The following is a 115,343-nucleotide window of genomic DNA, read 5'->3' as shown; positions in this document are numbered from 1 at the left end:
ATCCTTGATCGTATCTTGTTTATAAAGAATGGAACCGAAAATCCCTACTAAAAACGCTCCTACATACACAATGAGTGTCCAGATAAATGCAACCTTCTTGGCTGTGCGCAGTTCTTTTTCATTTGTCAGCGCCATAAAACGCGAGCTTAATTGCGGTTGTCCGCCCAGCCAACCGAAGAACCACGAGAAATTCGTCATCAGCATGGTTCCTAATGCTAGCCCTGTTAATCCGCCAAACCAGTTATCCGCGCCATTTCCCATTTCAGTTAAAGCATAAGAGATGGATAAATCCTGATTTTGAATCTGTACAAAGGCTGCAATCGGAACGAGGATAAAGGTTAACACCATTAAAAAGCTCTGCACGGTATCCGTCCATACAACGGACATAAAGCCGCCCATACACGAATACGCAATAATAATGGCTGCAATCACAACAGTTCCTATAGTGATATCGATACCGGAAATCGAATAAATGGTTTTACCTGTACCAGAAAATTGGCCTGCAATGTAAAACACCGAGAAGGTTCCCATTATTAAAGCAGACAATACTCGAATGATATGACTGTGTGTCGGAAATTTAACAGCTAAATAATCCGGCAGCGTATAGACGTTGTATTTCTTTCTTTCGTTCATAAATTTTCGTGCCAAAAACAGCCAGGAGCAAACCACCCCTAAAAACATACCCGACAATATCCAAATACCTGACAAACCTGTCAAATAAATAAATCCTACGGCTCCCAAAAACATATATGCAGATTCGCCGGTCGCTCTTTCAGAGAAAGCTAAAGCCCATCCAGGCAATTTATTTCCGCCGAGAAAATAATCATGCTGATCTAATTTTTTTCTGCTAAAATAAACGCCGATCCCTAACATAGCCAGCAAGTAAATGACGATTTCTGCGTAGATGATAAAGCTGCCTGTAAAGTTCATCGTTATCTCCTTTTTTAAAATCCTATTAAGTTTATATGATTAATAAACTTAGGCTATATGCGATGAACTGTCAATAAGATAACATATAATTAAAAGATAATTCTTAGTAAACCCATATGAATTTGAACCAAATGCTAACCGGTTATATAATATTAAGAATAAAGATTTAAGAAATGCCCCTTTTGCGGGCAAGAAAATATCATTGGGAGTGTTTACGATGAATGAAGCTAAAATTAACATCCCGCCATTGTCCATGTATGCTATAACAGCGAAGCTTTTTACACATGTAGAAAGGGCCGTTGTGTCTAAATATGGTAAACAAGGACAAGATTTGATTCAACAAGCTGTAGAGCGCTTTGGATATAAAGATGCTGAGGAAATTGCCCAACAGGCGACGGTCGATGGCGAAAATCATACGTTGTTTGATTATATTCCAAACCGACATCAAGCAGAAAACAAGTATAGAGATCTGACGATTTATGCATTGATGGCCAAACTGTTTGCCCAGTTGAGCAAGGCGGTCGTTGATGAAGTCGGCGATGATGGCAAAGATACGATTCGTGAAGGGGTTCGTACATTCGGTGAGGAACGCGGCCGGGGCATTGCACAAAGAGCTCGTGCGAACGGGGTGAGCAATACAATTGAGAACTATCTGTCCAATTATGATATGGGCAGAAGCGATTTATTCACCTATACGTCTGATATCAAGCCTGAGGAAATTGAACAGAACTTTACAGCATGTCCTTTTGGGCAGCAATGGGCAGACGATCATATGCATGAATACGGTATTTTGTATTGTGAAATGATCGATCCTGCTGTTGCGCGCGGTTATAACCATAAATTTGAAGTGGAGCATGATCAGTATGTGTTAAAAGAAGGAAACTGCCATTTTAGATTTAAGTTAAAGGCATCTGATTCCCATGATTAACATACAGCGGCTGAGCGAGCATATTGAACAGCTATCAAGGATTGGAAGAACCGCTGACGGAGGCATTGATCGTTTTTCGTATACAGATCATGACATCAAAGCGAACGAGCTTGTGGCTCAATATATGAAAGCAGCTGGGCTAAACGTCCATTATGATGCTGTCGGCAATTTGATTGGAAGTGATGAAGGCACCGAAGATTTGCCTGCCATTGTTTTAGGTTCTCATATCGATACGGTCCCTAACGGTGGTAAATTTGATGGCAGCCTGGGTGTTTTGGTAGCCATCGAAGTTATTCACTCGTTTAAAGAACAAGGAATAGAGTTTAGGCATCCTGTAAAAGTGATTGCTTTTAGAGATGAGGAAGGTACTCGTTTCGGGTTTGGCATGATTGGAAGCAGAGCGGTTGCAGGGACATTGACAACGGCCGATCTGCAAAGAATGGATGAGGACGGTATAACAATCGAGCAGGCTATCGCCAATTGTGGTTTAGAAAAGAAGTCTCTTTCCAGCACTAGATTAAATCATGTTAAATGTTATCTGGAAGTCCATATCGAACAAGGAAAAGTGCTAGAGGCTAAAGGGGCAGCAGTTGGGAATGTAACGGGAATAGCCGGACCTTTATGGCTTAAATTTCAGTTAACTGGACTAGCTGAACATGCGGGAACCACTCCGATGAATCAACGTCAGGATGCTTTAGTAGGAGCAAGCTTGATTATTGCTGAAGTTGAGAAAATGACAAAACGCTATAATTCGTCAGTAGCGACAGTCGGCAAACTGATAGTAAAACCCAATGGCGTCAATGTCATCCCGGGTGAAGTGGAATGGACGATCGATATGAGGGATATCGATGAAGCACAGCGTGACCAGCTTGAGAGAGAGATTAAACAGTATGCTGAGGCTGTAGCTAGAGAACGTCAATTGGGCCTGCATGTGATTGAATTGCAACGTGTCGAGCCTGTTCATTGTGATAAGATTCTTCAAGCTCTTATTAAAGAGAGTATTCAGGAAATAGGAGAGACGGTTGTATCCCTGCCAAGCGGGGCAGGGCATGACGCCATGCAATTCAAGGACTGCTTTCCTGTTGGAATGATCTTTGTCCGCTCTAAAGATGGAATCAGTCATAATCCTAAAGAGTTTACAGCTGAAGAAGATATGTTAAAAGCAGCACAAGTGCTATACAAAACGATGGTAAAACTGGATCGATAGTTATATTTCGCTAGAAGATCTCCTCGGGAAGTTATACTCCGGGGAGATTTTTAGCGTTATTGGCCGTTATGCGTGGTTTATTATGGAGCACCTGACTATGGTCAGTCTAAAATAAAATGCATATATCCTTTTATTGAAAGGGTATTGACCTTTTAGCCTGACTGCTGTTAAATTAAAATGGCCCATAAAACGATACCCTGCCTAAATGAAATGATAGGATTTGAATCTTTGTTATTTTTTAACACAGGTGGCGAGGTTTATGAATGAGAGATTGATCAAAGAGATTGCTATGAAGCATTTCATTTTATATGGATATGAAGGAACGAAGTTGGCTAAAATTGCGGAAGAAGCCGGCATCAAGAAGCAGTCTCTGTATCACTATTTCAGGAATAAGGACGAATTGATCCTCAAGATGAACGAGGAAGCGATAGATGAGGAAATTGAGTTTCTTAAAAGTTATTTCAGGGAGCCAGTTGCCAAACCGCTGGATGAAATCCTGGTAACTTTTTTGACAGACTACAAACAGCGTTATTTGACAAATGATAATCTGTCTTTCATGCTGCTGATGGCGTTTATGCCTCCGTCTCATTTATGTCAAGTGTTTCAGCCGAGCTACCGGAATTACTATTCACATTTGGAACTGCTGCTCGAAAGGGTCTTCGTAGATCACAGCGAGGTTATTCGGGTTTCCCCGGAGGATGGGGCTGCATCCTTTGTCACGTTTATGGATGGGGTCGTTGTGCAGCTGTTTTATGATACGCCGCAGGCTTTTGATCATGCTTTGCGGATTTCATGGGACATTTATTGGAGAGGAATCTCCTGTGGATAAATTGTGAAGATCGCAATTTTAATTTCATATTTCGCGAATATAAGAATGAGGTTACTAACATGAATATCAAGCAAAAAGGACCATTAATTTTATTGTTAACAAATTTATTTATCGCTTTCTTAGGTATGAGCCTTGTTATTCCGATCATGCCGACCCTTATGAAGGAGCTTCATTTTAGCGGCGAAATCATGGGGTATCTTATCTCGTTGTTTGCTATTGCCCAGCTTGTGACATCTCCAATAACCGGGATCTGGGTGGATCGGTTTGGCCGAAAAAAACTGATCGTGATCGGGCTGTTCATGTTCTCCGTTTCCGAGTTGATCTTTGCTGTAGGCAGCGATGTATGGGTGCTTTACCTATCCAGAATATTGGGAGGAATCAGCGCGGCGCTAATTATGCCTTCGGTGACAGCGTTTGTGGCTGATATCACAACTTTGGAGGAAAGGCCAAAGGCACTCGGTTATGTATCTGCAGCGATTAGCACAGGCTTTATTATCGGGCCGGGGATTGGGGGATATGCTGCTGAGTGGGGAGTCCGCGTTCCATTTTACCTTGCAGCTGCGGTTGCGTTGGTGGCGGCGATATTTTCACTGTTCATGTTAAAAGAACCGTTATCGCAGGAACAATTAAAGATGAATAGAGAGAAAAAAGCGAAGATTAACATTTTTGAAGAATTGAAAAAATCTACGCATTCAGTTTATTTTGTCCCGTTTATTATCATTTTTGTTCTATCTTTTGGACTGTCCGCATTTGATACGATATTCGGTTTGTTCGTGGACAACAAATTTGGTTTCACGGCTAAAGACATCGCTACTATTCTCACGGTGAGCGCGATTTTGGGAACCATCGCCCAAGTCTTTTTGTTTGACAAGCTTGTAAAGATCTTCGGAGAAAGAAAGCTTATCCAGATGTTCTTGCTCATCTCGGCCATTTTCATGGTCATATCCATCTTCGTTAGAAGCTACTGGGTGATCTTGGGTACAACTTTTGTTATGTTCCTTGCCTTTGATTTGCTTCGTCCGGCCTTAACCACCTTGCTGTCTAGAATGGCAGGCGAGGATCAAGGGTTTGTTGCTGGAATGAACTCCACTTATACAAGTTTCGGCAACATTATTGGGCCTCTTGTTGGGGGAATGTTGTTTGATGTGAATATCAACTTCCCATATACTTTCGCAGCGATTATGCTTGTCGTTGCGTGGGGACTCTCGGTGAAATGGAAGGAGAAGACTGGCGCATCTAATGCGGTTTATTCAACAGCAAGCGATAAAATCTAGAACTATTGCAAGTTACAAGCATAGGGATTGTCCTGAAGTAGACTTTTACTACTTTAAGACAATCCCTTCTTTATACTCCAAACAAAATTAGGGTCAAGAAGCTGTTGCTGTATACTTATCCGTTATGCTTTTTGAACCATTGGGGTCTGATCAGATGTTATATCTGCAGATGGTTTTGCTCGTTTGATAAACATGGCCAGCAGGAGCGCAAGTACGATGATCCCGGCAGATACGAGAAACGAATCGTTGATTCCTTCCACAGTTCCCTTGGCTGAAATTTCTTGTGTTAACGTTTGAAGCTCTTCAGCGGTAGGTTTGGCAGGCAGCTTCGACAGGGCCGATTCCATCATCGTTTCGATATGAATCTTTGTACGGTTCGACATGATTGTAACGAGCAGTGCCGTGCCGATTGCACCCGATACCTGGCTCAACGTGCTGTTCATCGCTGTCCCGTGAGGCATATAGCTCGGAGGCAGCTGATTTAACCCGTTGGTCATGATGGGCATCATGACCATAGACATTCCGAACATCCGGAAGGTATACATAAGAATCAATGTGTTGTAAGACGTTTCAAGTGTGAGCTGACTGAAAAAATAAGTTGTCACAATCGTGATGGACAACCCGGTTAAAGCCAATATTTTTGCTCCGAATTTATCGAATAACTTACCTGTAATCGGGGACATAATCCCCATAACGATTGCACCGGGAAGCATAAGTAATCCAGAGTCCAAAGGTGTAATTCCCCGGATCATTTGCAGGTAAATCGGCATGAGCAGCATGGCCGAGAACATCGCCATGTTTACCGCGACAGAGATGACGGATGCTAGTGCAAACATCGGATATCTGTACACCTGGAAGTTTAGCATAGGCTGTTTAAGTTTAAACTGGCGAAGAATAAAGTAAAGCAGTGCGATTGCCCCGATAAAAAGCGTAATATATACCTCAGCATTATTCCAGCCACCCTTTTGAAGATCGCCGGCAGCGCTAAAGCCGTATAAAATACCTCCGAAACCGATGCTGGACAAAACAATCGAGAGTACATCGAGGTTGATAGCGATCCGTTCTTTCTTGTCTTTTAGCTTGAAGAATGCCAACACCAGCACAAGGAGTGCTATTGGCCAAATAATATGAAACAGCATGCTCCAATGGTATCGACCGATAATCCAACCAGATAACGTAGGCCCGATGGCCGGCGCGAAGATCATAACAAGACCGAACATGCCCATCGCGCTGCCGCGCTTTTCAACGGGAAAGCTGGTGAGCATCACGTTCATCAGAAGCGGCATCATGATGGCTGCTCCGGAAGCCTGAATCATACGGCCCGCCAGAAGCATGGGAAAGGAAAAGGCGAAACCGCCCAAAATTGTACCGGCTGTAAATAAGCCGACCGCTGTCAGGAATAAATGTCTGACCGAGAACCGTTGGATTAAAAATGCGGTCGAAGGAATCATGATCCCGTTGATCAGCATGTAGGCTGTGGTGAGCCACTGAACCGTCGAAGGACTTTCTATTTGAAAGTCTTCCATAATTGAAGGAAGCGCAATGTTCAGCAGCGTATTGCTTAAGAAAGCGACGAAGGCCCCCGTCAATAGAATCGCGATCATCCCTAAGGGTGAGTTGGACTGACGAGAACGCCCTTTTATATTTTTAATCATTACCCAGGCCCCCTATCTATGACTCCAATAAAAATATTGTTCTATTAATGTCATAAAATTATATTATAATACAGTTAAATATCATTGCAATTAATAGAAGGGCGGTAGTGAGAGATGAGTATATATGAAACCAATTTTGAGGAATATGAGGACCCGGTTATGTATGACCTGGAAAACGCCCCCTTTTTGGACGATGTCGAGTTTCTGATGAAGTGGGCGGATCAGGTGCAAGGCCCCATCATTGATCTGGCTTGCGGTACAGGAAGAGCGACGATTCCCCTTGCTCAGCAAGGATATTCCCTTATTGGCGTTGATTTGCACGAAGGAATGCTGGAGCATGCAGCCCGGAAGTCGGAAAGACTGAAACTGCCGATTCAATGGGTGAAGCAAGATTGTTCCAGGCTTGCACTTCATCAGACCAGCAGTCTGATCTTTATGGTCGGAAACTCTTTTCAACATTTTTTAACGAACGAAGCACAGGCTGATCTTATGAACTCCATTCATCGTCACTTGGTGCCAGGCGGGAAATTTATTTTTTCTATTCGTTTTCCGAATGCAGATAAGCTGCTCATACCGCCAGAGGAAGAGTTTTGGCGTTCGTATCAGGATGATCGAGGCAGAACGGTAGATGTGTACACGATATGCCGATATGATGCGATCAGCCAAGTCCAGCATTGTACAACGATTCGCCGTACGAAAAATGAACAAGGGATCATCGAAAAGGAACATAAGACTGACATCGCTTTGCGTTTTACGTTTCCTCAGGAAATACAACGGCTGTTCGCGGAGACCGGCTTCGATGTGGTGCATACATTTGGAGATTGGCAGGAAAGTCCTTTGACTGGAAACAGTCAGAGTATGGTATATGTGTTGAAAAAAATATAAAGAATATGAACATTCGCTGAAGCGATATTGTAAAATAAGAGGTATATACGGATTAAGGGAGTGTGTGAATGATGGCTCGTACAAAAACTCAGAAGGCTATCCGCAAAGCGGAACGCGCTGGCAGCTGGTGTGCTGCAAACATGCGCAAGACCAATAATGATTATGGTGCTCTATCTCAGCATGTGAGAGTCATGCCGACAAAACAGGAAAAATTACAGAAGATTAAACACAAAAAGCGGATCGGAGACGATGGCGCTTTTTTTCATATATCGGACTTTTATGCCGTGAAATAACTTTTTAACTGTAAAAGTACATTTAAACCAGCCATGCGGTTAAGCGGGACAGGTGATTTCCTGTTGAAACATACAATACAAGCTTATTAATCTTAGATTTTTACACGGAATGTAAACTGTACCCGTCAAAGACGGCAAAGCCGTTTACCCTTATTTATATAGGTGAGGCTTTGCACTTCCTTATCACTACTGCTATAGTACGCTAGAGAGGTTGATCTTTTAGTTGGAGGGGCTTTATGGCGAAGCAGAAATATTATGTTGTATGGGTTGGAAATCAGCCCGGAATATATACAAGCTGGAATGAATGCCAGCAGCAGGTGAATCAATACAACGGTGCGAAATTTAAAGCTTTTGCATCGAAGGCAGAGGCCGAAGAAGCGTATGCAAAGGGTTGGAAAAGCTTCTGGGGCAAATCATCTCAAGGCAGCCCGATGACAAACGCCAAATCGAAAAAAAGCCGTGTGTCTGCTCAAGAGGAACCGGGTGAAATCGATTATGACAGTATTTCTGTGGATGTCGGCACACGTGGGAATCCGGGTCTGGTGGAGTATAAAGGTGTGGATACACAGACGGGAGATGTGATATTTTCCTGCGGTCCGATCCCGAATGGGACAAACAATCTGGGGGAATTTCTCGCCATCGTTCATGCACTGGCCTATCTGAAGAAGATCGGCAGTACAAAAACCGTCTATAGCGATTCTGTGAACGCTATGAAATGGGTGAAGCAGAAGAAGGCTGTCTCCACGTTGCCGCGGAACGCGTCAACGAAAGAAATATGGGATTTGGTAGACCGGGCCGAACAATGGTTGCGAAATAATACGTATGAGAATAAAGTGTTGAAATGGCAGACGAAAAGTTGGGGAGAAATTAAAGCGGATTATGGTCGCAAGTAAAGCGATCATACACAGTTTATCCCCTGTTTGTGTGTAAATCGTGAATAACATGGATGAAATGCTCCGTAAAACTGTCGGAGCATTTTTTGTTCACATGTGGATAAGGTAGGGGGGAATCTATTTTTAGAAACTTAAGGATGAGCTGTTCATAAGATATGATACGGTCTGCTTGGAAGGAGGATGATCATTTGAAGAGGGAAAAAACAAAAATGAACACCAACAACAGGCGTCCAACAGCGTCCCAATTAAAGGAGTTGGGCTTTATTTCTGCCGTGTTGGTTGTAATCGCTGCGTTGATCGGAGTGTATATTGCGTGGATGGAATTATTTACACCAGGTCAAGCAGAAATTCTGATTATTTAAGTGAGATTAGATCGAGAAGAACACAGGACTTTTCAGCTTGATGGCCGGGAATCAGAGGATTGATTTCCGGCTTTGTGATCGTTATGCATGTTTAGATCCACATTTTCCGTGGATAAGTGAGTGAATATGTGAATAAGGATGGGAATATGGGATACATAATCTTAAGTGAAGTTACATTGCGCTGTTTAACCTGTGTATAAATGAATTTTGCTCAGGGATAAATCCCGGAATATATGAACCGGATGTCGCTTTTTACAGGAGTGCTTAACGAAAACCGTGTATGGCTGCTCTCGATATTTATTCGATAAGCCTGTATAATGTACCCAATTCTTAAATACGAACGATCATTATATTAAATTAAAGTAGGTTAGATGAAATGGATAATGAAAAACAACGTTTAAGTATTGAAGCAGCAAGGTTGTACTACCTTTCGGATTTCAGTCAGCAGGACATTGCCAACAGGCTTGGCGTGTCGCGGCCAACGGTTTCAAGATTGCTTCAGTATGCCAAGGAACAGGGATATGTGCGGGTCAGCATTGTTGATCCTCTGGAAGATCTGGATGCTTTGGGGGAACAAGTCAAACGGCGTTACAAGCTGGAGCAGGTTTTGGTATGTTACAGCACTCTGAATGAATATCGCGAAATTCAGAAGCAGATCAGCAAAAAAGCGGCTGAATATTTGCATGAAACAGTGCAGGATGCGGATATTATCGGAGTGTCATGGGGTGTTACGATGCATACCATAGCACAGGAGCTTCAGCGAAAGCAGGTAAAGGGCGTTGAGGTTGTGCAGCTGAAGGGAGGCGTAAGCCACTCTCATGTCAATACATATGCTGCGGAAACCATCAATCTGTTTGCAGATGCGTATAATACGATTGCCAGATATTTGCCGCTTCCGGTCATTTTTGACCATATTGAGGTGAAGAAGATGGTGGAGGAAGACCGGCATATTCAGCGCATCATTCAGTTAGGGAAGCAGGCAAACATTGCAATTTTTACGGTAGGAACAGTACAAGAAAATGCTTTGCTGTTTCGCCTTGGTTACTTCAATGAGGAAGAAAAGAAGCTGCTGCAAAGTAACGGAGCAGGAGATATCTGCTCAAGGTTCATCGATGCTCAAGGAAACATATGCAGCGATTCCATTAACGATCGGACGGTCGGTATTGAACTGGAAGATTTGCGGAACAAGGATAAGTCCATTCTGGTAGCGGGGGGACAGAGAAAGATCGATGCAATCAAGGCAGCTCTTTACGGCAGGTATGCTAATATTTTGGTCACAGATCAGTATACGGCTCAGGCTTTATTAGGATGAATGGTATTTTTATAAATAAAATGAATATGAAAATAGCTGCCGAGACATTCTCGACAGCCTGAGCAGCTTCGAAAAGCTGCTTTTTTGCGTTATGCGTACGCTATGTGTAACTAATAATTCAATTTAAATACGATTCTTATCGATTCAACAGGGTATAAAGCTTAATATAAATACGATTTTTTCGATTCACAGAAAATTCATGCATGAACATAGATCTTTTTGCGAAAAATGACCGGTAAAACTTGCAAAAAATAACTTGAACATAATTTCATAAGTTGTTTTACATATGTTCAAAGGTATGTTATGATGGAGGCGTTAAGAGATTTAAGGTGTTTGAAAACGCTCTTGTAGCTCTTAAAACTATGAAACAGGGGTGCTGGACAATGAATATAGCAGGAATGATAGACCATACACTTCTAAGACCCGATGCTACGAAAGAGGATATTGCCAAATTGACCGAGGAGGCGAAGAAATATAAATTCGCTTCTGTGTGTATAAACCCGACGTGGGTTACGTACTCTGCTGAACAGCTGAAAGGTACAGATGTGAAAGTATGCACAGTCATCGGATTCCCTTTTGGAGCGACAACGCCATCGGTTAAGGCTTTTGAAACAAAGGAAGCAATCGCAAACGGTGCCCATGAAGTCGATACAGTCATTAATATCGGTGCATTAAAGGAGAAGAATGATGCGTTGGTATTGGATGATATCAAGGCCGTGGTTGATGCCGCTTCTGGTAAGGCTTTGGTTAAAGTCATCATTGAGACCAGCCTTTTGACGGATGAAGAGAAAGTTCGTGCTTGCCAACTCGCGGTTCAGGCAGGTGCTGATTTTGTGAAAACATCAACCGGATATTCTACAGGCGGAGCAGTAGCCGAAGATGTGGCGCTAATGCGTAAGACAGTCGGTGAGAACATCGGCGTGAAAGCTTCTGGCGGCGTACGCAGTCTGGAAGATCTGAACAAGATGATTGAAGCAGGTGCTAGTCGAATCGGTGCAAGCTCAGGCGTGAAGATAATGGAAGGCGGGCAGTCTTCTTCATCTTATTAATACATTTAAAATACCTGTCTTATGAAGGAGGAATAACTCATGAAAGACGAGTTGATTCAGGAAGCAATTGAAGCCAGAAAGCAAGCATATGCTCCATATTCCGGATTTCAGGTTGGCGCTGCCATCCAGACAGGCGGGAAGGTGTACCGGGGATGTAATATTGAGAATGCATCCTACGGACTCACCAACTGCGCCGAGCGAACAGCTGTGTTTAAAGCCGTGTCGGAGGGGAATCGGAAGATCGAGGCGATTGCTGTTGTAGCGGATACAGAAGGGGCTGTATCCCCATGTGGAGCCTGCCGTCAGGTATTAGCCGAGTTTTGCGATAGCGATACGAAAATTTATTTAACTAATCTTCATGGAAACACGGAAGAGTGGACCATATCGCAGTTGTTGCCAGGTGCATTTCAGGCGAAGGATATGGATAAAAAGTAATCGTTCCAGCGCGAACTATTTTTTTTCGAAATGTAAGCGCTTAATGAAAATTCATAAGTGAATTTTCAACATCTTGCAGATTTTAAAATGCTATCAATGGGGGAACATTACAATGAAATATTTAATCGCGATATTAGGGTTGCTTGTCGTTTTTGGGCTAGCTTTTCTGATTAGTAATGACAAGCGTAATATCCGGTACCGACCACTGGCTGTAATGGTTGGATTGCAGCTGATTTTGGGATACGCGCTGCTGAATACAAATTTTGGCGAATATCTGGTTAAGGGTATTGCTAATACATTTAAAGCTCTGCTTGATTATGCAGGGGAAGGTGTTAATTTTGTATTCGGTGGTATAGGCATTGTAGGAGATGGACCGTTTTTCCTTAATGTTTTGCTTCCGATTGTATTTATTTCGGCATTAATCGGTATTTTGCAATACATCAAGGTTCTTCCGATTATTGTGAGATTTATTGGTGTCGTATTGAGTAAAGTAAACGGTATGGGTAAACTGGAATCGTATAATGCTGTAGCATCTGCCATTTTGGGGCAGTCGGAAGTTTTTATTTCCATAAAAAAGCAGATTGGGCTTATTCCGAAACATCGGATGTATACACTGTGTGCTTCTGCGATGTCTACCGTTTCGATGTCGATCGTTGGTGCATATATGACGATGATCGAGCCAAGATATGTTGTTACTGCGCTTGTGCTGAACTTGTTTGGCGGATTCATTATCGCTTCCATCGTGAATCCTTACAAAGTAACTGAGGAAGAGGATATTCTGGAGGTTCAAGAAGACAAGAAGCAGTCCTTCTTCGAGATGCTTGGCGAATACATTATGGACGGGTTCAAGGTAGCCATCACGGTGGCTGCGATGCTGCTTGGATTTGTCGCATTGATCGCCATGATTAACGGTATTTTTGATGGGATCTTCGGAATTACTTTCCAGGAAATGCTTGGATATGTGTTTGCTCCAGTTGCCTTTGTGATGGGTATACCTTGGAAAGAAGCGGTCGATGCAGGCAGTATTATGGCTACGAAGCTCGTATCAAATGAGTTTGTTGCCATGCTGCAGCTGTCGGAATTTAGCGGTATGACTGAGCGTACGACCGGTATTGTTTCCGTGTTCCTCGTATCCTTTGCGAACTTCTCCTCCATCGGTATTATTTCCGGTGCGGTGAAGGGATTGCATGAGGAACAAGGAAATGTCGTTGCTCGCTTTGGATTAAAACTGTTGTACGGTGCAACCCTGGTAAGTGTGCTGTCAGCAACGATTGCAGGACTATTCCTGTAATATAAAATCATAATAAAGAGAGCTGGGGGAATGTGGAATGGAACAATTTAAACGGATTCATCTGATCGTACTGGACTCAGTAGGCATTGGCGAAGCTCCCGATGCGGCTGCATTTGATGACGTAGGTTCTGATACGCTAGGACATATCGCCCGCGAATGCGGCGGCTTGAACATGCCGAATATGTCTGCGCTAGGTCTGTCTAATATCCGTCAGATCGAAGGAATTCCAACAGCCGATAAGCCGCGCGCTTATTTTACAAAAATGCAGGAAGCTTCAAATGGCAAAGACACGATGACCGGACACTGGGAAATCATGGGTCTTTACATTGATAAACCGTTTCGTGTATTTCCAGATGGCTTCCCGGATGAGCTGATTACCCGAATTGAAGAGAAGACAGGGCGAAAGGTGATCGGCAACAAGCCGGCCAGCGGCACGGCCATTATTGAAGAACTTGGCGAAGAGCATGTCAAGACAGGAGCGCTTATTGTGTATACCTCAGCCGATTCTGTTCTGCAGATTGCAGCACATGAAGAGGTTGTGCCTTTAGAGGAATTGTACGAGATCTGTGAGTTCTGCCGTGAAATTACGTTGGATGATCCTTATATGTTAGGACGTATCATCGCCCGTCCATTCGTGGGAGAAGTCGGACAGTTCAAGCGAACAGCTAACCGTCATGATTATGCGCTTAAGCCGTTTGGACGTACCACGATGAATGAGCTGAAAGACGCAGGCTTCGATGTGATTGCCATCGGGAAAATTTCGGACATATATGATGGTGAAGGAATCACGGAAGGAATCAGAACCGTCTCTAACATGGATGGCATGGACAAAGTAGTTTCAACGATGGATAAAGCGTTTCACGGTCTTAGCTTTGTAAATCTCGTTGATTTTGATGCGGTGTATGGACATCGCCGCGATCCGAAAGGATACGGTCAGGCATTGGAGGAGTTTGATGCTCGTCTGCCTGAGGTATTCGACAAAATGACAAACGATGATCTGTTAATTATTACAGCGGACCATGGTAACGATCCTACATTTAAGGGAACGGACCATACTCGTGAATATGTGCCGCTTCTCATATATTCCCCTCGATTTGCTGAAGGGAAGGAGCTGCCGCTTCGTAAGACATTTGCGGATATCGGAGCTACAATAGCCGATAACTTTGGCGTAACCAAGCCGGAATATGGAACAAGCTTTTTGAAGGATCTTAAATAAGATTAGAACGGGGAGGAAGGAAAACATGAGTACACATATTGGAGCAAAGCCGGGAGACGTTGCTGAATCCATACTGCTGCCTGGAGATCCGCTTCGGGCGAAGTACATTGCGGACACCTACCTGGAGGATGTTGTCTGCTACAACGAAGTACGCGGAATGCTTGGCTTTACCGGAACGTACAAAGGAAAGCGTGTGTCGGTGCAAGGTTCAGGGATGGGTGTGCCATCCATTGCGATCTATGTAAATGAGCTTATTTCTGAATATGGTGTGAAAAATCTGTTTCGCGTCGGGACTTGCGGCGCAATGCAGCAGCATGTACGTGTTCGTGATGTGATTTTAGCCCAGGCTGCTTGTACGGATTCTGGAATGAACCGACATCATTTTCAAGGCTATGATTTCTCGCCGATTGCCAGCTTTCCGTTGCTGAAATCAGCCTATGAGCGTTGCGTAGACAAAGGACTAAACCCGCATGTAGGTAATGTATTTACTTCTGACGTGTTCTATCGCGAAGATAAATCAGCTGTTCAAAAATTGATGGATCACGGAGTTTTGGGTGTAGAGATGGAGACGACCGCTTTGTATACGATCGCAGCGAGAAAAGGAGTCAATGCTTTGACGATTTTGACGGTTAGTGATCATCTTCTGACAGGGGAAGAAACGACAGCTGAAGAACGTCAAGTGACATTTAACGAGATGATGGAAGTGGCTCTGGATACGGCAACATCCATTTCATAAAGTGATTCTTAAGTTTTTATGCTTATTCAAAATATATCAATGCAAATAGTGAGGAGAATGTGCGATGAGAATGGTTGATTTGATTGCGAAGAAGCGCGACGGCAAGGAACTGACAACGGAAGAGATCAATTTCTTCATCGACGGATACACTAAAGGCGAAATTCCGGATTATCAGGTTAGCGCGATGGGGATGGCTATCTTTTTCAAAGATATGACGGATCGTGAACGTGCAGACTTAACGATGGCGATGGTGAACTCTGGTGAGACGATTGATCTGTCTGCGATTGAAGGTATCAAGGTAGATAAGCACTCTACCGGCGGCGTAGGCGATACAACAACACTCGTACTGGCCCCCCTCGTAGCTGCACTGGATATTCCGGTGGCAAAGATGTCCGGACGCGGGCTCGGCCACACCGGTGGTACAATTGATAAGCTGGAATCCATTGAAGGCTTCCATGTGGAGATTAGCAAAGAGGAGTTTATCAATCTGGTTAATAAACATAAAATTGCTGTAATCGGTCAAACCGGGAACCTGACTCCTGCCGATAAAAAGCTGTATGCCTTGCGTGATGTTACCGCAATCGTTGATTCTATTCCGCTCATTGCAAGCTCGATCATGAGTAAGAAGATTGCCGCCGGCTCTGACGCGATTGTACTGGACGTAAAAACCGGTGCAGGCGCATTTATGAAAACGGTGGAAGATGCGAAGGAATTAGCACATGCGATGGTCAGCATCGGTAACAATGTCGGCCGTAAGACGATGGCGGTTATTTCCGATATGAGCCAGCCGCTTGGAGTGGCAATCGGTAACTCTCTAGAGGTACAGGAAGCGATTGATACACTTCGCGGCAAAGGACCTAAGGATTTGGAAGAGCTGTGCCTAGCTTTGGGCAGACAGATGGTATTCCTGGCGAACAAAGCTGAATCGTTGGAAGAAGCTGAAGAGAAGCTGAAGGAAGTTATCCGTAACGGCAAGGCGCTTGAGAAATTCAAGGAGTTTATTGCAAACCAGGGTGGAGATCGGTCTGTAGTCGATCATCCTGAAAAATTGCCGCAAGCGAAGTATAAAATCGAGCTGCCTGCTCTTGAGGACGGTATGGTTTCCGAACTCGTTGCCGATGAAATCGGAACAGCTGCTATGCTGCTTGGAGCGGGACGTGCAACGAAGGAATCCGAAATCGATCTGGCTGTCGGTCTCATGCTGAACAAGAAGATAGGCGATACTGTGAAAAAAGGTGAATCTTTGGTGACGATTCATGCCAACCGTGAAAACGTGGATGATGTAAAAGAAAAGTTGTATGCAAGCATCCGGATCTCGGATCATGCAGAAGCACCTGTTCTGGTGCATGATATCGTAACTGAATAAATGGGAATGCCCTGCCGGTATTTTTCCGGTAGGGTTTTCTTTTTGATAGAGCACCCGCTAGACATTTGATCCTGTGTATCAGCCTGCAGGAACTTTTGGTCATATTCCTTGGGAGCCGCTCATATATTTGGTAATGGGGAAAGGTAAGTAAGGCAGTTTTTTGGCGGGAGAGAGAAGTCGTCCGGAAGAGCCATCCTGATTAGGGGGGCGGACGGTTATGACAATCGATCAGCTGATTGCTTTGCTGGCACTTATCGTTATGATCATCGGACTGGCAGTGAACAAGAGTAAATCATAAGCAAGTCCGGTTGAGGGCAAATTAGCCCTCTTTCTTTTTGTTTTCACAGGGGAAGCATGGATAATCTTTAAAAATGATATGTGTATGTGATATTGCTAGATTTCCCGGAAAGTCATATACTGTGATTAATCGTAAATGTACTCCATATTTCAACAACTTAGGAGGAAATCATGCTTTATCTTTTTGCATTTGTCGTTTCTATACTGCTCGTGCTTCTGCTGATTCCGCCATTTCGCAAGCTGGCTGTCAAGATAGACTTTGTAGATAAACCCCGACCTGACAGTGAACGCAAAATTCACCGTGAGCCTATTCCGCTTACCGCGGGCTTGGCGATATTTCTCGGATTTTTTATTACATATTTTATATTTATAGACTCCATTACGAAAGAAGCCATTGGAATCTTTCTTGGCAGTGTGCTTATTCTGGGCATCGGTATGGTCGATGACTGGTACAAAACCCATGGCAAGGAGCTGGCTTCTCTGCCCAAGCTGATCGTTCAGGTGTGCGCAGCCATTATCGTATACAGCTCAGGCATTGCCTTTGAAGGTTTTAATAATCCGTTTAATGGCCAGTACATTAATTTACCGGAATGGCTGCAACTGGTGCTTACCATTCTGTGGATTTTCGGCGTTACCACCGTCATCAACTTTTCGGACGGTATTGACGGATTGGCTGGCGGACTCTCGGCTATTTCGGGAGGGACGCTGTTTGTGGTCGCCATGACAATGGGAAGAGGAGACTCGGCGCTGATCGCTGTCATTCTGATAGGTGCTGCTCTTGGGTATCTGCGATACAACAAGCCGCCGGCAAGAGTGTTTATGGGGGATGCAGGAGCTACATTCCTTGGGTTTATTCTCGGTATTATCGCGCTTGATGGAGCATTTAAGGGAGCGACGCTTCTGTCCTTGTTCGTTCCGATCTTTGCTCTGGGCGTTCCGATTTTCGATAACGTTTTGGTCGTGATTCGAAGAATACGCGAGTCCAAACCGATTTACAAGGCGGATGCGTCTCAAGCCCATTATCGACTGCTTGCGATCGGTTTGAATCAGAAACAGACACTGGTTTTTCTCTGCTTGCTGAACCTGTGTTTTGGATTAACGGCAATCATTCTGGCTTTAACTGAAGCCGGAGTTTAGCCGGTTTTTCTATGAGGGGTGTCTCAAAAGGTGATTTGAGACACCCTTTTTGTTGTAAGATCCTTTCCGTTTGGGTCCACAGAAAATGATTACACAACATGCGTGAAGCGCGTCTTCTTAACTCAAGCTTGCTCTGAGAACAGCTTTCTGGCCAGCAGAGCTGCACCATCCGCAGGAGTAAGATCATTCTCTTCATCCATAAATGATAAGGCAGGAAAACGATTTACTAGAGCCTCGCGAAACGCATGGCGGAATATAGAAGAGTGCTTGAATATGGAGCCGGTGCATACTACCTCGGCTGCCTCAAGCTCAGGGTCCCGTCCGATCAGCACGGTGGTGGTATCTGCCAGTTCAATCGCTTGCGCCTGCAATATGCCTTGAGCCAGCTCATCACCGTCTTTAGATGCCTCAATGCAATGACGGGCAAAAGCGGCAATGTCATTTCTTCCAATAGTCGATTGGTAGACATACGCTTTTAACTCTGAAATATGTTTGAAGCTATATGCATCTATAATGCGCTCCGTCATTGATGTAGCTGGCAGCATCCCTTCAAGGCTTTTAATGACGGTCTTCAGTGTAAGAAGTCCGATCTGGTAACCGCTGCCTTCATCACCGAGAATATGTCCCCAGCCGCCGACTCGATAATGCTTTCCTTTTTTCGTAATGCCATAGGTGTTGGAGCCCGTTCCTGAGATGACCAAAATACCGTATTCCCGTTCCAGGGACGCCATTAATGATATTTCTGCCTCGGTTTTAATCGATATAGGGAATGAGAAATGATGCTTCTGCTGATATGAGCGGAGAAAGGAGATGACGTTATTCTTTTCTTCCGGTGTACTTATGCCAGACATGCCTAAACAGATGCCTTTGATGAATGCATCGGGATAAGATAGGAATAAAGGCTTTGCCACATGATCTAGAACGCTGGAAAGCTCCTGCATGGCACCCTCAAACGTGACGACATATGGATTGGTGGAGCTCCCTAAATATCGGGATAACACGTTACCATGGCTGTCTATAGCGGCCGCTTCTGTTTTCGTACCGCCACCGTCAACCCCTAAAAAAATATCCATCATTATCACTTCGCTTTCCTTTTCAGTATAGGAGAAAAACGCAAATATGTAAAATAAAATTTTAAAAAATACAATAATCAATTGAAATATTATTTCATACATTTTATAATAAACACAATCTTACTTTTTGAAAGCGATATCATTTTCTTGTTGGGATTTATTTTTGACAGCATTCCTTTTGATCTCATTTAAAGGCTGGAGGAGGGGGTTGCGGTTATGATCGTATCTGGATGGGGGAAGGATACGCCGGTCGTTGTCGTCGGACTCATGTCGGGAACTTCGTTGGATGGCATCGATGCGGCTGTCGTTCTAATAAAAGGAAGTGGATTGCAGACAGAGGTAGAACTTCTTCATTATGCAAACACACCGTATGATGCAGCAACCAGGGAGAAGTTGAAGCTGCTGTGTAGTAGAGAACATTCCAGCAGTGCTTTAATATGCAGCATGAATGCTTATTTGGGCAGTCTGTTTGGCGAAGCTGCTCTGCAAGCTGTATCGGAAGCCAAGTTATCCATCGATGACATACATTTGATCAGTTCGCACGGTCAAACGGTATGGCATATTCCTGAAAGGGAGAGCGATGATCGTTATTCGGTTCCATCCACACTGCAGATTGGTGACATATCGGTTATAGCCAAGCATACCGGAACCATGGTTGTTGGTGATTTCAGACCTGCGGATATGGCCGTAGGCGGACAAGGTGCACCGCTTGTTCCCTATGGTGATTTTATTCTGTTTCGAGATGAACATAAAGGGCGTTTGCTTCAAAATATTGGAGGTATCGGGAACTGCACAGCCATTCCTGCTTGCGCGGAACCAGCTGAAATACTCGCTTTTGATACGGGGCCTGGCAATATGGTTATAGATGAAGCGGTTCAGGTTTTGTCTGAAGGCCGCCTATCTTACGATGAAGGAGGGCGCTGGGCTGCTCAGGGTAAGGCTGACGATGTGCTTTTGGCGGAAATGATGTCACATCCTTATTTTGATACGTCTCCTCCAAAATCAACAGGCAGAGAGCTGTTTGGCAAGGCCTATACATCCTGGTTTCTGGAGACAGCTCGGCAGCAAAGTCTTTCGGATGCGGATATCATAGCGACCGCCACGGCGTTTACGGCACATTCTATTGCAGACAGTTACCGAAAGTATGTGTTTCCAAAGTGCAGCATTGATGAAGTGATTGTTACTGGCGGGGGCGCTCACAATTTAGAGCTGCTTCGGATGGTATCCGAGCTGCTGCCGAATCAGAAGGTGCTGACGTCTGCACAGCTTGGCTTTCATGATGATGCGAAAGAAGCTGTTATTTTTGCACTGCTGGGCAATGACTTCATGCATGGCATTCCGAATAATTTGCCGGCGGCAACAGGCGCGAAGCGTCCCACAGTGATGGGGAAATTGGCTTTGCCGTAGAGGACCGGATTATATACAGCTGATATTTTATGTATGGTTTTTGATTTAAGGAAGGGCTTGTAGAAAAGGGAACAGGAGAGAGTGCTGTAGAAGAGAGGGTGAGGAGCTGTGCTTAAGCCGCATATTCGAGAGCAATTAGCCGCGGTTGTTGGAGATAAGTGGATAAAGGGTGATCCGGAAAGTCTTGTTTCATACAGTTATGATGCTACTCCGCTGTATCAGTCGATGCCCGATGGGGTTGTTTTTCCTGGAAGCACACAGGAGGTTTCTGACATTGTAAAAATATGTGCTGCGAACAGAATTCCGATTGTCGGAAGAGGGGCCGGCAGCAATCTGTGCGGGGGAACTGTGCCGCTTCAAGGCGGTCTTATCGTCGTGATGACTCGAATGAACAAGCTGCTTGAAATCGATGCGGACAATCTGACCGCAACTTTTCAGACGGGGTTGAATACGAAGCAATTCCATCAAACCGTAGAGCAATCAGGGCTGTTTTATCCACCGGACCCGAGCAGTATGATCATTTGTACGATGGGCGGAAACATTGCGCTTGGAGCAGGTGGACTAAGGGGACTGAAATACGGCACAACAAAGGATTACGTATTGGGACTGGAGGCAGTGCTTCCAGATGGAAGCATTATGCGGACAGGCGGCAAGCTGGTAAAAGACGCAGCCGGGTATGATCTGACCCGTCTTTTGGTTGGCTCCGGCGGTACGCTCGCTATTTTGACAGAAGCTACAGTTAAGCTGATTCCAAAGCCGGCTTACCGGCGCGCGATGGTTGCCGTTTATGATGATTTATATGCAGCCGCACGCACAGTATCCAATATTATTGCGAATCATATTTTTCCTTGTACTTTGGAATTTATGGATCAGCCGACCCTTCAGGTTGTCGAGGATTTTGCAAAGATCGGTCTTCCGGTGCACGCCAAAGCTATGTTAGCGATTGAGCAGGATGGAAACAGGGAGGACGTAGAGCGTGATTTAAAACAAATCGAGGAGATTTGTTTGGAATCCGGGGCTGTCCAGCTGAAAATTGCGGCTACACCGGAAGAAGGGTTCAAGGTGATGGAGGCCCGGCGAAGCGCGCTCGCGGCATTGTCACGTTTGCGCCCGACGACCATTCTTGAGGACGCAACTGTTCCGCGCTCCAATATTGCCGACATGGTGCTTGAAGTACAGCGTATAGCCCAGAAATACAATGTGCAGATCTGTACATTTGGCCATGCGGGGGATGGAAATCTACATCCGACAGCGATGACGGATGCGAGAAACCCGGAGGAAATTGAAAGAGTGGAGCAAGCATTTGCCGAGATTTTCGAGGCGGCGATCAAGCTGGGCGGTACGATTACGGGAGAACACGGCGTAGGGATTGTAAAGGCTCCGTATTTGGAATGGAAGGTTGGTGCTGCCGGGCTCGACATGATGAAACGGATTAAAGATGCGATTGATCCGGCAGGCATTATGAATCCAGGCAAAATGTTCGCTGAGACGAGAAAGCGGATTGTGGTACAGGAGCGTTCTAAGTTAACAGAAGTATGAAGGGAATGACTGGAATGGAACAATCACACAGTGCACTTGCCAGACGGATGAAGCTGATGCTGGATGAAGAACAGCTGACCAATTGCATGCGCTGCGGCTTTTGCCAGATGGCCTGTCCGACTTTTCTGGAGACCGGGCTTGAAGCGGCATCGCCGCGTGGGCGGATTGCCTTGATGAAAGCGGTCGTAGACGGGATTATGGAACCTGATGAAACCTTCCAGAGCCAGATGGATCTTTGTCTTGGCTGCCGTGCCTGTGAGCCTGCTTGTCCATCGGATGTGAAATACGGACGTCTTATTGAACAGACGCGGGAAGCCATTACGCAAGAAAAAAAGTTCTCCATGCCTGTAAAGCTGGCCCGAAAGACTTTTTTGCAAGGGATATTTCCGCATAAAGGCCGGCTTAAATTTATGGGCAAGAGTCTAAGGTTTTATCAACGGTCAGGATTGCAGAATTTCGCCCGTACTTCCGGCGCGATGAAGATGTTTCCGCCGCATCTTCAAGAGCTGGAGAAGGTGATTCCAGAGGTAACGGGAGACGGATTGACGGACCTTTGGGGAAAATCGGGTTTCCCGGCGCGTAACGAGAAGACTTCATCTGGATCGGATGTGCTCGTTATTCCGGCTGTAGGTGAAAAAGTTTCTCGTGTTGGGATGTTCCGCGGCTGCATTATGGATGTGATGTTTGCTGAAACGAATGTGAACACGGTTCGATTGCTGCGACAGGCCGGTTTTGAAGTGGTGATTCCGGAAAATCAGGTGTGCTGCGGGGCGCTGCATGCTCATGCCAGCGAGATGGAGGATGCCCGTGAATTGGCTGGACAAAACTTGATTGCATTCAAGGAAGCAGAGGTCGATTATATCGTGAGCAATGCCGGGGGATGTGGAGCGCTCCTGAAAGAATATGACCATTTAATGAAGGATGCAGCTGATCCAAGCCAGCGGGATGATGCGCACCGATTCGCCGGTCAGGTGAAAGATATTTCCGAGCTGTTACAGGATATCGGGCGTCCGTTGGTACCATTAGAGCATATACCGGGGAAAGACGTCACAGTGAAGGTGACTTATCAGGATTCCTGCCATCTCCGAAATGTAATGCGTGTTCAGGGACAGCCAAGAGAACTGATTCACCAGATGAAGGGGGTCAGTTTGTGCGAACTTCAAGGATCTGAAGTATGCTGCGGCTCGGCAGGCATTTACAATATGACGCAGCCTCAAATGTCGATGGATTTGCTTGATCATAAGATGGAACATGTGAAAGATACTCAGGCTGAAGTCGTCATTACATCCAATCCCGGCTGTTTGCTTCAAATGAAATGGGGCGTCGACCGTGCCGGAGTTTCGGATAGAATTCAGGCTGTTCATCTCGTAGACTTTTTGACAGAGCGTGTCCAGTTTGATGATCAGGAAGAGGACATGTAGACCCGATAGGGATTGTGTTTGGTTTAATTCAAAAAATTATGAGATGGCTTTTTTGAATCGGATATAAAATTATGCTATGTAAATGTCTTTATAATCGACTGAAAGCGTGTGCGTAAATGGGATTATGACATGTAATGCTGGGGTTTCTCCATGTTATTTAGGCCGCTGGGACGTTATAGTTAGATCAAGCGTAAGCCCCAGTACCTTTAGGAGGAATCATACATGTCTAAAATAACGTTTATTGGTGCAGGCAGTACGGTATTTGTCAAAAATGTGTTGGGTGATGTCATGCTAACCCCCGCACTCCAAGGCTTTGAGCTCGCTTTGTTTGATATTGACCAGGAGCGGCTTCAGGATTCGGAGCGGCTGCTTAACAACATGAAGAGCACGCTTGGCAGTACCTGTGTCATCAAGGCATACACCGACCGGAAAGAAGCGCTAAGAGGAGCCAAATACGTCATTAATGCGATCCAGGTAGGCGGCTATGACCCTTGCACCATTACGGATTTTGAAATTCCGAAGAAATATGGATTGCGTCAAACGATTGCAGATACGGTTGGGATCGGGGGGATATTCCGTAACCTGCGTACAATCCCGGTAATGCTGGATTTTGCGAAGGATATTCAGGAGGTTTGCCCGGATGCGTGGTTCCTGAATTACACGAACCCAATGGCCGTTCTGACTAATGTGATGATTAAGGCTGGCGGCGTGAAGACGGTTGGATTATGCCACAGTGTTCAGGCTTGTGTGCCAGAATTGTTCAAGGCATTGGATATGGATTCGACCGGTGTAGAGTCTAAAATTGCCGGAATCAACCATATGGCATGGCTGCTCGAAGTGAAGAAGGATGGAGTCGATTTGTATCCCGAAATAAAACGCCGTGCGGCCAAGAAGCAGAAGGAAAAGCACCACGATATGGTCCGGTTTGAGCTGATGCTTCGCTTTGGTTATTATGTGACGGAATCTTCGGAACATAATGCTGAATATCATCCGTATTTTATCAAACGCAACTACCCTGAGCTGATCGAGAAGCTAAATATCCCGCTGGATGAGTATCCGCGCCGCTGTATTAACCAGATTAACGGCTGGAAGGAAATGCGTGAGAAGTTGTTTGAACAAAAAAGCATTGAGCATTCCCGTTCCAAGGAATATGCTTCTTACATTATGGAAGCGATGGAGACCAACGTCCCGTTCAAAATCGGCGGTAATGTTATGAACACAGGCTTGATTACGAATTTGCCGAAGGAAGCTTGCGTTGAGGTGCCTTGTCTCGTAGATGCATCGGGTGTAACGCCTACGCATGTTGGAGATCTGCCTCCTCAGCTGGCTGCGCTGAACCGAACCAATATTAACACCCAGCTGCTTACCATTGAGGCGGCTCTTACCGGCAAAAAAGAACATATCTATCATGCTGCCATGCTTGATCCGCACACTTCAGCCGAGTTGTCTCTCGACGATATCGTAGCCCTTTGTGACGATCTGATTGAAGTTCACGGCAGCTGGCTGCCTTCCTTTCAATAGATTTATCTAAAAGAAATAACATATTACGAAAAGAATCTTCCTTTTCTGCACTGCTGCAGGACAGGGAGATTTTTTTCTAAAATTTGAATGATTTTATCTTGGCATAGTTTAAACAGCGTGTTATAATTCTCGTAATTAGTAAAGGGGAGTAGCTAACAACAAAGTCGTCATTCCGTGACATGATATTGTCTCCGGCTTTGTTGGCAACATTAGTTGTTTGCGAGACCTTTGCCGGTTAACGGTAAAGGTATTTTGTACTCCTGCATATTTTGGGTAAATACCTTTATCGCCGACTTTTCGGGGTAAAGGTTTTTTTGTTTTCCTTGAATCTGAAAAGAGCGGACTAATTCTAATATAGAAAGGAAAGATGCTGTTGGATACGGCACTGTTACTGGAGTATGGATGGGTTTTGCTGGTATTGATTGGTTTGGAAGGAATTCTTGCAGCAGATAATGCACTTGTCATGTCGATCATGGTGAAGCATCTTCCCGAAGATCGAAGAAAGAAAGCTTTATTTTACGGCTTGGCCGGTGCATTTGTGTTTCGATTTGCCTCTCTCTTTATTATTTCGTTTTTAGCAGATGTTTGGTACGTTCAGGCACTTGGGGCATTTTACCTGTTGTATATTAGTATCAATCATATTGTGAAGCAGTTCTTTGTGAAGAAGAAGGCTCATATGAAAGAGGCTGCACAAAAAGATGAGAATTTCTGGGTTACCGTTTTAAAAGTAGAGCTGGCGGATATCGCTTTTGCCGTTGATGCCATTTTGGCTGCCGTTGCACTTGCACTTACGTTGCCGGAAACCAGCCTTCCGCAGATCGGTGGAATGGACGGTGGACAGTTCCTAGTTATTTTAACCGGCGGTATCATTGGACTCATTATTATGCGTTTTGCAGCATCGTATTTTGTAAAGCTTCTCGAAAGAAAGCCTGGACTGGAAACGGCAGCGTTCTTAATCGTTGGATGGGTTGGGATAAAATTGGCGGTATATACGCTGGCACATCCTGAAATCGCAGTGCTTGACAAGGGTTTTCCAAAGAGTGCAGGATGGAAGCTTGTTTTCTGGGGAGTTCTGATTCTGATCGCCGTACTCGGCTGGTTCTTGTCTAAGGATAAAAGCGAGCTTACGAAAAGCGAGAGAAAGCAGCTGGAATCATAATCCAAGAAAATATGGGCATCATGAGAATGACGTGCGTTTATTGTGGTAACTTCTATATAGGAGTAATATACTAATAGCAGGCAACGCGTTTTTTATAAGCTACCAGCCTTATTGGCCGGGTGTACGGAAGCGGGCAGACCCTTGTCCGAGGAGGTGCACTGGCCGTTAAGGCTTTTTGGGCTTTTATATCGAGAAATTAATAAGGACAGGAGTGCGGTTTATGATTATTATGAAGACGAAAGAGCAAATCGCTAAGATGAAGAAGGCCGGAGAACTGCTTGCAGAGTGTCATCGACAAATTGCCGGAATGATTAGACCTGGTATCACCACGTTGGAAATCGATCGATTCGTTGAAAAATTCCTTGAGGAGCGTGGAGCTACCCCCGAGCAAAAAGGTTACCACGGCTATCCCTTTGCTACATGCGCTTCAGTTAATGACGTGGTTTGTCATGGTTTTCCGAATGATGTTCCTTTAAAGGACGGAGATATCGTTACGATTGATATGGTCGTTAATTTGGATGGATGGCTTGCAGACTCTGCTTGGTCTTATGCTGTAGGGAACATATCCGATGAAGCACGGCATCTGCTGGACGTGACCAAAAAGGCGCTTTATCTTGGGATTGAGCAGGCTGTAATCGGGAATCGGATCGGAGACATTTCACATGCAATCCAGTCCTACGCTGAATCAGAGAACTTGTCTGTAGTACGGCAGTTTGTCGGTCACGCGATTGGCCAGAGTATGCACGAAGAGCCGCAGGTTCCCCATTATGGACCTCCCCATCGCGGCCCCCGCTTGAAAGAGGGAATGGTGATTACCATTGAGCCCATGCTCAATCTCGGATCTTACGGGTGCAAGATCGATGCGGATGGCTGGACAGCACGAACGGTAGATGGAAAATGGTCGGCGCAGTATGAGCATACGCTGGCTATTACGAAGGACGGCCCGCTGATCCTTACGGATCAAGAGATATAATTACTTTTCTATAGCTTAAAACCGTTATTTTTTTTAAAATAATAGGAAAACTGTAATTGAGTAATCATCTTACGCATGAGGGGACAAAGAACATGACAATTAAAAAAGCTTTAACGGTTGCAGGCTCGGATACTAGTGGCGGTGCCGGCATTCAGGCGGATTTGAAAACGTTCCAGGAATTTGATGTTTACGGTATGACCGCTCTGACCACGATTGTGTGCATGGAGCCAGAAACATGGGATCATCAAGTATTTCCGGTAGCTTTGGATATTGTGGAAACACAGCTCAAAACGGTCATTGAAGGCATCGGAATAGACGCCATGAAGACAGGGATGCTTGGCTCGGTTGAAATTATAGAGCTTGTCTCACAGTATATTGATCATTACAATCTGAAGCGGGTTGTGATCGATCCTGTAATGGTATGCAAGGGCACAGACGAAGTGCTCCAGCCAGAGAACACCGAAGCGATGATTGAATTTTTGCTGCCGCGCGCAGATCTTGTAACACCTAACTTGTTCGAAGCTTCGCAGCTTGCAAAATCCGGACCGATCAAGACGCTAGAGCAGATGCAGGAAGCGGCAGCTGTGATCCATGAAAAGGGAGCCAAGAACATTCTGATTAAAGATAGAGGAAAAATTCAAGCCGGCAAGGCGATGGATCTTCTATATGACGGCAGCAAATTTGAATGGTTTGAAGTGGATGCAATTTCCACTCCATATACACACGGTGCAGGCTGTACTTCATCCGCCTCCGTGACAGCAGGGCTTGCCAAAGGGCTTACTGTTCGGGAATCTGTTCAGCAGGCGAAGCTCTTCATAACACAGGCGATTTCAAATGGATTCCGATTGAACAAATTTGTAGGTCCTACACGTCATTCCGCTCACCGCAGAACCGAGTAACATTCTGATATCTATGTTATCTAGAAGAAATGCCTTGAACCTGATATAGGATGCAAGGCGTTTCTTTTTTAGTTATGTGCATATACATTATTTATAACAAGAAATTATGTGATATACTTCAAATTAAGGTTCTTTTTAGAGACATAAGAAAAATGTTTAGGGGTTGGGATATGTTTCAGGATGTTCTGGATTTTTTAATGACATTTGGTCCATGGGGATTGTTTATTCATTCATTTTTTGATGCAGTGATTTTTCCGATTCCTGCTTTCTTTCTGCAAGTTTCTTTAAGTATGCTTCACCCGTCATCCGCTCTGTGGCTAGCGACATACGGTTTTATTGGCTGTTTGCTGGGCACGCCTTTTGGATATCTGATCGGTAAGGTGCTGGGAAAATCAGTCATGTACAAATTATTAAAAAAGAAATGGATCGATGCTGCGACAAATCTGTTCACAAAGAACGGCGAAGCGGCTATTCTGGTTGGTTCATTTACACCGATACCATTTAAAGTATTTACGATCCTGTCCGGTTGTCTTAATTTTCCGCTGTGGAAGCTTATGGTGTACGCTGCTATAGGCCGAGCCACCAAATTTTATGTTGTTGGACTTCTCTTCTACTTATACGGAAAATCAGCCGAAGGTATGGTGGAAAACGTATCTCTTTACATTTTTCTTATAGCGGTTCCAATATTACTGCTTGGTGTGTATTGGAATCGGAGACGTAAGCGTAAGCGCGAGCTTGAGCGTGAGGCCCAGACTGTAATCGAGAGTGAGAATGAGAAAGAGGATGAAAAAGTAAATACGGTTCTCGAGACCAAAGTTCCAGAACAACAGACTCCATCAGCATAATTATACAGTTTTTTTGAAAAATATAAGCCAGAAAAATATAAGCCTTGAATGAAAGAAGCAGCCGGATCATCCAGCTGCTTCTTTATTTGTTATTGTCTTCTACTGAGCATTTTCATATTATCGATCTACATCCCTATGTAATCTAACTCAGCTTTCTGAATCTGAAAATTTTCCCTTTGTTCTCGTTGTTTGTCACAGGATGATAAATAGAAGTAGAGGAAAAGGATGAGTCCGCTATATTTTTCAAATAACCTTGAAGAGATCCCTGATAGACTTCAATTAACTGTGATGAATTGGAGAAATCTTCTGGTGTGACGAGATGTGGAGGTTTATCGACCAGATTGAGTCCGGCACGCTCCAAGACAGTGGCTACAAAGTGAGAACAGAAATAAGCATCTGCTCGATCGATATGAAGTCGAAATAATATTCCCAACAATCCGAGCAAGTTGTACCTATACCGATCTTGATTACGCATCATTTCTATGACCAGGTTGTACATGCACTGGTAATCATGACTGCTCACACGCAATCGATAAACAGCGCATTCCGAGTTGCGAAAGAAGGGAGCTCTAAGATTCTCGCGGACCAGACCGGCAATGAACGGATTGTTCGCTTGTTTACGACCGAAGCTGTAAACTTCATGCAGATCGGAATCAAACGCGATAGAAGCGTGATTCAGCTGGGCATTCGTAAAACATTGGATCATCCTGCTGAACCAGGTTCCAGTGTTGGTGAGCACGATCCAAATATTGTGTTCCTTATACATACTCGCAAACTCCTTTTTAACTTTCCAAAACCTGTATTCATATATGCTTGCTTCTTTCACAATATACGAAAAGAGCTTTCTATTCAAGTCAAAAAGCCCCACTTTTTTTCAAATCAGTTATTATACCACTTATTTAAAAAGAGATTTCAGAAGAGTAACAATAAAGGAGAAAGGGGGAATGATGCTATGACATTTTTCTCTTAAAAATGTCGATTACAGTAATGCGTTGAAGGAGAACGTATTAAAGATCTAGAATGTATGAACGATAATTGCACAACCTGAGATTGAGGGAGGGTGACTTCAAACGATGACTAATGGTAAAAGTCTTTGTGGCGATCTTATGGTTCAGACCATAGAGAGAGCACCGATCGGTACGGCGTTCCTTAATCTCGAAGGATACATCATCCATGCGAATCCTGCTGCCTGCATAATGGCGGGATACGAATTAGACGAGCTTGCGGAGCGTCCCCTTCATGATTTAATTCATCCGGAGGATGTTCCGATAGTTTATTCACATCTCACAGACCTGTTAAAGGAGGAACATTATTCTTACCAGATTGAATTAAGGTTGCTTCATAAGCTGGGCCATGTGCTATGGGCCTCATCTACATTGTTTGCAGTGAAGGATGACGAAGGAAAGAACAACGGATTTGTGCTATATTTGATCGATCTGACGGTACAAAAGAGAGCGGATCGTTTTGCAGCAGAAATGATGATTCAATCGGATAAGCTGTCGATGGCTGGGCAGCTGGCAGCGGGGATAGCTCATGAAATTCGAAATCCGATGACGTCCATCAAAGGCTTTGTTCAGCTTCTACGTTCCGATACGGGAAGTAAAAAGAAATATTTAGACATCATATCCTCTGAAATTGAAAGAATCGAACTTATTCTCGGTGAGCTCCTGCTATTAGCCAAACCCCAGGGGGTCAAATATGAGAGTAAAGATATACGGCGCCTTCTTGAACAGGTGATCACATTGTTGAATTCACAGGCTATCCTCAACAATGTGGAGATCATTACGAGATTTGGGTCTAAACCGGCTTTTGTAAAATGCGATGAAAACCAGATGAAGCAAGTGTTCATCAATTTCATTAAAAATGCAGTAGAATCCATGCCTAATGGGGGGAAATTGACGATTTATTTAGAAAAAGGAGAAGCCGATCGGGTCCATATTTGTTTTGTTGATGAAGGCTGCGGTATTCCGGAAGCTATTTTATCCCGAATGGGTGAGCCGTTTTATACAACTAAGGAGAAAGGAACCGGTCTTGGCTTTATGATCAGCAAAAAAATGATCGAGGATCACGATGGTCGGGTTGTTGTATTCAGCAAGCCTGATGAAGGGACGACGATAAAAGTTACACTGCCGCTCGTACATAAGGAAAACGACTGAAATCGAATACAAATAACAGCTTGTAAACGCACCTCAATTTTTGACGGATAAAACGCTTGACCAAATGCATCCGTAAACCTAAATTATAGAAAGACATAGGAGGGGGAGGGCTGTTTATGAGCCATATTGAATTGATCAGGCATCCTAAGCGGCGTAAACTGCTGTTTAGCACAGGTCTTAGCTGGATGTTTGATGCTATGGATGTTGGTATGATTTCGTTTGTTGTGGCTGCGCTGGCCTCAGAATGGTCGCTCAGTTCACAGCAAATCGGTATATTGACGAGTACGACTTCTATAGGGATGGTATTTGGCGCTGCGTTTGCCGGGTTTTTGGCAGATAAGTACGGCCGGAAAAATATTTTACTGTGGACATTGCTTATTTTCTCGGTAGCCAGCGGACTATCTGCACTTGCCACAGGCTTTGTTATGCTCTGCATTTTTCGGTTTATTGCAGGTTTCGGGTTAGGAGGCGAGCTGCCTGTGGCTTCCACTCTGGTGTCTGAAAGCATGCCGGTGAAAGACCGGGGCAGAGCGGTTGTGCTGCTTGAAAGTTTTTGGGCGGCAGGGTGGATTTTGGCGGCGCTGATCGCTTATTTTATCATTCCGAATTATGGATGGCAGATGGCCTTTGTGATCGGGGCTTTGCCTGCGTTTTATGCGCTGTACTTGCGAAGAGCGATTGAAGACCCTCCGAGATATATTCAGCAAAAAAGTGCAAGAAAACTAACATTGATCCAGCGTGTGCAATCGGTCTGGTCTCAAGAGCATCGTAAAACAAGCATCATGTTATGGATTTTGTGGTTTACGGTTGTATTTTCTTACTATGGGATGTTCTTGTGGCTGCCTACCGTTATGCTGGACAAAGGGTTTAGTCTCGTTACAAGCTTTCAGTATGTGCTGATTATGACGCTTGCACAGCTGCCAGGATATTTCACAGCCGCTTATTTTATTGAAAAGTTCGGGCGGAAGTTTGTGCTGGTTACATATTTGATTTGTACAGCTCTTAGTGCCCTATGGTTTGGCTTTGCGGATTCCGTTGGTATGCTGATCGCTGCCGGTATTAGCCTGTCTTTCTTTAATCTTGGCGCCTGGGGCGGTTTATACGCATATTCACCGGAATTGTACCCAACGCGTGTGCGCTCCACAGGAGTGGGGCTGGCAACATCCTTCGGACGTATCGGCGGTGTGATTGCCCCCTTGCTGGTCGGCTTTTTGAAGGGTGGAGGGACAAGCATCGAATCGATTTTTACGATGTTTTTTATTACGATTCTGATTGGTGCATTTGGGGTTATGCTGTTAGGCAAGGAAACCAAGGGACTGGAGTTGGCAGATTAGCTGGCGATCGGAAGAAAAAAATTCAAGCCAACAATCTAAGAAGGGGCTACCTTAAAGGTAACCCCTCTTGTGATTGAGTCGCTTAAACTTCCATGATGGAAGGCATGATAAACGGACTGCGTCCGAGTTCTCTTTTGAAATAACGCTTTAAACTAGTTGTTGTTATCTGTTCCCAAGCTGCACGATCATATTCCCGCTGATCGCCAGCTTTATTGAGATGCTTGCGAACCATAGCCTCGGCACGGCGCAGCAGCGGTTTCGAATCTTGCATGTAGACAAAACCGCGCGTAATTAGTTCCGGTCCTGCGAGCAGCTTGCGTGTTTTAGGGTCAATCGTAATGGCAACAATGACAACACCTTCATGAGCGAGTTGAACACGCTCTTCGACCAGTTCCTTTTCATAGATCCGAAGCTCGCCGTTGTTGATGTATACATCGCCGGATTGAACATTTCGGCCTTTACGTGCTCCGTTTCGGTATAGAGACAATGTGTTTCCGATGTTTAGAAGATACACATTTTTTTCGGGTATGCCTACCTCTATGGCCAGTTGACGGTGACTCAGCATCATTCGATATTCACCGTGGATAGGCATGAAATATTTAGGGCGCAAGCTGCTGAGCATGAGTTTCAGATCTTCACGGCATCCGTGTCCGGATGTATGGATGTCCAAGATCGATCCGTATCGCACTTCGGCGCCAGCCCGCATAAGCAGATCGATACTACGGTTGACATTTTGCGTGTTACCCGGAATGGGAGATGATGAGAAAATAACCGTATCGTCCGGGTAAATCTGGATGGAGCGATGTGCTCCTGTAGCGATTCGGGTTAGTGCAGCATTCGGTTCTCCCTGACTGCCGGTACAAATGATCAACACCTGATCATTAGGGTACTGGTTTACGTTTTTGACGTCAATGATCATTCCTTCTGGTACCCTGAGATATCCAAGCTCCTGACCGATCACGAACACTTTTTCCATACTGCGTCCGATAATCGCGATTTTACGGTTCGTGCGAATCGCCGCTTTCACAACCTGCTGTAGCCGATGGACATTGGAGGCAAAGGTTGCGAACAATATCCGGCCAGGGCATTCCTGAAATTGCTTGAGTATCGAGTTGCCCACCGTTCGTTCAGAAGGTGTGAAACCTTCTCGCTCACTGTTCGTACTATCCGCGAGCAAAGCAAGTACACCTCTTTGGCCAATACTCATGATTTTGTGAATATCGGCAGGTTTATCCTCGGGGGTAAAGTCGAATTTGAAGTCTCCTGTATGTACGATCGGGCCGTAAGGTGTTTCAACAACAACGCCAAAAGCGTCGGGTATACTGTGCGTCGTCCGGAAGAAATGGACCGAAAGATGCTTGAAAGAGAACTTGTCGTTTTCATGGAATATACGCAGATCGCTTTCATCCAGCAAGCGGTGTTCATCGAGTTTGGCTCGAACCAGTCCGATTGTTAGCGGACCGCCGTATATCGGCATCTGAATTTGACGAAGCACATAAGGGATTGCGCCTATATGATCTTCATGACCGTGCGTAAGAAATAATCCTTTGATCTTGTTCTTGTTTGCTACGAGATAGCGGATATCTGGAATAATATAATCGACTCCGCTCATTTCAGCATCCGGAAATTTAAGACCGGAATCAATGATAATAATTTCATTTTTAAACTCAACACCGTACATATTCTTGCCGATCTCGCCAAGTCCGCCAAGTGCAAAAATACGCACGGGGGGTAAGGACGGTTTTTTTGGTTTCTTTGCAGCAACCGTCTGGATTTTTTCTGTTAGAAGGGGTTTAGACATAATGTTGAAGTATTCCTCTCTATAGTAATTAGGGCAGAGCCCATCTAATATGAACGCTCAAGAAAGCATCTTTAAATAAGATATCAGAAAGTACAATCTTATTGAAACGTATTTCTGCAACACACTGAACCAAGGGCTGGTTCACAAAACAATGATATGGACAGTCACCTATTTTCCTTATTTTTATAACCTATATAGGAAGAGGAGGGCTGCCCATGATCAAGCCGATGAAGCTTGAAGATATTCTTCAGGCCCAAGAAAAATGCAACAGCTGGCATATGGATGCCATCCAACACTGGACGGCGAAAATGACGGATCGTGAATTCAAGTTTCCTTGTATTCCGGCGGTTCAAGGATTTGCTCTACATCAATTAAGGTACGGATTTGTACAATATACCGATGATTTCGATGCAGCCGAGCAGCTGGCCGCTTTGCTTCTGAATTATGGTAAACAATCCAGAGCGATAGGACCCTATACTTCACTTGTCATATTTATTCAAAATGAAACTGAGCCGCAACGAAAGGACGGCGTAGAGCATTATGAACGGTTGTTCTGGTCCCTTCTGAGCCATACGACAGCGTTGGACCGTAAACCGTGGCCCGCCCATGTACCGAGTGATCCGTCTGATCATCTGTGGGAATATTGCTATGACGGCGAGCCTTACTTTGTGTACTGCGGAACCCCCGCTCACAAAATCAGGCGCAGCCGCAGCTTCCCTTACATGGTGCTTGCATTTACACCACGATGGGTTCTTGAAAGATTCAATTCGGTACCGGAACGGGTGGATAAGGTAAAACGGATGATACGAAGACGTCTTCACGCATATGACCCTGTGCCTCCGCATCCGGATCTGAATGTATACGGGGCGAAAAACAATTATGAGTGGAGACAATATTTTTTACGTGACAGCGGCCATTCATTGTTATCCTGTCCATTTATGCGTATGTATTTAGAGTGTGAGGACAAGACGTAATTATACAAAGAGCAACCTTTAAGCGGGTTACTGCACATTTATTTGGAAGGCGTCGTTTGCTAAACGGCGCCTTTTGCCTTTTCATTAGGGATTTTGAAGTCGTCTCTTATTGAACCTTGCTGGCTATCTATACGATTTTTCCCCTAGATTATACAATATTCCCCTTGTTGTACCAATTTTTACCGAGTTACACTGAAACTGATCTTATATTAAGTGTACCATTTTTGAGAGGGGGTGTGGAGGAAGAAAGTTTCGTTAGAGCTTAAAAGCGCTCGTATATTTCAAAATGCAAAGGAGAGATGTAATGACGAACAAACGAACGACAAAAATGAAAGCGCTTCTTCTGTTTTTTGCTCTTATGCTGTTATTAAGTGTTTTTCCTCCATCTCCGTCTGTAGCAGCGTCAGCTTGCACCGATCCGGCCTGGAGCAGTACGACAGCTTATAACGGTGGAGACCTTGTTTCCCACAGTGGGAATACGTGGAAGGCAAAATGGTGGACCCAGGGAGAGGCACCTGGTTCCGGGGGAGCTTGGGGCGCTTGGCAGGATCTGGGGCCTTGTGGTGGCGTAGAGCCGCCAGTAGAGCCGCCAGTGGAGCCTCCGGTTCAGCCGCCAGTAGACCCCCCTGGAAATCCAGGGGACCGGATGTATGTAGCCTATGCCAGCTCGTGGAATACAAGTATTTATGATCTGACAACAGCGAACATTCCGGATTATGTTACACATTTAAATCTGGCATTTGTAAGACCGGATACCAATTATGTCAAAGGCTCTTATGCATTCGATCAGGGAGTTGCCGGATTGGAATTTTTTGAGGGAGCTTCAACACCCAATGGGCAGAAAAAATTCACTGCCCAGCAGGCACAGGACCTTCGCAATAATATCGCTGCACTAAAAGCTCGTGGTACGAAGGTGTTTCTGTCGGTAGGCGGCTGGTCATACAGCCAGGGCACGCAGTGGTCCCGATTCAATGCCAAAAACATCGTTGATTTGGCCCAAGATCTTGGTGCGTCCGGTGTGGACATCGATTGGGAATCCAGCGGCAGTATATGCAACAAGCAGGTGGCTAGTCAGTTCAGCTGTAGTAAAGATGGGGAAATCGCCGGCATTATTACAAGTTTGGATCAAGAGGTTAACGCCCGTAATGCTAATCTGCAAATTTCAATCGCCGGTTGGTCAACGGGAGCTTATTATGTGAAAGGAACACCGTTTGAGGAAGGGAAGGTACAATGGGGATCGCCATTCGGAGGAACCATGTACAGAGTTGTGAAGGATCATGGCAATAAGATCGATTTTATCAATTTGATGTCTTATGATGGCGGAATTTATTATGATCCGCGTGAAGGCTATGAATCCTACCGTGCCATTTATAACGGTCCGATCAATATGGGGATGCAAATCGCTCCAGAAGGCTCTGGAGGTGCGGTGTTAAAACTGAATGCAGAGCCGGGAACGGTATATGATGCAGAAATGCTGAATGGACAAAATAACATCGCAAGCAAATATTACAACGTGGAAACTATGGTGAATTATATTAAGAACAAGGGCAGAGCCAATGACGGATTTATGCTATGGCAGCTGTGGAAACAGCGGGTTCATCAGCCAGCCCCGGCAGGAGCTGCAACAGAAAACAATGCAGGCCAGTATGTTTGCAGTAACCTGCCTCTTGAGGGCAATTGCAGCCAGAGCATCCCATCATTACCGAAATTATAATGTTTTGCTGAATTCAGATTTTCAGATTTGAAGAAGCAGTCGGCAGCGGCATAGGAGTCTATCGCCCGGTCCGGCTGCTTTTTATGTAAACAACAGACAATCAGCATGCTGCTGTGGATACATATGATCAACGAAAGGTGTTAACAAAATCAAACCAAACTTTCTTGCTTTTTCGTTGTTTATAATGGGGAGGAACCCGGAAATAGAGGGAAGTGAGAATATGAGAAAAACTTGGATAGGCATCTTGGCAGCATTTATAGTGATTGCAGTCAGCTGGATTGGGAACATATCGTTCTTTCAGGCGCATCAGTTGGGTGATTCCATTTTTCTGGAACATCGGATTGAAGTGCTTAACGAAGGGGGCGACTCTTTCTTTTTGTATTATTTGGAGGATGCACAAGGGAAGAAGATCAGGACGATTGCTTTTCCACAGCATCCCGAACTGAGCATTGAAACACATGACGCTGAGTATATGAGGTATACTCGTCAACATTTGGGAAGGTTTCTCGTATCCATTCAGCCTCATTCGAATAACAAGGAAGCCAAAATGTCATTGGAACCTGCTGTTATCGACAAGGTTCTGGTTCAATATGATGACGGTTCAACAGCTGAACAAAACATTGGCGAAATCCGGTTTATAGATCCTTTCGAACACGGGAAGAAGGAAGCGCCGATTAGCGGAACTTCTTCAGGCAGTAGTTCAGATGGTACCGGATATGGGCACTTTAATGTGGCCCGATCAGCGGAGCTTCATTCTATGGAGTCAAACTATATGTCTATCATGGACACGATCCAGCTTTCTTTTCATTTTGACTATCGACTTCCAGAGATCAGAAGCGGCATTAGAAGTACCGGCAATGGTTCTAATGCCATGAATACGCCGGGAACTCCGCTCGAACAGCTGGAGCTGCCGATTCAACTCGCTAAAGGTGATTCCTTTTATGTTTCGTATCAAACAAACCCGGATGATCCGGAGAAGGTGTTCGAACTTCGTCTTCAGCTTGTTTTCAAAGAGAGCAGTAAAGAGCAGTGGATCGAATATATGTTTATCGGTTCAAATCAGCCATATTTTACCGAGGCACAAGTACGGAGCTTGGTGAGAGAGAAGAGGAAGCAGCCATGAGGAGAGCATGCAATCAGATCTTTTGGGGATTTCTATTGATTCTCATTGACATACGTATTGATTTGTTGGACATTTTCCCGGATCTTTTAGGATATCTTTTGCTGCTTACTGGACTTTATCAACTGAAGCGGCTGAACGTATATTTTAGCATCGGTTATGGGAGCGCTTGGGCGCTTATGATCATATCATTTATACAATTTTTCGCAGGTTTCGATCAGCAGCCGGTAAGCAGTGATCCGTTATATTTTAGTTCACCCGTGAATTACGGATTGTCCATCGTTCCTTTGATCGTTCAACTGGTATTTGGCTATGGACTATGCAAAGGGATTGAAGTTCATGCGGATACTTTAAAGCAGACGGAGCTGAAAAGAGCGGCACGAACCCGGTTACGTTTTTATGCAGCTGTTTATCTGATGTGGATGTTTATCCTGCCGTTCCATTTAAATGTAAAAGGTGAGATCATGCAGATGCTATTCTTTATGTTTGGCATCGGAATTTTGATCTGTACGTTGTCTGTTATTTTGCTAGTTCGGGCAGCGGCCCGGTTGTGGGATGATAAACGAGGAGTTTTCTAATATAGATGATACATAAAGTAGTACAAGGGTGTTTCTTCAGGTCAGATGACTTTGAGGAACACCCTTTTGGTTAGACTGAAAAATAAAAAACGTTTTTTGAGCAGCTAAAAACAGGAGAAGACGGTTTCCATCTTTGAAAATGTGATAACATAAAAAAGTGCTGGTCCAAAAAAGTCATTCATCGTTCCGATGATCTGATTTATATACAATCGTCACACCAAGATGACCGAAGGTTTCCTCGGTGTAGTGGTGGTCGGGGCAATGCTTGGTCAGCGACATGTTATCGTAATGCGAAACTAGTTTTTGCTCGCATTCGGGACATTTATCTTGCAACAGGGATTTGAATTTGCTGAACATGTGACACACCTCCGGTTTTCCGATGTTTTTACTTGGTTTTAATTATTATAATTTATATTTTATGGTAAGTACAGTATTAATGTTACCTAAATATCCAAAAAAATAACGAATGGAGATTGGTCAGCGTGGTAACACAACTTCTGGTTATGGTTCTCATCGGTCTTGTTGGATCATTTTTTTCCGGACTGCTTGGCATAGGCGGCGCTATCATTAATTTTCCACTGCTGTTGTATGTACCGGAGTGGTTCGGATTTACAGCATTTACTCCTAAAGAGGTCGCATCTATTAGCATGCTGCAGGTGTTTTTTGCCTCCCTGTCTGGCGTAATCTCTAATCGTTTAAGCACGAAGGGCGGAGCCTCGCTCGTTCATAAAAAGCTTGTAATACAGATGGGGTTTAGCACATTGATCGGCAGCTTGATCGGAAGTGTATCTTCTATATACCTCAATGGTGAAACCATTAATATCATATATGGATTTCTTGCTGTGATTGCTGTCATTATGATGGTGATTCCAACCAAGGCCGCTTCAGAAAACATCTCAGTTTCACAAGTAACCTATAATGTGCTGCTCGCTGTAATCTCCGCCTTTCTGGTCGGGATTGTTTCCGGTATTGTCGGAGCGGGTGGAGCCTTTATTCTTATACCGATTATGCTGACGCTGCTTAAAATCCCAACAAGGATCACGATTGCTTCATCCCTTGCTATCGTATTTCTTTCCGCGGTCGGCGGGGTTATCGGCAAAATCGCGGCCGGAGACATCCCGTTTTGGCTTGCTACCTTTGCAGTGATCGGCAGTCTGCTGGGCGCTCCACTCGGTACTTATTTAAGCCGGAGAATGAACGTAAGGATGCTGCGCTATGCTCTGGTCGTTCTCATTGCCGTCACGGCGGTGAAAGTATGGGTGGATATTTTGGTTTAGGGTACAGGATTCATTGTAAAAGGAGGATGCTGCATGAAGAAAAACCGTGTGGGCTCATCGGATTTATATGTAGGTGAAATCGGACTCGGCTGCATGTCCCTAGGTACGGAGGAAAAACAAGCTGTACGTCTTATTCATGAAGCGCTGGAACTAGGCATGAATCTGCTTGATACCGCAGACTTGTATGATGCAGGAGTCAATGAGGAACTGGTCGGAAAAGCGATAAAAGGGCGCCGTGATGAGGTGATCCTTGCGACGAAGGTCGGTAATCGTCGTGTTTCAGGTCAAGAGGGGTGGATTTGGGACCCGTCTAAGGAATATATCATGTCTGCCGTGAAAGACAGTATGCGCCGGCTCGGCACGGATTATATTGATTTATATCAGCTTCATGGCGGGACTTTGGAAGATCGGATTGACGAAACAATAGAAGCTTTTGAACAATTGAAAAAAGAGGGCTGGATTCGTTACTATGGAATATCGTCCATTCGTCCGAATGTAATTCGCGAATATGTGAAACGTTCAAGCATCGTCAGTGTTATGATGCAGTACAGTATATTGGATCGGCGTCCAGAGGAGGAAATGCTGCCTTTGCTTGCGGAGCGTGGTATCTCGGTTATTGCCAGAGGGCCGATCGCCAAAGGCATATTGAGCTATCGCAGTGAAGCTAAGGCAGATAAAGGATATCTCGATTATTCCAAAGAAGAACTGCTCGATGTGACAAGACAGCTGAACAAGGAATTCGGTTCCGTGAGAGATCTGTCCCATACAGCGATTCGCTATGTGCTTTCGCACCCGGCTGTAGCTAGTGCAATCCCGGGAGCCAGTTCGTTGGAACAACTGAAACATAATGCTGCGGCAGGAAACCTAGAACAGCTAACGCCTCAGGAGATTCAGCGCATTCAGGTGATCAGCCGTGCGAATCGGTATGAACAGCATCGCTGATCATTTTTTAATCATATATTTTTTGAGAACGAACACCCGGCGCCGATTACAGGCAGCCGGGTGTACCGGGTATGTGGCGTAAATGATGAAGTTCAATTTTTGACAAAACGTATAAATCCAAACTTTTTTTCGTCTGGCTCGTTTTCAGTTATAAGAACCGCGCGGACTTATTTTATTTTTGAAGTGATGAAAGGGTACCTACATGATTACGATTGAACATTTATCCAAAACCTACCGAAAAGGTGCATGGGCGCTCCTGGATGTTTCATTGACACTTGATAAAGGCATGACAGGTCTGTTGGGTCCCAACGGCGCAGGCAAAACGACACTGATGCGTATATTGGCCACACTGCTGACGCCTACATCAGGACAGGTGACGATAAATGGAATACCTTTGGGAAGACCGGAAGAAATTCGCAGAATGGTTGGATATCTACCGCAATTTTTTCATATTTATCCGCAGATGACCGGCCGTGATTATCTTGATTATGTCGGTGTCATGAAAGGAATTACAGATAAAAAGGTGCGCCGCAAGGAGATATCCACGCTGCTGGAAATGGTCAATATGCAAGAAAAAGCGGACAAAAAAGTCCGTACTTATTCGGGAGGCATGAAGCAGCGGATCGGTATAGCTCAGGCACTGCTCGGTTCCCCGGATGTGCTTATCGTGGATGAGCCTACAGCCGGGCTGGACCCGCAGGAACGGGTACGGTTTCGCAACCTGTTAACCCGGTTTAGCATGAACAGGACGGTATTGCTATCGACACATATTGTGGCGGATATTGAGAGCAATTGCCGGCGCGTTGCGGTAATGAATCGGGGCTGCCTTCTGATGACGGGTGATTTGGATGAGTTACAGGCGTGCGGAGAGGGATACGTATGGGAAGCCGTGTTAAGCCCTGCACAATTTGCCAAAGTTGATCCTTTTCTTATCGTATCTACTCGGAGCGTTCCGGAAGGAATCGTATGCAGAATGACAGGGGACAGACCGCCGATGAATGGCGCAATTCCAGTGGAACCTACGCTGGAGGATGGTTATTTGGCGCTGCTGCGGAGGGATCGGAAATGAATAGATGGGTGAAACAATGCGAGCTTGAATTCCGGATGGTGTTTGGAAACCTTCTGTTTTTATCGTTTCCTGTTATTTATGCCGTTTTATTTCTTTCATACGCTCTTTCTACAAGTAATTATGTCAATCCTCAACTATATACGATGCTGTACGAGTATTATTCCATGTTTCATACGTTGTCGCTTGGTCCAGCGATGCTGCTTGGCATTTTAACGATTCGCCGGGATATCAAGCGGTCATCCTTTGAGTGGAACCGCAGCTTGCCTGTATCTTTCGGGATGCTCTTGTCTTCCAAGTATGTTGTAGGAATCATCTATTTGTCGTTGTTTACACTAAGTGCCTCCATCATCTTTTATGTTGTCTCAACAGGATACGGTATTGATGGCAGCGTAGCAATGCAGCACACGATCAATATTGTGGTTCAATCTGAAATATCGTATATGGTTACTTTTGCGCTTGCCATGCTGCTTTCTGTCTGTATACCGAATCGGGTGGTATATCTGATCGGTTTTTGTGCGTGGATGTTCGGGACCTTATTTATGGATATTTTTCTTATTAACGAACTCGGTTTTTTTTCACTTAAAACCTTTCATCTTAACCAGTTTTTCCTGCAAGACAATCCGTTTTCGAGTGAGACATGGGGATATCAATTGTTTGGGGAAGAGATACTCCATTCCAGAGTGTTCGTGCTGGCTTTTACGCTGTTGCTGCTTGCAGTTAGCCTTTTAATACTGAACCGTACTCGTCCTACGATGAACCTGAAATGGTGCTGGCTGGGTGCTGCAGGTGCTGCTATGATAGCTGTTGCAACTTTTGCTCCGTACAATTCGATTTGGCAGGAACGTTATGCTGGCATTGATGAAAAAGTAAATGACTCCACGATCCGCTTATCTGGAACCAAATTTTCAGAAGATGTCAAGCTTATCGTTTCGAAGTATGATATAAAGCTAAAGAGAAAAGCGGACAATATGCTGCAGTTTCAGGTCGAACTTGAAATACCGGCGAAGGAGTGGTCAGGTAAGTCTTCATTTCCGCTCACCCTGAATCGAAGCTTTCAAGTAAGTAAGGTGCTGGTTCAGGGAGCTGAAACAACATACCACCGTCAAGGGGAACGCTTGAATGTAGAAATTCCGAATGAGGCGGTCGGCGAGCTTACTATTGAAGTTCATTATGCCGGTGAAATCATGGATTTTCTGCATGAGTATAACAATGAAAGATATCCTGCTTTCAGTGTAGGAGATGAAGTAAACCTACCCAAATACATGGCTTGGTATCCGCTTCCGGGATATCAGGATGTTTATGTGAAGAGTGAGTCTGGGCAAGATCGTATTTTTACTGGTTATCGGTTTAATAGTATGTATTTTCCGCCAGCGGATATGACGCTGACTGTTGAAGGATATTCGGCTCCATTGTATACCGGGATTCAAGAGCTTGAACGAAAGGAAGGATATCAGCGGTTTGAAGGCAAGGACGTCATGGGTCTTTCCTTGTTTGGTAGTGAAGGCTGGGTTGAGGTGAAAGAGGAAGGGATACCGATAACAGTCGTAACGACCCAATATACCTTAGAGAATGCACGGCTACTATTGAAAGAGCTGAAAGGGAAATACGATTACTTTAAAGAGTGGATTCCTGATTTAGAGTTAATGTCCGATGCCATAAAAATTTTATACTTTGGCACGACTGTAGAAAACCTTCAGGCAGAAAACAGCCTGGTAGACAATGGGTTAATTCTTTCATCCCGAACGATTTTTTATCATTCAGGCAGCGGGCTTCCAGGCGAATGGATGAATGCTATTCTTTTTGGAAGTCAAGAGGAATTTGACATGTATTCTGAGAGTGATCAAGTGGAGAAGGATGTGCGTGCAAGAATCAGCAGTTTGTTCTGGTATTTATATTATCGGGAAGCTGAAGGTGTAAGTGATAAGGAGCTTAGAAATCAATATGGCTGGGCAAGATCGATCCAGGTGTTAACGATGAAAGATACCGATTATGATTCAAAAGGGATCGGACGTAAAATGTTGAATCAAGTGTCGAAAGCGTTAAGTGAAGGCAAGGATGCGGAAGTCAAAGAGCTTCTTCTTTATTTTTACAATAAGGGAATCAGACAGCCGAGCGAGCGGAATAATACGTTCCTGAAAGAACAGGCCATTTCTTATGAGGAATGGAAGCTGGAATGGGATCGGATCGTAGGCAATCGCTAAAAGTCAATAGAAATGACTCATCCTATTGGTATAGGTATGAAGAGAAAATATAAAGGGGAAAGGGGGAGAGTAAGGCATGATTTCAGATCAGCAGTTGTCTGAAAGAATGGCGGCTGGTGACCAGGATGCTTTCGAGATGCTGGTTACCCGATATCATGGTCCGCTGTTAAGTTATATATCGGGTCAGCTGCAGGACCGTCAGAAGGCTCAGGATATCGTTCAAGAGACATTTATACGTATGATTCGTCATTTCAGGCAGCATGGAGCTCTGGAGCATGTAAGATCCTGGCTTTACCGTGTGGCACTGAACCAATGCAAGGACTATTGGAAAAGCTCGGCTTACCGATCAGAGGGTCTGGTTGGTGAAGAGTTTCCGGAGCGTTTCGATCCTTCAGCAGGTGCTGAAGAACTGCTCGAGAGGCAGGAGACTTCAGCGGAAATCGCTGCTTCTCTTGAAACTTTGCCGGCTGCCCAGCGGGACATTATAACTTTGCGTTTCTTTCATGACATGAAGCTGCAGGAAATATCAGACCTGTTGGACCTCCCCCTGAGTACCGTGAAGACCCATTTATATAATGGACTAAGAAAGCTTAAAAAGCTGATGACCGTAGAAGACTCATACGCGCCGGCAATAACGGCTCGTTCAAGCGGACCGCCGGGCGGCGTCCGAAGGAGAAACAGGAGAGAAGATGACCGGCAAGTTAAACGAAAAGAAAGTGAGGTGTATTCCCATGGATCATCCTTCCGATAACGAACTAAGAAGGCTTGAAGAGGAGCTTAGAGAACCGCTTACTCGCGGTGTTTTTTCACCACCGCTCCCTAGTGAAACCGCGCATTTGATCGCCTCTCTTCAAGGAGAGTTTGACCTGCTGAAGATGGAGGCTGCGCCTCCCAAGCTGGATTTTAACCCTCAAGTCGATCCCCCCTCATTAAGGCAGCTGCTGCGCAGTCAGCTCCGTCTCAATCTGAAGTACATTTTTCTTGCTAGTGCGGCGGTGTTTACGATGCTGATTTTGCTGATTGATCCGGATTATCCTTTGGATAGTATGGGGGGGATTCCCGGAGGAATCTTTCCACTTATTACACCTCTTCTCCTGATTGCATCTATGCTGTTTAGCAGCCGCACATGGGATCGAGGGATGAGAGCCGTGGAAACGATCACTCCATACCCGCCGGCATTGGTTTTGTACAGCAGGCTCCTTATGGTGACGTTTATCGTGATCGGCATGGCGCTGATCAGTACAGTTGCCCTTGGCATAAAGGCTATGAATTCAAATGAAACTCATTTTTTGTTCGGGCCCTTTGTACTTGAATGGCTGGGTGTTCTCCTTTTAACTGGTGGGACAACGATGTATATGATGTTCCGAAAGGGTATGGTGGCTTCCATATTATCGGCCATATTAGTCTACGGTATATGGATTGTCATTCAAGGACAGATTTATGAAGTCACCCAGTTCTTGAAGACACCTGTAGATTTTATCGTCCTCCTCGTTGGGGCCGCTTTACTGATTTCATCGTATGGGTACAGCCGTAAGGATAAGGTATCTCCAGGGAGAACGGCTTTATGATTCATATCGAAGGGTTAATACGTCAGGCTGGTACGTATCGACTGGAGATCGGAAATGCCAAATTAAATGCCGGATTGAACTTGATCGTCGGTGCGAATGGTGCAGGAAAGACGACGCTGATGGAAATATTAACGACGCTTCAGGCTCCGGATGAAGGAACTATATTGTACAAAGGGCGCAAGGCATCAGAGCATTTGCCGCTCGTTCGGAGCCAGATCGGGTATGTGCCGTCGGATATTGAATTGTACGGGGATATGAAGGTCGGAAAACTGCTGACTTATTTGGCGGAGCTTAAGGGAGTATATTCTTCTGAAATGATTAACCGTCTGATGGAGGATTTTCGTCTGGATGTGCACCGGCGAACCAAAGTCAGAAGCCTGTCTCAAGGGGTGCAGCGAAGAATTGCGATTGTTCAGGCTCTACTGGCTTCACCGTCGTTTTTGTTTTTGGATGAACCGCTGAATGGAATGGATGCGGAGGAGCGGAAGTTTTTAATTACTTATCTGACGCGCTATGCCAAAGGCCGGATGGTAGTTGTAGCTGCCCATGAACTGAATGAGTGGGAGGATGCGACGGATACCGTGATCTGGATACATCGGGGACGAATTCGTTATAACGGACCTCCCCGAACCTGGAAGCTTGCAGCTCCTTTAAAGGTTTGGGAAGGAGAGGTTAGTCTGACGGAATTTGAACAGATTCCGGAGCAGAGCATTATTCATTTTAAAATGCTGAGCACAAGTGTAGTGGTAAGGGTGATGGGCAGTACGGCACCGGGTTCGGAATTTTCTGAAAAAGAACCGACGCTGGAGGATGCATTTTTTATCCATATGGATGTTCTTGCCCAAAGAGCATAAAGGAGTGAGGTGTCTCAAGAAGGTTATTGACCTTAGGGACACCTTTTTTTTGTGGGAAAAGTCAATCAGGGACGTGTCCTTCGGGTATAAAACGGGTAAGCACGGCAATGATCCAACGGAAGGTTCGCGTGAATGACCAGCCGTGCAAGACGTTTCAAGAAGGGAGAGCAGATTATGGAAACGGTTGAGAAAGAACACGGAAATGAAAAGATAGCGCTCGTTACCGGTGCAGGGACCGGCATCGGTCGAGGCATTGCTAAAGTTTTGGCTCAGAAAGGCTATCGATTGGCGTTGACGTATCATTCCAGTGAGGATGGCATACGGGAGGTTGAGCAGGATATTTCTCATATTTACGGAAAAGCCCCGCTTGTCCTTCAAAGTGACCTGACGGTTCGGAGTGAAGCCGAAAGGGTTGTCAAGCAAACGATGGATGAGCTGGGTCGAATAGATCTGCTGGTGAACAATGCAGGTGTCGGAAATCACGCACTTTTAACGGATATGGATGAAGATGACATGGATGCAACGATCCATCTTGATTTCAGGGCTCCGATGCTGCTCAGTAAATACGCGGTACGGGAAATGATTGCAAAAGATATTTCGGGCCACATCGTTTTTATAACTTCTTCCCGCGGTGAACGAGCTTATCCGAAGGATAGCATATACGGAGGGATGAAAGCTGCGCTAATACGTGCGTCTCAGTCGCTTGCTCTGGAATGGGCACCCTACGGTATTCGGGTTAATTGCGTCGCCCCTGGAGCGACCGTCAACCGATTGGAGCAAAACGCGGAGGAAGAGGCGTTCGGGAGGAAAATACCGTTAGGCCGCATTGGAACGCCTTCGGATATCGGGGAGGCCATCGCCTGGTTAAGCTCCGATGCTGCTTCATATATTACAGGCATTAACCTACGTATTGACGGAGGTTTGATCTTGCCGGGTATGCCTGAGGATACATCACCAGAGGCAGGCTATGGATGGGGAAAAGTGATGGTAGACGAATCTTAATAACAGGGAAAATCCAATCTTATTCTTGAAGAGTACATCCTTTTTCATAATTCCGATGAATTTAATGGGTATTCCCTCTTTTCAAACGGTGGAAAGTATGAGAGAATGGGAGAAATTTATTTTCCTACATTTCCATCGGAAACAAAAGGAGGAAGTATCCATGTCAGAGGAACGAAAATTTTCTATTGAAACATTAGCCGTACATGCAGGCCAGGAGATCGATCCGGCCACCATGTCCCGCGCGGTGCCGCTTTATCAGACGACTTCTTACGGATTTCGGGATAGTGAGCATGCAGCAAATCTGTTCTCGCTAAAAGAATTCGGCAACATCTATACTCGGATCATGAACCCGACTACCGATGTCTTTGAACAGCGCATAGCAGCGCTGGAAGGCGGGGCTGGTGCATTAGCAACTGCTTCGGGGCAGGCAGCTATAACATTCGCCATTTTGAATATTGCGGGCGCAGGCGATGAGATCGTTTCCTCTTCTAGCCTGTACGGCGGCACATATAATCTGTTCGCTACCACACTGGCAAAACTCGGAATTAAAGTCCATTTTGTTGATTCCACAAACCCGGATAACTTCCGCAAATACCTGAATGATAAAACAAAGGCTTTGTTTGCCGAAACGATCGGCAATCCGCAAGGAAATGTGCTGGATATTGAAGCGGTTGCGGCCATTGCGCATGAGCATGGAGTTCCGCTGATCGTGGACAATACTTTCCCGAGCCCGTACCTGCTTCGTCCGATTGAGCATGGTGCAGATATCGTGGTACACTCGGCTACGAAATTTATCGGTGGTCATGGCACCTCGATCGGCGGTGTGATCGTAGATGGAGGGAAATTCGATTGGGCGGCAAGCGATAAATTCCCGGGCTTGACTCAGCCTGATCCAAGCTATCACGGGGTGGTATACACGGAAGCGGTTGGTCCGATCGCCTACATTATTAAAGCCCGTGTACAGCTGCTTCGGGACATCGGCGCGTCGATTTCTCCATTTAACTCATGGATGTTGCTACAAGGTCTTGAGACACTTCATCTGCGAATGGAACGCCATAGCCAAAACGCATTGCAGGTGGCTCAATATTTGGAGAACCATGACGCCGTCGAGTGGGTTAGCTATGCCGGTTTGCCAAGTCATTCGTCCTATCATTTAGCGCAGAAATACATGCCAAAGGGGCAGGGGGCGATTTTGACATTCGGCATCAAAGGTGGAGTTGAAGCAGGGCGTAAAGTGATTGAGAACGTAAAGCTGTTCTCTCATCTTGCTAATGTCGGGGATTCCAAATCGCTCATCATTCATCCGGCGAGCACAACGCACCAGCAGCTGACCGAGGAGGAACAAATTGCCGCAGGTGTAAATCCGGAGCTTCTTCGCATTTCGGTTGGAACCGAAGCGATTGATGATATTTTGTATGATCTGGAGCAGGCTCTGGCTGCCAGTCAGAAGTAAAACGGTAATCATTTTAAAGCATCTTTCTCGGGTTGAACCGAGCAAGGTGCTTTTATTTTTTTATAAATGCATATCATGAAGGAAAGTGTTAGCGTTCTCCCGTAAAACTTTTAGATTTTTAAGTGAAACGTAAGCTTTGCCTAAGCCCGGTCGTATATTTCCTGTTTTTGTATAATAATCATTAGGGATGGAGAAAGAACCTCCAATTCAAGTGGAAAAGGAGTAGAATGATGATCATGAATGAAGGGAAACGGAGAAATGGCACTGAATTGGGGAAGCGCTTTTACAATAGGCTTAGTCGCGAAAGCCGCGAGCATTCATCCGGAAACCTTAACGATGTGAATGGGTTGAAAGACCTGGCAACGACCGGTGGGATTACCTATGAAGAAGCGCTGCTGCTCTTCGCTGCTCCTGAGGATTTAGAGGAAGCTGTGCGGAAAAAGGAGGCTTCTGAAAAGGATCGGTCTTCTCTGCAACGCCTGCTAGGTTGGAGTGACGAGAAGAGGAAGCTGAAGGTGTTGTCTCGCGCAGATACAGAAGAACAGGCATTAGTCGGTATGAAATATGGCGCTCAGGGCATTGGTCTGATGAGAGGGGAAGCTTTACTTTACTCTAAAAACCAACCTCTGAATAAAGTATATCGCAATTGGTTGGAAAGTCGGGGAGAAACGAAGAAACAGCATTATCGGTTTCGCCTGATTTCGTTATGGACCGAAGAATGGATGGGCGTGCTCCAGGCGGCTAGCGGCTGCCCGTGTGCAGTGAGTCTTGCATGGGATAGAAGAGTCGAATGCAGCCCTCAAGACAGGGTGGAGCTGCAAGATATACAGTTGGAATCGGTGTACCGTGCGGCGGCACGCTGTCAGAGTGAAGGGCTGGATTGTCAGCTGGAGCTGCTTGCGCTTTGGCCATCTGATGTATCGGATTTTACAGAAGCTCATGATTTTATTGAAGAGGTGGGCAGTCAGACGCTTTGCCAGTTGAAGCCCTCTGTAAACATCAAGATTGGTGCGTTGCTGCACCCGGATATATTGCCATCAGATGCAGCCGAGATTGCTCGTTTGGCTGATGTTATTGTTATAGATACGGAAATGGAACCGGGTCTTCGTGGCATGGTAGAGGAGAACGTTTGTGATCGTATTTGGGAACGAATCAGGATGCAAGAGCCGATAGCAGAATGGGCCAATCCAGCTTTGCAGCACAGTAATTTGGAAGAGACGATCCGTCAAATTCGATGTGTAAAGCCGAATATCGGCATCAGGGCGGTCGGAGAAGTAACCGTCTCTGATCTGAAAGCGGTATACCGATTGGGTGTGACCGAAGTATGTTGTGCCCCGTCGATGATGGCAGCCGTGCGGCTTGCGGGAGTTCGGTTTGAAAAGATGTGAGAATATGCTGCTTGCCGTGAAAAAAGCTTGAAGGAATAAAAATTTGGGAAGAAACGCCGCTGTCCATTAACGGGGACACAGGCGTTTCTTTTTACATAATAAAGAATGTTGTTTCATCTAAACTGTGAACTGCTGAATAACAGCAAGATGAAAAAAATAGGCGGAAAAGGTGTTTACATTTCGCTGGATACCGATTATGATAAAATTGTAAAAGTTTCTCTAAGGAAAATAATTTGTACTAAGACAAAAATGATTTTCATTCTCATTTAGACATGCTGCTCCGGCTTAGCCGGGGCAGCATGTGTCATTTTCAGGGCATTAATAATGGCTCTCATTATCAAGAGAAGGAAGGGTGGTTTAATATGGAATGGTTACAGAAAGGAACGATTAAATCTACACCATCAGCAGACAAGGGAGAAGGACCACAAAAACCTCATCAACCTGGCAAGTGGGATCTTCGTAGCTTGCTGGCTAATTCGGAAGTTCTGGCTGTGCTGGGCAGCGGCCTTCTCATGCTTATAGCATGGATTGCAGGCCAATGGTCAGAATGGCTGTCCGTTGTTCTGTATGTGGCTTCCTATACGCTTGGTGGTTGGATAAAGGCGAAGGAAGGTATCCAGACCCTAATTAAAGAGCGGGATTTGGATGTGAATTTACTTATGATCGCTGCTGCCCTGGGCGCTGCTTCAATCGGCTATTGGGGCGAGGGTGCGATGCTCATTTTTATTTTTGCACTGAGTGGTGCGCTGGAGAGTTACACGATGGAGCGGAGCCGAAAGGATATTTCCTCGCTCATGGAGCTTCAGCCGGAGACGGCGCTTCGAATGGAAGATGGCCAGACGGTATCGGTATCAATTAGGGAATTGGAAATCGGTGATTTGATCCTTGTCAAGCCGGGTGAGCTCATTCCAGCAGATGGCACAGTGGATCGGGGTGGATCTTCTGTGAATCAGGCGTCGATTACGGGAGAGTCCATTCCTGTGGATAAAGCGGTAGGCGATCCTGTATTTGCCGGGACCCTTAATGGAGAAGGTGTGCTTTATATCGTAGTGACTCAAAGGGCAGAAGAAACTCTTTTTGCAAAAATTATTAAATTGGTGGAGGAAGCTGAAAGCGAAGTTCCGGAATCAGAGCGGTTCATTAAACGTTTCGAATCGATATATGCTCGTGTAGTAGTGATCGTTACTGTGGCATTGATCGGACTGGCGACACCGATTCTTGGATGGGATTGGAACACCTCATTCTATAAAGCGATGGTTTTTCTTGTTGTCGCCTCTCCATGTGCGCTGGTGTCATCCATCATGCCAGCCATATTGTCCGCCATCTCGAACCGAGCCCGGAAAGGTGTACTGTTTAAAGGTGGAGCCCATGTCGAGAACATGGCTCGCACTGCGGTGGTTGCATTTGATAAGACAGGAACACTAACGATTGGTTCTCCAAAGGTTACCGATTTTATTGCAGGTGACATGCTGACACGAGAGGAACTGCTTGCGATTTGCGCGTCGGTGGAAAGCATGTCCAAGCATCCGTTGGCGTTAGCAATTGTGAACAAAGCTGAAGAGGAAGGTATCGAGCTTTTCCCGGCGGAGAATGCGCAATCTATAACCGGCTGGGGAATGCAAGCTGAAGTTCAAGGAAAGCTGTGGAAAATCGGAAAGAGCGATGTGTTGGACCGGATAAAGGATACCACGTCTGAGACTGCCCTCGGAGCTGAGATGACAGACATTGCTGATCATACAAAGAGCTTAACAGATGCTTCGGACTGGATTGCTATTCGTACCAGATTGGAGTCGGAAGGCAAGACGGTTTCCGTCGTGCTGGCAGGTGATACGGTAGTTGGAATGATCGCTTTGCAAGATACGGTGCGTCCGCAGGCAGCTGCGGCAGTAAAACGTCTGCAGCAGCTGGGCATTAAGGTAGCTATGCTGACAGGCGACCGCAAAGCAACCGCTCAAGTTATAGCAGAGCAAACAGGCGTTGACATGGTATTCTCTGATTTGCTGCCGGAAGATAAAGTGGAGCATGTAAAGAACTTGCGTGAAACTTACGGCCATGTCGTTATGATTGGTGATGGAGTCAATGATGCTCCGGCACTGGCAACAGCTACAGTAGGTATTGGTATGGGGGTAACCGGCAGTGGAACGGCCCTGGAGGTTGCCGATGCGGTATTGATGAATGACAATATTGAGGAGATTGCCAGTACTGTGAAGGTTGCCCGCAAGGCACAGCGGATCATAAAGCAAAATATAACATTTGCGATTGCAGTCATTTTGACACTGATTGTAACCAATTTTATGTCAGGCGTTGCACTTCCGCTGGGCGTGGTCGGTCATGAAGGCAGTACCATTCTGGTTATACTGAACGGACTTCGTCTGCTTCGTACGAAATAAGTCATATTGACAGTTACGTTTAAATAAATCATAATTGATATTAACTTAAAATAATTATAAATTGTTTGGTGTCTAATGAATGGAGGGAATTATAGATGTATAAATCCGTTGTTATAGGTACGGGGCCAGCAGGTCTTACTGCCGCAATTTATTTGGCTCGGGCGAATTTGAAACCTCTCGTTATTGAAGGGCCTCAGCCTGGCGGACAGCTGACGACAACAACAGAAGTAGAGAACTTCCCCGGATTTATAGATGGCATCCAAGGTCCTGAACTTATGGATAATATGCGCAAACAAGCTGAGCGCTTCGGTGCAGAATTCCATATGGGTTGGGTGAACAGCATAGAGTTCGGAGAGCGTCCTTTCAAGCTGCACGTTGAAGATCTGGGAGAGGTCGTTACAGAAACCGTCATTCTTTCAACAGGTGCTACTGCAAAATATCTCGGAATTCCAGGGGAAGAGGAGTATGTCGGCCGCGGAGTAAGCACATGCGCTACATGTGACGGTTTCTTCTTCCGCAATAAAGATATCGTTGTCATTGGCGGGGGAGATTCTGCGCTTGAAGAAGCGAACTTCCTGACCCGATTTGCTTCCAAGGTGACGCTGATTCATCGCCGTGATGAGCTTCGTGCCTCAAAAATCATGCAGGATCGCGCTCGCGCCAACGCAAAAATCGATTGGGCGCTGGATCGCGTGCCGCTTGAAATTATTGCTAATGATGAGCACGGTGTAAAAGGCGTCAAGGTTCGGAACAACAAAACAGGAGAAGAAGAAGTAATCGAGACGAGCGGAGTTTTTGTGGCCATCGGTCATCATCCGAACACCGGTTTTTTGGGAGGCGCAATTACGACGGACTCCAACGGGTATATCGTCACCACACCAGGAACGACCGAAACGAATATTCCCGGCGTCTTCGCTTGCGGAGACGTGCAGGATACTCGCTACAGACAAGCGATTACGGCAGCAGGCAGCGGCTGTATGGCTGCCATGGATGCAGAGAGATACATTGAGAGTTTGGAGCATAGCGCCATCGCGATGTAAACTGCTTCACCACACTAATCAGGGCTCTTCCCTATCATTCGGGGAAGAGCCCTTTTGGACGTACTCAAAACTTATGTGTTATGCTGTCTCTTGCTTGTGTTACCTTATCTTGTAGTTATGATTTCCGTCAAAAAAAGATCTTCATGAACAGCTGGAAAACGACATATGCAGCAATTCCTGCAAGGACCAGCAGCAGACCCGCCTTTTTCTTACCTTGAAAGAGGCGTAGAATGGCTAGGCTGAACAGTGGCGCAATGATCAAAAGAAACAGCAGCACGGTTACAAACATCTGCGCCGTAATATCCGATGTGTTGACATAGGTCATGAAACGTTCCTCTCCCATCTGTTTCTTTCCTGAATGATACACTGTATTGTACAGTGACATTTATCACACTTATAAAATCCATTATATAGGAAAGGAATGTTTTTTACCTTAGCTACACTGAAAAAAATGAGGCGAAATTACGTCAAATTTGCATTTTTGGAGCACATTAGAATATTAAAGTTACAATTTTTTTCGATATTGCGATGGTGTGCAGTTCATTATTTTTCGAAATACCCGAACAAAATAGCTGATATGACCAAATCCGACATCAAATGCGATGTCGGATATTTTGTAATCCGGCTGTCTTAGCAATTCGGCGGCCTGCCGCACGCGGTAGGAATTCATGTAATCAACGGGGGTTTGACCTGTCATCGATTTGAAGAAGCGGCAGAACTGCCCCTCGCTCATCGGGATCAGCTTGGCCAACTCGCTGAGACGGATCGGACGCTGATAATGGTTTTGAATATAGACGATCACCTTCTTCAGCCGTTCGGTTCGTGTGAGGTCGGTTGCATCCGTCCGGCTGCGGTTGACCAGCCTGCCAGAAGCGGCAGCATGATGCAGCATGAGGTACAGATGCCCCTTAATCGCTGCCTCGTAACCAGCTGTCGGCTTCTTGGACAAGTCGATCATTTCCCGGATATGCCCAAGGAGTTTCTCATCCGTCTTCCTCGTCATCCATCTTGGAAATACCGCTTTCCGCTCTTGGAACGGGACGATCAACTCTTCTTGCAGTGCATCGTATTGAGCGCTCGCAAGCATCCCGAAATCAAACACCATGGCACAGAAGCTGCAGCCCTGATCACCCTGTGCATGTCCGGTATGGATGTCCCCGCCGTCAATGAACAGGGCTTCCCCCGCCTTTACAGGAATGTATTCCGTGTCATTAATCTGAAACAAAACCTCGCCTTCGATACAGTAGAAAATTTCGGGCTCCGTATGCCAATGAGAGTCAACGACGTGTGCTCCAGGGGCAAACTGATACCAGTAAACCCCGAACGGAAAGCGTTCATTGCCATGAACTTTGCTTTCCTTTAGAGATTGGTGCAGTGTCTGGTCCATTACAAAAATCCCCCTTTCTTCCATAGGAAAAGCTAGACAGCTTATTATATATCAAAATTGTGCTATAAAATCGCCGGATACTGTTAGTTTCATCAAAATAAGATCACTATAATGATAGTATAACGCTTTCAACTAAACTTTCAATTTTCAAAATATAGAAAGGCGGTTCATCTTATGAAATTTACTGACGGCAACTGGCTTGTACGTGAAGGCTACTCCATTGCTGGAGCCGTACAAGCCTATGATTTTGCGGTACAAGACGGAACACTGACAGCTTATGCATCAACAGCACCGATTCCAGGCAGAGGAGCGACGATCAATGCCCAGCTTATTACGGTTCAATTCCATTCGCCTCTTCCTGGCGTGATCGGAGTGAAACTGGTTCATTACGCGGGCGTTCGCGACCGTGGACCGGCGTTCCAATTGTATAAGGAAGAGGGCAGCCACGCTGTTATCGAAGAGAACGAGCAGGAGGCTGTACTTCGCAGCGGTAACCTGAGTGTCGTGATCAAAAAAGGGCCGCAGTGGTCGGTTCACTTCTATCGTGGAGACGAGCGGATTACCGGCAGCGGATTCAAATCGATCGCCCATATCGCTGAGGATAATGGACAGACTTACATGCGTGAGGAGCTGGATCTGGGCGTTGGCGAGTGGGTATACGGGCTCGGTGAACGTTTTACGCCTTTTGTGAAGAATGGTCAAGTGGTTGACATCTGGAATGAGGACGGGGGCACAAGCTCGGAGCAGGCATATAAAAACATACCGTTTTATATGACGAACAAAGGTTATGGTGTGCTTGTAAACCAACCGGATCTCGTGTCCTTCGAGGTAGCGTCCGAGAAAGTGAAGAAGGTGCAGTTCAGCGTTCGTGGCGAGTCTCTGGAGTATTTCGTTATTGATGGTCCAGAGCCGAAGGCTGTGCTGGATAAATATACAAGTCTGACGGGTAAGCCGGCTCTACCTCCTGCCTGGAGCTTTGGCTTATGGCTTTCGACTTCGTTCACAACGCAGTATGACGAGGCAACGGTCAACTCGTTCGTTGATGGGATGCTGGAGCGTGACATTCCGCTGCATGTGTTCCATTTTGACTGCTTCTGGATGAAGGGGCTAAATTGGACCGATTTCCAATGGGACGAAGAAGTGTTCCCTGATCCGCAGGGTATGCTGAAGCGTTTGAAAGAGAAGGGCTTGAAGATTTGCGTATGGATCAACCCGTACATCGCGCAGCGTTCCCGTCTTTTCGAGGAAGGGCGCGAAAAAGGCTATCTCGTGAAGAAGCCAAACGGCGACGTATGGCAGTGGAACTTGTGGCAGCCAGGTATGGCCCTTGTTGACTTTACGAACCCGGATGCATGCGAATGGTATGCAGGATATCTCCGCGAGCTGGTGGATATGGGCGTGGATAGCTTCAAAACGGATTTCGGTGAGCGCATCCCGACGGATGTTGTGTATTTCGATGGCTCCGATCCGCACAAAATGCATAACTACTACACCCAGCTGTATAACAAAGTGGTGTTTGAAGTGCTTGTCGAGAAGCTTGGCAAAAATCAAGCGGCTGTATTTGCGCGTTCCGCAACGGTCGGCGGTCAGCAATTCCCGGTACACTGGGGCGGCGATTGCTATGCCGATTACGAATCGATGGCTGAAAGCCTTCGCGGCGGACTGTCGCTGGGGCTGAGCGGCTTCGGCTTCTGGAGCCATGATATTGGCGGCTTTGAAAATACCGCACCTGCTCACGTGTTTAAACGTTGGCTGGCGTTCGGGCTTCTGTCCAGCCACAGCCGCCTGCACGGCAGCACGTCTTACCGGGTGCCGTGGGCTTACGACGAAGAGGCTGTTGATGTTACACGTTTCTTTACCAAGCTGAAAAGCCGTCTGATGCCATACCTTTTTAATACGGCGGTTCAAGCCCATGAACAAGGAACTCCAAGCATGCGTGCCATGTTCCTGGAATTCCCGGATGACCCTGCCGTTGAAATGCTTGACCGCCAATACATGCTTGGCGATTCTCTGCTTGTAGCTCCAGTGTTTAGCGAGAAGGGAGAAGTATCGTATTATCTTCCGCATGGTCGCTGGACTCATCTGCTGACTGGTGAAACGGTGGAAGGAGGTTCGTGGCGCAAGGAAACCTATGATTTCCTCAGTCTTCCGCTCTTCGTACGTGGGAATTCTTTCCTGGCGCTTGGTGCAACCGATAACCGTCCGGACTATGACTACGCGGATGGTGTAGAACTTGGCTTGTATGTTCTGGAAGACGGACGTGAAGCTTCCGTGGTGGTGCGAAACATGGATGGTCAGGTGGAGCTTACCGTTCGCGCCGTACGCGAAGGCAGCCGAATCACGGTGAAATCGGAGGGCAGCAAAAAGCCATTTGCGATGAAGCTGCACGGTATGGATTCAGCCGCTTCCGTTGATGGTGCAGGAGTGAGCTTGAAAGAAGATCGTATTCTCGTAGAGGGCAGCGAGCAAGCTGAATTTACAGTTCAGCTGGAAGCATAGATGTAAATACGTTTGAAATGTAAATGGGATAAGTCCGGAGCAGCCATCTGCTGAAGCCCGGGCTTATTCCATATTTCGTTAATCTTTTTGTGTAGACAGGGGCGAAAAGCATCCAATGTTATCGAAATTCATTCAATTCATGAATGATATGAAAATCCGAAAAAAATTAATACTATCCTTTGTTGTCGTGGTTTTTGTCCCCGTTGCGATCGTCAGTATTTTCCTGACAAGAGAGCTTCGGGAGCTTGCTTTTAACAATGCTGTAGAACAAGCATACCAGAACGTGGACCGGGTGAAGAAGCGGTCTACGGAGGTGCTAAACGTGGCTGATGATTTAGCGTACCGGCTCTCGTATGACGAGCGTCTGAAAAGCGTCGCCAGCCGCCAATATGAAAGCGCATACGAAGTGTTTATAGCTTATCGTTCTTACCCGGATTTTCAGCAGGCCAAGCAGATATACAAGGAGATATCCAACGTTCGATTCTATGTTGAAAACGAGACGCTGCTCAATAATTGGGAGTTTATGAACCCGGGAGAAGAGATTCGACAGTCAGATTGGTATATCCGTGCCCAGAAAAATATTGGGGTCGTTCACTGGGTTTATTTAATGGATGAACGGGACAAGAAATATTACCTCAGTCTGGTTAAGGGGATCGATCTGGGAAGCAAAGGCAAGCGCGGTGTGCTGGTGATTAACGTGAATAGCAGTCTGCTCAATACGATTTTGAACCAAGAGATGTTCTTTACAATGATCGTTGACAGCAAAAACAATATCGTTGCCTCTAACCGTACCGAACTGTATGGCAAGACGCTGGGCGAGATCGATGACAATTCAGGCATTTTGTATGAGAAAAACGGGTTCTTTGAAGCGGTCATCGACGACGAGGCATCAAAGGTGTTGATTGAACCGTTCAACCCGGAGCTGGGACAGAATGGCCTTCGGATCATATCGATTTTCTCCATCGACAGCATCGTAGCCGATGCCAATCGTATAAACAAGCTGGCGCTGACGGTAATCATCATCAGTCTTTTGCTTGCTATTTTGCTCATATATAGCTTTTCTTCTCTTATATCCAGCCGCTTATTGCGATTAAGCAAACATATCACGAAGGTTAGCATGGGGAATTTGGAGCTCGCGATGGCCATAGACGGTAAAGATGAAATAGGACAGCTGTCTCGGCAGTTTAATTCGATGGTTGGTAATGTCAACAAGCTGATGAATGAAGTTCAGGAATCCAACCTGCAGAAACGGCGCATGGAGCAAAAGCAGAATGAAATCAAATTCAAAATGATGGCCAGCCAGATCAATCCTCATTTCCTGTTCAATGCTCTGGAAGCAATCCGTATGGAGGCACACCTGAAGGGGGAGAGCGAGATCGCACGGATCGTTCGACTGCTCGGCAAGATGATGCGCAGCAATTTGGAGGTGGGAACCGGCAAGACCACGATGAAAGACGAGATTGAAATGGTCCGGTGTTATTTGGATATTCAAAAATTCCGCTATGAAGACCGCTTGAAATATGAGCTGCTTGTAAAACCGGATGCCGAACATGTCTCTATTCCGCCGCTGATTATTCAGCCTTTGGTGGAAAATGCCGTCATTCACGGAATGGACCATAAGGAGGAGGGAACCTTCATTCGGGTTCAAGTGACTGCTGGCAGCGGCATGATCCATGTCGTGACCGAGGATAACGGAGCGGGCATTACGCCGGAGCGGTTTGCCATAGTTCGCAGCTATCTGAATGAAGCCGATGAGCATGAAGGGGGGCGGATCGGACTGCGAAATGTACATGTCAGACTCCAGCTTACTTATGGTTCCGAATCCGGTTTAACGATCCACAGCGAGCCAGGAGCAGGTACCCGAATTGAATTCCGTATTCCGACAGGGGGAGAAATCGATGATGAAAGTGCTGATCGTAGATGACGAGCCCAAGCTGCGTGAAGGATTGAAAACGATCGTGCCTTGGGCTGAGCTGGGATATAAGGTTGTGGACACGGCAGCGAATGGAAATGAGGCACTCGAAAAGCATAAACGGTATGCACCGGATGTCATGTTGGTAGACATCCGTATGCCCGGTATGGACGGATTGCAGTTGATCGAAGCCATCCGCTCTGACGATCCAGCGATTCATCTGCTCATTTTGAGCGGTTACGCTGAGTTTGATTATGCCAGACGTGCCATTACCCAGCGGGTCGATGGATATTTGCTGAAGCCGGTGGATGAGGATGAGTTGTCTGGCTTTCTGATTCAGATCAAAGAGAGCATCGAGCAGGAACAGGATGATAAAGCGCTGAATCAAACGGTCGGTGGTTTCAACCGGGAGCAGGCGATTCAGTCCTGGATCGATCAGAAAACCCAGAAGCCCGTATCCCGCCAGCTAGCCGAAGAGCTCGGCCTGGTGTGGAATCGGTATCAAGTTGTTCTGATTCATATACACGACCTGGATGAAGCAGAATCAGAAGCGCATCGTCTCTTCAAAAGCAAGCTGATGGAATGCTTTGAGGAATGTTTTGAAGATGAAGGCTGCGCTGTCGTATTTACATTGCATGGCTTCATGGGGGTATTGATGCCGACACCTGTTCTGTCTGTATCCGACCGGGAGACACTGAAAGTACGGCTTGATCAGGCGGCTGATTTATCCGGAGTGTCCATTACGGCGGCCTTAGGGTATCAGGTGCACGAGATCAGCGATATTACCAAGTCGTACGAAGCGGCAAAGAGGTTGCTGCAAAGACGATTTTTTTATCCTTCGGGGAAATTGTTGTACCCGGAATCCGTAGCGTTCGGCGAGGAGACAGAAATGAAGGAAGTGCCAGGATATCATTCCGAGCCATTCATGGAGCGGCTTTACTATGCGGTGGACGTTGGTAACGTAGACGTGCAGAAGAAAGTACTTCGTCTGGCTGCTCTTGCGATGATCCATGAGCATTTTTCGGAAGATGACATGAAGCGTGCGTTTACCGAGCTGCTGACAGGTGTGTATAACAAGCTGATCATTCACCACACAGGGCTGCAATCGAGGACAAAAGAATACTCTGATCGCATTTCCGCCATATTTTGCCAGACAACCGTATTTGATCTATGTCATCACTGTGCCCAATTTCTGGAGGAGCTTATGTGGCAGACGGGAAGTGGGGGAATCGATCAGGAGATGAAGCGAATGGTGGACATGATTCAGCGAAATTACAGCGAGAATATCAAGCTGAAGACATTGGCCGAGGTATTTAATTATGACAGAGCCTATTTAGGAAAAATGTTCAAAAACATCACAGGTGAAAACTTTACTACGTATCTTGACAAGGTTCGGATTGATAAGGCCAAGGGTTTTCTGAAACAGGGCATGAAGGTGTACCAGGTTGCGGAGAGAGTAGGTTATACGAACGTAGATTATTTCCATAGCAAATTCAAAAAATACGTCGGAACCTCACCCTCCAATTACCGCAAGGAGACAGGTCTTTAAAAGAGCTGCACAGCTTCGAGTATATGGCAATGTGCCGCACGGGCCATGTCTCATTTTTATATGATTTTTGCACCCATTCGTCGGGTACTCCGCCTCTTCCGATTGATTTATCATCAAATTATACAAGAGAGGAGGGGTTGGTTTGAAAGCGATAACAGAGAGTGAAGGCAGCGTCCAACCTGTCGCCATAAAGAAAAAAAAGAAAGGTTTTTGGACCACTTTCAGGGAGCAGAAAGTACTGTACGGTATGTCGCTTCCTTTTATCATCATCGTTTTCATATTCAGCTATTTGCCAGTATGGGGCTGGCTTATGGCATTCCAGAACTATAAACCGGGCAAGGGGATATTTGAACAGAAATGGGTCGGCTTTGATCACTTCGTAACCTTGTTTACGGACGAAAAGTTTTATTTGGTGCTTCGCAATACGCTAGCTATGAGTTTCATGGGCCTGCTCGTCGGCTTCACAGTTCCGATTGTGTTTGCGGTACTGCTAAATGAAATTCGTGGAAACGCTTTTAAGAGAACGGTGCAGACGGTTTCTTATCTTCCTCACTTCGTATCCTGGGTGGTGGTAGCCGGGATCGTGACCAAAATGCTGTCTGTGGATGGAGGAGCGGTCAACCAACTGCTGATGTGGCTTGGCATCATTGATGAGCCGATTCAATTTATGGCACAGGGAAGCTGGTTCTGGTACATCGTAACAGGCGCCGATCTTTGGAAGGAAATGGGCTGGAATGCCATTATTTATTTGGCGGCGATATCAGGGATCGATCAGGAGCAGTTTGAAGCCGCTAAGGTTGACGGAGCGAATCGCATCCGCCAGATATGGCATATCACACTGCCAAGCATTGCGCCAACGATTGCGATCTTGCTCATCATGTCGATCGGTCGTCTGATCAGTATTGGGTTTGAGAAGCAGTTTCTGCTTGGTAACTCGCTGGTGGTGGATTACTCTGAGGTCCTGGATCTCTATGCACTCAATTACGGACTTAATATGGGACGATTCTCCTTTGGTACGGCCATCGGGATGTTCAATTCCATCGTCAGTATTATCCTGCTGTTCGTCGCAAACGGTCTTTTCAAAAAATTTACGAAGCAATCGATTATGTAAGGAGGAGGGAACAGCATGGCTCGTACAAAAGCAGCATTCAAGCCCTCACTTTCCGACCGGGTGTTTGATATATTCAACTATACGTTTATGACCATTGTTATGATTGTGACCTTATATCCGTTTTTGAACGTGCTCGCCATATCACTCAACGATTCTGTTGATACGGTGCGTGGGGGGATTACGATTTGGCCGAGGGAGTTTACCTTGGAGAACTACGCCCAGATCTTTCAGTATGAAGGGTTGCTCACCGGGGCGAAAATATCGGTGCTTCGGACCATAACGGGAACAATCCTCGGCCTGCTCAGCGGAACGATGCTCGGTTACGTGCTCAGCCGTGTAGATTTTCAGGGAAGAAAGTTCATGTCTGTTTTTCTCGCACTGACGATGTACTTTTCTGGAGGTATGATTCCGGTTTTTATTCTCATCCGGGATCTTAACATGATGAACACGTTCCTGGTCTATATTATTCCGGGTATGGTAAGTGCGTTCAACGTTTTTGTCATCCGTTCGTTCATCGACGGTCTGCCATACTCTCTTCAGGAATCGGCCAAGCTGGACGGGGCAAACGACTTTACGATCTATTATAAAATCATTCTTCCACTGTGCAAGCCGGTGCTGGCAACGATCGGATTGTTTTTGGCGGTCGGGCAGTGGAATTCCTGGTTCGATACATACTTGTATAACGGCTCTGCACCGCATTTGACAACACTACAGTTCGAGCTGATGAAGGTGCTGCAGAGCACACAGGGGCAAACCAGCTCCATGGTACCCGGTCAGAACATGGCTGAGATCGTTAAACAGGTGTCTCCGGAATCGATCAAAATGGCGATTACGATCGTCGTAACCGTTCCGATCTTAATCGTTTACCCATTCCTGCAGCGGTATTTCGTAAAGGGAATGACGCTTGGTGCAGTTAAAAGCTAATCTGTATCGGTATCAGCAGGCTTTAGGCCTCTTATACGATAAATTCATAACATGAGGTTTAGGGGGTATAGAAATGAAACATAAGAAGAGATTATCGCTGTTGCTTGCCATCATGATGATGGCTTCACTGGTCCTTTCGGCTTGCGGTGGCGATAGCCAGAAAGGCACCGCTGCTGATTCGCAGCAAGGGGATTCGCTCGAACCGATGACCATTACTTTCTTTAGCGCCGATTCCAATGCGAACTGGGTGAACATGGAGGATGCTGTCGGAAAGAAGCTGACAGAGAAGACTGGAATTACAATCCAGGCTGAATTTGCGGTCGACGGCTCCAATCAGAAGCTTCCGCTGATGGTGGCGAGCGGAGAATATCCGGATCTTGTATTTGCTAAAAGCGATGCGAATATGTTTGTCGATGCTGGTGCATTCATCGACCTTACGGATCTGATTGAGGAGCATGCGCCTAATCTGAAGAAGCTGTATGGCGATTATATGAATCGGCTGAAGTGGAGCAGTGAAGATGAATCGATTTATGTGATTCCGACGCTGAATGCAGTGGAGCATGAGCAGTTGGATGCCGGAGGTAACTTCCACATTCAGCATGAAGTGTTGAAGGAATTAGGCTACCCGGAGATCAAGACGGTTAAGGACTTCGAGAATGCATTGAAAGAATATTATGAGAAGCATCCTACGATCGACGGCCAACCGACGATTCCACTGTCGCTCAATGCGGACGGATGGAGATTCATTATCTCCGTAACGGACCCGGCGTTTATTTCGACAGGTCTTTCTAGTGACGGTGAATATTACATCGATCCGAACACTTACGAAGCACAGCTGCATTACAAACGTCCGGAAGAGAAAGAATACTTCCGCTGGTTGAATCATATGAACGACATCGGATTATTGGATAAGGAAGCTTTCGTACAGAAGACGGATCAATATGAGGCGAAAGTTTCCTCCGGGCGTGTACTCGGGGTGATTGACGCAGATTGGGGCTTCAGCCACGCAACGAATGCGCTGAGAACTGCTGGCAAGGAAAATCGCACGTATGCAAAATTCCCTGTTCAATTGGATGAAACAACCAAAGATGCTTCATTTCAAAGCACAGGATATCCTGCGGGCTGGGGCGTAGGCATCACGACATCTGCCGAAGATCCGGTACGTATTATTAAGTTCCTGGATTATCTTGCATCTGAGGAAGGACAAATTCTGTTGAACTGGGGAATCGAGGGCGAACATTATAATATCGTAGATGGCAAACGTGTCATTCCTGAGGATGTTCAAGATCGTAAAATCAACGACAATGCCAACTTTACTAAAGAATCAGGAATTGGCTTATACAACAGCTTGTTCCCTCGCTACGGCGATGGGGTGCTCGATTCGACCGGGAATTACTACACGACAAATTTCCCTGAGCAAATCAAGGAAAATTATACGCCATCGGCTAAAGCAACGCTGGAGGCTTATGGTGCAGAAATGTGGAAGGACCTGTGGCCGCAAGCGGATGAATTTGAGGAAAAACCTTGGGGAGCTGCGTATCTCATTTCTCCTCCTACCGATTCCAATATGGCGATTACGTTCAAAAAGGTAGAAGAGATTACACGTAAGCGTATTCCTGAAATCATTTTGGCTGATCCTGCACAATTTGATCAGTTGTACGATCAATTCATTCAAGAGCTGAATGATGCGGGTGCCGAGAAAATGGAGGAGGAATATTCCGAGTTGATCCGTAAACGCGTTGAATTATGGAATGATTAAAACATAGTTAAGGGGCAGGCGAGTTGCTGCCCCTTTTTTTAAAAAAATTTTGTGAAATGGAACAATTCTAAAAAGATACGAAAGGAATGCATTTTACTTACAGGGTACGACAGTCTATCACTTTTGGAAGGATGGGGAAACGGAAAATGATGAATAAAAAGCTGCCGAAAGTGTGGTACGGCGGGGATTATAACCCGGAGCAGTGGGATGAAGAAGTTTGGAGACAAGACGACCGCCTATTCAAGCTGGCTGGTATTGATATCGCAACGATCAACGTGTTTTCCTGGGCACTGAATCAACCGAATGAGGATACTTATAATTTTGCCTGGCTCGACGAAACGATCGACAGGCTGTACCGCAACGGCGTGTATGTCTGTCTTGGAACGAGCACGGCTGCTCATCCCGCTTGGATGGCACGAAAATATCCGGATATTTTACGTGTCGATTACGAGGGGCGCAAGCGGAAATTTGGCGGTCGTCACCACTCTTGCCCGAACAGCGCGACATACCGTAAATACGCAAAACGTATGGCAAGCCAGCTGGCGGAGCGGTACAAGGATCATCCCGCTCTTTTGATCTGGCACGTATCCAATGAGTATGGCGGTTACTGTTATTGTGATAATTGCGCGGGTGCTTTTCGCACATGGCTTAAGGAGCGCTACGGTACGCTGGATGCGCTCAATAAAGCGTGGAACACACGTTTCTGGGGACATACGTTTTACGATTGGGAGGATATCGTCGTTCCGAACGCGCTCAGTGAGGAGTGGGCTGGAAATCGAACGAATTTCCAAGGTATTTCCCTTGATTATCGGCGCTTCCAGTCAGACAGTCTGCTGGACTGCTACAAGCTGGAGCGTGACGAGCTCAAGCGCAGCACGCCGGACATTCCGGTGACCACAAATCTGATGGGGTTCTATCCCGAGCTGGATTATTTCAAATGGGCAAAGGAGATGGATGTTGTGTCCTGGGACAACTATCCGTCCCTGGATACACCTTTTAGTTACACGGCGATGACGCATTCGCTTATGCGCGGGCTTAAGCATGGACAGCCGTTTATGTTGATGGAACAGACACCGGGCGTTCAAAATTGGCAGCCATACAATTCGGCCAAACGTCCCGGCGTCATGCGGCTTTGGAGCTACCAGGCCGTTGCACACGGTGCCGATACGGTCATGTTCTTTCAGCTCCGGCGTTCTGTCGGGGCTTGTGAGAAGTATCACGGTGCGGTGATCGAGCATGTCGGTCACGAGCATACTCGGGTTTTCCGGGAATGCGCGGAATTGGGGAAGGAGCTGCAGCTTTTGGGGGATCGTCTGCTGGATGCGCGTTCTGATGCCAAGGTGGCGATCATGTACGATTGGGAGAATCGGTGGGGACTAGAGCTGTCCAGTGGACCGACGATTGCTCTGAATTACGTGAATGAAGTGCATAAATATTATGATGCGCTGCATCAACTGCACATTCAGACTGATATGGTCGGTGTGGAAGCTGATTTGGCACAATACGACGTTGTGATCGCCCCGGTCATGTATATGGTAAAGCCGGGATTGGCTGAGCGCATTGAAGCTTTTGTGGCTCGGGGAGGTACTTTCGTGACCACCTTCTTTAGCGGCATCGTTAACGAGAACGATATCGTGACGCTGGGGGGCTACCCGGGAGAGCTCCGCAAGGTGATGGGAATCTGGGCTGAGGAGATTGACGCTCTGCTGCCGGATCAGAAGAATCAGATGGTGATTCGCGGTAAACAAGGACAACTGGAAGGGGCTTACGATTGCGGAATTCTGTGCGATGTGATTCACGCAGAAAGCGCCCAAATTGTTGCCGAATACGGTTCCGATTATTACAAGGGGATGCCATCGCTTACAGTAAATCGTTTCGGGCAAGGCAAGGCCTGGTATGTCGCATCTAGTCCGGATGCGAAATTTTTGCAGGATTTGATGAAGACGATCTGTGGCGAGCACGATATCGCACCTGTGCTAGAGGCTCCGGCCGGTGTGGAGGTTACTTCGCGTGTGAAGGAAGGAAAGGCGTATACGTTCGTTCTGAACCATACGGACGAAGCCCAAACAATTCCTTTGGGCGAAGCCGTATACAAGGAACTCTTGACAGGCGAAAAGGAGCAGGGGCATTGCCAAGTTCCTGCCCGGGGTGTGATGATTTTGGAGAAGCTATTAGGGCATGACGGGTAAATGCGAGGACAGCATAGATCTCCATACTTAATACAGCTTTTCGCACTATAAAAAGCAGAGCAGCGAGGTATTTTCTTGCTGCTCTGCTTTTTTTTGCAATTAAACGCCATTATTTGCATGCTATGCGTGCTATGCATGCTTCGCATGCCGTTTCCGAAATTCATTTGGTGATATACCTTCATGCTTCTTGAAAACCAGACTGAAATATTTCTCGTTTTTAAATCCGATCATCTCGGAAATCGCTGCCATTTTAAGTGTAGGGTTCTGAAGCAGAATTTTCGCTTTGGAGATTCGAAGGCGATTGATGTACTCCGGTATATTAACCTGATGTTTCTGTTTGAATTTGCGAGAGATGTACTCCCGGCTAACATGAAAACGGCTTGCGATATCATAGAGCGATACTTCGTTCTGGTAGTTTTGATCGATGTATGCCGTAATATCTTGAATTAGATCCCCGCCAGCCTGCGTTTGGGTGAGCAGGGTGGAGGAAAGGCGACTCATCGATGTGATCCAATATTGCTGCCACTCGGCAAGTGAGCAAACATATTTGTCGGGATTTGGACACACGATCTCATTCATTTCTTTTCGATAGGTCTTGAGCAACGTTTCAGAAGCACTGTTAACGGTTTCATGGGCGATATGGTTTGAAAATCGTTCGATCTCATGGTCCCATTGCGCCAGCAGCTCAGGTGTGATGAAACCGCTTTTTCGAATATCATGGGTCCATTCTTCCACCGCGTCTGCGATCAGATTAGGCTGCCCGCTAAGAACGGCGAGCTTCCATTGATCCTCATAGCTGCTAAACTGCACTGCAGTCGGTTGATCCTCGGAACGATTCTGAAACTCACTTTTGTCATGAACAAAGTGGTTAAGTACTGTCAAATCCCTCGAAGCAAGAGATGCCACACATTCAGCATATAGCTCGGGCATATCTTCGGGATAGCGTCCTTCACGGGCGATGCCGAAATGCATGTAACGCGATAGCGTCCGCTGAATTCCTTCGTTTATTTCGTTTAGGAGAACGGTTACAACGTCCAGCTTATCCCAGAAGAGGAGCACGATTCGATGATGAGCGCCGAAGTGGCGGAACGCGATTCCTGCGCCATTTTTTTGCAGGAATTCATTACAGATGTTCAGCAGAGCAAACATTAGAAGATCCCGATGATGATCGAATCGCTCAAAGAGTGCAGTATCCGTAGGATCGATTTGCAGGACGGCAAGCCTTACTTTCTCAGCCGATTCAGTAACGATCCCTTCGGTTTTCAGTCGATTGGCGACATGGGGATGGACGCTTGGCTCTTCAAGCAAGCTTGTCAGCAGCTTCTCTGAATAGACAGGCCGATACTCGTTGACCTGAACATGCTGCTGCTGCAAAATCAGGCGTTCCTCTTCCTCGGCTTTCCATGTGGAAGCCGCTTTACTGACGGCCTCATTGATGGCTGACTCGTCGATCGGCTTCAAAATATAGTCCATGCCGCTGTATCGGATCGTATTGCGTACGAATTCGAAGTCGTCGTGCCCGCTGATCACGATGAATTTCATGTCCGGATAGTGATCGCTTATCCACTTCATCAAATCGACACCGTTTTTTAGTGGCATCAGCATGTCCATCAGGACTAAATTCGGGCGGTAAGACGGGATAAGATCCATCGCCTCCTGGCCATTGGCTGCTTCCTTTATTTCGGTTATACCGTGCTCATCCCAATGGACAAGCAGCTGAATTGCTTTGCGTACCCGGCTCTCGTCATCGACGATCAGTGCCTTCATCTGGTTCACCTTCCACATGTATTGTTAGAACAACACGAAAGCCTTGTGGCTGGTTGTTCTCGACCTTGAAGCTGGATTTCCCCCGGGAATAGAGTTTAAGTCTTGTCATGATGTTGATGAGACCGATCCCGATCTGGTCTGTTTCGCTCTCAGAGTGAATATGAAGCTGCTCCAGGTCCAGCTGTTCTATTTTTTGCAAATGCTCTTGAAGCACCTTGTATTGTTCCTCCGGCATGCCGTTTCCGTTATCCTCGACTGTGATTTCAACAAAGGAAGGCAAGAGGCGGCTTTGAATGAGAATATAGTTATTCTCCATGACCGGATTCATGCCGTGCTTGAAATAGTTTTCAACTAATGGCTGAATTAACATCTTTGGAATCAATGTCTGCAGTGTAGACTCTTCCACATCGTAACGGAAATCGAAACCGTTCTCAAATCTCTCTTTTTGCAGTTCGATATAATCTTTGACGTGATTCAGTTCCGTTTGGAGCGTTACAGGCTGGTCGGTATTGTACATGCTGTACCGCATCATCCTTGCGAGTGCCGAGATGAGTGAATAGATTCTTTTCATGTTGTTCTCAAGCGCAAGCGTACCGATCGTCTGCAAGGCATTATTCATGAAATGAGGGTTTACCTGAGCCTGCAGTGCGCGCAGCTGATTTGTTCGGTTAGCCAGCTTCAGCTTGTATTCCTGCAAAATCAGGTTGTTGATCGTATCCATCATGCTGCCAAACCGTCGGTACAGAATGCCGATTTCATCTTTCCGGTCTGATTCGATGTCCACCGACATGCGACCGCTCTTCACCTGGCTCATGAATCCGACCAGCTCGCGAATGGGAGCGGTGATTCGTACCGATATCCAAATCGTGGCGACAACGATGACAAGAAATGATACGGATAGTAACAAAATATTGATGAAGGCTGTCCTTTCCGCGCTGCTTAGAATATAGGAGGTCGGAATCTCCTTGACCATTAACCAATCGCTTACAGTGGACTGAATTCGATTATAAACGTAAATGTTGTCGTTGTGCTCGAAATGTCCTTCCTGTTGACCGGAATCTCTGACGGAATGATACCAATCGGCCTGAATTGGTTGTCCGATGGCTTCTTTATTGCCGGCATACATGATAACTCCATCTTCGTTCACAATGTAGAGCTCTTCATGTTGCGGTTGATACAGCTGGCTGCTGATCCGACTGAGGAATGTCATATCCAGATCAATCGCCAGCAGACCTATGCGCTCCGAAGATGGAACACGCTCGATGACACGATACAGCGTAAGGACCTGCGCATCTTCTTCATAAGGAAAAGCTAGCTGGAAGCCGTAAGAATGCAACGCATGAGGCGGCTGAATAAACAGGCTGCGGTCATGGAGATCAGGGATCTCATGGTACAGGTTGATGTCGCTGGCCTTTTTGGCGAAATCCTGGGCATATAAAGTGGATTCCCGGTACGCGTCAACATACAGATAGACCTGCCGGATTCCCGCCATAGCTTGATACATCGATTGCAGAGTAGCTGTCTGTCTGCCGCTGGCGCTGATATTTTCGTGACTATAATGCAGGCTTCGGAAAAAATCAGGATCGGAATAAACTTTCAGAGAGTTCCGGTTCAGTTCCTCCAGGCTGCTCTCTAGATTCATCCTTCCTTGATAAAGAAGATTTTGGTTCTCGGCCACCGTACGTTCTTTGAGCGCATTTGTGGTCGTAACGTAACTGATCATGATGGAGACTGTTGTTGGAATGATCGTCGCCAGCAACATAAAGGCGATCAATTTCGTGCGTATGCTGCTCCAGTTCAATTCATTCACCCGCCGATCAATTTTCTATACCTTTTCGTTCACATCCTAGGGTAGTCCCGTGTTTCTTATCTTAGCATAATTGAATTAGAGAGAAACGTTAGGTCAAGCGAAAGGGAGATTCACATGAAGGAGAAAAGAATAACAGCACTCCTGCAACAGTTGGTATATGTAGGTCCAGCGTTATTGTTTTTCAGTATTACAATCATGATCCCGTTTGTAATGGGGATGTATTATTCTTTTACAAATTGGAATGGCGTATCCGGAAATGTCGAGTGGGTAGGGTTTGATAACTTTGTCAAAATATTTACTGATGACCCTTCATTTGCCGACTCTTTCTGGTTTACGACCAAGTTTACTATTGTCGGTGTTATATTAACGAATCTGGTCGGATTTTTCCTCGCATACTTCTTGACGAAGAAGATTCGCGGACGAAATTTTTTGCGGACGATCTTCTTTATGCCGAACGTGATCGGCGGTCTGCTCCTTGGTTTTATCTGGCAGTTCATCTTCGTGAAGGGCTTTGCTACGCTTGGAGATGTAACCGGTCTATCTTTCTTCCAACTGCCGTGGCTGGGCGATGAGGTTACCGGTTTCTGGGGAATCATCATGGTATTCGTATGGCAATCTTCCGGATACTTGATGATCATCTATATTGCCTCGATCACCAACGTGTCGAAGGAAGTGCTCGAAGCCGCTGAAATCGATGGGGCCAGCCGCTTCCAGGTCCTTAAGAACATCATGGTTCCGCTGATTATGCCGGCGGTCACGGTGTGTCTATTCTTGGCGATATCCTGGTCTTTCAAAATGTTTGACCTGAACCTGTCGCTGACCAAAGGTGGACCTTATGGTTCGACCGAGTCACTGGCAATGAACGTGTACAATGAAGCTTTCTTGAATAACCGCTACGGTTTGGGAACGGCGAAGTCTTTGATCTTCTTCATTGTGGTGGCCATCATCACTCTTGTTCAGGTCCGCCTGACAAAGAATAAGGAGGTTGAAGCTTGATGAAGACCAAATCCTCAAAATCGTCATCGGCCCTGTTCTTGCAAATCATAATGTTTATCATTGCTATTATCTTTTTGTCACCTTTTTATTTCCTGCTCGTCAACTCGGTGAAATCGCTCGGGGATATTATGGTCAATGCGGCTGACTTCCCGAATCAATTTCATTGGGACAACTATCTTAAAGCTTGGGAGCTAACGAGATTTCCGGTAGCATTTAAGAACTCCCTTGTCATTACGGTCATCAGTAACTTGATCATCGCGATGCTCAGTGCAATGGCCGCGTACCGGATGGTCCGTGCGAACACGGTTTTCAACCGGGTGGTGTTTATGATCTTCGTATCGGCGATGGTTATTCCGTTTCAGTCCATCATGATCCCGCTGATGCAAGTCGTTGGCTGGCTGAACGTTAACAACAGCATGGTTGGTCTGATTCTGTGTTACCTGGGGCTGGGTATCCCGCTTTCCATCTTCCTGTTCCATGGATTCGTTAAATCGATTCCGCTGGAGATCGAGGAGGCGGCTACGGTTGACGGGGCATCATCATACGACGTCTTTGTCCGCATCGTTCTGCCGATGTTGAAGCCGATGCTCGTGACGGTCATCATTCTGAACAGCTTGTGGGTCTGGAATGACTATCTGTTGCCGTCTTTGATTTTGCAAAGTCCTGAGCTGCGGACCATTCCGCTTGCGACATTCACCTTCTTTGGAGAGTATTCCAAGCAGTGGGATATGGCGCTGCCAACATTGGTACTCGGGGTTACGCCGATCATTATATTTTTCTTATCATTGCAGAAGTATATCGTTGAAGGTGTTGCCGCAGGATCTATTAAAGGTTGATTTGATCTTTTCGTGGTGAACACACTCAGGATGGTTTCTCAAACTTTATATAATTCATAATCAGGGGGTAACCAAAGATGAAAAAAATGAAGTTCACTCTCATCATGCTGTTGGCTTTCTCTATGCTGCTTTCAGCGTGCGGCGGCAGCTCAACAGAAGGGGAAAGCGAGAGCAATGATACCGCTTCCGGAGAAGTCAAGACGGTAAAGATCTTTCAGTTCAAGACCGAAATTGTAGACGCATTGAACGAGCTAAAGGTTGAATTTGAAAAAGAGTATCCGAATATCAAGCTCGATATTCAAACGGTTGGCGGGGGCGCAGATTACGGCGCGTCCTTGAAGACAAAGTTTGCATCGGGTGATGCGCCAGACATTTTCTCCAATGGCGGTTATGCCGAAATGGAAATGTGGCTTGAAAACCTGGAAGATTTGTCTGATCAGCCATGGGTAGACGATCTGGTTGATATGGCTAAACAGCCGATGACCAAGGACGGCAAAGTATACGGCATGCCGATGAACCTTGAAGGTTGGGGCTACATCTACAATAAAGATTTGTTCGAGAAAGCCGGCATCACGGAGCTGCCTAAGACCTACTCTCAGCTGGAGGATGCAGCTAAGAAACTAGAAGCTATCGGTGTAACGCCGTTCGCCAATGCGTATCAAGAGTGGTGGCTGTTCGGTAACCAAGGTATCAACCCTGCATTCGCAATGCAAGATGATCCGGATGCATTTATTCAAGGTTTGAGTGACGGAACCGAGACATTCGTGGGTGATCCATTGTTTGAAGAGTGGGCGAAGCTGATGCAGCTTACGCTCGACTACGGCAACAACAATCCGTTGACTACAGACTACCAGACGGCTATCTCTTTGTTGGCGACTGAAGAAGCAGCCATGATGCAAAACGGAAACTGGTCCCAAGTCGAGATTGATGCGATTAATCCAGATTTGAACCTGGGCTTCCTGCCGATGCCTATGGGCGAGGATGCGGAGCTGAATGACAAGCTGAGCGTCGGCGTACCAGCTAACCTTGTGGTCAACAAAAACTCCCCGGTGAAGGAAGAAGCGAAGATCTTTTTGAACTGGCTTGTCACTTCCGATATCGGTCAAGAATATATCGTGAAGAAATTTAAATTTATTCCGGCTTTGACCACAATCGAACCGTCGCCTGAGGATATGGGCGATCTGGGTACAGCCGTATGGGAATATGTTGAGGCTGACAAAGTACTGCCGCAGCAGTCTTCCAAGTTTCCAGATGGCGTAACGCAGGAGTTCGCGAATTCGATGCAGGCGTACTTTGCCGGCAAATCCGATGTCACTAAAATGCTTGAGGATATGCAGGCTTCATGGAATAGTTTGAAACAGTAAACTCCGACAGGAGCATGAAAGCTTGAAGCATTAACTATATGCACCGTCTCCTAGCCGGTTTTTTGGATGCAGGAGCGGTGCATTTTTCATAAGACTAAATAAAGAGAGGGAGAGATTGACGATGAGTATTCATAAGTTTCCCCAGGATTTTAAATGGGGTGTAGCGACAGCCTCCTACCAGATTGAAGGGGCCTACAATGAGGATGGGCGAGGGATGTCGATCTGGGATACCTTTGCCCACACGCCGGGCAAGGTGAAAAACGGTGACAACGGCAACATCGCCTGCGACAGCTATCATCGCGTGGAAGAGGATGTGCAGCTGCTGAAAGATTTGGGCGTAAAGGTGTACCGTTTCTCGGTATCCTGGCCTCGCGTGCTTCCTCAAGGAACGGGTGAAGTGAATCGGGCCGGGCTTGATTATTACCACCGTCTGGTGGACGCCCTCCTTGCTAACGGGATCGAGCCGTTCTGCACGCTTTATCATTGGGACTTGCCGCAGGCTTTGCAAGATCAAGGAGGCTGGGGTAGCCGAGTATCTATCGATGCATTTGCCGAGTATGCGGAGCTGATGTTTAACGAGTTCAAAGGCAAAATCAAGCATTGGATCACGTTCAATGAGCCGTGGTGCATGGCTTTCCTTTCGAACTATCTCGGTGTACATGCTCCGGGCAATAAAGATCTGCAATTAGCGATCGATGTGAGTCACCATCTGCTCGTTGCTCACGGAAAGGCCGTTCGGAAGTTCAGGGAACTCGGCATTCCAGGTGAGATCGGCATCGCCCCGAACACGGCTTGGGCTGTGCCTTACCGTAATACGCAAGAGGATATCGACGCATGCTTGCGAATCAACGGTTGGTCGGGCGACTGGTATCTTGATCCGATCTACTTCGGGGAGTATCCGAAGTTTATGCTGGAATGGTATGAAAAAATCGGCTACAAACCTCCCGTTGTCGAAGGAGACATGGAGATAATTCATCAGCCGATCGATTTCATCGGGATCAATTACTACACTTCCTCAATGAACCGTTACAATTCGGATGAAGCCGGCGGGATGTTGTCCAGTGAAGAAGTGTCACTTGGCGTTCCTAAGACCGATATCGGATGGGAGATTTATGCGGAAGGGCTATATCAGCTGCTGCGTTATACCGCTGACAAGTACGGCAACCCAAGCCTTTATATTACGGAGAATGGCGCTTGCTATAACGACGGTTTGGAACTGGACGGACGCATTCACGACCAGCGCCGGATCGACTATCTCGGTATGCATTTAATCCAAGCCAGCCGTGCCATCGAAGACGGGATCAACTTGAAAGGTTATATGGAATGGTCGCTGATGGATAATTTTGAATGGGCGGAAGGCTATGGGATGCGATTTGGTCTGGTGCACGTGGATTACGATACTTTGGTCCGTACGAAGAAAGACAGCTATTACTGGTATAAAGGTGTTATCTCAAGAAATTGGTTCGTATTGTAATTTTACAGTGGGGAGGTTCCTATTATGATTAATCCAAAGATTCCAAAAATATGGTATGGCGGGGATTACAACCCGGAGCAGTGGGATAAAGCGACGATGGACGAGGATATGCGAATGTTTAAATTGGCGGGGGTCGATGTCGCTACAATCAATGTGTTCTCATGGGCCAGAAACCAGCCGGATGAGGAGAGCTATCACTTCGAATGGCTTGACGATATTATGGATCGCTTGGCGGCGGAAGGTGTTAAGGTCTGCCTTGGTACAAGTACGGCAGCCCATCCAGCGTGGATGGCGAAGAAATATCCGGATATTCTGCGCGTGGATTACGAGGGACGCAAGCGCAAATTTGGCGGCCGTCATAACTCATGTCCGAACAGTCCGACTTACCGTAAATATGCGGCGCGGATGGCAAGAAACTTGGCTGAGCGCTATAAGGATCATCCGGCGCTGGCTATCTGGCACGTCGCTAACGAATATGGCGGCTATTGCTATTGCGATAACTGCGAGCGGCAGTTTCGTGTCTGGCTGAAAGAGCGCTATGGGACGCTGGAGAAGTTGAATGCTGCATGGAACAGCGGTTTTTGGGGTCATACGTTCTACGATTGGGACGAAATCGTCGTGCCGAATGCACTCAGCGAAGAATTTGAAGGGAACCGGACCTTCTTCCAGGGCATTTCCATCGATTATCGTCGCTTCCAATCCGACAGCTTGCTGGAGTGCTACCTGCTAGAGAGGGACGAAATTAAACGTATAACGCCGGATATTCCGGTGACGACGAATCTGATGGGATTTTATCCTGAGCTGGATTATTTTAAATGGGCCAAACATATGGATGTTGTATCCTGGGACAACTACCCTGCCATTGATACGCCGGTTAGCTTTACGGCGATGTCTCACAACCTGATGCGCGGGCTCAAGAGCGGTCAGCCGTTCATGCTGATGGAGCAGACGCCGAGCGTTCAGAACTGGTCTCCATACAATTCGGCCAAGCGTCCGGGAGTGATGCGGCTCTGGAGCTATCAGGCGGTCGCGCACGGTGCTGATACGGTTATGTTCTTCCAGCTCCGCCGATCAATTGGCGCATGTGAGAAATTCCACGGTGCTCTGATCGAGCATGTGGGACATGAGCATACGCGGGTGTTCCGCGAATGCGCTGAGCTGGGGCAAGAGCTGCAGAAGCTTGGAGACAAGATTCTGGATGCCCGCTCAAACGCGAAAGTGGCGATCATGTACGATTGGGAAAACCGCTGGGCGCTTGAGCTGTCAAGCGGACCGACGAAGGAATTGAAGTATGTTGATGAGATTCATAAATACTATGCAGCTCTGTACGATCAAAATATTCAAACAGATATTATCAGCGTTGAAGAAGATTTCGGTAAATATGATGTTGTCATCGCGCCTGTTCTGTATATGGTAAAGCCAGGTGTTGCAAAGCGGATCGAGCAGTTCGTATCGGATGGCGGGACGTTCGTGACCACTTTCTTCAGCGGAATCGTTAACGAGCATGATCTGGTTACGCTGGGTGGATATCCGGGCGAGCTTCGCAACGTGACGGGGATATGGGCGGAAGAGATAGACGCTCTGCTGCCGGGACAACACAATCAAATCGTGATGAAACAGAATTCAGGCGCGCTTGCCGGAAGCTATTCCTGCGGAATTTTGTGCGATGTGATCCATGCGGAAACGGCTGAGGTTCTGGCGGAGTATGGAGCCGATTTTTATGAAGGTACGCCGGTGCTGACGAAAAACCGATTCGGTAAAGGGCAGGCGTATTATGTTGGCAGCAGTCCCGATGCAGCTTTCCTTCGCGACTTTATCACGGATCTATGCGACGAACAAGGAGTCAAGCCGCTGCTGAATACGCCAGAAGGCGTTGAGGTTGCGGAGCGGGTGAAGGAAGGGAAATCGCTGCTGTTTGTTATGAACCATAATGCGGAAGAGATGACATTTGACGCAGGTTCTGAAAGCCTAACGGATCTCTTGACTGATCGGGCGCTATCGGGTTTGGTTTCGATTGCTGGAAGGGGCGTTATGATCTTGGAGCGACCTGTTTCCAACTGAATCCTTCAAGGAGCCATCCCAAAAGATCTAAGATCTCGCGGGATGGCTCCTTGGTTATGGCTGCGTAAACCCCAGCCATTTATGTTGCAGGGACAGATACCCTGACAGGTCCTAAAAATTGTGATATAGCGGAGTAGGCAGCCCCGATCATCGTGGAGCGGCTGCCAAGCTCAGCAAATCGAATCTCCATCAGCTCCCGGTGATACGGAAGCGTACGCTCTGCGACAACTTGCTGAAGGCTGTCTTCGATCCAGGCTTTTGCATCCGACAACGGTCCACCGATGATGACGGATTGCGGATTGAATCCGTTTACGAGATTTGTAATGCCGATTCCTAGATAGCGCCCGATCTCTTGAAAGTGGCGGATGGTCTCCGCATGTCCAGCCTCGGCATGGCTCACCAGTTCCGAGGTGCGGTTGGAAGGGAGAAGGCCGCGTTTGTCGGCATACGACTTTTCCGATGCATACAGCTCCCAGCAGCCTCGGTTGCCGCATGAGCAGGCTTTGCCGTCCGCCTCGATCGACATGTGCCCGCTTTCCCCGGCATAGCCACGAGCTCCTTTGTACAGCTCACCGTTAATAATGATTCCCGAACCGATGCCGCTGCCGGCGCTGATGTACAGTAGATGACGGGCATCCTGTCCTGCTCCAAAGCGAAGCTCGCCTTGAGCGCCTGCATTTGCTTCATTGTCGATTGTAACGGGCAGTCCTAGCTCTTCTTCCAGCATGCGACGCATCGGAACCATGTCCCAGCCGAGGTTGGGAGCGAAAAGGATCGTTCCATCACCATCCACCATGCCGGGAACGCCGACGCCGATACCGATCATGCCGTAGGGAGAAGGTGGAGCCTGTTTCACAAGCCTGTTCACCAGTGTGATCATATGCTTCGTTACGGTTTCTACATCATGGTCTATGAGCGTATCCTCCGCCTCGGCCACTATGTTACCTTCCAGGTCCGTCAGGATCGCCGTCATTTGGTTGACGCTTAGTTCAACGCCGATCGCATAACCGGCCTGGCCATTGAACAGAAGCATCTGCGGCTTCCTTCCGCCGCTGGATTTACCGGGCCCGATTTCCTGGAGCAGATGATGGGCAGACAGCTCCTGAACAAGATTGGATACCGTAGCTTTATTAAGACCGGTCAGTTCGGATACCTTAGCACGGGAGATTGGAGCGTGGCGGCGAATCGTATCGAGAATGATGGATGTGTTTATTTTTTTGACCAGTGCCTGGTCACCTGTAATTCTAGTCATGTTTCTTCATCCTTTAACACAGCTTAGCTAACGTTTTGATATGCTCATAGTCTAGGCGCAACGTTCGGAAATTGCAACCGTCTTCGCAAGAAATAAGGATGGTGTAAAGAAAGAAGTAAGTACCTAAGACAAGCAGGGAAGAAGAGACATTGATCCGTGAAAAAAATGTAAGTCCACTACTTTGTTTAACCAATAGACAAAGTGGTTAGGGTGTGTTAGGATATCCCTGTAAGCGTTAACGACTCTTAACTAGGTATAGGAGGATTTATTTAATGGCCTATTTCAACAACATCAGCAAAGTCGAGTATGAAGGAAGCACATCCACCAATCCTTATGCTTTTAAATTTTATAATCCAACAGAAGTCATAGCCGGCAAAACGATGGAGGAGCATCTCCGTTTCGCTATGGCTTACTGGCATACATTAACGGCGGGTGGGACCGATCCGTTTGGTTCAGACACCGCAGTTCGTCCTTGGGGGAATTACTCCGGCATGGATCTTGCGAAAGCTCGCGTTGAAGCCGGATTTGAGTTTATGGAGAAAATGAACCTGCCGTATTTCTGTTTCCATGATGTGGACATCGCTCCGGAAGGCAGCAGCTTGCGGGAATTCTACAGCAACATCGATACGATCGTGGATCTGATCGAAGAGCATATGAAATCCACGGGTAAGAAGCTGCTATGGAACACGGCAAACATGTTCACTAATCCTCGTTTTATGCATGGCGCAGGTACGACATGCAATGCGGACGTTTATGCCCATGCCGCTGCACAGATCAAGAAAGGTCTTGAAGTCGGCAAACGTCTTGGCGCCGAAAACTACGTGTTCTGGGGCGGACGTGAAGGCTATGAAACGCTGCTGAACACCGATATGGCGCTTGAGTTGGACAACCTGGCACGCTTGTTCCATATGGCAGTGGATTACGCGAAGGAGATTGGCTTCGACGCTCAGTTCTTGATCGAGCCTAAACCGAAAGAGCCGACCAAGCATCAATACGATTTCGATGCTGCAACGACGATTGCATTCTTGCAAAAATACGGCCTCGACAAACACTTCAAGCTGAACCTTGAAGCCAACCATGCGACGCTCGCTGGCCATACGTTTGAGCATGAGCTTCGTGTAGCTCGTATCAACGGTATGCTCGGTTCCCTCGATGCGAACCAGGGCGACATGCTGCTTGGATGGGATACAGACGAGTTCCCGGTAAACATCTATGATGCTACCCTGACGTTGTATGAAGTGCTGATGAACGGTGGGTTGGGACGCGGTGGTGTGAACTTCGACGCGAAGGTTCGCCGTCCGTCCTTCGAGCCAGAAGATCTCTTCTTGGCGCATATCGCCGGCATGGATACCTATGCGAAAGGCTTGAAAGTTGCTGCCAAACTGATTGAGGATCGCGTGTACGAAGATTTCATCGAAAAACGTTACAGCAGCTTTAAGGAAGGAATCGGAGCAGACGTTGTAGCAGGCAAGGCAACGCTGTCTTCCCTGGCTGAGTATGCACTGAACAACGAATCTCCTCGCAAAAATGAATCCGGCCGCCAAGAAATGCTTAAAGCGATTTTGAACCAATACATTCTTGCGAACTAATCATGAGGCCAAGACGGCTCATTTCCTGAAATTCAAATCTTCACCGGCTCCCCGTAGGGAAGCCGGTGTACTTATTTGATAACCTGAATAAGAGCCCAGGTAGTTTTGTTTTAATCCCGTTTAAACGGTTAGGAGGAATGCAGATGAGTTACGTCATCGGAGTTGATTTGGGTACCAGCGCAGTGAAGACAGTGCTGGTAGACCGCAGCGGCAGGGTAGTTAGCGAGCATTCGGAATCGTATCCGCTGAGTCAGCCAAAGCCGGGATACAGCGAACAGCGCCCGGAAGATTGGGTAGATAAGACGGTATTGTCTTTGCGACTCTTGCTTGAAGAGGCGAAGGTATCTCCGTCCCAGATCGAAGGGCTAAGTTTCTCCGGTCAGATGCACGGCCTCGTTTTGGTGGATGAGGAGGGTGCAGCGCTGCGTCCGGCTATTTTGTGGAATGACACCAGGACGACAGCCCAGTGCCGCCGAATCGAGAAGATCCTTCAGGAGAAGTTGCTGCGCATTGCACGCAACCGTGCTCTGGAAGGCTTTACGCTACCGAAGATTTTGTGGGTGCAAGAGAACGAGCCGGAGTTATTGGATCGGGCATCGCTGTTTCTGCTGCCGAAGGATTATGTTAGATACCGGCTGACTGGACAGTTCGCGATGGACTACTCGGATGCGGCGGGGACACTGCTGTTGGATGTGGCAGAGAAAACCTGGAGCAAAGACATACTCGATGCTTTTAACCTGCCGCATTCTTTATGCCCTCCGCTTGTGGAATCTTTCGCAGAATGCGGAACGCTGCTGCCTGAAATGGCAAACCAGACCGGCCTCCTTCCGGAGACAAAGGTTTTTTCAGGCGGCGCGGACAATGCCTGCGGTGCGATCGGCGCAGGCATTCTGGCAGACGGGCAGACGATGTGCAGCATCGGCACGTCCGGTGTAGTGCTTTCTTATGAAGAACGGAAAGATGTTGATTTCGAAGGCAAGGTTCACTTCTTCAACCACAGCGAGAAAGATGCGTATTACATTATGGGTGTCACGCTTGCGGCGGGATACAGCCTTACTTGGTTTAAAGAAACTTTTGCCCCGGATACCTCGTTTGATGAGCTGCTGAATGGCATCGGGGATGTTCCGGCAGGCAGCGGGGGCTTGTTGTTCACACCGTATATCGTCGGTGAGCGCACGCCTCATCCGGATGCTGATATCCGCGGCAGCTTCATCGGAATGGATGCAGGCCACAGGCTTCCGCATTTTACGCGTGCAGTTTTGGAGGGAATTACTTTTTCACTTCGCGAATCAATCGATATATTGCGAGCATCGGGCAAGTTAATCGACCGGGTCATTTCGATCGGCGGCGGTGCAAAGAATGAAATCTGGCTTCAGATGCAGGCCGATATGTTTAATGCCGAGATCGTGAAGCTGGAAAGCGAGCAGGGGCCGGCCATGGGCGCTGCAATGCTTGCCGCATATGGCTGCGGCTGGTTTCCAAGTCTGCAAGCCTGCGCGGCGGAGTTTCTGCGTGAAGCTAAAACCTACGTACCGAATCCCGAAACGGCTCAAAAGTACGAGAAGTTGTTCGGACTATATAAGACAGTATACGGTGCTACGCGCGAGCTGAGTAAGGGACTAGCGGAATTTCATGGTTAACCGGGGCTTTAAGGAACACGGTTCAAGCCGCCTCAAGAAGGTAAAAAATCATATCCGTATAAAGTTACAGCGGTGCAAAGTGTTATTTTGCATCGCTGTATTTTTGAATCTAGCAGGTAACATTTACATCCTTCTAATCTATTATATGTCTTATCCATACATGCAAGTTGGCAGATATATGACTTTTGGTGAATCGATCGCACGCGCTTTTTTGTTAGTAGAATTACAGTTTAAGCAGCTGCCGTAATTCGTACTTGTTCGACAAAATTCGAACTTGGTCGACAAAATTAGAAGCTTCAAGCTCTGGATTATTATGTTATAATCAGAAATACAAAATAGTATGGAAGACGAAAGGACGGGTATATTCATGAAACGAAGCCGGTCGGCACTTATAAAATTGCTGTTGGTTGGGAGTTTGGCCGTAACTGTAGCCGCTATTCCTGAATCGGTTGAATTCAATAAAGTATATGCCGAATCCAATATGCAGGTTGTAAAGTCTATTGATCAAATTCAGCAAACGCTGATCACAGCGATGAACAACAGACAGACAACCGTTCGCTTTGTATATGAGGGGCAGACCAATTCGCTCAAGACCCAGCTGAAAGAGGCGCTGGAGCAGGCGATGGTGAGCGATCCTTATATACATTACACGATAGCCAGTTATAGCTATGATTACCGGGGGACATCTAGTGCAGCGGATGTGACGGTACGCCTTACATACCGGGAAACTGCGAGCGAGACTGAATATGTCAACAAACGGGTCAAGAGTATTTTGGATACGATCATAAAGCCCGGCATGAACGACCATGAGAAGGTAAAAGCTATTAACGATTGGGTCGTCCTGAATCTGGAGTATGATACATCATTTCAAAAATATACGGCGTATGACGGATTGAGTACAGGAAGCACGGTTTGTCAGGGGTACTCGCTGTTAACGTACAAGATGCTGAAAGAGGCAGGTATTCCTAATAAAATCGTAGAAGGAACCGCTTATCCTGAAGGTAACCCGCAAGGGATACTCCATGCGTGGAATTTGGTTCTTTTGGATGGAGAATGGTACCACCTGGATACGACTTGGAATGATCCGGTGCCCGACCGCAAAGGGAAGGTATCTTATAATTACTACCTCCGAACGGATGAGCAGATGAGAAAAGACCATACCTGGACAAAGCCTTATCCGGCGGCGAACACTACTTACCACAGTACACTTCAAAAGCTGGCATCGCAAAATTCGTCTGAATCCGTTGTTTACCGCAAGATGATGGTGGAGCTGGAGTACCATCTGTATGATCATAAAGAGGTTGTGCGTTCTTATAGCGATTTAAGTCCTAAGGTAAGAGCTGCAAACCAATCCGGTAATAAAGAGCTTGTATTCCGCTTTGACGGCAAGGAAAGTGACTTACTGAAAGTACTTCAGGATTTGCAGCTCAGCGAAAACATTGGAGCGATCCGTTATTACCACGGTCCATTTGAGAACACAGATGATTTGAAGGTTCATATATCTTGGTAAATCGATAAAATGCCTTTTAAAAAAGGAAGTCCCAAGGTCAACAGACCGTCGGGACCTCCTTTTTTTAATATATCAGACATCGAAGGCAAATCGTTTCTTGATCACAATTAGTTGTCATTCGTGCTCAGATCGCACTCGGTAAGCGGTACAATTTTGCTTTTCTTAAACAGACGATATCCGAACCAGATCGCAAAGAACAGCGGAATGCTGATATAGGTTGCAAAGAGCGTAGTCCAGTCCGTTTCGCCGCTGAAATTGCCTTGACCGATGATCGCAACAAGACAGAGCAGGAACGCAAAGATCGGTCCGAACGGGAACCAGCGAGCCCGAAACGGTAAATCCTTCGGATCATGGCCTTGGGCCACATAAGCTTTCCGAAAGCGATAATGGCTGACGGCAATAGCTAGCCAGTTAATAAAGCCGCACATGCCCGAAGCGTTCAACAGCCAAATGTACACGACACCATCCCCGAAAAATGAAGCCAGGAAGGCGAGCATGCCGACAGATGCCGTTACAACAAGGGCTCCAATTGGAACACCGCGGCTGTTTAGGCGGCTTAGCCATTTTGGCGCCATCCCTTGCTTGGCCATTGAGTAGAGCACGCGTGTTGAGGCGTACATGCCGGAGTTTCCGGCGGACAGCACTGAACTCAGGATGACGGCGTTCATGACAGAAGCGGCAAAGGCTAGACCGGCTTTTTCAAATACGAGCGTAAATGGGCTGACACTGATATCTTCGACACCCGATTGAACCAGGCTTGGATGTGTGTACGGAATAAGCAAGCCAATGACGAATATTGCAAATATATAAAAGATCAGAATGCGCCAGAACACTTGACGTATCGCGCGAGGTACGTTCTTTCTCGGGTTCTCGCTTTCCCCGGCGGCAACACCGATGAGCTCGGTTCCCTGGAAGGAGAAACCTGCAGCCATAAAGACACCGAGAATGGCGAAAAAGCCGCCATGCACCGGGCTTCCGTCAAGATTAAAGTTCGTAAATCCGACAGCTTCACCACCGAGAATTCCGAATATCATCATAACACCGACAATCAGAAAGACGATTACGGTGACGACCTTGATAATGGCAAACCAGTATTCGGATTCGCCGTAGCCTTTGGCTGACAATGCGTTTAAACCGAACATAATGCCGAGGAACAACAAGCTCCACAGGAAAGACGGACTATCAGGGAACCAGAACTTGATAATGACCGTAGCGGCAGCAAGCTCCGCTGCGATCGTGACGGCCCAGTTATACCAGAAGTTCCAGCCGACCGCAAAGCCGAACGCCGGACTGACAAAACGTGTTGCATACGTACTAAAGGACCCCGAATCGGGAAGGTAGGTGGCCAGTTCTCCCAGGCTGGTCATGAGAAAATATACCATAAGCCCAACGGCAGCGTAGGCGATTAACGCCCCACCTGGTCCAGCGGAAGCGATGGCACCGCCGCTGGCGAGGAACAGGCCGGTTCCGATCGAACCGCCCAAAGCGATCATGGTCATGTGACGCGTTTTAAAACTTTGTTTAAGTGAGTTCGCCGGTGCTTTCTCACGTCCCATGATGAAACACTCCTTTTTTATAAAATAAATGATCAACACGTTCATGGACATAATGCAAAAGGGCTGCAGTGTACACTGCAGCCCTGGATATATAACCGCATCATACTCCATGAAGATAGCACAACACGGGAAGCTAAGGATTGGCTCCCGTGACAGTTTCGTCCCTTTCGGGATCGAACCCAGCAGACGTTGTAAGAGTCCAGCCGTCCACTTCGGCGAAGGTGCCTTTCAAGCGTGCGTCACAGGTGACTCCTCACCTCAACACGTTTACTGATCACATTCGCAACCTCTACCTCATCGAAATGATGAGGCTATCTTTATTATGTTCTCGAAAGATAAGTATATAGCATCATTTAAGTTTCAAGCAATGGATATTTATACCATTTACGATAATCCCATGTACGCTTAGTACCTAATCACGTAATCGCTTCGCCATTTGCTGCCACACGGTACCGGCGGCTTCTTCGCCAGATTGGATTCGTTCCAGCGCCATGCGAACTTGAAGACTGACTTCAAATTCCGGATCTTGTGCAGCTTCCTCTAGTGCTGGAAGAGCTTCTTCGGTTCCCACTTCATACAGGAACCTGGCTGCACGCCAGCGTACAAGCTTATTGCTGTCTTTCAGCGCTTTCATCATGACAGGTGTGGCTGCTGGGTCGCCGATATCGGACAGCGTATCACCGGCAGTTCGCCGTACAGCTGGCTTTTCATCTGTCATCGCCTCGTATAAAAGCTCCAATGCATCGGCTGTGCCCAAATCGCCGAGGTAGACAACTGCCAAACGGCGAATTTGCATTTTATCATCTTTCAGTGCAGCGCTTAGCAGAGGGATATGGGCTTCTGTTGGCTCCAGCACATCAAGGGCGGCATAACGAACACGCCAGTCAGGGTCCTTCATGGCTGCCTCGATTTCCTCATCGCTCAGCTTTCGGCGCTGCTCAATAAACTCTTCCTCGCCTGAGCTATGGGCAATCGCTTGCTCAACCACTTTTTCCAGCCGTTCTGGAGGGTAGGCCGCTTCGATTTCCTGCTCCACTTCACGCGCAATATCTTCAAGCTCGCCGTAGCGTACACCGTAATCCTTCAGTTTTCGTTCCTTGATCAAGGCGGAAGAGGCTACTTTCCCAACGGCGTTTGTGAAACGGGAGGAAAGTCCGATTCGTTCTTCACGCCCTTCTCCTTTTACACGGATTTGCATCGGGATTCCGCGGAACAGTTGGATAAATACTTGTGCTTCCCCAAACGCCGCGCCGTCATTTTCGTTATCCAGGCCTGATTTCAGGCCTTCTTGGCCAAACTTTTCCTGTACTGCCGCCAGGATGGATGGCCAATCGGCATTACCTTTACGATCGAGTGCGATAAAATCCAGCGTGTGAAAAATACTTTTAACACCGGGGATATGGAGCAGTTCACGGATCCATGCTGGTGCGGAACGTTCGTTATCCAACGTATATGTTTTGCGAATCCCGGGTTCCAGGGATTCATCCAAATGAAGCTTCATGGAGTTTGGACTCGGGGTAGGTTCGATAAACGTAATCTTCATTTCATTCTCAACCTCCTTTTCAATCTATCCTATTGTACCTCTTTTATCGACAGGAAAAAACATAGCGGCTCTTTTCTTCATATGAATCTTCATCAAGCTCGTTATTTTCCCCATTTTGGATAAAAAGAGGAAGGATTGTCAAACTATATATGGGGGTTTCTTGAATGAAGGAAGCAGACCTAGAAGGGAGCTTTTACAGCATGAATCTAAAACAGGATAAAAAACTGGCTGTTATATGCTTTATAGCCGCGGCGATCATGTTGTACGGCACCGTAAAGGCTTTTATACGTTACATGCATTAATTCGGATAATTACAACAAGGAGTGAACGTGATGTCTTCCCTGGACCCTGTAATAATGAGCCGGGTGTTAACCGCATTAACACTGTTCGTCCATATCATTCTCGCAACGATTGGGGTAGGTGTACCGGTGATGCTTGCTTTGGCGGAATGGAGGGGGATACATAGAAATGACGGACACTATACACTGCTTGCTCGCAGGTGGGCAAGGGGATATGTCATTACTGTAGCGGTCGGAGTCGTGACGGGAACCGCAATCGGACTTCAGCTGAGCTTGCTGTGGCCAACGTTTATGCGTGTAGCGGGCAAAGCGATTGCGCTGCCGCTGTTTCTGGAGACGTTCGCTTTTTTTATAGAAGCTATTTTTCTGGGAATCTATTTGTATACTTGGGATCGGTTCAAGGGGAAGTATACCCATCTGCTGCTGCTCATCCCGGTGGCGATCGGTGCTTCCGCCTCTGCTTTTTTCATTACTAGCATGAATGCTTTTATGAACCAGCCGCAGGGCTTTGAACTGGTGAACGGGGTATTTACGAATGTAAACCCGTTAGTGGCTATGTTCAATCCGGCTACACCAACCAAAGTTAGTCATGTCCTCGCCTCTGCCTATACAACGAGTGCCGCCGCCCTGGCAAGTATAGCTGCCTACAGCATGCTGCGGGGAAAGAAGCATGAGTACTTTAAAAAGGCACTGAAGCTGACGGTCATTTCCACCTTGGTATTTGCAGTAGCCACCGTCATCATCGGTGACTTCTCCGGTAAATTTTTGGCTAAATATCAGCCTGAGAAGCTGGCGGCTATGGAATGGCATTTTGAGACCATGAGAGGGGCTCCGCTTATTTATGGCGGTGTTTTGGATGAAAATCGTGATATCAAATATGCGTTAAAAATTCCCTATGCATTAAGCATACTGGCCGGGAATCGACCGGATACCGAGGTGATCGGATTAAATGAATTCCCGGAAGATGAGCAGCCTCCGCTGCTGATTCACTATTTCTTTGATTTAAAAGTGTTGAATGGGGTTCTTCTTGTCATTGTTCCACTTCTATATATATTCCGTAAATGGCTTCCAGGCAAAAAAGCGTATCCGAAGTGGCTGCTTATATGTATTATGGCACTTGCTCCAATGGCCTTGGTCGCGATTTGGCTAGGCTGGTTTTTAGCTGAAGTCGGACGGCAACCGTGGATTTTACGGGGATATATGAAGGTGGGGGAGGCAGCGACAACATCAGCGAATGTCGGGTGGATGCTGCTGCTTTTCATATTGCTGTATTTGGTGCTTGCGATATCGGCTATTCGCGTGCTTGCCAAGCTGTATCGTAACAAAAATGCGGAAGAAGAGCTTGCGATGCTTGATATAAACAGCAAGGGAGATGGCGGAAGATGAGCTACGGATTGGTCGCGATCACCATTTTATGGACATTTTTGTTCGGATATTTAATTGTGGCGTCCATCGATTTTGGGGCCGGTTTTTTCAGCTTTTACAGTGTGATGACAGGACATGAAAATAAAATACATAACATTATTCAGAGATATCTGTCTCCTGTGTGGGAAGTGACGAACGTTTTTCTGATCTTTTTCGTTGTCGGACTTGTCGCTTTCTTTCCGGATGCGGCGTTCTATTACGGTACAGCGCTGCTCGTACCCGGCAGTCTGGCTACGGTGCTGCTTGCGATCCGAGGCGCTTATTACGCTTATAATACATACGGCAGCAGCAAGGAGAATAACAAAATTTACATGGCCCTGTATGGGGCAACCGGGCTGTTGATTCCAGCAGCCTTATCTACTATCTTAGCCATTTCCGAGGGCGGTATCATTTATGTGGCTGACGGGAAGGTGCGCTTGGATTGGGTTAATTTTTTCACGAACCCGTATACATGGTCTGTCATCATGCTGGCTCTCGTCAGTGTTCTATATATATCTGCAATGTTTTTGGCTTATTATGCGAACCGGGCCGGAGATGAGATAGCGTTCGGTGTCGTCAGGGGATATGCACTTATCTGGAGCGGACCGACAATCCTGTTTTCATTTTTTGCATTTCTAACGTTAAATCGGCAAAATCCGGAGCATTTTTCGGCCATGCTTGATGATTCGTGGATGTTTATCGCATCGTTTCTGTGCTTTCTGTTCGCTGTTTACGGAGTGTGGAAGCGGAGGTGGCTCGGTTTATCCTTCATCATGGTTATGCTCCAGTTTGCTTTTGCCTGGTATGGGTACGGCCGCTCACATTTGCCATATGTACTGTATAAATACATCAACATCTATGAAAGTGTAACGAATGATGCGATGGCGATTACGATGATCACGGCATTTGTTCTCGGTCTGTGTGTGCTCATTCCGTCACTGGTTCTGCTGATGCGACTGTTCTTGTTTGATGCCAACTACATCCTGGGAAAATCCGGAAAGAAGGGGTGAAATCAATGGCCGACTTCACTATTTTCATCGCGCCTTTTCTGACGGTTGGAGTCTCTATAGCTTTTATGGTAGTGTATGCAATGAAATACAAAGACCCGTCTTAAGCAGGAAGCACACGGTTTAAGTGTATGAAATATATATAGTAAAATGTGAGTCCGGTTGAGCATTATAAGAAAAATTGGTTTAAAATATACAGTAATGGAAGGAGGGACAGAATGCCAAAAATCCGCTATAACAATATCGATAACGTCAGTACAGATAAAACCTTGAAGCAGTTCAGGCAGTGGCGTGACGAACGGCGCAGGAAGAAAAAAGACTATTCATACGTCATTCCAAATCTGGCGCCGGATCTCGATTATTTACACGGAAACCGGCATGAAACCTCCGTCACCTGGGTGGGGCATTCAACTTTTTTCATTCAATATGAGGGCTTGAATATCGTAACCGACCCGGTATGGGCACGGAGGATGGCATTCTCGAAACGTTTGGGAGAGCCGGGAATTCCGATTGATCAAGTCCCGCCGCTTGACCTCATTCTTATATCGCATTCTCACTACGATCATATGCATATTTCTTCTATCCGCAGGTTGTATCGGGCAGAGACGACCATTATCGTTCCTGTCGGACTACGGCGTAAAATGCTCAGCAAAGGCTTCCGGCGCGTCATTGAGCTGCAGTGGTGGGAGTCGACAACAATTGGCGGTGTCGAAATTTCTTTTGTGCCTACACAGCATTGGACACGGCGTACGCCGTTTGATACCAACACTTCGCATTGGGGAGGTTTTGTGCTGGAGCCGGAGCTTCAGCAGAAGGAATCCCGCGATCCGGAGGCAGACTCCGAGGATACAACACGGGTTCTTCCACCGAATTTATATTTTGCCGGAGACAGCGGTTATTTCCATGGTTTTAAGGAAATCGGCAACCGATACAATATTCATATTGCGCTTATGCCTATTGGAGCCTATGAACCTGAATGGTTTATGACCTCGCAGCATGTGACCCCGGAAGAAGCTTTGCAGGCGTTTTTGGATGTAAAAGCCGAAACGATGATTCCGATGCATTACGGCACATTTCGGCTGGCAGATGATACCGCACAGGAAGCTTTGGAACGGCTGGAGCTTGAGCGTAAACGGCTTGGAATCAGCGAAGAACAGATTCGCATCTTGAAACACGGGGAGACCTTTAAAGTGGAGCCGAAACGTAGAGAAGTACAATCCTCATAATCAGCAAGCTAGAAAAATCTTATAAAAAACCTTCTGATGCCTGTTTCCCGGACAGCGCTTTTCAGAAGGTTTTTTCTGTTGTTCACACTTTTTTTGTCCCGTATGCATCATGTTGACGTTTTTAAACGGGCAAGGCTTCGTTAAAAAGGCTTCTTGTGCTATAATGTGCTGGGAAACCAATAGTATAAAAGGATGGTAATGCTTAATGATCAGTACAAGCGGCGTAACGCTCCGCTATGGCAAACGAGCACTATTTGAAGATGTAAATATAAAATTCACTCCCGGGAACTGCTATGGCCTGATCGGAGCTAACGGTGCGGGCAAGTCTACGTTCCTTAAAATTCTGTCCGGTGAAATCGAGCCGAACCAAGGCGAGGTTCATATGACACCGAATGAACGGTTGGCTGTCTTGAAGCAGAACCATTATGAATATGATGAATTTGAAGTTTTGGAAACCGTTATTATGGGTCACGCACGGCTCTATCAGATTATGAAGGAGAAAGATGCGCTATACGCAAAACCGGATTTCTCGGAAGAAGACGGTATGCGTGCTGGTGAGCTGGAGGGAGAGTTTGCAGAGCTGAACGGTTGGGAGGCCGAATCGGATGCGGCAGCGCTCTTGATCGGGCTTGGTATTCCACGCGAGCTTCACGACAAGAAGATGGCTGAGCTTGGCGGTAAAGAGAAGGTCCGCGTGCTCTTGGCTCAAGCGCTGTTTGGGCGTCCGCACAATTTGCTGCTTGACGAGCCTACGAACCATTTGGATATTGAATCGATTCAATGGCTCGAAAACTTCTTGATGGATTATGAAGGTACGGTTATCGTCGTATCCCATGACCGTCACTTTTTGAACAAGGTATGTACGCATATTGCGGATATCGATTTCGGTAAAATTCAGCTCTATGTGGGCAACTATGATTTCTGGTACGAGTCCAGCCAGCTGGCGCTTCAGCTGCAGCGTGAATCAAACAAGAAGAAGGAAGAGAAGATTAAAGAGCTTCAAGCCTTTATCCAGCGTTTCTCGGCGAATGCTTCGAAATCGAAGCAGGCAACGTCACGTAAGAAGCAGCTCGACAAAATCACGCTGGATGATATTCGTCCTTCGAATCGTAAATATCCGTTCATTAACTTTAAGCCAGAGCGTGAAGCGGGTAAGCAGCTGCTGACTGTTGATGGCATCACCAAGACGATGGAAGGCCAGAAAGTGCTGGATAACGTGAGCTTTGTTGTAAACAAAGGTGACAAGATTGCATTTGTTGGCCCGAACAGTCTGCCGAAAACGGCGTTGTTCCAGGTTATTACCGGTGAAACGGAAGCGGAAGCCGGTGAGTACAGCTGGGGAGTGACAACGACCCAGGCTTATTTCCCGAAAGACAACTCCGCATACTTCGATGGCGTAGATTTGAATCTGGTGGAATGGTTGCGACAATACTCCAAAGATCAAGATGAAACGTTCCTACGTGGTTTCCTTGGACGGATGCTGTTTTCCGGTGAGGAAGCATTGAAGAAGGCAAGCGTTCTGTCCGGTGGAGAGAAGGTCCGCTGCATGTTGGCCAAAATGATGCTGAACGGTGCGAACGTGCTTATTTTTGACGAGCCTACGAACCACTTGGATTTGGAGTCCATCACTGCGCTGAACAACGGGTTGATCGATTTTGACGGCACGATGCTGTTTACGTCGCATGACCATCAGTTTATCCAGACGATTGCGAACCGGATCATTGAGATTACGCCGACCGGCATTATTGATCGTACAATGAGCTACGATGAATATTTGGAGAGCGAAGAGATCAAAGCACTGCGCGCGAGCATGTACCCGGTTGAAGCCTAAATTAGAATTTGAAAAAGCTGTATCCTCGGAATGAGGAGCAGCTTTTTTGTATTTTATCCTGGTTCATCATTTCACGTACTTGTTCGGGAGTTGCATTCGTTATTAAAACGGCGGCAAAGGTAACAATAGATATATTCGGCTATGGTTTTCTTTTTTTGCCCCAAGCAACTCTGTTTCTTATGTCTTACAAGGTTTCTCTTGTCTCACAAGGTTTCTCTAGACCCACAAGGGATGCCTTTGCTAGGATAATGAAGTAAGTTATGAAGCGGCCCTTGGTAAGAGAGAAGCAGCGAAGGAGACATGTACAGTGAGTGTATATGAAGATATTAAAAAAGGAGAGCGCGGAGCGTGGATCAGCATTGCTGCTTATCTGATATTATCTGCGTTTAAATTAATCAGCGGATTCCTGTTTGCCTCAAGCGCGCTATTGGCAGACGGTTTCAATAACCTGACGGACATTGTAGCCTCGGTTGCTGTATTGATCGGTCTGAAAATATCGCGGAAACCTCCAGATTCAGATCATGCATATGGCCATTTCAGAGCCGAGACGGTAGCGGCACTGATCGCCTCATTCATTATGGCTTTAGTTGGCATACAGGTGCTCGTTCAAGCGGTCGGGTCCTTTTTCGAAGGAAGCAAGGCTGCACCGAACCTTTGGTCGGCAGGTGTGGCTGTAATGTGTGCTATTTTTATGTATGGCGTATACAAATATAATGCCCGGCTGGCACGACAGATCAACAACCAGGCGCTGATGGCTGCTGCGAAGGACAATCTATCAGATGCGATGGTCAGTATAGGCGCGGCTGTAGGTATTATCGGAGCTCAGTTTGGTCTTCCTTGGCTCGATACGGTAGCGGCACTTGCTGTTGGATTGCTCATTTGCAGAACGGCGTGGGAAATTTTTCGTGATTGTACACACAGTCTCACGGACGGATTCGATGAACAGAGGCTGTTGGATTTGCGCAGGACCATAGCACGAACACCTGGTGTAGAAGGAATCAAGGATTTAAAGGCAAGAATTCACGGCAATCATGTGCTCGTTGATGTTGTTATTGAGGTTGATCCGCAATTAACCGTTATCGAAGGGCATCAAATAAGCGACACGATTGAAGAGCGAATGGTAAAGTACCACAATATTATGCACGTTCATGTTCATGTGGAGCCGAAGGACCTGTAAGGTCAGCATTCAAATTCAATACAAAAAGGACTGCAAATCTGAACCGTACTCAAGTGGCTAGATACATCTAACCATTGAAGTGTAGTTCAGTGTACGCAGTCCTTTTTTGAAATCTAAGAAAGTATAGTTTGGCTATTTATTTTCTACAAAGATCCAGGCCTTTCCAAGCCAAGTGTAAATTTCAACCCACTCGCCGTTTTCGACAATCACTTTATCATTGCGCGTAGCATCGACGATTTGAGGTTCCAGTGCCCCCATGAAATCACCGTTTGGCATAGTATAGAAGTACGTTACTTTGGTGAGATCTATCATCTCTGCAGGGTCTAATATCACTTCATCTGCTTTAATGGTAGGTTCTTTGAAAATCCATTTTGTTGGGGGTGTCGGGGTTGTGTTTACAGTGCCCTCAACGACCGTTTCAGGAGCTGACTCAGTGGAATCTGCGGAATCTACGGGATCAGCCGCCGCTGCTGTGGATACGGATAAAGCAAGGCCAAGCGCTGCTGTAATGCTAAAAATTTTTTTCATGATTTGTCTCCTCCTTAAAAACTTTTTATTATGTAGTGCTATGAACGATATAACCATTATATAGGCAAAATGAACCAAATAATAAGGTTTGTTTTTCCAAAACAGATTCGCTTTGTACTCGGGAACGTGACAAGGGAGACCGATTTCGCTATACTTTTGGACAAGTATTACCGGATCAGCTCATCCGGAAGAATACTTAAAGGAGGGATAGGAAAATGAGTCGCCGGAAGAGGAAAGGCAGCCGGTTTTTGCTTGCTTTTTTCATATTCATCATGATTGCAGCCGGTGCAGGGATCTGGTATATCGCCCCGACCAAAACAATGGATTTAACATATCGTTCAATTGATATAAAGGATAAACTCATAAGCATGATAGAAAATCGCCAACTGGAAATGACGCTCAGTGAAGAGGAAGTAGTTCAGATGAGCAAGAAAAATCTGGTCCAGTATTTGAACACACATGAGCTCGGCGTAGACATCACCGGTGCGGATTTTCATATGAATGGGGCGGTGATGACGGCGGATATGAATGGGAAGTGGGGAGTTTTGCCCTTTGGAGTTACTTTGGAATTCCATATGACTTCTAGCGGAAGCAGAATCATTTTGGAGCATCAGCAGACCAAGGTCCGTAGTTTAGACATTCCGTTGTCTATTTTTAAGCTGGACCCTATTGAAATTTCATTGAAAGACTATACTCCTGATATGGTGACGGTGAAGGATGTTGAATTTTTGCAAGAGGGTATGAAGCTGACATTTAAAATCGATTGGATGAGTGTTCCGTCATTATGGTAGGTTTATAGAATATGATAGCAGTACCGGCTTTAAGCTAAGGGCAGTTCCAGGTCAATTCGGCCTTTTGGGACGGCCCTTTTCTTACATATGAGGATGATTTAAGTGAAAACCAGACAACGCTTTCTTGTTTCGTGCCAAAAAAGAGGGGGTAACTAAGAAATACCGGAATAAACCAACTGAAAGTGAGGTCGTATCCATGCTAATTGAGATCAGTGTTCTGATCATCGCAGCTGCGTTTGCCATTCTTGTCTTTTATCTGATAAAGACCTTAAAGGCAGCGACAAACTCCTTGGATAAAGTAACCCAGACGCTTCAGGAAGTTCAAACGACGATAGATGAACTGAGTTATGAAGTCAAGCAGACGATTCGCAATACGAATGATATTACCGAAGATGTTCAGCACAAGATGAAGCAGATCGATCCGGTGATGGTTACTGTTAAAAATTTGGGCGAAGCCCTGAGCGAAGTGACCTATGCGGTGAAGGAAGTTTCTGCTGGTGTCATCAGCCGAGTGAAACAAGCTAAAGCAGAAAAAGGGAAAAATGAACGGATTCAGCCACAAATGCCGATGACGGCACAAGACCGCACTTTCCAGTCTTACGATGCTGCTTATCGCGAATCGAAGGCTTCCAATTCGGGAAAATGGTTGAAATATATCGATATGGCAGCAGGTCTTTGGCACAGTTTTCGTCGTCAGAAAGTCCGTTAAGTTACAGCGGAAAATCTGAGTTGGCCGGTTGTCGTAAGGAAAAAGAAAGGGTGAACAATCATGTTGTATGTCACACTTCTGATGCTGGGTATGCTTTCGCCCTACAGCGGCGGAGCAGACTTCGAGCCTGTTTTTGCCGCCGGAATGACTGCACCTGTAGTTCATGCGTCAGTATCTTTGAGTCCTGCGGTTTCTGCTAAACAGACCGAAGTGATCAAGGAATACGATTCATTGAATGGAGTAACCCTGATGGACCGCAAAGAGGATGTAGTACGCAAAAAAGGGGAGCCGCTGAAAGTGACACAAGATCCATTATTAGGAACGACCGAGTACCATTATAAGGATATGCTGGTCGGCCTCAATGACGGGTTAACGGAGTATGTACATGTGAAGCCTTCGGCTAAATCCATTCAGGTGAATGATCAGTCCATCTTTCTGACAACCGGTCATCTTTCAGCTTCTCTCGGTAAGCCGGATCATAGGGCCGAAGATGGAGATGTGTACGTAGAGGATGATAAGGCCCTTAAAGTATTTAAAGATCACAGTGCCGGAAAGATTACCGGGGTTGATTTATTTTTTAAATACAGCGAATAACTTGTTTCAAATTTATAGATTAAGGTTAAATAATCTAGGGCTAAAACCTAATACATCCTACAGGAGGTATTGATCATGGAATCTGCTAACGCAAAAGCCTACGCAAAAATAGTTGAAAATGGTACTCTGGCTGTTCAGGAAATTCAAAATTTACAAAATGCCGGTTATGTGACCGATCAAATTTATGTGCTTGCCCATGATTGGGAGAAGACAGAGCGTATAGCAAAAGCTTCAGAAGCGAAGGAAATTGGAATTTTAGAAGAGGGCGTGTTTGACTCTATAGCGAACTTGTTCCGCTCACGTGGAGATGAACTGCGTGCCAAGATCGTTTCACTCGGATTCTCGGAGGCGGAGGCCGATTTTTATGAGAAACAGCTGGATCTTGGGAGGGTTCTAGTGATTGCCAAAAGGGATCTCAGTTAAGAAACAGGCTTTAAAACATAGATAAGGAATGGGACGAGGAAGGCGTCCCATTCCTTATCTATGTTTAATATTTGCTACTGTATTGCTAGTCTTGAATTGCTCTTGATGAAACATAAACTTTGCCGATCAAAGAGCGGCGGAGTTGGTTGCTTATAGTATAATGTTTTGGGAAAAGATTCTTTTTTTTATGTATTTACAGAACGTTAAGGAGAAGGTTATGAAAATATTAATCGTTGATGATAATCCGACAAATGTCATAATTATCCGGGAAATATTGAAAAAAGAACAATACCGTAATATTGCTACTGCATCTTCTGCGCTGGAAATGTTGGACACGCTCGGCATAGAAGCACAGGGTGCATCCGCTTCTTCCAAGCGGGTTGACGTTGATTTGATTCTCCTCGATATGATGATGCCGGAAATGGACGGAATTGAAGCTTGCCGGATTGTTCAGCAGTATGAACATTTGAAGGATATTCCGATCATTATGGTGACCGCGGTCGGTGACTCCAAAAAGCTGGCTGAAGCGCTGGATGCTGGAGCCGTAGACTACGTTACCAAACCGATCAATAAAGTAGAGCTGATGGCAAGAATTCGTTTGGCGCTGCGCTTAAAACATGAGAAGGATTGGCATAAGGAGAGAGAGCAGCGAATTCAGGAAGAATTGAAACTTGCAGCCATGGTGCAAAATGCGGTCTTAAGTTCTCCGATTGTTGAGAACTTATTTGAGGTTCATGCCCTTTACCAGCCATCGGCTGAACTGGCCGGTGACCTTTATGCATGGTTCTCGCTTGGGGACGGTCGGTATGGCATTATACTGCTTGACATGATGGGGCACGGAATTTCCTCTTCTCTTTTCTGCATGTTCATTGCTTCCGTTTTGAAAGATACAGTTACCACTTATGTGGAACCAGAAAAGGTGATACAGGAACTGAACCGCAGGTTCAATCAGCTTCATCTGGATGATCAATTAATTCAATATTATTTTACGGCGATTTATCTGGTCGTGGACACCCGCATGAAACGTGTCGATTATGTCAATGCAGGACACCCGCCGGCACTGTTCTTTCAGCATAACGGGGATATCATGACACTGGATCAGGGGTGTTGTCCGGTAGGATTGTTTGACCGGATTGAGCATATGGAGCCGCGCAGCTTTCACTATGAAGGCGACGCTCATATAGCGATGTATACGGATGGCATATTGGATCTGGTTGAGGGCACTCATGAGGACAAGCTTGAATATTTGAAACAGCATTTGGCCGGTTCCAGTCAGTGGAGAGAAGATGAGATGAAGGAGCATTTCTTTTTAGAGCATCCCGCCGGGGAACGCGATGATGATAAATGTCTTGTATGGATAACGCTGAAAGAGACAGAGGGGGACGGGAATGAAGATTAAAAGCAAGCTGATTGTAGGCTTCACAACATTGCTTTCAATCATGCTTATTCTGACGGTGATAGGATATGATCGAATCAGTTTTATGAATGACCAGCTTGATCAGATTTATAACGAACGTTATGTGAAGGTACGGGATTCGAACGCTGTACGTGGGCAAGTGAATGATATGGCACGCGAGCTTACCAACATGATGCTGAGTGAGGAGACAGCAACTTCGGACAAGGCAAGAGCTGATATTGAAGCGATGGACAAGAAGGTATCAGAATATTTTGAGAGATTGAAAAATAGCATCAATACAGCGGAGGAGCAGCAGCTGCTTAACCGAATTGAAACGGCCAGAGAAGAATATGCAGGATATCAGTCCAGAACCCTGGAGCTTTTATCCGAAGGAAACTTAAGCGGAGCCAATGCTTACCGTATTACGACAGGGCAAGCGGTCCAGGATGAAATGCTCGACAGTCTGAACGCGCTATCTAGTTATCAGAACGCTAAAATCGATGAAGATATAGCAAGCGCGAAAGCAGCCTATGAGCGGTCTGTTCAAATTACAATCTTGTTTATGACGGCCGGGCTTCTGATCGGCATGGCTGTTATTTTGTGGGTCGTTCCGAGCATTACTCGCGGAATCAATGTCGTTTCCATGATGATTAAAAGCTTTGGAGAAGGCCGAATGAAGGCGATCCGACGAATCAAGGTGACCTCCAAAGATGAGATAGGGCAAGTTGCGCAGGTATTCAAGGAAATGGCTGAAGATATCGAAGAGAAACAACAAATGGAACAGACTTATTTGCAGGCGCAGCGTGATCAGTCATGGATTAATTCCAATCTGGCCAGAGTGACTGAACTTCTCGAAGGGATCAACTCATTAGAAGAAGTCAGCCAGCGATTTATCAGTGAATTTACGCCCGTACTGGGTGCTCATTATGGGGCGATTTATATTTGTGAAGAAGATAAAGACCCAAATAAGCTCGAGATTCGGGGTTCTTACGCATTTGTAGACGATGAAGCTCCAAAACAGAAATTTACGATAGGTGAGGGGCTGGTAGGTCAGGTGGCTCTTGATAAAAAGCCGGTTTCGCTCGCCAGTCCTCCTGAAGATTATATGAAGGTGAAGTCTGGATGGGGTTCTTCTAAGCCGGGGTCAATCCTGATTTATCCAATTTTGTTCGAGAATGAAGTCCTTGGCGTTGTGGAAATAGCTTCGTTCGAAAAATTCACATCGCTTGAGGAGCAGCTGCTTTCACAACTAACTCAGGCACTTGGCATCATCCTGAATAATATTATGGGCCGTATGCGGGTGGAAGAGCTGCTGCGTGAATCTCAAGCACTTACGGAAGAACTGCAGTGTCAATCGGAAGAGCTGCAATCCCAGCAGGAAGAGCTTCGCCGTTCGAATGAGAATTTGGAAGAACAGACAGAGGCGCTTAAAAAGTCTGAAGAACTTCTTCAGCGCCAGCAGGAAGAGTTGGAGCATTTCAATACAGAGCTTGTTGTCAAGACACGGGCTCTGGAGGAACAGGTCCAGGAAGTGGAAGAAAAGAATCTTGAGATCGAAAAAGCGCGCGAACAGTTGGAGAAACAGGCGATGCAGCTTTCGATCACGACCAAATATAAATCGGAGTTCATGGCCAATATGTCCCATGAGCTGCGCACACCGCTAAACAGTTTGTTGATTTTGTCCCAGCTTCTTTCCGAGAACAAAGAAGGAAACCTGTCGCCTAAGCAGATTGAATATGCCAAGACGATCTATATATCGGGTGCGGATTTGCTCAAGATGATCGATGAAATCCTTGATTTGTCGAAAGTCGATGCCGGAAAAATGGTTATCAATAACGAACCGATCTACATGAAGGAGATTGAAACATTTGTACAGCAAAACTTTGCACCGATCGCCTTGGATAAAGGGATTGAATTGAAGGTGGAGATTGAGACCGGGGTGCCTGAGAGTATCGTTTCGGATAACCACAGGGTGAAGCAGATTTTGCGTAATCTGCTGTCCAACGCCTTTAAATTTACGAGCAAAGGTTCTGTAAAACTGAACATTGCTCCAGCGGATCCGAAGAAGCTTCCTCCATTCCTGAAAGATGAGAACGGTTATGTAGCATTTTCTGTCCAGGATACGGGGATTGGAATTCCAGAAGATAAAACAGATCTGATCTTTGAAGCGTTCCAGCAGGTGGATGGTACAACAAGCCGCAAATATGGAGGAACCGGACTTGGTCTATCCATTAGCCGGGAACTTACCCGCCTTCTTGGCGGTGGTATTGATGTGGAGACGGAAGAGGGTAGAGGAAGTTGCTTTACACTCTATCTGCCTAAGAAGCGCATAGAAAGCATGGCTGAACAGGAAGCGGCAGCGACGGAGCAAGCACCTGACTCAGAGCTGCTGTTATCCAATGATTTTGTTTCTGAACCGAAGAATGATAAGAAGGAAGTCCCGCCATTACAGATTGAGGATGACAGGGATCAGATCGGGCCAACCGATAAAGTGCTTTTGATCGTGGAGGATGATGATAAGTTCGCCAGAATTTTATTGGACATGGCCAGAGGACGCGGATTTAAGGGATTGGTAGCACTGCAAGGTGATGTCGGTCTTAAAATGGCCCAGTCGTACCAACCAGATGCGATTATACTGGATATTCAGCTGCCGGTTATGGATGGATGGTCCGTGCTAGGCGAGTTGAAGAGTTCAGCATCTACCCGTCATATCCCGGTGCATGTGATTTCGGTTGTTGATGAAGTGAAGCAGGGGCTGATGATGGGAGCCATAGCGTATTTGAAAAAGCCATCCTCGCGCGAAGCGCTGGAAGGCGCCTTCTCGCATATCGAGTCCTATACAGAGCAATCGGTGAAACATCTGCTCATTGTGGAGGATGATGATATCCAGCGCCACTCGATCATCGAGCTTATCGGGCATGATGATGTTTCAATAACCGCTGTACCAACGGGCAGCGAAGCGCTTGAGGAGCTGAAGAAGCAGCGTTACGACTGTATGGTGCTCGATCTGATGTTAGCGGACATGGACGGTTTTGATCTGCTGGATCAAATTCGTGATGATGAAAGACTCGTCGATTTACCGATTATCATTTACACAGGCAAAGAGCTGGACAGCAAGGAAGAGACCCGCCTGCGGAAATATGCGGAATCGATCATTATTAAAGATGTGAAATCACCGGAGCGACTGCTGGATGAGACGACGTTATTTCTGCATCGAGTAGAGGCCAATTTGCCGGAGGACAAGCGAAAAATTTTGCAAAAGCTGCATAATAAAGAAGTTTTGTTTGAAGGAAAGAAAATACTGCTGGTCGATGATGATATTCGGAACGTGTTCGCCCTCTCAAGCGTACTTGAAGGCTATAACATGGAAGTCACTTTTGCCGAGAATGGTCGAGAAGCTATAGAGATTCTCGAAGCAAATCCGGATTTTGATCTGGTGCTGATGGACATGATGATGCCGGAAATGGACGGATATGAGGCTATGCGAAGATTGCGTCAAATGCCTCAATTTGAGAAGCTGCCGATCATTGCCCTTACCGCAAAAGCGATGAAAGAAGATCGGGCGAAGTGCATTGAAGCCGGAGCATCGGATTATATGAAAAAACCGATTCAAACGGAACAGCTTCTCTCGTTGATGCGGGTATGGCTTTACTCGTAAAATGATATTTTCGGAATACTTTTGGGTAATAAATAATCGATAGAATAATGTTAAAGGGAGAGCCGGTGTTAAATGATGACATCTATGGACCATACAGAGATTGAAGGGACTTTAGAAGATCAGAATGATCGGGAGCTGGAACAAATCGAGATTGAGCTGCTGCTTGAAGGCATACATCGATTTTACGGTTATGATTTTCGCAACTATGCTCTCCCTTCATTGAGAAGAAGGATCTGGCACTATGTTCATGCAGAAGGTTTATCTACAATCTCTGCTTTGCAAGGGAAGGTGCTTCACGATCGAGAATGTTTTGAACGCCTTGTTCATAACCTGTCCATTCCGGTTACGGAAATGTTCAGAGACCCTAACCTTTTTCTAACATTCAGGGAAAACGTGGTCCCGCTTCTAAGAACGTATCCGTATATCCGAATTTGGCATGCTGGCTGCTCAACCGGCGAAGAGGTTTACTCCATGGCTATTTTACTGTATGAGGAAGGTCTGTACGACAAAGCCCGTATTTATGCTACGGACATGAACTCCCGTTCTTTACAGCAAGCTAAAGAGGGTGTCTTTGATATAAAACGGATGAAGCAATATACGAAAAACTATTTGGAGGCAGGCGGCACACGTTCGTTTTCTGAATATTATACGGCGAAATACAACTCTGTTATCTTTCAACCGTTCCTGAAGAAAAATATGATTTTTGCAGAACATAATTTAGCCACGGATCGTTCTTTTAACGAGTTTAATGTCATCTTTTGCAGAAATGTGATGATCTATTTTAATGATGAGCTTCGCAATCATGTGCATGGACTTTTTCATGAAAGCTTAAATCATTTTGGTATTCTTGTGCTCGGAGCAAAAGAGTCGATTCATTTTACAGACTATAGTGAATCTTACGAAACGCTGGACCGGGCAGAGAAAATATACCGAAAGATTAAATAGTGTGTTTAGGAGGATTTCATGGGGTTTCACGATCCGATTCATATTTTGCTGGTAGATGATCGCCCTGAGAACTTGCTTGCACTGGAAGCGGTGCTTGACAGTACGCAGTATACGCTTGTCAAGGCAACTTCCGGAGAAGAAGCGTTGAGATGTCTTTTGAAATATGATTTCGCTGTAATTGTACTTGATGTTCAGATGCCTGGCATGGACGGAATAGAAACGGCACGGCTCATAAAAGCGAGGGATAAGACGAAAGATATTCCGATTATATTTATTTCGGCAAACAGCAAGGAAGCGGAGCACTTGTTTGCCGGATATTCAGCCGGAGCGATTGATTATATGGTCAAGCCGTTCATCCCGCAGATTTTAAAGTCGAAAATCGAAGGGTTTGTCGACATGTATCTGACGAACAAAAGGCTGAAGACACAATCCATGCTGCTGCATCAGAAAACACAAGAACTTGAGAAGATCAATCAGGAACTGGTTCAGGCTAAGGAAGCGGCTGAAATTGCAGCTAAAGCCAAAACCGAATTTTTGGCGATGATGAGTCACGAAATCCGTACGCCCATGAATGGGGTGATCGGTATGATCGATCTGCTCATGGATAGCGATCTGAAGGATGAGCAGCGGGAATATGCTGATATTATTCGCAACAGCGCTGATGCGCTGGTCTCGATTATCAATGATATTTTGGATTTCACCAAAATGGAATCCGGGAAAATGGAACTGGAGGAGCATCCCTTTGAGCTTAGAACTTGTGTTCAGGAGGTCTTTAGCCTTTTTTCAGCGGAAGCCAGTAAAAAAAATTTGGAGCTTCTATACATCGTAGACGATCAGATCCCGCATATGGTTTATGGGGACATGGGGCGTTTGCGGCAAGTGCTGATGAATCTCGTATCCAATGCGATCAAGTTTACGAACCAGGGTGGGGTATATTTGGCTATTTCACTCATTGAACGAGAGGGTGAAACCTTGACTTTGGAATTCAATATAAAAGATACGGGAATCGGTATTTCGGCAGATAAAATGGACAAGCTCTTTAAACCGTTCTCTCAGCTCGATTCTTCCATGACTCGTAAATACGGGGGGACAGGACTGGGCCTAGCGATCTGTAAGTCGCTTGTACAGATGATGGGCGGAGAAATTCGGGTGGAATCCACGGAAGAGACAGGAGCTATGTTTGTTTTTACGATTAAAGTTCAAAATCATGAAGAGGAAGATCAGTTGCTTGGCCGGGATATGCCTGATGATTATTTTAATATTCATGAAGATGAGCAAACCCCTCACGTACTTGTCGTTGACGATCATCCGATCAATCGGAAGCTCATGGTGAGTATGATGGATAAGCTTGGGCTGAATGTCGATTTAGCTGAGGACGGGAAGCAAGCGGTGGATATGGTGAATGCGGGCCAGTACTACGACATGATATTTATGGATCTTCAGATGCCGATTATGGATGGGCTGGAGGCTACCCGACTGATTAGAAAGAAGGAGTTCCCAGGTTCGGGACCGATCATAATTGCGATGACAGCCAATGTAATGGATGGTATCCAATCGAAATGCCTGGAAGCCGGTATGAATGATTACATCAGCAAACCGGTCAAAATTACGAGTGTTAAGGAGCTTTTGACTCGTTATCCACTGCCGACATGTCCGGATACCTCGCTTTCGAACAAGCAACAAAAGGCTGCTAGTGTTCACCATGTTCAATAGTTTCAGATCGAAAAAGCTGCACGATTTAGTTACTCAATTGTTTCAAAATATCGAATTACGGGTTATTTGTAAGGAAATCAAATAATGGGAGAGATTGTGCCTATGAATATGAACAATGATGATAAATTCAATGCTAGGACTCATATGAACGAAGGAAACTGCACCGTATTTTTAAGTGGCGAGCTGGACTTATCCGTTGCACCTGATTTTCGAATGGTCATGGAACCGCTAGTAAATAATTCAGAAATCGATTTAATCGTCAATATGAAAGATATGACATACATTGATAGCACAGGTATCGGAATTCTATTGTCTATATTGAAGGCAAGACACAACATGGAAGCTCGCTTTACCGTCGAGGAAGTTCCTGAGCAAATTCAGAAATTGTTTGAGATGACGGGTATAGCGAAGTTCTTTACCCTCCAGGAGAATTCCCCAATAGGAAAGGAACGAAAAGAATGAGTGCTGAAATACAAAAAATAACGTTGAATTTACCTGCCAATGCGGAATACGTTGATATTGTTCGATTGAATTTGTACGGAATAGCTTCCAAAATGGGTTTTACTTATGAAGAGATAGAAGATATGAAGGTAGCTGTTTCCGAAGCTTGTAACAATTCAGTTTTATATGCTTATGGGCAGGAAGGCGGAATGGTGGAAGTCGTATTTGATGTTACCAATGATTCGTTATCCATCACGGTCAGAGACGAAGGGGAGAGTTTCGAAAGTGGTGCGAATTTAGATAACCGACCTACCCTCCATGATAAAGATCTGGATGAAGTACAGATTGGAGGTCTGGGTTTTTATTTGATGGAGGCGCTCATGGATGATGTGAGTGTGACGAACGAGACGGGAAAGGGAACAAAAGTTGTTCTTACGAAACGACTTGCGAAAAGCGAGGAGCCCATATGAATGAAAAAGTGACTCCCCCAGAGTCCAGAGATGAAGCGATCAGCCTGATTGAGCAATACCAGAAAAGTAAGGATAACGAAATTGCAACCGTCTTGATTCAAAAATACGAGCCCATGGTCAAAATGGCCGCCGGGAAAATTTCCCGGAATCGACCTGATCTATATGAAGACTTGTATCAGGTGGGCCAGATGGCTTTGATACGACTGCTGCAGCAGTATGATATCAGCCTGGGTATTCCATTTGAACCTTACGCCATGAAGAGCATGATCGGTCATATGAAGAACTTCTTGCGGGATAAATCGTGGTATATTCAGGTTCCCCGCCGCATTAAGGAAAAGGGTGCACTGGTCCAACAAGCGATCGATGATTTGATGATGAAACTGGAGCGTTCACCAGATGTTAAAGAAATTGCAGAGCATTTGGATCTGAGCGTTGAGGAAACGGTAGAAGTACTTGCCGGACGTGAATGCTATCATTATGTATCATTGGATTCTCCATTATCTCAGGAGGAAACGGGTGCTACTCTGGGCGAGCTGATCAGCTCGGATGTCAATGATTTTGATTCGGTGGAAAAACGTATGGATTTACAGCAGGCGTTAAGTCAGCTGAAGGAGCAGGAACAGAAGGTGCTGCTCTTGGCATTCCAGGATGGGCAGTCTCAGCGGGCTATCGCTCAAAAGCTGGGTGTTTCACAGATGAGTGTATCCCGTATCCAGAAGAGAGCAACGGAGAAACTGAAACAAATTATGTCTAACTCATCGTATTGATATGGACAAGCATTTCTATATCAGGTGGAAGGACTGGACTACATAAGGCACGCTATTTTCGTACAGAGGATAGGCGTGCCTTTTTAAATACATAAAGGAGGTGAATCGGTAGATGGTTCTCTTGAAACCGGAGGAAGGCCAAAGATTATACAGCTACGCGGGAGGCTGGGACTGGTACGATCTTCAAGTGGATGATTGGAGTTCACCTCTTATTGGCGAGCTGCGTGCAGAATATCCTTATACATCGCGATGGTTTGATCTGATCCCTTCATTGGAAGATCAGAATTATTTGTCTGTTCGTTTTCCTGATGGAGTAAATCCTGTTATTGTAGGTTCCATACTATATACAGTAGCTCCTGATCTGGATAACCATAAAGATGAGTATGAGCAGTTTTATTTTTATATCGACAAACAAGTTCTGATGACATTTAACCTGGATGAGCAAACCCGAGAGATGATGGGAGAGAAGGAACGCATCTGTATGCTTCATCAATGCTCACGCCCCATTGAAGGGATGTTTGTTCTTTCACGAGCGATACTGCATTATTTTCATGTCGGTATGGACAAGTTTGAGGTCAGGCTCCGTGAAGTTGAAATCACGATGAGGGAGCAGAATGAGCGTAATTTGATGGATAAAATACTTTCAGCCCGTTTTGAACTGCTTCACTGGAGCAATCTCTTTATCCCTTTTCAGGAATTGATAGCAGCCTCTAAGGAGGGGTATTTAGATACGGTGGAGAACAGCAAATCTTATAAACAACTGGTTCACCGAGTTGAACGAATGGATAAGCTGTTTCGGCATTATGAGGATGAGATCGACACTTTAGTTTCGATCGATGATGCGATTGCGGGCTTCCGTGGGAATGAAATTATGAAGACGTTAACGATTATGACCGTAATTTTTACTCCAGCAACAGTCATCGGCGCTATATGGGGGATGAATTTTGAAAATCTTCCTATCATCAAGGCATCTTGGGGATTTTTCGCGGTTATTCTTCTCACTCTGTTTTTTACAGCGGCGATGTATATTTGGATGCATGTTAAAGGCTGGACAGGTGATTTATTGAAGGTCAGATCCAAGAGTAAAAATATATAGGGTAGAGGCCTCAGCTCATAACATAGATGTAAAAAAAGGTGTTCAAGCTTTGGAGGAAGGCTTGTAACACCTTTTCTTCGATTTTGGAGGACTCGGACGAAAGCGAAAGTCACGTTTGTCTTGAATGCTACATGGATTGATTAATATATTTTTGTAATTCTGCAATATAATCACCAATAAGCGGCATGTCTACAAAAAGACTCAGGATGTAACCGAGCAGGCCGAGAACGATAAACGTTCCGACCGTCATTCCGAGACCGCGGGAAAGTCCAGCAGTGAAGTTAGTAATTAAACGCTTCTTTGGACTCATGTAATTTTCGACAATGTTTTTAATATCGGCTTTTTCCAGGGAATCTGCGATTTTATCAAGTCGGCTATTCAGTTTCTTTACTTCATGTCTCAGTTCAAAGGGGTGTTCATCCACATCAAAGGAGCTGGGCTTTCGCTGCTTTGGATCAGATACTTCGCGTTCTTTGTTTGCCTGATCACGCTGATCACGCTGCTGATCACTTGGGCTGCTCTGCTTTTGCGAATGTTTATGATGATTCGGGCGATCAAAAGATCCAGCTCTGCCGTTATAAGATTCGGCTTTACCCATATTCGATCCCACCTTTCTAAAAAGCAGCCGGTGCTTTCTATTTTAAATATAGATCTGCCTTTCATGTATCGTCTTCATGTCTTGAAATGGAAATAGCCAGCTGATAAAGCTGGCTATTTTGAGCTTGGGGGCTTAGTATCTAGTCGGCTTCATCTCTTGGTTCGCCTCAGAGGAAGCTTCTTTTGCTGTGTTTTTAACTTCCTCAGAAGCAGCAGCCGCTTCATCTGTCACTTCCATGGAAGCCTGTTTTACGCTCGACATAATGTTATCCCGACTTTCATTTACGGTTGTCATCACATCTGAAGTCTTGCTTCCTACTGTTTTGGCAAGCTCCGTAGCTTTGTCCCCGACGACGCCTGCAACTTCCTTGGTTTTATCTGTAACCAATGTGATTTTGTCTGAAAGATCTCCGCGAAGCTCACGTCCGGTCTTCGGTGCACACAGCAGAGCTGCTGCAGCGCCGACGATCGCGCCGATAAAAGCACCTTTCAGAAAAGCTGATCCGTTTTGTGTCGAATGTTCTTGTTCCTTGTGATTCATAACATTCACTCCTTTGGATTCATATCATTCAGCATGTCTAATCTTGTAGGATTAGGTAGTTCTTCTTAATAATTTGGATAAAAGTCCTAGCAGAAATACGAAGATTGCTGTACCGATGATAGCCGGAACAATAGCAAATCCGCCGATTTCCGGCCCCCAAGCACCCATAAGCATAGGTCCGAGCCAAGCGCCGATAAAGCCGGCGATCATGGAGCCAATAACACCACCTGGCATATCATGACCTACTAGCGCATCACCGATGATGCCGATAATGATCGCCATAATGATACTGATAATAACTCCCCACATATATTCGCCTCCTTTTCAGAGTCTTGACCCTCGATGGGGCTTGCTTATCTGTATATAAACGTGGAGGAAGTCGATGAAACAACATCGGGGAAGAAAGAACAGCGTATTTTTGCCTGCTGATATATGATCATTTTTGTACTATAATAGTTAAGCTGAATGACCAGATTTAAATTTTTACATTTCATTATGGGCATGAATATAGGGACTGTATTAGAAGGAGAGAGGCATTATGGAGACCGTTCTGGTTAAGGAATATCGAGCAGGTATCGTGGAGTGTATCCATAGCGGACATATATGTATCGTAAACGATGAGGGAAAAGTAAAGGCCTTTGCAGGAGACCCGAATTACGTTACATTCACTCGTTCTTCTGCGAAGCCGCTGCAGGCTATTCCGGCCATTCGTGCGCATATAGCAGACCGTTATAAACTGATAGATCAGGAAATTGCTATAATGACGGCGTCCCACAGAGGGGAGCTTAATCATCAGAAAACGTTAATCTCTTTAATGGATAAGACCGGAATCGAAGAACATGAACTTGTATGTGCTTCGAGCTATCCGCTTGATCAGGATACAAGAGAGGCTCTCATCCGCAAGGGAGGACATAAGCGCAAAATTTTTCATAACTGTTCGGGAAAGCATCTTGGAATGCTTGCCTACAGTCAGATGAAAGAGTTCCCCCTTTCAGGTTACGAGGACCCTGATCATCCCATGCAGCAAGAGATTGTAAACACGATTGCGTACATGAGCGGTCTATCTAAAGAGGAAATCATACTTGGCACAGATGGGTGCGGCCTTCCGGTGTTTGCATTGCCGCTGCAAGCATTGGCTGTAGCATATATGAAGCTGGCTTGTTCTGATCGGATCGATGACGAACCGACCCGTAAAGCGGTCAATAAGATTACACATGCGATGAATTCCCATCCCCTTATGGTGGCGGGAAGCGGCAGATTGGATACGCTTTTGCTTCAGGATAATAATATCGTCGCCAAGGGCGGTTTTAAAGGAGTTTACTGTTTTGGTCTGAAAAAGGAGCGTATTGGCGTAGCCTTTAAAATTCTGGATGGTTCGGAAGAAGAATGGGGATATATTACGGAATCCATACTGGAGCAGCTCGGTTACGATAACCGTTCCACGATGGAAGCCTTAAGGAAGGCGTGCACGAAGGAACTGTACAATGACGAAGGGCAAAAAGTAGGCAACACGGAAGCGGCGTTTACTTTAAACTTCGTGTAGATCACTATACAATTCATAAGTTGCAGCCTCGTTCTCACAAGAAACGGTTCCGTTGTCTTTTAATAAAAAGGACGACGAAACCGTTTCTTTTTTGTACATTCGCACCGCACGAAGTTCCCAGCGCACGATGTTTCGCTGCGTGACAGCGGTCGGTCGACCACTCATTGAGGAACTTTCATGTTTGAGTGGCGTTAACGTTATCCCCACCCGACCGATGCACGTAAAGCGAGAAATATACTCATTGCCTGCAAAAGGGACAGTTTAAGTGCAAAAATACACTTAAATCATCGATAGTTTCTCTTTTTGGTCAGTTTACCTGCAAAAATACATTTGATTCCGCCCGGTACAACCTTTTTGGCGAAAAGTTTGAATTTTAACTGCACTTTTGCATTTAATTCTCTCAAAATCGAAAAGCCCACATTTTTGAATGTATCTTTGCAGTTAAGCGTGACAGGCGATGGCCTGTTGAATAATAAGTACGGGCGACTTCAGGTCAGCGTTGACCTCATTCTGCTATCCTTACGTCCTACGATGTCGTAGGCTATTTGTTTCTTGACCACGATAGAATCTATAAGTTTCCAAAGCCAAGAGGAGATAATCAAATTGTATTTGTCGATAAAAACAATCTTTAGCCTTGGTTGCTTATCCTCGCAAGACTTACTATAGAAGCTTTCTAATTGTTGAACCGTACAGAACTTATTGAGTGTAACGAACGTGATAAGGCTACTTTAGTCGCAAGCGCCCTAACTCAGATACGAGTGCTTCTACTTCGGATATGCTCAGCGTGTCCTTGCTCATCACCATACCATACAGATCACGAATATCTTCATATTGATCAACAGAGAAGGCTGATGCCTGCATAGCGGCCGCTGAAGCCATGCGCAGCTTTAATTTCATTTGCTCGATCATAAACTCAACATTTTCTTGAGACTTTTTATCCAGATCCATTATTGACATCCTTCCTTTTAAATTAATCGTTTACCGTCCCTGTATTGTATCACGCCGCTGCCGGACGAACCAATGATTTTGCCACCGGGCTTTGGTTAGGGTAAAATCAGGGAAACTGAGGATTCAGCAGTATGATGTAATCTGTAGCAAATGGTATATTTGTGGGAGGGAAGAAATGGGGAACTATGCAGGTTTTCAGCAGGCTGTGCCTGCGGCAAAGATCAAATTGTCGGGAGAGGAGCTGCACGGTTTTTTCAAGAGTGTATCTGATCAATACTCCATGGACCAAGTTACGTTTTTATGTATCGGAACAGACCGCTCAACAGGCGATTCGCTTGGCCCATTGACAGGAAGCAGACTGCTCGAATATGGTTTTCCGAACGTGATCGGAACACTTCCTGACCCTTGTGATGCTTGTAATTTGGAGTCCAAGTTGAAGGAGATTCCGAAAGAAAGTATTATCATCGCGATTGATGCTTGTTTGGGACAGCCCTCTTCTGTCCGCTTTTACTTTGGCTCGCAAGGCCCGCTGCATCCGGCCCAATCCGTGGGAACTTCGCTTCCTGCAGTTGGTCATTACAGCGTTGCTGCGGTTGTGAATGTACAGGGACCCAAGCCTTACTGGACTTTGCAGGTTACTTCTCTTTATTTAGTGATGACCATGGCGGAACAGATCGCTCATGCGGCAGCATCGGCCTTTGGCCTTAGTGCTTGAGGCGGGCGTTTCAGCCGGATTGTTTATGGTTTAATATTAGTACATCTTTTATATCTAAAATAAAACAGTAGATCGCTTCATTGAAGAGTCTATTTATAGAAAGAAGGGTATCGTCATGGAAAGTGTACAATGCAACGGCAATACAATATGTTATTTGCAGCAGGGGCAAGGAGAACCGGTTATTTTGCTTCATGGTTTTTGCGGAAGCTCTTCTTATTGGGAGCATATGCTCCCATATTTGAACGGTTACCGTGTGATTGTCCCGGATCTTCGGGGGCATGGCCGTACGGATGCGCCTGTAGGGCCTTATACGATTGAACAAATGGCTGATGATGTGTTGCAGTTGATGGATGAGCTGGATATTCAGAAGGCAACGATCCTCGGACATTCCATGGGTGGATATATTGCGCTGTCATGTGCCCAACGATACACTTCGCGCTTGAACGCATTTGGTCTGATTCATTCTACAGCCTATCCGGATTCCGATGAGGCGAAGGAGAAGAGACTGGATGCAGTGAACGCGATTCAAAGAGAAGGAATGACAAACTTTATTGACGGACTGATCCCTGGTCTGTTTGCTCCGGGAATGGAGCACAAGAAGCCGGAATGCATTCAGAAAGCGAAAGAAATTGGATATTTGACTCCACCGCAGGGAGCAATCGGTGCGGCCATGGCTATGCGTGAGCGTCCTGATCGGAGAGATGTTCTATCTTCCACCATACTTCCTGTCTTGCTTGTTGCGGGTGAGAAAGACGGTCTTATACCGCCAGAGCGAGTCTTTACGGCAGATCAATCGAATGTAACCCGGCATATCATTAAAGAAGCGGGTCACATGAGTATGATGGAGGAGCCAGAGACGTTGGGGAAAGCAGTTTCTGCATTTTTGGAACATGTACATTCATCTTGATGACCATATAGAGAAAGTTGCGGGGCTGTCCCCATAGTAGCTTTTATGTTCGATGGGATACCGTTGAATTCGAAAAGGTCGAGTTAGGGGTTGCGTATACTCCCGTACTCGATCTTTTTTTCTTCAAACGTTCATCTGGGGCATATTGATGGATCAATTCCGAAGAAGCGTGCAGCGCGGTTTGGCTTCACTGGAAAAACGATGCATGATCTTTTACAATCTAACTAATCTGTCTAATCTGTCAAGAAATGGGGAGTCAAAACATGTATCGCAAAGATTATATCCTTCGCCTTGTAGAGGAAATGACGCAGATGATATCCAAAGTATTTGGCTTAAAGCAGGAGAGAAAACTGAATGAAGCACTTTGGGAAATTGATGAAATGCTAAGCCGCCGATTTCGTCTAAATGCCAAGTTGTTGAAATCTTTGTCAGCCGAGGATATCGTTCAGTTGTTCCGAAACAGTTCGATGATTGAAGCGGATCAACTGCAAAGTGTAGCAAGGCTGCTGGAAGAAGAGGCGAAAATTTATAGGGAAATGGATCGCTTTGAGGATGGAAATACTTTGTTGGTAAAGGCTCTTCATTTATATATGACAGCTTCTTTGCATGGTGGAGATCGACATATGCTGGACATGTCTTTGCCGGACAAGATTTATGAACTTTTGGAGCGAGCACGCCCCTATGCCCTGCCAGATGTGACAGAGCGTCTATTGTTTGCTTTTACAGAACAAGAAGGCGCATATGCGGCGGCGGAGGACAGCCTATTCCGATTGCTTCAACGCGAAATGGCAGATTACCGGGAGGGCAAGCTGTTTTACGAACGTCTTCTGAAACTAGACCCGAATGAATTGCAGCGGGGAGGGCTTCCCCTTGAGGAAGTTCAGGAAGGTCTACAAGAGATGGGACTGCGTTACTCGCATAAGACCAAAACCAAGGATTTTGATTAAAGCCCCGAACTCTTTATAAGCATTGACCGAGGATGTTATCATAAATAATGTAGTTTAAGTGGGCTGCAAATACAACATGAAAGTGAGATGTATCTCTTTGGATGCACTGCGTAAACTCATTCACCAAATCATGGAGAACACGTCATTGATTACGGCCACCCTCAGCCATTTGCGTAAGCGGGAAGGGGTTTCTTATACGAAGGTGACAGTCAAACCGGTTGAACTGAAAACGAAGCTGCACTATCAGTTTGCCTATTATTCAGGAGCTAAGGTTACGCATGAGAATATTCCCGCTGATGAAGCCGAGGCTACTCTGATCAAGCTTTTGGAAGAGACGTTTCGCCAAGCGGTCATTTGTACACTCGAAGCGGACTATCAAGTGCTGATATCGAAGAAGTATAAGGTGTCCATTTTAACCAAATCGCCGACCAAAACGCGAAGTGATCTGTCCCATAATCGAAAAAAGACCTATGTGCTTGAGGAAGGCAAGCCTGTTCCTTTTTTAGTGGAGCTTGGTATTATGAACGATGAGGGCAAGGTGTATGCCCGGAAGTATGACAAGTTTAAGCAGATCAATCGTTTTTTAGAAATGGTTGAGGATGTGATCCCTTATCTTCCGGATGACCGTCCAATAACGATCGTTGATTTTGGTTGTGGTAAATCGTATCTTACATTTGCGCTTTATCATTATTTGGCGGTTACCGCGAACAGATCGCTGAAAATTGTCGGATTGGATCTGAAGGCGGATGTGATCGAACACTGCAGTATGCTGGCGAAAAAGCTGAATTACTCGCAATTGCGGTTTCTTGTCGGAGACATTGCGGAATATGATGAATTGGAACAGGTCGATATGGTCGTCACGCTTCATGCCTGTAACACGGCGACCGACGCCGCTTTGGAAAAAGCGGTTCGCTGGGGAGCGTCCGTTATTTTATCGGTCCCATGTTGTCAGCATGAGCTGTTCAACCAGGTGAACAGTCCTGTGATGGAGCCGCTGTTATCGCACGGCATTTTGAAAGAACGATTCTCGGCGCTTGCAACGGATGCGATTCGTGCCAAGCTTCTGGATTGCATGGGCTACCGCACTCAGCTGCTGGAGTTTATTGATCTGGAACATACGCCAAAAAACATTTTGATTCGCGCAGTTAAGGGAACGGCTGGAGATCAAAACAAGCTGTGGCAGGAATATACTGCGTTTAGAGATTTTTTGAGCGCTTCGCCATACTTGGAAGAGGCTTGTCGGGACCTCTTACCGAAGCCTTGAGCTTCATCCGTTCATATATCATATGTACACAGGTTAAAACGGTTTGTCCTAGAGCGTTGTCGCTATAGGTGCGAGCCGTTTTTTTGTTCTTAAAAAATATCGACATTTAGTGTTCATATCTGACGTTATATCAATTAGAGAATACATTGGATGTTACTCGACCAAAATGGGGATATATCCCGATTATCTAATGCGGGCTATATGGAATATTTCGATTTAGATGTATTTGCTGTACTTTAATTAGCTTGTGAAAAGGAGAGAAGCAAATGGGAAGCCTGCTTGTCCGGCACGGTAGAATGCTAATGTTAATGCTGATCATGGGAACAGCGAGTGTGAGAGCAGGCTTGTTTTTTGATGAGGATCTTTATGGAGTCAGCATGGTGTGGGGGATAAGTTTTGTGCTTGTGTTGATGAATAGCGGATATGCTTTGAAAAGTGACCCATTTCGTTTTCCGAAGCACTTGAAGAGTCCGCTTCTTCCTTTTCTGATATGTGCCGGTGCAGTGCTGGTGATTTATGTATGGCATGGAATACAAGGCTCGATATCCGCAGAGGGTACAGGAAATGAACTTATTCGATGGGGATTGTTCGCATCGGTTGGGATTGCTCTTTGGCTAGCGGGCAAAGAGCGAGAGGGCGAAAGGATGCTGCGCCTGATATGGCATATGACAGGCGTTATTTTGTGCGGCAGCGCTTTGCTTGCCGTCTATGGATTGCTCGATTTGCCGAACGCGATCTTTCGTTCGGCTGATCCTGAGGTAAGTGCTGTCGGCGCGAGATTGGGCGGCCTGCTCCAGTACCCGAACACGTTCGGGGCGGTCATGGCTGCCTTTCTGCTCGAGCGGCTGTTTGCACTGCCCGCCGCGCTCGGCAGGCGGGCGAGCC

At 46.2% G+C, this 115,343-nt stretch carries 99 protein-coding genes, 1 pseudogene and 1 riboswitch (1 of these 101 running past the window's edge); of the genes and pseudogenes, 82 read left to right on the top strand and 18 right to left on the bottom strand.

The features are described from left to right. Positions 1–930, bottom strand: partial view of a sodium/proline symporter gene (locus C8268_RS07270; protein ID WP_106767052.1) — the 5' portion only. It extends 543 nt beyond the left edge of the window; the window shows 930 of its 1,473 coding nt (coding positions 1–930); its start codon is at positions 928–930; the stop codon falls past the left edge of the window. Positions 931–1,147: 217 nt separating this feature from the next. On the opposite strand from C8268_RS07270, the gene C8268_RS07265 reads away from it, so the two are divergent. The 4 genes from C8268_RS07265 (at position 1,148) to C8268_RS07250 (ending at position 5,168) form a co-directional block, all read left to right on the top strand. Next, on the top strand, positions 1,148–1,858 hold the full coding sequence (locus C8268_RS07265; protein WP_106767051.1) for an L-2-amino-thiazoline-4-carboxylic acid hydrolase: 711 nt from the start codon (positions 1,148–1,150) through the stop codon (positions 1,856–1,858). Beyond that, positions 1,851–3,065 carry a Zn-dependent hydrolase gene (locus C8268_RS07260; protein WP_106767050.1) on the top strand — a complete coding sequence of 405 codons (1,215 nt, stop codon included), beginning with the start codon at positions 1,851–1,853 and terminating at the stop codon, positions 3,063–3,065. Before C8268_RS07265 ends, C8268_RS07260 begins: the two co-directional genes overlap by 8 nt. 259 nt (positions 3,066–3,324) lie before the next feature. Then, positions 3,325–3,894: a TetR/AcrR family transcriptional regulator gene (locus C8268_RS07255; protein ID WP_106767049.1), complete on the top strand. Its 570-nt coding sequence runs from the start codon at positions 3,325–3,327 to the stop codon at positions 3,892–3,894. A 59-nt stretch (positions 3,895–3,953) separates the two neighbouring features. After that, positions 3,954–5,168 carry an MFS transporter gene (locus tag C8268_RS07250; RefSeq protein ID WP_106767048.1) on the top strand — a complete coding sequence of 405 codons (1,215 nt, stop codon included), beginning with the start codon at positions 3,954–3,956 and terminating at the stop codon, positions 5,166–5,168. Positions 5,169–5,290: 122 nt separating this feature from the next. On the opposite strand, the gene C8268_RS07245 is transcribed toward C8268_RS07250, so the two are convergent. After that, complete coding sequence (locus C8268_RS07245; protein ID WP_106767047.1) at positions 5,291–6,823, bottom strand: DHA2 family efflux MFS transporter permease subunit; 1,533 nt, start codon at positions 6,821–6,823, stop codon at positions 5,291–5,293. Positions 6,824–6,937: 114 nt separating this feature from the next. Between C8268_RS07245 and C8268_RS07240 the strand changes: the two genes are divergently transcribed. From C8268_RS07240 to C8268_RS07190, 12 genes are all read left to right on the top strand, one after another. Beyond that, complete coding sequence (locus C8268_RS07240) at positions 6,938–7,708, top strand: class I SAM-dependent DNA methyltransferase (protein ID WP_106767046.1); 771 nt, start codon at positions 6,938–6,940, stop codon at positions 7,706–7,708. A 71-nt stretch (positions 7,709–7,779) separates the two neighbouring features. Next, complete coding sequence (locus C8268_RS07235; protein WP_106769875.1) at positions 7,780–8,001, top strand: hypothetical protein; 222 nt, start codon at positions 7,780–7,782, stop codon at positions 7,999–8,001. Positions 8,002–8,237: 236 nt separating this feature from the next. Next, on the top strand, positions 8,238–8,894 hold the full coding sequence (rnhA, locus tag C8268_RS07230; RefSeq protein ID WP_106767045.1) for a ribonuclease H: 657 nt from the start codon (positions 8,238–8,240) through the stop codon (positions 8,892–8,894). A gap of 188 nt (positions 8,895–9,082) precedes the next feature. Continuing rightward, a complete protein-coding gene (locus C8268_RS22650) occupies positions 9,083–9,256 on the top strand; it encodes a hypothetical protein (protein ID WP_158702694.1) in 174 nt (57 codons plus the stop codon). 376 nt (positions 9,257–9,632) lie between these two features. Beyond that, positions 9,633–10,568 carry a sugar-binding transcriptional regulator gene (locus C8268_RS07225; protein WP_106767044.1) on the top strand — a complete coding sequence of 312 codons (936 nt, stop codon included), beginning with the start codon at positions 9,633–9,635 and terminating at the stop codon, positions 10,566–10,568. A 383-nt stretch (positions 10,569–10,951) separates the two neighbouring features. Then, positions 10,952–11,617, top strand: coding sequence for a deoxyribose-phosphate aldolase (deoC, locus tag C8268_RS07220; RefSeq protein ID WP_106767043.1), 666 nt, complete (start codon positions 10,952–10,954; stop codon positions 11,615–11,617). 39 nt (positions 11,618–11,656) lie between these two features. After that, entirely contained in the window at positions 11,657–12,052 is a 396-nt protein-coding gene (locus C8268_RS07215) for a cytidine deaminase (RefSeq protein ID WP_106767042.1), read from the top strand. A 112-nt stretch (positions 12,053–12,164) separates the two neighbouring features. Then, positions 12,165–13,343 (top strand): NupC/NupG family nucleoside CNT transporter, encoded by a 1,179-nt coding sequence (locus C8268_RS07210; protein WP_106767041.1) that lies wholly within the window; start codon positions 12,165–12,167, stop codon positions 13,341–13,343. Positions 13,344–13,380: 37 nt separating this feature from the next. Then, on the top strand, positions 13,381–14,559 hold the full coding sequence (gene deoB / locus C8268_RS07205; RefSeq protein ID WP_106767040.1) for a phosphopentomutase: 1,179 nt from the start codon (positions 13,381–13,383) through the stop codon (positions 14,557–14,559). Positions 14,560–14,584: 25 nt separating this feature from the next. Beyond that, positions 14,585–15,295 (top strand): purine-nucleoside phosphorylase, encoded by a 711-nt coding sequence (gene deoD / locus C8268_RS07200; protein ID WP_106767039.1) that lies wholly within the window; start codon positions 14,585–14,587, stop codon positions 15,293–15,295. Positions 15,296–15,359: 64 nt separating this feature from the next. Further along, the gene (locus C8268_RS07195; RefSeq protein ID WP_106767038.1) at positions 15,360–16,661 is read left to right on the top strand and encodes a pyrimidine-nucleoside phosphorylase; all 1,302 of its coding nucleotides are present in this window, start codon (positions 15,360–15,362) and stop codon (positions 16,659–16,661) included. Positions 16,662–17,129: 468 nt separating this feature from the next. Then, positions 17,130–18,095 carry an MraY family glycosyltransferase gene (locus C8268_RS07190; RefSeq protein WP_106767037.1) on the top strand — a complete coding sequence of 322 codons (966 nt, stop codon included), beginning with the start codon at positions 17,130–17,132 and terminating at the stop codon, positions 18,093–18,095. Between the two features lie 122 nt (positions 18,096–18,217). On the opposite strand, the gene C8268_RS07185 is transcribed toward C8268_RS07190, so the two are convergent. Beyond that, positions 18,218–19,171, bottom strand: a complete 954-nt coding sequence (locus C8268_RS07185; protein WP_234032690.1) for a BadF/BadG/BcrA/BcrD ATPase family protein — start codon at positions 19,169–19,171, stop codon at positions 18,218–18,220. A gap of 213 nt (positions 19,172–19,384) precedes the next feature. On the opposite strand from C8268_RS07185, the gene C8268_RS07180 reads away from it, so the two are divergent. The 8 genes from C8268_RS07180 to C8268_RS07145 all read left to right on the top strand — a co-directional run bounded on the left by C8268_RS07180 (position 19,385) and on the right by C8268_RS07145 (position 28,932). Further along, positions 19,385–20,575 carry an anhydro-N-acetylmuramic acid kinase gene (locus C8268_RS07180; protein WP_106767036.1) on the top strand — a complete coding sequence of 397 codons (1,191 nt, stop codon included), beginning with the start codon at positions 19,385–19,387 and terminating at the stop codon, positions 20,573–20,575. 108 nt (positions 20,576–20,683) lie between these two features. Then, positions 20,684–22,114, top strand: a complete 1,431-nt coding sequence (locus tag C8268_RS07175) for an FAD-binding oxidoreductase (RefSeq protein WP_106767035.1) — start codon at positions 20,684–20,686, stop codon at positions 22,112–22,114. A 14-nt stretch (positions 22,115–22,128) separates the two neighbouring features. After that, complete coding sequence (locus C8268_RS07170; RefSeq protein ID WP_106769873.1) at positions 22,129–23,535, top strand: (Fe-S)-binding protein; 1,407 nt, start codon at positions 22,129–22,131, stop codon at positions 23,533–23,535. Positions 23,536–23,757: 222 nt separating this feature from the next. Then, positions 23,758–25,056, top strand: coding sequence for an alpha-glucosidase/alpha-galactosidase (gene melA, locus C8268_RS07165; RefSeq protein ID WP_106767034.1), 1,299 nt, complete (start codon positions 23,758–23,760; stop codon positions 25,054–25,056). Between the two features lie 373 nt (positions 25,057–25,429). Continuing rightward, positions 25,430–26,215, top strand: a complete 786-nt coding sequence (locus C8268_RS07160; RefSeq protein ID WP_106769872.1) for a TerC family protein — start codon at positions 25,430–25,432, stop codon at positions 26,213–26,215. Positions 26,216–26,435: 220 nt separating this feature from the next. Continuing rightward, positions 26,436–27,188, top strand: a complete 753-nt coding sequence (map, locus tag C8268_RS07155) for a type I methionyl aminopeptidase (RefSeq protein ID WP_106767033.1) — start codon at positions 26,436–26,438, stop codon at positions 27,186–27,188. A 92-nt stretch (positions 27,189–27,280) separates the two neighbouring features. Beyond that, complete coding sequence (pdxK, locus tag C8268_RS07150; protein WP_106767032.1) at positions 27,281–28,087, top strand: pyridoxine/pyridoxal/pyridoxamine kinase; 807 nt, start codon at positions 27,281–27,283, stop codon at positions 28,085–28,087. Positions 28,088–28,257: 170 nt separating this feature from the next. Continuing rightward, positions 28,258–28,932: a YqaA family protein gene (locus C8268_RS07145; RefSeq protein WP_106767031.1), complete on the top strand. Its 675-nt coding sequence runs from the start codon at positions 28,258–28,260 to the stop codon at positions 28,930–28,932. Between the two features lie 142 nt (positions 28,933–29,074). Here C8268_RS07145 and C8268_RS07140 read toward each other — a convergent pair whose 3' ends face one another. Then, on the bottom strand, positions 29,075–29,698 hold the full coding sequence (locus C8268_RS07140; RefSeq protein WP_106767030.1) for a hypothetical protein: 624 nt from the start codon (positions 29,696–29,698) through the stop codon (positions 29,075–29,077). A gap of 307 nt (positions 29,699–30,005) precedes the next feature. On the opposite strand from C8268_RS07140, the gene C8268_RS07135 reads away from it, so the two are divergent. Together C8268_RS07135 and C8268_RS07130 are read left to right on the top strand one after the other, a co-directional pair. After that, a complete protein-coding gene (locus C8268_RS07135) occupies positions 30,006–31,088 on the top strand; it encodes an ATP-binding protein (protein WP_106767029.1) in 1,083 nt (360 codons plus the stop codon). A 116-nt stretch (positions 31,089–31,204) separates the two neighbouring features. Continuing rightward, entirely contained in the window at positions 31,205–32,422 is a 1,218-nt protein-coding gene (locus C8268_RS07130) for an MFS transporter (RefSeq protein ID WP_106767028.1), read from the top strand. Between the two features lie 82 nt (positions 32,423–32,504). Here C8268_RS07130 and rnjA read toward each other — a convergent pair whose 3' ends face one another. Then, positions 32,505–34,223, bottom strand: coding sequence for a ribonuclease J1 (gene rnjA / locus C8268_RS07125; RefSeq protein WP_106767027.1), 1,719 nt, complete (start codon positions 34,221–34,223; stop codon positions 32,505–32,507). A 215-nt stretch (positions 34,224–34,438) separates the two neighbouring features. Between rnjA and C8268_RS07120 the strand changes: the two genes are divergently transcribed. The 16 genes from C8268_RS07120 to trxB all read left to right on the top strand — a co-directional run bounded on the left by C8268_RS07120 (position 34,439) and on the right by trxB (position 53,793). Continuing rightward, entirely contained in the window at positions 34,439–35,197 is a 759-nt protein-coding gene (locus C8268_RS07120; RefSeq protein ID WP_106767026.1) for a YqcI/YcgG family protein, read from the top strand. A 304-nt stretch (positions 35,198–35,501) separates the two neighbouring features. Next, positions 35,502–36,911, top strand: coding sequence for a glycosyl hydrolase family 18 protein (locus C8268_RS07115; protein WP_272939324.1), 1,410 nt, complete (start codon positions 35,502–35,504; stop codon positions 36,909–36,911). Positions 36,912–37,131: 220 nt separating this feature from the next. After that, positions 37,132–38,034, top strand: a complete 903-nt coding sequence (locus C8268_RS07110) for a hypothetical protein (protein WP_106767024.1) — start codon at positions 37,132–37,134, stop codon at positions 38,032–38,034. Further along, positions 38,031–38,609: a hypothetical protein gene (locus C8268_RS07105; RefSeq protein WP_106767023.1), complete on the top strand. Its 579-nt coding sequence runs from the start codon at positions 38,031–38,033 to the stop codon at positions 38,607–38,609. Before C8268_RS07110 ends, C8268_RS07105 begins: the two co-directional genes overlap by 4 nt. 482 nt (positions 38,610–39,091) lie before the next feature. After that, a complete protein-coding gene (locus tag C8268_RS07095) occupies positions 39,092–39,886 on the top strand; it encodes a sulfite exporter TauE/SafE family protein (RefSeq protein ID WP_234032688.1) in 795 nt (264 codons plus the stop codon). 33 nt (positions 39,887–39,919) lie between these two features. Next, positions 39,920–40,828, top strand: a complete 909-nt coding sequence (locus tag C8268_RS07090; RefSeq protein WP_106767021.1) for an aldo/keto reductase — start codon at positions 39,920–39,922, stop codon at positions 40,826–40,828. Positions 40,829–41,030: 202 nt separating this feature from the next. Next, positions 41,031–41,897, top strand: coding sequence for an ABC transporter ATP-binding protein (locus C8268_RS07085; RefSeq protein WP_106767020.1), 867 nt, complete (start codon positions 41,031–41,033; stop codon positions 41,895–41,897). Further along, positions 41,795–44,098, top strand: a complete 2,304-nt coding sequence (locus tag C8268_RS07080; protein WP_234032687.1) for an ABC-2 family transporter permease — start codon at positions 41,795–41,797, stop codon at positions 44,096–44,098. Before C8268_RS07085 ends, C8268_RS07080 begins: the two co-directional genes overlap by 103 nt. Before the next feature lie 76 nt (positions 44,099–44,174). Then, positions 44,175–44,849 carry an RNA polymerase sigma factor gene (locus C8268_RS07075; protein ID WP_106767018.1) on the top strand — a complete coding sequence of 225 codons (675 nt, stop codon included), beginning with the start codon at positions 44,175–44,177 and terminating at the stop codon, positions 44,847–44,849. Beyond that, entirely contained in the window at positions 44,830–45,666 is an 837-nt protein-coding gene (locus C8268_RS07070; RefSeq protein WP_106767017.1) for a hypothetical protein, read from the top strand. The genes C8268_RS07075 and C8268_RS07070 overlap by 20 nt, the downstream gene beginning before the upstream one ends. Then, the gene (locus C8268_RS07065; RefSeq protein ID WP_106767016.1) at positions 45,663–46,520 is read left to right on the top strand and encodes an ATP-binding cassette domain-containing protein; all 858 of its coding nucleotides are present in this window, start codon (positions 45,663–45,665) and stop codon (positions 46,518–46,520) included. Before C8268_RS07070 ends, C8268_RS07065 begins: the two co-directional genes overlap by 4 nt. 174 nt (positions 46,521–46,694) lie before the next feature. Continuing rightward, positions 46,695–47,522, top strand: a complete 828-nt coding sequence (locus C8268_RS07060; RefSeq protein ID WP_106769870.1) for an SDR family NAD(P)-dependent oxidoreductase — start codon at positions 46,695–46,697, stop codon at positions 47,520–47,522. A 55-nt stretch (positions 47,523–47,577) separates the two neighbouring features. Further along, positions 47,578–48,975 carry a homocysteine synthase gene (locus C8268_RS07055; RefSeq protein WP_337441809.1) on the top strand — a complete coding sequence of 466 codons (1,398 nt, stop codon included), beginning with the start codon at positions 47,578–47,580 and terminating at the stop codon, positions 48,973–48,975. 236 nt (positions 48,976–49,211) lie between these two features. After that, complete coding sequence (locus C8268_RS07050) at positions 49,212–50,363, top strand: aldolase/citrate lyase/malate synthase family protein (RefSeq protein WP_158702693.1); 1,152 nt, start codon at positions 49,212–49,214, stop codon at positions 50,361–50,363. A 362-nt stretch (positions 50,364–50,725) separates the two neighbouring features. Next, positions 50,726–52,753, top strand: coding sequence for a heavy metal translocating P-type ATPase (locus C8268_RS07045; protein ID WP_106767013.1), 2,028 nt, complete (start codon positions 50,726–50,728; stop codon positions 52,751–52,753). Between the two features lie 95 nt (positions 52,754–52,848). Continuing rightward, positions 52,849–53,793, top strand: coding sequence for a thioredoxin-disulfide reductase (gene trxB / locus C8268_RS07040; RefSeq protein WP_106767012.1), 945 nt, complete (start codon positions 52,849–52,851; stop codon positions 53,791–53,793). A gap of 127 nt (positions 53,794–53,920) precedes the next feature. Here trxB and C8268_RS07035 read toward each other — a convergent pair whose 3' ends face one another. Beyond that, positions 53,921–54,118, bottom strand: coding sequence for a hypothetical protein (locus C8268_RS07035; RefSeq protein WP_106769869.1), 198 nt, complete (start codon positions 54,116–54,118; stop codon positions 53,921–53,923). A gap of 180 nt (positions 54,119–54,298) precedes the next feature. Further along, positions 54,299–55,180, bottom strand: a complete 882-nt coding sequence (locus C8268_RS07030; RefSeq protein WP_106767011.1) for an AraC family transcriptional regulator — start codon at positions 55,178–55,180, stop codon at positions 54,299–54,301. 174 nt (positions 55,181–55,354) lie between these two features. On the opposite strand from C8268_RS07030, the gene yicI reads away from it, so the two are divergent. The 7 genes from yicI (at position 55,355) to C8268_RS06995 (ending at position 67,123) form a co-directional block, all read left to right on the top strand. Further along, positions 55,355–57,679, top strand: a complete 2,325-nt coding sequence (yicI, locus tag C8268_RS07025; RefSeq protein WP_106767010.1) for an alpha-xylosidase — start codon at positions 55,355–55,357, stop codon at positions 57,677–57,679. Positions 57,680–57,794: 115 nt separating this feature from the next. Beyond that, a complete protein-coding gene (locus C8268_RS07020; RefSeq protein ID WP_106767009.1) occupies positions 57,795–59,603 on the top strand; it encodes a sensor histidine kinase in 1,809 nt (602 codons plus the stop codon). Next, a complete protein-coding gene (locus C8268_RS07015; RefSeq protein ID WP_106767008.1) occupies positions 59,578–61,140 on the top strand; it encodes a response regulator transcription factor in 1,563 nt (520 codons plus the stop codon). Before C8268_RS07020 ends, C8268_RS07015 begins: the two co-directional genes overlap by 26 nt. A 142-nt stretch (positions 61,141–61,282) precedes the next feature. Further along, the gene (locus C8268_RS07010; protein WP_106767007.1) at positions 61,283–62,251 is read left to right on the top strand and encodes an ABC transporter permease; all 969 of its coding nucleotides are present in this window, start codon (positions 61,283–61,285) and stop codon (positions 62,249–62,251) included. 15 nt (positions 62,252–62,266) lie between these two features. After that, positions 62,267–63,175: a carbohydrate ABC transporter permease gene (locus C8268_RS07005; protein ID WP_106767006.1), complete on the top strand. Its 909-nt coding sequence runs from the start codon at positions 62,267–62,269 to the stop codon at positions 63,173–63,175. Positions 63,176–63,248: 73 nt separating this feature from the next. Continuing rightward, entirely contained in the window at positions 63,249–64,934 is a 1,686-nt protein-coding gene (locus C8268_RS07000; protein ID WP_106767005.1) for an ABC transporter substrate-binding protein, read from the top strand. A 146-nt stretch (positions 64,935–65,080) separates the two neighbouring features. Next, positions 65,081–67,123 (top strand): beta-galactosidase, encoded by a 2,043-nt coding sequence (locus tag C8268_RS06995; protein ID WP_106767004.1) that lies wholly within the window; start codon positions 65,081–65,083, stop codon positions 67,121–67,123. A gap of 129 nt (positions 67,124–67,252) precedes the next feature. Here C8268_RS06995 and C8268_RS06990 read toward each other — a convergent pair whose 3' ends face one another. Beyond that, positions 67,253–68,890, bottom strand: a complete 1,638-nt coding sequence (locus C8268_RS06990; protein WP_106767003.1) for a response regulator transcription factor — start codon at positions 68,888–68,890, stop codon at positions 67,253–67,255. After that, positions 68,868–70,700, bottom strand: a complete 1,833-nt coding sequence (locus tag C8268_RS06985; protein WP_234032686.1) for a sensor histidine kinase — start codon at positions 70,698–70,700, stop codon at positions 68,868–68,870. The genes C8268_RS06990 and C8268_RS06985 overlap by 23 nt, the downstream gene beginning before the upstream one ends. A 114-nt stretch (positions 70,701–70,814) precedes the next feature. Between C8268_RS06985 and C8268_RS06980 the strand changes: the two genes are divergently transcribed. From C8268_RS06980 to C8268_RS06960, 5 genes are all read left to right on the top strand, one after another. Further along, positions 70,815–71,696: a carbohydrate ABC transporter permease gene (locus C8268_RS06980; protein ID WP_106767002.1), complete on the top strand. Its 882-nt coding sequence runs from the start codon at positions 70,815–70,817 to the stop codon at positions 71,694–71,696. Continuing rightward, the gene (locus C8268_RS06975) at positions 71,696–72,532 is read left to right on the top strand and encodes a carbohydrate ABC transporter permease (protein ID WP_106767001.1); all 837 of its coding nucleotides are present in this window, start codon (positions 71,696–71,698) and stop codon (positions 72,530–72,532) included. The genes C8268_RS06980 and C8268_RS06975 overlap by 1 nt, the downstream gene beginning before the upstream one ends. Before the next feature lie 77 nt (positions 72,533–72,609). After that, on the top strand, positions 72,610–73,896 hold the full coding sequence (locus C8268_RS06970; RefSeq protein WP_106767000.1) for an ABC transporter substrate-binding protein: 1,287 nt from the start codon (positions 72,610–72,612) through the stop codon (positions 73,894–73,896). A gap of 121 nt (positions 73,897–74,017) precedes the next feature. Continuing rightward, positions 74,018–75,370, top strand: coding sequence for a GH1 family beta-glucosidase (locus tag C8268_RS06965; protein WP_106766999.1), 1,353 nt, complete (start codon positions 74,018–74,020; stop codon positions 75,368–75,370). 24 nt (positions 75,371–75,394) lie between these two features. After that, positions 75,395–77,431, top strand: coding sequence for a beta-galactosidase (locus C8268_RS06960; RefSeq protein WP_106766998.1), 2,037 nt, complete (start codon positions 75,395–75,397; stop codon positions 77,429–77,431). A gap of 79 nt (positions 77,432–77,510) precedes the next feature. Here the strand turns inward: C8268_RS06960 and C8268_RS06955 are convergent, their stop codons facing one another. Beyond that, positions 77,511–78,683 carry an ROK family protein gene (locus tag C8268_RS06955; RefSeq protein ID WP_106766997.1) on the bottom strand — a complete coding sequence of 391 codons (1,173 nt, stop codon included), beginning with the start codon at positions 78,681–78,683 and terminating at the stop codon, positions 77,511–77,513. Positions 78,684–78,955: 272 nt separating this feature from the next. Between C8268_RS06955 and xylA the strand changes: the two genes are divergently transcribed. The 3 genes from xylA (at position 78,956) to C8268_RS06935 (ending at position 83,422) form a co-directional block, all read left to right on the top strand. Next, positions 78,956–80,272: a xylose isomerase gene (gene xylA, locus C8268_RS06950; RefSeq protein ID WP_106766996.1), complete on the top strand. Its 1,317-nt coding sequence runs from the start codon at positions 78,956–78,958 to the stop codon at positions 80,270–80,272. 143 nt (positions 80,273–80,415) lie between these two features. Further along, the gene (xylB, locus tag C8268_RS06945; RefSeq protein WP_106766995.1) at positions 80,416–81,912 is read left to right on the top strand and encodes a xylulokinase; all 1,497 of its coding nucleotides are present in this window, start codon (positions 80,416–80,418) and stop codon (positions 81,910–81,912) included. A 367-nt stretch (positions 81,913–82,279) separates the two neighbouring features. Further along, positions 82,280–83,422, top strand: a complete 1,143-nt coding sequence (locus C8268_RS06935; RefSeq protein ID WP_106766993.1) for a transglutaminase domain-containing protein — start codon at positions 82,280–82,282, stop codon at positions 83,420–83,422. Positions 83,423–83,529: 107 nt separating this feature from the next. Here C8268_RS06935 and C8268_RS06930 read toward each other — a convergent pair whose 3' ends face one another. Both C8268_RS06930 and C8268_RS06925 read right to left on the bottom strand, forming a co-directional pair. Further along, positions 83,530–84,978: an amino acid permease gene (locus C8268_RS06930; RefSeq protein WP_106766992.1), complete on the bottom strand. Its 1,449-nt coding sequence runs from the start codon at positions 84,976–84,978 to the stop codon at positions 83,530–83,532. Positions 84,979–85,086: 108 nt separating this feature from the next. Then, a riboswitch (Lysine riboswitch) is annotated at positions 85,087–85,278 on the bottom strand. Between the two features lie 112 nt (positions 85,279–85,390). After that, complete coding sequence (locus tag C8268_RS06925) at positions 85,391–86,521, bottom strand: virulence factor (RefSeq protein WP_106766991.1); 1,131 nt, start codon at positions 86,519–86,521, stop codon at positions 85,391–85,393. A gap of 164 nt (positions 86,522–86,685) precedes the next feature. Between C8268_RS06925 and C8268_RS22645 the strand changes: the two genes are divergently transcribed. From C8268_RS22645 to C8268_RS06900, 7 genes are all read left to right on the top strand, one after another. Further along, complete coding sequence (locus C8268_RS22645) at positions 86,686–86,823, top strand: hypothetical protein (RefSeq protein WP_158702692.1); 138 nt, start codon at positions 86,686–86,688, stop codon at positions 86,821–86,823. Between the two features lie 30 nt (positions 86,824–86,853). Then, positions 86,854–88,206, top strand: a complete 1,353-nt coding sequence (locus C8268_RS06920) for a cytochrome ubiquinol oxidase subunit I (protein WP_106766990.1) — start codon at positions 86,854–86,856, stop codon at positions 88,204–88,206. Beyond that, positions 88,203–89,234 (top strand): cytochrome d ubiquinol oxidase subunit II, encoded by a 1,032-nt coding sequence (locus C8268_RS06915; protein WP_106766989.1) that lies wholly within the window; start codon positions 88,203–88,205, stop codon positions 89,232–89,234. The genes C8268_RS06920 and C8268_RS06915 overlap by 4 nt, the downstream gene beginning before the upstream one ends. A gap of 5 nt (positions 89,235–89,239) precedes the next feature. After that, a complete protein-coding gene (gene cydS / locus C8268_RS23510; protein WP_420094235.1) occupies positions 89,240–89,338 on the top strand; it encodes a cytochrome bd oxidase small subunit CydS family protein in 99 nt (32 codons plus the stop codon). A gap of 111 nt (positions 89,339–89,449) precedes the next feature. Beyond that, positions 89,450–90,457, top strand: coding sequence for an MBL fold metallo-hydrolase (locus C8268_RS06910; RefSeq protein ID WP_106766988.1), 1,008 nt, complete (start codon positions 89,450–89,452; stop codon positions 90,455–90,457). Between the two features lie 205 nt (positions 90,458–90,662). Then, a complete protein-coding gene (locus C8268_RS06905) occupies positions 90,663–92,288 on the top strand; it encodes an ABC-F family ATP-binding cassette domain-containing protein (protein WP_106766987.1) in 1,626 nt (541 codons plus the stop codon). 307 nt (positions 92,289–92,595) lie between these two features. After that, positions 92,596–93,465, top strand: coding sequence for a cation diffusion facilitator family transporter (locus tag C8268_RS06900; protein ID WP_106766986.1), 870 nt, complete (start codon positions 92,596–92,598; stop codon positions 93,463–93,465). A gap of 132 nt (positions 93,466–93,597) precedes the next feature. Here the strand turns inward: C8268_RS06900 and C8268_RS06895 are convergent, their stop codons facing one another. Further along, a complete protein-coding gene (locus tag C8268_RS06895) occupies positions 93,598–93,993 on the bottom strand; it encodes a hypothetical protein (protein ID WP_106766985.1) in 396 nt (131 codons plus the stop codon). Positions 93,994–94,208: 215 nt separating this feature from the next. Here C8268_RS06895 and C8268_RS06890 point away from each other — a divergent pair, with 215 nt between their 5' ends. The 12 genes from C8268_RS06890 to C8268_RS06835 all read left to right on the top strand — a co-directional run bounded on the left by C8268_RS06890 (position 94,209) and on the right by C8268_RS06835 (position 106,996). Further along, on the top strand, positions 94,209–94,784 hold the full coding sequence (locus C8268_RS06890) for a hypothetical protein (RefSeq protein ID WP_106766984.1): 576 nt from the start codon (positions 94,209–94,211) through the stop codon (positions 94,782–94,784). Between the two features lie 196 nt (positions 94,785–94,980). Next, complete coding sequence (locus C8268_RS06885; RefSeq protein WP_106766983.1) at positions 94,981–95,493, top strand: DUF948 domain-containing protein; 513 nt, start codon at positions 94,981–94,983, stop codon at positions 95,491–95,493. Positions 95,494–95,553: 60 nt separating this feature from the next. Next, entirely contained in the window at positions 95,554–96,087 is a 534-nt protein-coding gene (locus tag C8268_RS06880) for a hypothetical protein (protein ID WP_106766982.1), read from the top strand. Between the two features lie 75 nt (positions 96,088–96,162). Continuing rightward, on the top strand, positions 96,163–96,510 hold the full coding sequence (locus C8268_RS06875) for a YflT domain-containing protein (protein ID WP_106766981.1): 348 nt from the start codon (positions 96,163–96,165) through the stop codon (positions 96,508–96,510). A gap of 217 nt (positions 96,511–96,727) precedes the next feature. Then, the gene (locus C8268_RS06870; RefSeq protein ID WP_106769867.1) at positions 96,728–97,909 is read left to right on the top strand and encodes a PP2C family protein-serine/threonine phosphatase; all 1,182 of its coding nucleotides are present in this window, start codon (positions 96,728–96,730) and stop codon (positions 97,907–97,909) included. Next, on the top strand, positions 97,899–101,564 hold the full coding sequence (locus tag C8268_RS06865; protein WP_106766980.1) for a response regulator: 3,666 nt from the start codon (positions 97,899–97,901) through the stop codon (positions 101,562–101,564). Before C8268_RS06870 ends, C8268_RS06865 begins: the two co-directional genes overlap by 11 nt. A gap of 75 nt (positions 101,565–101,639) precedes the next feature. After that, complete coding sequence (locus C8268_RS06860) at positions 101,640–102,509, top strand: CheR family methyltransferase (RefSeq protein WP_106769866.1); 870 nt, start codon at positions 101,640–101,642, stop codon at positions 102,507–102,509. Positions 102,510–102,527: 18 nt separating this feature from the next. Beyond that, positions 102,528–104,222 carry a response regulator gene (locus tag C8268_RS06855; RefSeq protein WP_106766979.1) on the top strand — a complete coding sequence of 565 codons (1,695 nt, stop codon included), beginning with the start codon at positions 102,528–102,530 and terminating at the stop codon, positions 104,220–104,222. Between the two features lie 102 nt (positions 104,223–104,324). After that, on the top strand, positions 104,325–104,684 hold the full coding sequence (locus C8268_RS06850; protein ID WP_106769865.1) for an STAS domain-containing protein: 360 nt from the start codon (positions 104,325–104,327) through the stop codon (positions 104,682–104,684). Beyond that, a complete protein-coding gene (gene rsbW / locus C8268_RS06845; protein WP_106766978.1) occupies positions 104,681–105,133 on the top strand; it encodes an anti-sigma B factor RsbW in 453 nt (150 codons plus the stop codon). Before C8268_RS06850 ends, rsbW begins: the two co-directional genes overlap by 4 nt. Continuing rightward, entirely contained in the window at positions 105,130–105,900 is a 771-nt protein-coding gene (locus tag C8268_RS06840) for a sigma-70 family RNA polymerase sigma factor (protein ID WP_106766977.1), read from the top strand. Before rsbW ends, C8268_RS06840 begins: the two co-directional genes overlap by 4 nt. A gap of 112 nt (positions 105,901–106,012) precedes the next feature. Continuing rightward, positions 106,013–106,996 (top strand): magnesium transporter CorA family protein, encoded by a 984-nt coding sequence (locus tag C8268_RS06835; RefSeq protein ID WP_106766976.1) that lies wholly within the window; start codon positions 106,013–106,015, stop codon positions 106,994–106,996. A 127-nt stretch (positions 106,997–107,123) separates the two neighbouring features. On the opposite strand, the gene C8268_RS23420 is transcribed toward C8268_RS06835, so the two are convergent. The 3 genes from C8268_RS23420 to C8268_RS06820 all read right to left on the bottom strand — a co-directional run bounded on the left by C8268_RS23420 (position 107,124) and on the right by C8268_RS06820 (position 108,443). Further along, positions 107,124–107,594 (bottom strand): DUF5665 domain-containing protein, encoded by a 471-nt coding sequence (locus C8268_RS23420; RefSeq protein ID WP_337441787.1) that lies wholly within the window; start codon positions 107,592–107,594, stop codon positions 107,124–107,126. Positions 107,595–107,726: 132 nt separating this feature from the next. Then, positions 107,727–108,134 carry a YtxH domain-containing protein gene (locus C8268_RS06825; RefSeq protein WP_106766975.1) on the bottom strand — a complete coding sequence of 136 codons (408 nt, stop codon included), beginning with the start codon at positions 108,132–108,134 and terminating at the stop codon, positions 107,727–107,729. A gap of 51 nt (positions 108,135–108,185) precedes the next feature. Continuing rightward, positions 108,186–108,443 (bottom strand): GlsB/YeaQ/YmgE family stress response membrane protein, encoded by a 258-nt coding sequence (locus tag C8268_RS06820; RefSeq protein WP_106766974.1) that lies wholly within the window; start codon positions 108,441–108,443, stop codon positions 108,186–108,188. 229 nt (positions 108,444–108,672) lie between these two features. Between C8268_RS06820 and C8268_RS06815 the strand changes: the two genes are divergently transcribed. Continuing rightward, positions 108,673–109,677: an asparaginase gene (locus C8268_RS06815; protein WP_106766973.1), complete on the top strand. Its 1,005-nt coding sequence runs from the start codon at positions 108,673–108,675 to the stop codon at positions 109,675–109,677. On the opposite strand, the gene C8268_RS22640 is transcribed toward C8268_RS06815, so the two are convergent. Then, positions 109,663–109,842, bottom strand: coding sequence for a hypothetical protein (locus C8268_RS22640; protein WP_158702691.1), 180 nt, complete (start codon positions 109,840–109,842; stop codon positions 109,663–109,665). The genes C8268_RS06815 and C8268_RS22640 overlap by 15 nt on opposite strands. Before the next feature lie 558 nt (positions 109,843–110,400). Further along, positions 110,401–110,625 (bottom strand): DUF1128 domain-containing protein, encoded by a 225-nt coding sequence (locus C8268_RS06810; RefSeq protein ID WP_106766972.1) that lies wholly within the window; start codon positions 110,623–110,625, stop codon positions 110,401–110,403. Positions 110,626–110,800: 175 nt separating this feature from the next. Between C8268_RS06810 and yyaC the strand changes: the two genes are divergently transcribed. The 5 genes and pseudogenes from yyaC to C8268_RS06785 form a co-directional block, all read left to right on the top strand. Then, complete coding sequence (gene yyaC, locus C8268_RS06805; RefSeq protein WP_106766971.1) at positions 110,801–111,340, top strand: spore protease YyaC; 540 nt, start codon at positions 110,801–110,803, stop codon at positions 111,338–111,340. A gap of 115 nt (positions 111,341–111,455) precedes the next feature. Beyond that, positions 111,456–112,247: an alpha/beta fold hydrolase gene (locus C8268_RS06800; protein ID WP_106766970.1), complete on the top strand. Its 792-nt coding sequence runs from the start codon at positions 111,456–111,458 to the stop codon at positions 112,245–112,247. Between the two features lie 263 nt (positions 112,248–112,510). Continuing rightward, entirely contained in the window at positions 112,511–113,194 is a 684-nt protein-coding gene (locus C8268_RS06795; protein ID WP_106766969.1) for a DUF6483 family protein, read from the top strand. Positions 113,195–113,270: 76 nt separating this feature from the next. Beyond that, positions 113,271–114,458 carry a class I SAM-dependent methyltransferase gene (locus tag C8268_RS06790; protein WP_234032685.1) on the top strand — a complete coding sequence of 396 codons (1,188 nt, stop codon included), beginning with the start codon at positions 113,271–113,273 and terminating at the stop codon, positions 114,456–114,458. Between the two features lie 266 nt (positions 114,459–114,724). Continuing rightward, positions 114,725–115,343 (top strand): annotated as a pseudogene (locus tag C8268_RS06785) (O-antigen ligase family protein); the annotation flags it as partial.

Origin of the sequence: Paenibacillus faecalis, assembly GCF_900289175.1 — a bacterium.
GTDB classification, from domain to species: domain Bacteria; phylum Bacillota; class Bacilli; order Paenibacillales; family Paenibacillaceae; genus Paenibacillus_AQ; species Paenibacillus_AQ faecalis.
The sequence above is the reverse complement of the archived record's forward strand: the minus strand, read 5'-3'. Positions and strand labels throughout refer to the sequence as shown.

Excerpts from the sequence above, each read along its gene's own strand:
- C8268_RS07170 (WP_106769873.1), top strand. The coding sequence starts at position 22,129 with ATGGAACAATCACACAGTGCACTTGCCAGACGGATGAAGCTGATGCTG.
- C8268_RS07065 (WP_106767016.1), top strand. The coding sequence starts at position 45,663 with ATGATTCATATCGAAGGGTTAATACGTCAGGCTGGTACGTATCGACTG.
- yicI (WP_106767010.1), top strand. The coding sequence starts at position 55,355 with ATGAAATTTACTGACGGCAACTGGCTTGTACGTGAAGGCTACTCCATT.
- C8268_RS07115 (WP_272939324.1), top strand. The coding sequence starts at position 35,502 with ATGACGAACAAACGAACGACAAAAATGAAAGCGCTTCTTCTGTTTTTT.
- C8268_RS06925 (WP_106766991.1), bottom strand. The coding sequence starts at position 86,521 with ATGAAGATTACGTTTATCGAACCTACCCCGAGTCCAAACTCCATGAAG.
- C8268_RS06880 (WP_106766982.1), top strand. The coding sequence starts at position 95,554 with ATGTTGTATGTCACACTTCTGATGCTGGGTATGCTTTCGCCCTACAGC.
- xylB (WP_106766995.1), top strand. The coding sequence starts at position 80,416 with ATGAGTTACGTCATCGGAGTTGATTTGGGTACCAGCGCAGTGAAGACA.
- C8268_RS07030 (WP_106767011.1), bottom strand. The coding sequence starts at position 55,180 with ATGGACCAGACACTGCACCAATCTCTAAAGGAAAGCAAAGTTCATGGC.
- C8268_RS07245 (WP_106767047.1), bottom strand. The coding sequence starts at position 6,823 with ATGATTAAAAATATAAAAGGGCGTTCTCGTCAGTCCAACTCACCCTTA.
- C8268_RS06895 (WP_106766985.1), bottom strand. The coding sequence starts at position 93,993 with ATGAAAAAAATTTTTAGCATTACAGCAGCGCTTGGCCTTGCTTTATCC.
- C8268_RS07020 (WP_106767009.1), top strand. The coding sequence starts at position 57,795 with ATGTTATCGAAATTCATTCAATTCATGAATGATATGAAAATCCGAAAA.
- melA (WP_106767034.1), top strand. The coding sequence starts at position 23,758 with ATGTCTAAAATAACGTTTATTGGTGCAGGCAGTACGGTATTTGTCAAA.
- C8268_RS07050 (WP_158702693.1), top strand. The coding sequence starts at position 49,212 with ATGAATGAAGGGAAACGGAGAAATGGCACTGAATTGGGGAAGCGCTTT.
- C8268_RS07145 (WP_106767031.1), top strand. The coding sequence starts at position 28,258 with ATGTTTCAGGATGTTCTGGATTTTTTAATGACATTTGGTCCATGGGGA.
- C8268_RS07085 (WP_106767020.1), top strand. The coding sequence starts at position 41,031 with ATGATTACGATTGAACATTTATCCAAAACCTACCGAAAAGGTGCATGG.
- deoC (WP_106767043.1), top strand. The coding sequence starts at position 10,952 with ATGAATATAGCAGGAATGATAGACCATACACTTCTAAGACCCGATGCT.
- rnjA (WP_106767027.1), bottom strand. The coding sequence starts at position 34,223 with ATGTCTAAACCCCTTCTAACAGAAAAAATCCAGACGGTTGCTGCAAAG.
- C8268_RS06885 (WP_106766983.1), top strand. The coding sequence starts at position 94,981 with ATGCTAATTGAGATCAGTGTTCTGATCATCGCAGCTGCGTTTGCCATT.
- C8268_RS06990 (WP_106767003.1), bottom strand. The coding sequence starts at position 68,890 with ATGAAGGCACTGATCGTCGATGACGAGAGCCGGGTACGCAAAGCAATT.
- C8268_RS07255 (WP_106767049.1), top strand. The coding sequence starts at position 3,325 with ATGAATGAGAGATTGATCAAAGAGATTGCTATGAAGCATTTCATTTTA.
- C8268_RS06905 (WP_106766987.1), top strand. The coding sequence starts at position 90,663 with ATGATCAGTACAAGCGGCGTAACGCTCCGCTATGGCAAACGAGCACTA.
- C8268_RS07235 (WP_106769875.1), top strand. The coding sequence starts at position 7,780 with ATGGCTCGTACAAAAACTCAGAAGGCTATCCGCAAAGCGGAACGCGCT.
- C8268_RS07090 (WP_106767021.1), top strand. The coding sequence starts at position 39,920 with ATGAAGAAAAACCGTGTGGGCTCATCGGATTTATATGTAGGTGAAATC.
- C8268_RS07240 (WP_106767046.1), top strand. The coding sequence starts at position 6,938 with ATGAGTATATATGAAACCAATTTTGAGGAATATGAGGACCCGGTTATG.
- C8268_RS07070 (WP_106767017.1), top strand. The coding sequence starts at position 44,830 with ATGGATCATCCTTCCGATAACGAACTAAGAAGGCTTGAAGAGGAGCTT.
- C8268_RS07250 (WP_106767048.1), top strand. The coding sequence starts at position 3,954 with ATGAATATCAAGCAAAAAGGACCATTAATTTTATTGTTAACAAATTTA.
- C8268_RS07055 (WP_337441809.1), top strand. The coding sequence starts at position 47,578 with ATGAATTTAATGGGTATTCCCTCTTTTCAAACGGTGGAAAGTATGAGA.
- C8268_RS07130 (WP_106767028.1), top strand. The coding sequence starts at position 31,205 with ATGAGCCATATTGAATTGATCAGGCATCCTAAGCGGCGTAAACTGCTG.
- C8268_RS06840 (WP_106766977.1), top strand. The coding sequence starts at position 105,130 with ATGAATGAAAAAGTGACTCCCCCAGAGTCCAGAGATGAAGCGATCAGC.
- C8268_RS06955 (WP_106766997.1), bottom strand. The coding sequence starts at position 78,683 with ATGACTAGAATTACAGGTGACCAGGCACTGGTCAAAAAAATAAACACA.
- C8268_RS07005 (WP_106767006.1), top strand. The coding sequence starts at position 62,267 with ATGGCTCGTACAAAAGCAGCATTCAAGCCCTCACTTTCCGACCGGGTG.
- C8268_RS06865 (WP_106766980.1), top strand. The coding sequence starts at position 97,899 with ATGAAGATTAAAAGCAAGCTGATTGTAGGCTTCACAACATTGCTTTCA.
- C8268_RS06855 (WP_106766979.1), top strand. The coding sequence starts at position 102,528 with ATGGGGTTTCACGATCCGATTCATATTTTGCTGGTAGATGATCGCCCT.
- C8268_RS07080 (WP_234032687.1), top strand. The coding sequence starts at position 41,795 with ATGCAGAATGACAGGGGACAGACCGCCGATGAATGGCGCAATTCCAGT.
- C8268_RS06995 (WP_106767004.1), top strand. The coding sequence starts at position 65,081 with ATGATGAATAAAAAGCTGCCGAAAGTGTGGTACGGCGGGGATTATAAC.
- C8268_RS07120 (WP_106767026.1), top strand. The coding sequence starts at position 34,439 with ATGATCAAGCCGATGAAGCTTGAAGATATTCTTCAGGCCCAAGAAAAA.
- C8268_RS06980 (WP_106767002.1), top strand. The coding sequence starts at position 70,815 with ATGAAGGAGAAAAGAATAACAGCACTCCTGCAACAGTTGGTATATGTA.
- deoB (WP_106767040.1), top strand. The coding sequence starts at position 13,381 with ATGGAACAATTTAAACGGATTCATCTGATCGTACTGGACTCAGTAGGC.
- C8268_RS07190 (WP_106767037.1), top strand. The coding sequence starts at position 17,130 with ATGCTTTATCTTTTTGCATTTGTCGTTTCTATACTGCTCGTGCTTCTG.
- C8268_RS07060 (WP_106769870.1), top strand. The coding sequence starts at position 46,695 with ATGGAAACGGTTGAGAAAGAACACGGAAATGAAAAGATAGCGCTCGTT.
- C8268_RS07265 (WP_106767051.1), top strand. The coding sequence starts at position 1,148 with ATGAATGAAGCTAAAATTAACATCCCGCCATTGTCCATGTATGCTATA.
- C8268_RS06975 (WP_106767001.1), top strand. The coding sequence starts at position 71,696 with ATGAAGACCAAATCCTCAAAATCGTCATCGGCCCTGTTCTTGCAAATC.
- C8268_RS07015 (WP_106767008.1), top strand. The coding sequence starts at position 59,578 with ATGATGAAAGTGCTGATCGTAGATGACGAGCCCAAGCTGCGTGAAGGA.
- C8268_RS07110 (WP_106767024.1), top strand. The coding sequence starts at position 37,132 with ATGAGAAAAACTTGGATAGGCATCTTGGCAGCATTTATAGTGATTGCA.
- C8268_RS06820 (WP_106766974.1), bottom strand. The coding sequence starts at position 108,443 with ATGTGGGGAGTTATTATCAGTATCATTATGGCGATCATTATCGGCATC.
- C8268_RS06965 (WP_106766999.1), top strand. The coding sequence starts at position 74,018 with ATGAGTATTCATAAGTTTCCCCAGGATTTTAAATGGGGTGTAGCGACA.
- C8268_RS07035 (WP_106769869.1), bottom strand. The coding sequence starts at position 54,118 with ATGACCTATGTCAACACATCGGATATTACGGCGCAGATGTTTGTAACC.
- C8268_RS07225 (WP_106767044.1), top strand. The coding sequence starts at position 9,633 with ATGGATAATGAAAAACAACGTTTAAGTATTGAAGCAGCAAGGTTGTAC.
- C8268_RS07105 (WP_106767023.1), top strand. The coding sequence starts at position 38,031 with ATGAGGAGAGCATGCAATCAGATCTTTTGGGGATTTCTATTGATTCTC.
- C8268_RS06915 (WP_106766989.1), top strand. The coding sequence starts at position 88,203 with ATGAGCTACGGATTGGTCGCGATCACCATTTTATGGACATTTTTGTTC.
- C8268_RS07185 (WP_234032690.1), bottom strand. The coding sequence starts at position 19,171 with ATGATGGATATTTTTTTAGGGGTTGACGGTGGCGGTACGAAAACAGAA.
- C8268_RS23420 (WP_337441787.1), bottom strand. The coding sequence starts at position 107,594 with ATGGGTAAAGCCGAATCTTATAACGGCAGAGCTGGATCTTTTGATCGC.
- C8268_RS06810 (WP_106766972.1), bottom strand. The coding sequence starts at position 110,625 with ATGGATCTGGATAAAAAGTCTCAAGAAAATGTTGAGTTTATGATCGAG.
- C8268_RS06790 (WP_234032685.1), top strand. The coding sequence starts at position 113,271 with ATGAAAGTGAGATGTATCTCTTTGGATGCACTGCGTAAACTCATTCAC.
- rnhA (WP_106767045.1), top strand. The coding sequence starts at position 8,238 with ATGGCGAAGCAGAAATATTATGTTGTATGGGTTGGAAATCAGCCCGGA.
- C8268_RS06815 (WP_106766973.1), top strand. The coding sequence starts at position 108,673 with ATGGAGACCGTTCTGGTTAAGGAATATCGAGCAGGTATCGTGGAGTGT.
- C8268_RS06930 (WP_106766992.1), bottom strand. The coding sequence starts at position 84,978 with ATGGGACGTGAGAAAGCACCGGCGAACTCACTTAAACAAAGTTTTAAA.
- C8268_RS07215 (WP_106767042.1), top strand. The coding sequence starts at position 11,657 with ATGAAAGACGAGTTGATTCAGGAAGCAATTGAAGCCAGAAAGCAAGCA.
- C8268_RS07135 (WP_106767029.1), top strand. The coding sequence starts at position 30,006 with ATGACTAATGGTAAAAGTCTTTGTGGCGATCTTATGGTTCAGACCATA.
- C8268_RS06835 (WP_106766976.1), top strand. The coding sequence starts at position 106,013 with ATGGTTCTCTTGAAACCGGAGGAAGGCCAAAGATTATACAGCTACGCG.
- C8268_RS07210 (WP_106767041.1), top strand. The coding sequence starts at position 12,165 with ATGAAATATTTAATCGCGATATTAGGGTTGCTTGTCGTTTTTGGGCTA.
- xylA (WP_106766996.1), top strand. The coding sequence starts at position 78,956 with ATGGCCTATTTCAACAACATCAGCAAAGTCGAGTATGAAGGAAGCACA.
- C8268_RS07180 (WP_106767036.1), top strand. The coding sequence starts at position 19,385 with ATGATCGTATCTGGATGGGGGAAGGATACGCCGGTCGTTGTCGTCGGA.
- C8268_RS06890 (WP_106766984.1), top strand. The coding sequence starts at position 94,209 with ATGAGTCGCCGGAAGAGGAAAGGCAGCCGGTTTTTGCTTGCTTTTTTC.
- C8268_RS06875 (WP_106766981.1), top strand. The coding sequence starts at position 96,163 with ATGGAATCTGCTAACGCAAAAGCCTACGCAAAAATAGTTGAAAATGGT.
- C8268_RS06970 (WP_106767000.1), top strand. The coding sequence starts at position 72,610 with ATGAAAAAAATGAAGTTCACTCTCATCATGCTGTTGGCTTTCTCTATG.
- C8268_RS07075 (WP_106767018.1), top strand. The coding sequence starts at position 44,175 with ATGATTTCAGATCAGCAGTTGTCTGAAAGAATGGCGGCTGGTGACCAG.
- C8268_RS07140 (WP_106767030.1), bottom strand. The coding sequence starts at position 29,698 with ATGTATAAGGAACACAATATTTGGATCGTGCTCACCAACACTGGAACC.
- C8268_RS22645 (WP_158702692.1), top strand. The coding sequence starts at position 86,686 with ATGAAGGAAGCAGACCTAGAAGGGAGCTTTTACAGCATGAATCTAAAA.
- C8268_RS06910 (WP_106766988.1), top strand. The coding sequence starts at position 89,450 with ATGCCAAAAATCCGCTATAACAATATCGATAACGTCAGTACAGATAAA.
- rsbW (WP_106766978.1), top strand. The coding sequence starts at position 104,681 with ATGAGTGCTGAAATACAAAAAATAACGTTGAATTTACCTGCCAATGCG.
- trxB (WP_106767012.1), top strand. The coding sequence starts at position 52,849 with ATGTATAAATCCGTTGTTATAGGTACGGGGCCAGCAGGTCTTACTGCC.
- C8268_RS06795 (WP_106766969.1), top strand. The coding sequence starts at position 112,511 with ATGTATCGCAAAGATTATATCCTTCGCCTTGTAGAGGAAATGACGCAG.
- C8268_RS06860 (WP_106769866.1), top strand. The coding sequence starts at position 101,640 with ATGACATCTATGGACCATACAGAGATTGAAGGGACTTTAGAAGATCAG.
- C8268_RS06920 (WP_106766990.1), top strand. The coding sequence starts at position 86,854 with ATGTCTTCCCTGGACCCTGTAATAATGAGCCGGGTGTTAACCGCATTA.
- C8268_RS22640 (WP_158702691.1), bottom strand. The coding sequence starts at position 109,842 with ATGAGTGGTCGACCGACCGCTGTCACGCAGCGAAACATCGTGCGCTGG.
- C8268_RS06960 (WP_106766998.1), top strand. The coding sequence starts at position 75,395 with ATGATTAATCCAAAGATTCCAAAAATATGGTATGGCGGGGATTACAAC.
- yyaC (WP_106766971.1), top strand. The coding sequence starts at position 110,801 with ATGGGGAACTATGCAGGTTTTCAGCAGGCTGTGCCTGCGGCAAAGATC.
- map (WP_106767033.1), top strand. The coding sequence starts at position 26,436 with ATGATTATTATGAAGACGAAAGAGCAAATCGCTAAGATGAAGAAGGCC.
- C8268_RS06935 (WP_106766993.1), top strand. The coding sequence starts at position 82,280 with ATGAAACGAAGCCGGTCGGCACTTATAAAATTGCTGTTGGTTGGGAGT.
- C8268_RS06800 (WP_106766970.1), top strand. The coding sequence starts at position 111,456 with ATGGAAAGTGTACAATGCAACGGCAATACAATATGTTATTTGCAGCAG.
- C8268_RS06870 (WP_106769867.1), top strand. The coding sequence starts at position 96,728 with ATGAAAATATTAATCGTTGATGATAATCCGACAAATGTCATAATTATC.
- C8268_RS06850 (WP_106769865.1), top strand. The coding sequence starts at position 104,325 with ATGAATATGAACAATGATGATAAATTCAATGCTAGGACTCATATGAAC.
- deoD (WP_106767039.1), top strand. The coding sequence starts at position 14,585 with ATGAGTACACATATTGGAGCAAAGCCGGGAGACGTTGCTGAATCCATA.
- C8268_RS07260 (WP_106767050.1), top strand. The coding sequence starts at position 1,851 with ATGATTAACATACAGCGGCTGAGCGAGCATATTGAACAGCTATCAAGG.
- C8268_RS07045 (WP_106767013.1), top strand. The coding sequence starts at position 50,726 with ATGGAATGGTTACAGAAAGGAACGATTAAATCTACACCATCAGCAGAC.
- C8268_RS07195 (WP_106767038.1), top strand. The coding sequence starts at position 15,360 with ATGAGAATGGTTGATTTGATTGCGAAGAAGCGCGACGGCAAGGAACTG.
- cydS (WP_420094235.1), top strand. The coding sequence starts at position 89,240 with ATGGCCGACTTCACTATTTTCATCGCGCCTTTTCTGACGGTTGGAGTC.
- C8268_RS06825 (WP_106766975.1), bottom strand. The coding sequence starts at position 108,134 with ATGAATCACAAGGAACAAGAACATTCGACACAAAACGGATCAGCTTTT.
- C8268_RS07000 (WP_106767005.1), top strand. The coding sequence starts at position 63,249 with ATGAAACATAAGAAGAGATTATCGCTGTTGCTTGCCATCATGATGATG.
- pdxK (WP_106767032.1), top strand. The coding sequence starts at position 27,281 with ATGACAATTAAAAAAGCTTTAACGGTTGCAGGCTCGGATACTAGTGGC.